Raw genomic sequence first — 113,769 nt, forward strand, 5'->3', positions numbered from 1 at the left:
CGGGCAGGGCGTGCGTGTCGAGGTTCTGCGCGGTCTCGGCCGGCAGCGCGCCAGGCAGGACACCGTGTGCGCGGTCGGCAGTGGTGCGCGGGGTGAGGGTCAGGGTGAAGCCCTCGGGCTTGAGGGTGAGGGTCTCCTTCACGTGGAGCGCGTAGTCGGCGTGGTCCCGCAGCCGGTAGCGGTGGACGAGCATCGCCAGCAGCATGGTCGCCTCGTGCAGCGCGAACTGCCGCCCGATACAGGCGCGTTCACCGGTGCCGAACGGCTTGAAGGCGTGCACGGGCCGCTCCGCCTCCGCCTCGGCGGTGAACCGGGAAGGGTCGAACAGCTCGGGGTTGTCGCCCCAGACGGACTGGCGGTGCAGCATCGGGGCGAGCACGGTGACGGCCTGTCCGGCGCGCAGCGGGACGCGTCCGCCGAGCAGCGTGTCCTTCAGGGCGTGACGGCTGAAGGCGGCGGCCGTCGGCCACAGCCGCAGCGCCTCGTTGAGGACCTGGCGGGTGTACGTCAGCCTGCCGACCTCGTCGTAGGTCGGCTCGGGGTCGGCCTGGTCGCCCCACAGGGCGTCGGCCTCGCGCTGGACCATCTGGAGCGCGGTCGGGTGCTTGGCGAGGTAGTACAGGGCGAAGGACATCGCGCCGGAGGTCGTCTCATGACCGGCGATCAGGAAGGTGATGACCTGGTTGCGGATGTTGGCGGTGTCCAGGGTGGTGCCGTCGACGGGGTGCTGGGCGGTGAGCATCAGGCCCAGCAGGTCCTCCGCCTCGGCCTGGTCGGTGCCGGTGCCGGCGCGGGAGGCGATGACGTCGTCGACGACCTGCGCGAGGTAGGCGGCGTCGTCCCGGAAGGCGTCGTCGGCGGCCGAGTGGTCCTGGCCCGGGGTGCGGGCGAGCTGGGTCATGCTCCACTCCAGGCAGCGGACCATGGACTCGACGAAGGGGTGGGCCTCGTCCCGTCCGAAGGACCCGAAGTCGTAGCCGAATCCGGCGAGTCCGATCGTGTCGAGGGTCATCCGGGTCATGTCGTCGGGCACGTCGACCGGCTGTCCGGCGCGGGCGGCCCGGTCCCAGGACGCGATGAGCCGGCGTGCCACCTTCAGCATCACGGGGTGGTAGGTGCGCATCGAGCCGAGCGCGAAGGCGGGCATCAGGATGTCGTGCGCCCTGGCCCAGTTGGGCTCGTCGTTGTACGCGGTGAACAGCCCGTCGGCCGCGAACGCACGGACGTTCTCCAGCGCGGGCCCGACATGCTTGGCGAACCGCTGCTCGTCGGCGAGGTCGGTCACCAGGTCCAGGTCACTGACGAAGAGCGTGTCGCGCCCGTGCAGCCGCCGCACGAGCACCGGCCCGTGCTTGCGCATCAGGTTCATGACCTGCTGGATGGGCGTACGGCCCGGTCCGGTGGCGGTGATGTCGACTACGGGGACGCCGAGGAGGGTGTCTGCGGTGTGGGGGTGCAGAGCGGTGGGGGGCATGGCGCGACAACTGCCTTTCGCGGTACGGGAGTACTGCGATCAAGGTTGGTCGAGCGAGCCGGGCCGCCCGCGCCACGGGACTACACGATCGTGTAGTCGACACAGCTCGCGGGGACTTGCGAAAGTCCCCGGTCTACGCCTCACACCGGGTTCGTGAAGTCCGTGAGGGGTCCTGGGGCGGGAGCGGTGGAGGCCCTCGGGATCAGATGTGTCGGCAGAACGACGTGCCGCCCGAGGTCGGCGTCGGGGTCGTTGATCAGCTCCAGGACCAGTTCGCCGACCACATGGCCCATCTCGGAGGGCGACTGGGCCACCGTGGACAGGTCGATCCACTCGGCCACCGGCTGGTCGTCGAAGCCGAGGACGGACATCCGCTCGGGTACGTCGATCCTGGACTGCCGCAGCGTCCGGATGAGGGAGGCGGCGAGGTCGTCCTGCTCGGCGAAGACCGCGGTGGGCGGCTCGCGCAGGCTCAGCAGCTCGCCGAGCGCCTCGGTGACGGCGCGCCTGTCCTCGGCCGGAGCGGCCACCACGAGGGAGTCGTCCAGCGGAACGCCGGCCTCGGTGAGTGCCTGCTGGTAGCCGAGCAGCCTCGCGTGCGAGCTGAAGGAGAAGCCGGTGGCGCCCGGGCTCTGCATGAAGGCGATCCGGCGGTGCCCGAGGTTGAGCAGGTGCCGGGTGCCGTGCCGGGCCCCGGCCGCGTCGTCGACGTACACGCTCGGCCGCCCGTCGGCATGCTGGCTGACATAGACGACGGGCATCCCGAGGTCGTCGAGCCGTGCGCTCTCCTCGGCGGTGAGGTCGAAGGAGAAGACCAGCAGGGCGTCGGCGTTGCGCCGGGCCGGCAGCTGCTCGAAGAACGAGGCGCGCTCGGCCAGGTCGGGTATCACGTAGACCGCCAGCTCCATGTCCGCGGCGCGCAGCAGCGGGCCCAGGCTGGAGAGGGCCGAGCCCATGAACCACGAGTTGAGCGTGGGGACGAGCACCGCCACCACGCCGGTCCTGCCGGTCACCAGGCTCGAGGCGTGCCGGGAGATCGCGAAGTTCAGCTCGCGCGCGGCCTGTTCGACGCGGGCGCGGACGTCCGGTGACACGTTCGACAGTCCCCGCAGGGTGCGCGAGACGGTGGATGCGGAGACCCCGGCCCGCTCGGCGACATCGGCCATCGTGGGGTGCCGTTGAGCTGCTGGCATGGGCGGACGCTAGCAGAAGCGTGCACCGGCCCACAGACCCCTCCTGACAGCGCTGTCACGGAATTGCAGGAACGTCATGCATCGACGGGGCGCCCGCGGGTATCCCTAGTGTGCAATCGCTGTCTCGTATGCATCGAAGATGAGGCAAGGAAGCAGCCGTCAGAGGCAATGGCCTGCAGAATTGTGCTTCGATCCGCTGTGACAGCGTAACCATGGCCTCGGTTCCACACGACCCAGGAGCGGCAGTGAAGATCAGTACGACCGGAGCGCCGGGACGCACCGCTCCCTGGTGGCGCGACGCCGTCATCTACCAGGTCTACATCCGCAGTTTCGCCGACGGGAACGGCGACGGGGTGGGCGACATCGCCGGCATCCGCTCCCGGCTGCCGTATCTCCAGTGGCTCGGCGTCGACGCCATCTGGATCAACCCCTGGTACAAGTCGCCGATGGCCGACCACGGTTACGACGTCGCCGACTTCCGGGAGATCGATCCGCTGTTCGGCACGGTTGCCGAGGCGGAGCAGCTTATCGAGGAGGCGCACCGACGCGGGATCCGTGTCATCCCCGACATCGTGCCCAATCACACCTCCGACCAACACGCCTGGTTCCGGGCGGCGTTGGCGGCCGGTCCGGGCAGCCCTGAGCGGCAGCGTTACGTCTTCCGGGCCGGCCGCGGGCCCGAAGGCGCCGAGCCGCCCAACGACTGGGTGTCCTGCTTCGGCGGCCCGGCCTGGACACGGCTGCCCGACGGCGAGTGGTACCTGCATCTGTTCGCCCCCGAACAACCGGACCTCAACTGGGAACACCCGGAAGTGCGGGCGGAGTTCGAGTCGATCCTGCGTTTCTGGTTCAGCCGGGGCGTCGACGGATTCCGTATCGACGTGGCGCACGGTCTGGTCAAGCACCCCGAACTGCCCGACCTGCCGCCCCGCCCGGAGGTGGCGGCCGAGGGGCCGCGGCAGCACCTCGACCATCCGCACTGGGACCGGGACGAGGTGCACGACATCTACCGCGCGTGGCGGCGGGTGGCCGACGAGTTCCCCGGTGACCGCTCGTTCGTCGCCGAGGCATGGGCCGACACCCCGGAGCGGCTCGCCGCGTACGTCCGCCGGGACGGCCTGCACACGGCGTTCAACTTCGACTTCCTGATGTCCAGTTGGGACGCGAAGGACCTGCGTGCCGTCATCGACGACTCGCTCGCGATGCTGGGCGCGGTCGGTGCGCCGGCCACGTGGGTGCTCTCCAACCACGACGTCGTACGCCACCCCAGCCGGTACGGCCGCAAGGTGGTCAAGCGGTGGACGGCCAACGAGACCTACCGGCCAGAGGGCCCCCTGGACCGGGAACTGGGCACCCGGCGGGCCCGTGCGGCCGCCCTGCTGATGCTCGCCCTGCCCGGCGGCGCGTACGTCTACCAGGGCGAGGAGCTGGGGCTGCCGGAGGTCGAGGACCTCCCGGAGGCGGTGCTGCAGGACCCGGTCTGGGAACGCTCCGGGCACACCGACCGAGGGCGCGACGGCTGCCGGGTGCCGATCCCGTGGTCGGGGCGGAGTGCCCCGTACGGCTTCAGTCCGGAGGGCACGCGGGCCGAGCCCTGGCTGCCGCAGCCGGCGCTCTGGGCGGACCTCGGCGTGGCCGTGCAGACCGGTGACGAGAGCTCGACGCTGGAGCTGTACCGCGCTGCCCTGCGCCTGCGCCGCGAGCATCCCGCCCTCGGCGACGGCGTCCTGACCTGGCTCGACACCCCCGCCGGGGTCCTCGCCTTCGGCCGCGACCCTGGTTTCGTGTGCGTGGTGAACCTCTCGGCCGAGGCGTACCGGCTGCCCGACGACGCCTCGGTCCTGCTGGCCGACGGGCCCGTGGAGAACGGTCTGCTGGCGCCGGACCACACGGCCTGGCTCGCCGTGTAACTGCTCCCCGCGGGGAGGCCCGAACGGTCCGCCTCCAGGCCTCCCCCCGTCACCGCCGGCCGGCAATTCACCTGCGACCGCCCTGCATGATTGTGTAGTGCACGTAATGCGCGTCTCCGTGTCGCGCGACGGGTGGCGGAGGTGTGGGTGGAAGAGGGCAGCGCGGAGGGCGTGATGTGGCGCAATCGCGCCCTGACGCTCTTCGACCGGGTCGCCGTCCCCGTCGCCGTGTGCGATGTGTACGGCAACGTCCTGCTGGCCAACCCCGCGATGGCGGCCGAGTGCGGTACGACCCCGGGGCGGCTTCGTGGCCATGCCGTGCTGGAGCTGTTCCGGCCGCAGGAGGCGACGCAGGTGGAGCGGATCGCGCAGGCGCTGCGGCTCAGGCACCGGTCGCGGTATCAAGTGTCGGTGCGGTGGGAGGCGCCGGGCGGGGCCGAGCGGTTCGGGGAGCTCACGGCCGATCCGGTCAGCGACACCGTGCAGGACACACCCGCTCTGCTCGTGATGCTGCGTGTGCAGGGCGAACGCGAGCCGCTCGCGGACGCGCCCGCCCTGGTCGCACCGGTGGAGGCGCGCATCCTTTCACTGCTGGCCGGGGGCGCGACCACGACCAGGGCCGCCAAGGAGACCGGCCTCAGCACGGACGGCGTCACGTATCACCTACGGCGGCTGTCGGCACGCTGGGGCGCGTCGAACCGTACCGAGTTGGTCGCCCGGGCCTACGCGCTCGGCGTTCTCACGCCCGGAGTGTGGCCGCCCGGCGCGTAGGCGGTGCCGGCTCCCTCGGGTGCGCCGAAGCGGGCGAGGGTGTGCCACACCATCTTCAGGTCCTGCAGCTCATGGCGGCCGGTGCGGGCGGCGTCGCCGATGATCCGCGGGTCGAGGTGGCCGTCCTCGGCGATCCGGGCGCCCAACTCCGCGTATTCCGGGCCTCGGTAGTCGGCGTGGCGCCGCAGCTCGGTCACGGTGAGCCGGTAGCCGGGGTGCCACTCGACGGGGCAGGGCAGCAGGCGGGCCGCGGCCTCGACGGGCGTGCCGCGGTAGCTCGCGTCCAGGACCAGCGCCTCCACGTGCGCGGCGAGGAGGACGCCGCCGTGGACCTGGGCCTCGATGTAGTCGTTGAGGGCGTCCTGCTCGTCGGCCTCGGCGAGAGCGATGAGCGACATGCCGGCGGCGACCCCGAACTCGGTCGGCTCGGCCGCGCTGTCGGGATAGCAGAGGGTGGTCCGGGTGAGCGCCTCGGCGCCGAGCCGGAAGTGCGAGGAGCCGAACCGCGGTGCCGCGCCCACCACTTGGCGCCGGAAGTTCAGCGCGCCGTACACGGGCCGGTCGTGCGGGGCCGCGTCGTCGTAGGCACCCCCGAAGATCCGGCTCTCCCAGCGCCAGCGGTCGCCGCCGGGGTGTGCGGTGAGGCCGCCGTTGCTCGTGCCGGTGACGAACTGCGAGTGGTAGGCGCCGTCCTGGGCCAGCGCCCGGAGGATGGGCAGCCCGCCGGTGAGCCGGTCGGGGTGGAAGTTCAGCGTGATCCGCAGGTCGGGGCCGACGGCCGGGCCCGTGGAGCGGGCGGCGACATGGCCCAGCGCGTCGCGTGCCCGCGCCGAGCCGACGTTCCCGATGTCCACTGACTGCCCTTCCCGGAAGAACCCCGATGAGCCCTCTTCAAAAGATCACTCACCGGTCGGAACATCCGCAACTCCTTTGTCAACCGCCCGAAGTGAGGTCGGACACCGCGAGGACGATCTTGCCGCGGTTGTCCCGTCGCTCCAGCAATTCGTGGGCGGCGCGTGCCTCCTCCAGAGGGACGACTGTCTCGACCGGCACGCGGTACGCGCCGGCGGCGACCCGCTCGGCCAGCTCACGGAGGTCCGCACGGGGGTCGTAGCCGTGGATCTGGAGGTTGGTGAGCTGGAAGCCGAAGACGGACGCGTTCTTGGGGTAGAAGTCGCGGGTGTCCACGGTGCTGGGCTCCAGGGCGACATTGGCGAGTGCGACGACCCGTCCGCCGTGCCCCACCTCGCGCAGACTGCGCCCGAACGCCCGGCCGCCGACGGTGTCGAGGACCACGTCGGCACCCCGCCCGTCGGTCAGCCGCAGTATCTCCTCGACTTCCGCTTCGTCGGGGTGGGCGGAGGTGTCGACGGTGTCCTGGGCTCCGAACTCCCCTGCCCACGCCGCCTTTTGCGCCGATCCGGCGAGGGCGATGATCCGGGCGCCGGTCTCGGCGGCGATCTGCACAGCCGCGCTGCCCACCCCGCTGGCGGCCGCCTTGACCACGACGGTGTCCTCCTTGGTGACCTTGGCGAGGTGCCGCAGGCAGTACCAGGCGGAGAGCCAGGCGACCGGCAGGGTGGCCCCTTCGACCAGACCCACACCGTGCGGCAGGACCGTGACCTGCGTCGCCGGGACGATCGCCAACTCGGCATAGAACCCAGGGGCGTTCACGCCGTCCAGGGCCATGACCCGCTGCCCGACCTCGAGACCGGTCACTCCCTCCCCCAGCGCAGCGACGACGCCCGCCGCCTCCACGCCCGGGATCAACGGCGGGCGCCCGGCCCGGTGATACACGCCCGCCCTGACCAGCGCGTCAACACGGTTCACGCCCGCCGCAGCGATCCGCACCAGCACCTCACCGGGCCCTGCCACGGGATCGGGCACCTCCACCGGCACCAGCACTTCGGGCCCACCGAACTCGTCGATCCGTACCGCACGCATGACGCACCCGCTTCCTGCCACAGCCACCCACGTGACTGACACTGGTTGAAGTGGTGTCACTCTCCGACACCACTTCAACCGGTGTCAAGAGGGAGCGCGCCCGCAATCGACACCGCATGAACCGGTGTACGCTCTCCCGTATGACCGGCACCTCCGTCCCCTCCGACCCGGCCCTCGCCTTCCCGTTCATCGGCGGGCGCCCCTGCCTGGACTTCGTGGCGACGCTCGGCCGGCGGCACAGCACCGCTCCCCTGGAGCGGCTGCCCGACCCCGCCGCCCTGGCCCGGTGGTTCACGGAGGCGGAACTCACCGCGGACGGCGAACCGGTACGGGTCACCGCCCGGGACCTGGCTGCCGCCCGCGTCCTGCGCGAGGCCCTCTACGGCGTCGTACGCGCGACGATGGCCGGGCAGGAACCGGAGGCGGCCGACGTGGAGCAGATCAACGGCGCCGCGGCCCGCCCGGACCTGGCCCCCCAGCTGGGCCCCGTGCACTGGACGGCACGGCAGGCAGCCCGGGCGGCGTTGGCGACGGTGGCCCGGGATGCCGTCCTCCTCGTGCGCAGCCCTCTGCTGGGCCGGGTCAAGGAGTGCGAGAACCCGGACTGTTCGCTGCTGTTCCTGGACGACTCCCAGGCCCGGCGCCGACGTTGGTGCTCCATGGAGCGCTGCGGCAACCTCGCGAAGGTCGCCGGCTACCGGTCCCGAAGCCGGGCCGCCACCACCCGGTGAAGGTGGATCAGGACGTCGCGGGTGGGGGCGAGGGCGACGTCGTTCGGGCCGTCCGGGTAGTCGGTGCCGATGCCGCGGGTGCCGACCGGCGTCCTACACGCCGGCCCTCGCAGCGTCAGGACACCGCAGGCGTCCAATGCGGGTCGCGCCCCAGGAAGGCGAGCAGCGCCTCGGCCCTGTCGTAGCCATGCGCGTTCTCGCGTGCGGGCGCGAACACCTGGTACGCGTCCCGGAGATGATCGACGAGCTGCTCCGCCACCGGCCAGATTCCCTCGGCCAGTTCGCCGGTCAGCGGACGGTCCTGGCCGGTCGCGACCGCGATGTCCCAGGCGTGCACGGCCGCGTCCATGGCGGCCGCCGCCGCGGCGAGCGGCAGGGGCAGCGGGCCCAGCGGTGTCGGCACCTGCTCGGCGTCGGCGGGCAGGTTTGCGTAGGCGTCCGCCACCGCGTGCAGCACCTTGCCGAGTTCCGCCGCCGGATCCCCGTCGAGGGCGTCCGCCGGGTGGAACGGGTCGCTGTCCGGGCGGCCGCCGGTGATCGCCAGGCCGTAGCCCTGCTGGTCGGTCCGTGCATGGTTGAGGACCTGCCGTACCGTCCACTCGGCGCACGGCGTCGACGCTCCCCACGCCGTTTCCGGAACTCCGGCGACCACCTCGGCGAGATAGCCGTGCGCCCGCGTGAGAACCTCGATGCGCTGGGTGTGCTCCATGGTTGTTCCCCCTCGTGTCACGCTTCGACCGACACGAACAATCTAGGCTTCGTTGCGGACAGTTACGGTCCTCAAGGACAGTCTCGACGACTACACCCGATGCGCCTGCGGAGGGAGAACGGCACGAGGATGCGAGTTGTACGTGAGTGGGCGGCGTCCCTCGTGCGCTTCGTGAAGCTGCGCCGGGACCCCGTGGTCGTGCAGACGCTGCGGTCGGCGGTCGCGGCGACGATCGCGTATGTCGTCGCCCTGCGCCTCAGCCCCGAGTCCGCCCCGCTGACGGCACCGCTCACCGCGCTGCTGGTCGTCCAGGTCACCCTGTACGCCACGCTCACCAACGGCGTCCGCCGGGTCAACGCGGTGGTGGCCGGCGTGCTGGTCGCCATCGCCTTCAGTCTGCTGGTGGGTCTGACCTGGTGGAGTCTGGCGCTGCTGATCGTGGCGTCGCTGGCCGTCGGGCGTCTGGTGCGGGTCGAGGAGTACGTGCCCGAGGTGGCGATCAGCGCCATGCTGGTGCTCGGGGTCACGGCCGTCGGGGACACCGCCTGGGCACGAGTGGTGGAGACGCTGATCGGCGCGGCCGTCGGGCTCGGCTGCAATCTGCTGCTCGCGCCGCCCGTGTGGGTGGACGAGGCGGGCGAGTCGATCGAGGGGCTGGCCCGCCGGGTGCGGCGGCTGATGCTGCGCATGGGCGAGGAGGCCGCGGGCCGCACGCACGTCGAGCGGGCGACGGAGCGGCTGCACGAGGCGCGCCGGCTCGACCACGACATCGTCGAGGTGGACGCGGCCCTGCGGCAGGCCGAGGACAGTCTGCGGCTCAATCCACGCGTGCGTGAGGGCCTGCTGCACCGGGTGGTGCTGCGCACGGGGCTGGACACGCTGGAGATCTGCACGGTCGTCATGCGGGTACTCGCGCGCACCTTCACCGACCTCGCGAAGGAACGCGATCCCGAGCCGCTGTTCGCGCCCGAGACGGGTGCGGCGGTGGAGCGGCTGCTGTCGGAGATCGCCGACGCGGTGGTCAGTTTCGCCGTGCTGGTCACCACCAGCGTCAGCGTGAGCGCGGAGTCGGCCGAGGCCCGGCTCGCCGCCGAACTGCGCCAGGCCGCGGCCACCCGCGACAAGCTCGCCCAGCTGCTCCTGGAGGAGGTCCAGCGCGACGCCCGCTCCTGGCAGCTGTACGGCGCCGTGCTGACCGAGGTCAACCGCATCCTCGACGAGATGGACACCGAGCACCGCTCGCGCCGGCTCCTGGAGGAGCTGGACCGCACGTCCAGTGAGCAGCGCGAGCGCATGCCGCGGCTGACCAGGCTGCGGGAGAGCCTGCGCGATTCCGAGCGGCTGCGGGTTCCGGACGTGCTGCGCCGGAACCAGGGCGACACCGCGCGTCGTTCCAAGTGACGTAGTCACCGGGGCGGCGTACGTTTCCGGCATCGGAAGCAAGGGGGCGGGCGGATGACCGACACGACCGTGCGGATCGACGGGAACACACTGCGGCTGCCGGGTGGTGCGGCGGTGCGGTTCGTCCGCACCCTGCGGCTGCCCGAGACGGGCACCCATCCGTTGCCGCCGGGGCTGGGCGAGTTCCCGATCCGCCGGATCGCGGACCATCCGGACACGGTGCCCCGGGAGTGGCTCGCGCGCGGCGGCGTGATGCTGCCGGTGTATCTGCGCGAGGCGATGTGGCTGAGCTTCGCGGGCACCGTCGAGCCGGCCGCCCTGCAGGTCGGGGTGGGCAAGGTCTGCGCGGTCTCGGGCAAGCCGTGGAGCGACCGGCTGTCCCGGAATCCCCAGAACTACGTCGTGCTGCCCCGCCAGCCCTGGCTGGACGGCATCAACTCCGGGAAGGGCACGGTCCGCCAGTTCGTGGCGGTCCCGCTGGGCCTCGGGGCAACGGTCGAGGGCCAGGTCACGGGCGAGGAGACCTGGGGCGGCGTACAGCTGCAGTCCTTCCCGCTCAGCGAGCCGAGGCTGGCCGAGTGGCGCGAGGAGGAGCGGCGCCGCTCGGAACGGCAGCGGATGACGCTGTCGGCCGGGGGCTACGGAGCGGCGATGCCCATGGCGGCGCCCGCGCCGGGCGGGGGCCCGGTGCCGGTGGCCGCTCCGGCGGGCCGGCCGCGGGCCGCGGCGGCCATGGGTCTCGGCGTCGGCGGTTCGATGCGGCAGGAGGTCTACGAGGACGACCGGCCGATCGGGGACTGGGCCGAGGAGCCCGCCGGGCGCGTGTTCGTGCACCTGGTCACGCCTCCGGAGTGGCGCCGCATCACCGGCGAGGCTCCCCCGCCCTCGCCCGTGGACCGCGCGGCGTACACGCAGGCGGGGCTGCCTTGGTACGACTACTACGACCAGGACGCGCAGGACCTCGCGCCCACGGACGCGCTGGAGGGCGTGCAGCCGGTCGGCGACTGGCTCGGCGACGACCACGAACCCTGGCAGGATCCCGCGCCGCACCAGGTGAAGCCGCTGAAGGACGCACCGGGCAAGCCGGTCGAGGACGGCGACTGGTAGCGCGGCCGGCCCATTGCGCCTCGCGCAACGCCCGGTGCCGTTGTTGCACGGACCGGGTGGCACGGGTGATGGTGGTTTGTCACGAGCGGGGCGAGCGACCATCCGAGGTGCGGACATGGGCAGTGGGGCAGGAGCGGCGGGCGGCGGCTGGAGCAGGCGCCGCTTCGTCGGCGCGCTCGGGGGCGCCGCGGCGGTGACCGCGCTGCCGGCACCCGCGCCGCCCAGGTCCGGGTCCGGCCCCACGGCCACGGCTCCCGACCGGGCGACGGCCGTCACCGAGCAGCCGTCCGCCGAGCCGTCCGCAGCGCAGCCGTCGAAGAAGGCCTCCGGCCCTCGCCCGCTCTACGTCGGCACCTACACCTCGGTCGAGGGCGGCGGCAAGGGCATCGGTCTGGCCACGTACGACTCGGAGACCGGCCGTATCACCGGCACCGGGACCCTCACCGGCATCGTCAATCCGTCGTACCTCGCGCTCCACCCGGACCGCCGCACGCTGTACGCGGTGAACGAGCACGACGACGGCGCCGTGACCGCCGTGCGCCTCGCCGACCGCAAGATCCTGGGTGCGCGCAGCACGGGTGGGGCGGGACCCTGTCACCTCTCCGTGCATCCGGGCGGCCGCTGGCTGCTGAGCGCCAACTACGCGTCGGGCAGTGTGGCCGTGCATCCGCTCGGCGACTCGGGCGCACTGGGCGAGCGCACCGACGTGGTGAAGCACTCGACTCCGTCGCCCGGACCCGGCCAACAGGGCCCGCACGCCCACCAGTTCATCACCAGTCCGGACGGCGGCCACGTGCTCGCGGTCGACCTGGGCACGGACACCGTCTACACCTACCGCCTCGACACACGCCGTGGCACCCTCACCGAGGTCGCACAGGCGCACACCAGGGCGGGCGCCGGTCCGCGCCACCTCACCTTCCACCCCGGCGGACGGCACGCCTATCTGGCCAACGAGGTCGACAACACGGTCGCGGTCTGCACGTACGAGGCCTCCACCGGCCGCCTGACGATCGGGGAACCGCAGTCCACGGGCTCCGGCTCGGGCACCAACTACCCGGCGCAGATCCTGGTGACCGCGACCGGCTCGTACGCCTTTCTCGCCAACCGCGGCGACAACAGCCTCGCGCGGTACGCGGTCGAGGCGGACGGCGCGCGGCTCCGGCTGCTCGACACGGTGCCGGTGTCCGGTGACTTCCCGCGCCAGATCGCCTTCTCGCCGGACGGGACGCTGCTGTTCGCGGCGAACCAGAAGTCCGGCACCGTCAGCGTCTTCCGGGTGGACGCAAAGAACGGTGAACTACGGCTCGCGGGCGAGCCGTTCGCTTCACCCGTCGCCGTCTGTGCGCTGCCGCTGTAGGGCGCGCGGGCACGATGCGGCGCTGGCCTGTGTGAGCAGGACGTGCATGCGTTCGGTGAGCTGCCCGACGTCGTCGGCGGGCGCGTGGAACGGCAGTCGTACGTCGCCGTGGGCACGGTTGCGCTCGATACGCAGCGTCAGCCCGTGCCGGTCGACGGCGAGGGGCTGGACGCGGACCGCGCCGTGCAGGCCGGCATGGTCGACGAGCCGGGTGAGCCGCTCGACGGCGTCGGGATGGCAGTCGGCAAGATGGGTCAGCAGATGGGCCTCGGCGAGGACCAGCGGGTCGGGCGCCGCCGCGGCGAAGTCGTCGAGGTCGACGACCACCGCACCGGAGGACTCCCGCAGCACGATCCTGGTGGCGCGGAACGCCAGGTGCCCGTCCTCGGGGATGAAGTACCCCGCGAGCCAGAGCCGGGCCCTGACCCGGCCCCGGACCGGGACGGGCGCGACGTCGGCGAACTCCAGCACGGCGTGCGGCTCTCCGCGGGGCGCGCAGATCGCGGCCGCGAGCAGGGCGCTGTCCTCGGGCACCTGCAGCAGCACCCGACCGTCCTCGTCCACGCTGTGCGCACCGACGAAGTCCTCGCGACCACCGTCCCCGGTCACCGCGCAGGACCAGGCGGCGGCCAGCACCGACCGGGCCCGCTCGGCCGCGGCAGGCGCCGCCGTCCAGCTGGGGCTGTCACCCATCCCAACCTCCTCCATTAGGTAAGCCTTGCCTAACCTATCGAAGATCGGGGTGTACGCCAACCACCGGGTCCGTCCCGTCCCGGTCGGACGTGAAGCTTTCAGTCGGCGAGGACGCCCAGCAGTGCCCGGGCACACAGATCCCGCACCTGCTCCCGCGACAGGTCGGCGCCCCGCAGCCACTCCAGGCAGACCGCCGTCGTGAAGGCCAGCCAGCCGCGCACGGCGAGCTTGAGGTCCGGGCGCTGCTGTGCGACCGGGCCGAGTTCGGGGTCGGCGGCGAGTGTCGCCAAGATCTGCCGTTCCTGCACAGCCAGCGCCCGCCGATAAACCTTGCGGATGGCCTGATCCCCCGCCGCGTCCGCGCGGTGGAAGGCACGGAAGCCGTGGGCGTGGGCGTGCACGTACTCCAGAAACGTGTCGAGACCGTCGGCGAGCTGCTCGCGCGCCGGAACCCCGGGCACGGCCGCCGTCATCTGCAGCATCCGCTCACTCTCCCGCTCGACGACGGCCAGGCAGAAGTCCCGCTTGGTCGGGAAGTAGTGATACAGCAACCCGCGCGAGACCCCGGCGATCTCGGCGACCTGCTCGATCCACACCTCGTCGTACGGACTCTCCGAGAACAGGCGTGATCCCACCGACAGCAGCTGCTCCCGGCGCTCCTCGGTGCTGAGTCGGCGACGTGTGCGCTCGCCCGGGTTCGCAGCCATGCCCACACTTTACTTGACGCCGGTTCAACAACGGGATCAGACTGAGCACGTTATTGAACTCACGTACAACACGCTCAAGCTGCCGCTGCAGCAAGGGAGATCGTCATGACGGAGACGACGACAGGGACCGCACCGGCAACGGAGACCGGGCTGCCGAAGGGGTTCCGCGGAGCCGAACTGGGCTGGCCCGAGCTGCACCGCATCCCGCATCCCCCGCATCGGCTCCCCCTGCTCGGCGACGTGCTCGGCGCCGACCGGCGCGCGCCCGTCCAGGACTCCATGCGCTATGCGCGCCGGCTCGGGCCGATCTTCCGTCGCAAGGCGTTCGGCAAGGAGTTCGTGTTCGTGTGGGGCGGCGAGCCGGCGGCCGACATGGCGGACGAGTCGCGCTTTGCCAAGCACGTCGGTCTCGGGGTCGCCAATCTGCGGCCGGTCGTCGGGGACGCGCTGTTCACGGCGTACAACCACGAGCCGAACTGGCAGTTGGCGCATGACGTCCTCGCCCCGGGTTTCAGCCGGGAGGCCATGGAGGGCTATCACCCGATGATGCTGGCGGTGGCCGAGCGGCTCACCGGCCACTGGGACCGGGAACTGGCCGCGGGCCGGGCGGTGGACGTGCCCGGCGACATGACCAAGCTGACGCTGGAGACGATCGCGCGCACCGGGTTCGGGCACGACTTCGGTTCCTTCGAGCGCTCCCGGCCGCACCCCTTCGTGTCCGCGATGGTGGGCACGCTGTCGTACGCCCAGCGGCTCAACACGGTGCCGTCGCCGCTGGCCCCGTACCTGCTGCGCGGTGCCTCGCGCCGCAACGAGGCAGACATGGCGTATCTCAACCGCACGGTCGACGACCTGGTCCAGGCTCGTCGGGCCGCAGGCACGAGCGGCGACGGGGACCTGCTGGACCGGATGCTGGAGACGGCCCACCCGGAGACCGGGGAGCGGCTGTCCGCCCAGAACGTGCGCCGCCAGGTCATCACCTTCCTGGTGGCCGGCCACGAGACGACGTCGGGCGCCCTCTCGTTCGCCCTGCACTACCTCTCCCGGCACCCCGAGATCGCCGCCCGCGCCAGGGCCGAGGTGGACGCCGTCTGGGGCGACGCGGCGGTGCCCGGCTACGACCAGGTGGCCAAGCTGCGCTATGTGCGCCGGGTGCTGGACGAGGCGCTGCGACTGTGGCCGACGGCGCCGGCCTTCGCCCGGGAGGCCCGCGAGGACACGGTGCTGGCCGATACCCATCCGATGAAGCGGGGCGCGTGGGCGCTGGTCCTCACCCCGATGCTGCACCGCGACCCGGAGGTGTGGGGCCGCGAAGCGGAGCGGTTCGACCCGGACCGATTCGATCCGAAGGCCGTACGGTCCCGGGCTCCGCACACCTTCAAGCCGTTCGGGACGGGGGCGCGGGCGTGCATCGGGCGGCAGTTCGCGCTGCACGAGGCCACGCTGGTGCTCGGCCTGCTGCTGCGCCGCTACGACCTGCGGCCCGATCCGGACTACCGACTGCGGGTGACCGAGCGGCTGACGCTGATGCCGGAGGGACTGCGACTGCACCTGGAGCGGCGCGCGGTCACCGCCGGGGCCACCTCGGCGGCGGCCTTCGACGAGGTGGCGTCAGAGCTGCGCTGCCCAGTGCACGGGGTGGGCGACTGACTCCGGAAGCCGGGTGCCCGCGCTGCCGCGGGCGGCGTTGAGCTGGGGCTGGGTGAGAAAGAACGCGCCGGTCAGGTCCGCGTCGGTGAGATCCGCGTCGCGCAGGTCGGCGCCGATCATGTCCGCGCCGCGCAGGTCGGCGCCGGTCAGGTCGGCGGCTATGAGGTAGGCGCCGCGGAGGTTCGCACCGCGCAGGTCGGCGCCCTTGAGACGGGCGCCCATCAGGTCGGCGCCGCGGCGGTCCTTCTTCCGGCCGCGGGTGCCCGCCCGCACCAGCTCGCTGGTCTTCAGCAGCAGCACGTTGACCTCCTGCCGGTGCGCGCCCACGTCCAACTCGCCCAATTGCTCGGGCGTTTGACGGGTGAGTTCCTCGGTCCTGGCCAGGGCGCGGCGCAGATCGGCGTGGACCGGACGGGCCGGGGCCAGGGCGAGCGCCTCGGTGAGGTACCAGAGCAGTTCGTGCAGCTGCCGCACGACCGGGAACACGTCGGACATGCGCCGGGCGTCCTCCCGCGAGCCCGTACGCCAGTCCCGTCCGCCGAAGGTGATCTGCGAGACCTTCTGTCCCGCTCCGAAGCAGTCGTAGACCGTGCAGCCGGCGAAGCCCTTCTCTCGCAGCCGCGTGTGGATGCCGCACCGGTGGTCGCTCCGCAGGTTCGGGCAGGCCTGGCCGGCCTGCTTGTCGATCGCGAAGTCGGCGGACGCGGTGAAGGGCAGGGCGACACAGCACAGCCCGAAGCAACGTTCGCAGTCGCCGCGCAGGTCGGCACGGTCGGCTATCTGATCTGGCATGACGCCAAGAGTATCGACGTACGGCCGAGGACCGTCCCGCTCGGGCGCCACGACCTGCGGTGCCCCGGCGAGTACGCCGGCTTCTCATGCGCGCCCGATTGCCCGTGGGACTCTCACCGACGCGCGGCGGTCAGCCGGAGAGCAGGGCCCGCCGCCACTGGTCTTCCCGCCGCTCGATGTACTCGGCGTCCCCCCGCCAGGCCTCGCCGTGCCCCTGCTCCCAAAGGGTCGTCCAGGGCTGGTTCCCCCGCGCGGACTGGTCGCGCAGGAAGTCGTGCATGGCGCGGGTGCGGCGGCCCAGCAGCGGCACGAGGGCACGGCGCTCGGCCTCGTCGAGCCCGTAGGCGTCGGCGAAGACGCGCAGCCGGTCGGCGGCGTCGGAGCGCTGCCAGTCGGGGTGGGCGGACAGCGGGACGAATCCTCGCATGGCGTAGGCGACGTCCCACAGGCGGGACCCCGGGGCCGCCGTGTCCCAGTCGATGAAGGCCCACTCGTCCTCCCCGGCGACGACGAGGTTCCACGGCGCCAGGTCCTGATGGGCGATGATGTCGGCCCCCTCCGCGGGAATGAGCACCTGCCAGCGGGCGTCTGCCGGCGGTGTGAAGTCCTCTACGGCGTCGTGGAAGTCCCGGACGAGACGGGCCACACGGACCAGCTGCTGTCGGGGTTCCACCAGGGCGAACCGGTCAGGCCAGATCACCTCGCCGGGCACGAAGGTCAGCACCTCACGCCCTTGTTCGTCGATCCCGAGGGGGCGAGGCGCGGCACGGAAGCCGGCCTCGTGCAGGTGCGTGAGCAGCGCATGCACCGCCGGGGTCCAGGGCCCCGCGGGCCTGCGAACCGTGTCGCCGACGCGGACGACACCCGCGCTGACGTTGCCGCCCGACAGCGGCTGCTCTTCCTGGTGCACCGGTCGCTCCTCCACTCCCATGAGGCACTGATCTCGCCCCAACTCCCATGAGGCAAGTGCGCCTTGACAAAACCAATTTGTCAAGGCGCACTTGCCTCATGGCTCTTCCCGATCTGGACGACCTCATCGCCGAAGTGGACCGTACCTGCGCCACCGCCCACCGCCCGGGCGACCAGGAACAGCCCGACTGGCTGGCCCTGCTGACCGCCGCCGCCCGAATATCGGGTCAACTCCAGGCCCTGGCCGACGACTTGGTCGAAGATTACGTCGAGCACTGCCGGATGCACGGCTCCTCGTGGACGGACATCGGCGCCGCCCTGGGGGTGACCCGGCAGGCGGTGCAGCAGCGTTTCCAGGCACCCCACAAGCGCTACGCCCCCGAGACGATGACCGAGGACCTCCGGCGGGCGATGGCCCACGTCAAGGAGGCGGCCGTACGCCATCGCAACAACTACATCGGCACGGAGCACCTGTTGTGGGGGCTGACCGCCGAGGACAACGGCGCCACCCGGCTGCTGCGGGGATCGGGTGTCTCGCCCGAGACCGTGCACCGCGCCGTCGGCGACCGGTTGAGCATGGGTGCCTCCCAGGCGGCCGAGCGGATCGCCTGGACTCCCTACTCCCGCAAGGCGATCGCCCTCGCCGAGGCACGCGCCCGGCACTCCGGCTCCGAACTCATCGACTGCGCCGACCTGCTCGCCGGCCTCGCCCAGGTCGGTCGCGGAGTCGCGGCAGCCGTACTCACGGAGAACGGCATGGAGTTGGGCACGGAATGGGCCACGAAGTCGGACAGGGAACTGGACAACGAACGGGACGAGGAACCGGACACGGGGATCGACAGGGAGACGTGGTCACCGAACTGACGCGGCTTCGGCGTTCCCGATCCCCTCGACCAGCTTCGCGATCTTCGCCCTCTTCGCCTTGATCCCGCGGGCGAGAAGCCGTAGGTGAGTCGGGGACTCGGGTACGGCCGCCTCGAACTCCGCCAACCGCCGCTGCTCGACGGCGAGTTCGGTCCTGAGCCGCGACGCACGGTCCGGAGGCGCAGGCGGATGCCGACCGTTGAAGATCACGTTGTACCTGGGGCGCTCGGTCCAGACGACTTCGCGCTCGGCCGCCTCCGCGTCATCCGGATAGTCGATCTGTATCCCGATCACCTGGGGTCCCCATGTCTGCTCCCGCAGGTGCGTACGCACGCGGGTGAGTGGGCAGATCGAGATGCCGACGTACAGCAGACCCTCGAGGCCGTACAGCCGATACAGCGCCGTCCGGCCACCGGTGTGGAGGCTGCCTTCTTGGTCGAACAGGCCGCGCAGGAACTGCGAATCGACGTCGCTCATGACGCCGCCCCCTTCGGCTCGACGTTCCTCCCAACGCTCCCACGCGGGTGTGACATCGGCCCGGCCGGAACCAAACCTCACCGATGAGTTTCCGGCGGTGTGGGGGTCTCCTCATCCAACGGAAAACAAGCTCGGCTACCACAGAACAAGAGCCCCACTTCAGGCGGGAGCCAGACGGACAGAGGAGAGAGATCATGTGCAGTCACCGGCCACCGTGCCCCACCGCAGACAGCCCGGACCACCACACCGCCGTGATCGTGTCGGCCCACCCCGAACAGGGCTGGAGCCTGCTGTGCAACGGGACGATCGTGTTCGACGACACCGGTGAACTGCTCCCGGACGGGCGGGTCGTGGACCCGTACCGCACCCTCGGCCCGCTGACCGTGGCCGCCTGACCCAGCGTCACGGACAAACTCAACGCCGGCCGCCGACCTGCCCGAAGAGGTGTCAGGTCAATACCGTTGCGCCTTGGCCAGTTTCGGGGTCAGCACCGGCTCGGAGGGCTTGCGGCTGATGGCGAGCGGCTGGACCTTCTCGCCGGGGGCGAGGTTCTCTTCGCCGACGTAGCGGCTCTCCACCACCTTGCCGGAAGAGTCGAGGAAGTCGACCTGGACGGCGTAGGACGCCTTCTTGTCGGTCTTGTTGGTGATGGAGACCACGACGGCGAGCAGTCCGCCGGTCTGGGAGCGCGGTTTGCCGGTCATGGAGACGTCGGACGTCGCGTTGCCCTGTCCCTCGACGTTCTTGAGCTCGCTCTCGGCGGCCTTGTTCGACCGCACTGCCTCGGCCGACACGGAGGCTTCGAAAGAGGACGCGGCGGCGGAGGCGGACGCCGCTGCCGCCGAGACCGAGGCGCGTGCCGATGCGACGGCGGAGGCGGCCGCCGACGACAGGGCGGAGGGCGCCGTGCCCGAGAAGGACGCCGTGTCCGGAGCAGTGGGCCGTTCGGTGGACGGCGTGCTGGAGCTGCCGCTGTCACTGTCCGAGCTGCACGACACCAGGGTGACCGTGCTCGCCGCGACCACGGCCAGCGCGAGGGCGACCGGCCGGGACCGGCCCGCTCGTCGCGCCTGGTGGGATGCCCCTGCCCTCATGGTCGATGTCCTCTCGCGTGGCCTCGGATACGCAGCGAGATGCACCATATGTCGGAATATTCGGCCTGGCATGTCGTCACGCGGTACGCGCTCGGGCTGCCGTGCCAGGGGCCGGGCTCCGCACTACCTGCTGAACACCTCGAACGCCACGGCCGGCCTGCCGCCGAACCGCTCGGCCATCCTCTCGGCGTTGGCGGTCAGGAATCCGCGGACGTGCGTCTCCGGGTCCTCGTCGGTCAGCGCCTCGATGTAGGTGCGGTGTTCGAGCAGCGAGCGCACCGCGCGCTCCAGTCCGGCCGAGGCGTCTGCCGCGTGCGTGGGCGAGGCCGAGCCGGCGACGGCGACCCAACGGACACCGTTCCAGGGCTCCAGGCCCTGTTCGACGAGCTCGGGGAAGATCCACCGGTTGCCGGCGTCGCCCGCCGCGTCGAGGGTGGCGCGGCCGACGGCGACGTGGTCCGGGGTGTTCCAGGCGACACCGCCCCAGGTGTCCCGGTGGTTGAGGGTGATCACCAGCTCGGGCCGGTGCCGGCGGATCGCGGCGGCGATGTCCCGGCGCAGGGCGGTGCCGTACTCGATCACTCCGTCCTTGTGGTCGAGGAACTCCACCTCCGACACCCCCACCACGGCCGCGCTCGCCCGCTGCTCCCGCTCGCGCAGCGGACCGCACTTGGCCGGCTCCAGGGTGTCGATGCCTGCCTCGCCCCGGCTGGCTAGCACATAGGCGACCTCGCGGCCCTCGTCGGTCCAGGCGGCCACGGCCGCCGAGCAGCCGTACTCGAGGTCGTCCGGGTGCGCGACGACGGCGAGGGCGCGCTGCCAGTCGGCGGGCATGGGCTGGAGCTGGGCGGTCTGCGGCTCGGTCATGGCCGCAGACTAGCCCGAGCCCTGCGCCCCGGTGACGGTGATGTCACGCCTCGTCACGCGTGAGGGCGAGCAGCCGGTCCAGGACCCGGGGTCCGCCGGCCCGCACCCCGTCGTGCTCGAACTCGTCGGTCACCCATGTGCGCAGGCCGCGGATCGCGCGGGCCGTCTCGAGGGCGTGGGCCGTCTCGACGTACATGTCGTCGTGGTAGACGGCCGCCGCGACGGGGACCTCGTTGGCGGCGAGCCGGGCAGGGTCGTAGAGGGGCTGCCAGTCGGTGCGGGCGGCGAGGAGTTCGGCGGTCTCGCGCAGGGGGCGCAGCGCCGGGTCGCAGTCGAACATCCAGGGGTGGATCGACTCACCGGTGAACAGCAGCGGGCTGTCGCCCGCGAGGGCCTTGGCGGCGTCGAACTGCGGGAACTCGGCGCGGACGCGTTCGGCCGACCAGGCGGTGGGGCGCTCGTCCTGGCCGTAGGCCGCCTCGTGGACGAGGGCGTACAGGGGGTGGCTCGCGTACGAGAGCAGTCCCTGTACGTCCTCCTGGAACGCGTCGGAGAGTTCCGTGCCCCGCGGGGTGCGGACGAAGGCGTGTTCCAGGAGGTAGTGCAGGCGGTGGCTGCCCTCGCTGCCGCCGAGGAGGATGCCGAGGGACTGGAAGGCCTCGACGGTGAGGCGGTAGCCGTTCGGCAGGAGCACGTCGTGGGAGAGGAGATGGTCGGCGATCCGGCGGGCGCGTTCGGCGTCCTGCGGGTAGCGCGCGTAGTGGGCGGTGACCTTGCGCTCGATGCGGGGGTACGCGGCGCGGTAGACGTCGTCGGCGTGCGCGTCGAGGGAGGGCAGGCCGCCGGTGATCACGGCCGCCGCCAGCCCTTCGGGGGCGCTGGACAGGTAGTTCACGGTGCAGAAGCCGCCGAAGCTCTGGCCGAGGACGGTCCAGGGGGCGCCGCCGGTGACCTGGCCGCGGATCGCCTCGCAGTCGCGGACGATCGCGTCGGCCCGGAAGTGCGTGAGGTGGTCGGCCTGTTCGGCGGGGCCGCCGCGCAGCGGGAGGGTCTGGCGGTTGGCGGGCGTGGAGTGGCCGGTGCCACGCTGGTCGAGGAGCAGGACGCGGTAGTCCTTGAGGGCCCGGCCCAGCCAGGACTGCCTGCCGACGAAACGGTTCGCCCCGAAGCCGGGGCCGCCCTGGAGGTAGACCAGCCACGGCAGGTTCTGCTGCACCTTGTCGCTAGCGACGACCTCGCGGGCGTAGAGCTCGATGGTCTCCCCCGCCGGGTCGTCGTGGTCGAGGGGCACCGTGAAGTGGCGGTCGGTGAGGACGACGCCGGGCTGGCGGTACGTGGCGGTCAACAGGTCTCCAGGGACGAACGGGTTTCGGACCGCGTCCCACTTCATCACAAGTTCGTCCGGCGGCCGACCCCCTGGATCATGAAAACCTACTGACCGGACGATCAGCGGGCCGAGAGGCTCGAACGCCGTACGACGAGCTCCGGCTGGAGGACCACGCGTCGGTGCTCGTGGCGCTTCGTCCCGGTCTCCGCCTCCGTCTCCTCCAGGAGGAGCTCGGCGGCCAGGGCGCCCATGGTGACCGCGGGCTGGCGGACGGAGGTGAGCGGGACGGCCGCGGCGGCGGCGAACTCGATGTCGTCGTAGCCGACGATGGCCAGGTCGTCGGGGACTCCGATGCCGGCCGCGTACATGGCCTGCAGGACACCGAGGGCGAGGAGGTCGTTGGCGCAGAAGACCGCGGTGGGGCGGTCGGCGAGACCGAGGAGACGGGCTCCGGCGTCCCGGCCGGCGGCCACGTCGAGCCGCTCGGTGGGCAGTTCGCGCAGCGCGTCGGGGCCGAGACCCGCCTCGGCGAGGGCGTTCAGGGCTCCCGTGCGGCGGTCGCGCACCTGGTTGAGGCCGGGCGGACCGCTGACGTAGGCGATGGTCCGGTGCCCGGCGTCGACGAGGTGGCGCACGGCCAGGGCGCCGCCCGCCACGTCGTCGACGGAGACGGAGCACTCGGTGGTGCCCTCGGAGACCCGGTCGACGAGGACGAAGGGGATGTTGTGCCGCCGGAACGTCTCGATGTTCCGGCCGGTCGCGTCGGCGGGGGTGAGCAGCACGCCCCGCACCCGCTGCTCGGCGAAGAGCGACAGGTAATCGGCCTCCTCGCCGGCGCTCTGGGCGCTGTTGCAGACCATGACACCGAGGCCGGCGTCGCGCGCGGCGCGCTCGGCGCCGCGCGCCACGTCCACGAAGAACGGGTTGCCCATGTCCAGGACGAGCAGCCCCATGATCCGGCTGCGGCCCGCGCGCAGCTGGCGCGCGGACTCGCTGCGGACGTAGCCGAGCCGGTCGATCGCGGACTGCACCCGCGCCCGGGTCTCCGTGGCGACCGTGTCCGGACGGTTGATGACGTTCGACACCGTGCCGACGGAGACTCCGGCGGCGCGGGCGACGTCCTTGATACCCACCGACTGGGACATCAGGCAGGGACCTCCAAGGGAACACGGAACCGCGGGAAGGCCTTCACATTACCGTCATCATCCGGCGCATCATGCCCGGTCACGCGGGCAGTGCGAAGTCGACGACGTGGAGCGCCGAGGGTGTCGTACCGCTCGACTTCTCCTGGTACATGACCGACAGGACGTTGTCCGCCTTCACGCGCAGCTCGTCGATCACGACCTCGCCGAAGGCGTTCAGATCGCTGCCGTCGTACAGCAGTGTCCAGTCGGTGTACCCGGAGGACTTCGAGGCGCCTGCGATCCGGCCGTAGGGGAAGATCGCGTAGGCGTTGTCGTACTTGTCCAGGACCAGCTTGGTGCGCTGGCTGGAGTTGAGCGCGACGGGGATCTCCGTCTTGGTCCAGGTGCCCGAGGAGTTCTTCCGGAGGTGGAAGGCGCGGCCGTTCGCGGTGCGGTCGCTGACGTAGTTGGTGGTGCACTGGCCGAAGCGGCCGGGGACGTAGCTGATGATCGCGTGCGGGAGGCCGGTGGAGTCGGTGGACTGGCTCTCCTGGTTCATCAGGGAGTGGTCGGGGTTGAGCGAGTCGACGACCAGGCCGCTGTCGGCGACGGCCACCGTGTCGGAGCCGCCCGTCGTGCCTACGACGGTGCCCGCGTCGTTGCGCCAGGTGCGGCCGCGGTCGGTGGAGTAGACGTAGCCCGTGTCGTGGTTGGTAATGCCGCCGCTGTTGCACATCACGGCGGCGCTCTGCTCGCGCCAGGTGAAGAAGGAGTGCAGTCGGCCGTTGACGTCGTAGTCGATGCCGTGCAGGTACATGTTGCGGGCGGTCGAGGAACCGTGCGTGCTGGCGTACGTCCCCGTGGAGCTGGACCACTCCCCCAGTGCCGTCCACGTCGAACCGTCGTACTCCGCAAGGGCGTTGCGGCCGTTGCCGGAGATCCCGACCCGGTAGCTGAGTTGCAGCTTGCCGTCGGGGGTCGAGACGAACTGGGGGTAGGTGAACTGCGACGTCAGCGCGAGCCCGTCGAGCGAGGTCTGGACGGAGCCGAACACGGACGAACTCCAGGACGTGGACGCCGGGTTGTCGAGCAGTCCGGCGATCGACTTCACGTAGAAGTAGCCGTCGCTGTGGGAGTCCATGTTGATGTGCAGACGGCCGTCGACCTTGGAGACGCCCATGGAGATGACGTTGTGGGAGTCGCTGGACTTGAGCTTGTGGGACAGGGTGACCGTCGACCAGGTGGAGCCGCCGAGGACGCGGCGGGCGATGACGGCGCTGCCGGTCGAGGTGTACCAGGCGGCGTACTGGTAGCCCTTGTACGTCAACAGGCCGTTCTTCTGGAACGAGTTGTTGTTGACCAGGCCGTCGTAGGAGACGAAGAAGACGGCCTGGGAGTCGAGTTGGGTGGTGCTCTTCTTGCTGACGGAGGGGCCGGGGTCGGCGGCCCGCGCGATGCCGGGTGTTGCCACGGCCGCAAGTATGGCGGTCGCGAGCACGGCACGTCTTTTCATGAGCGGCTCCGGGGACGGGGACGGGGATCCGGCCGGTGGGAGATCCGGCCGGTGGGGGATCAAGCGGCGAGAACAGGCGGGGAGATCGAGGGAGTCAGGCGAGGTGGAACACTTCGGTGAGCGGTTTCATGGCCTCGTCGGGCCTGGCGCCGTCCAGCGACTCGAAGAACGGCGCCATCTCGGCCTGCCAGCGGGCGTTGACCCCGGTGGCCTCCATGCCGGCCTGGGCGGCGGCGAAGTCCTCGGTCTCCAGGTAGCCGACGAGCAGGCCGTCGTCGCGCAGGAAGAGCGAGTAGTTGTGCCAGCCGGTGGCGGAGAGCGCCTCGAGCATCTCCGGCCACACGGCGGCATGACGTTCGCGGTACTCGGCGAGCCGGTCCTCGCGGACCTTGAGGAGGAAACAGACGCGCTGCATGAAGTACCGCTCCTGGACTGGACGTTGACTAGAAGTTGAACTGGTCGATGTTCTTCGCGTCGAACACGGTCGGCTTGCCGAGGGTGATCACGCCGTCCTTGCCGATGGTGTACTCGGTGGAGCCGGCCTTGAAGGTCTCGCCCTCCTTGCCGGTGATCTGTCCGGAGGCCAGCGCGACGGCCGTGCGGGCGGCGAGGTCGCCGAGCTTCGCCGGGTCCCACAGCTCGAAAGCGTCGACGGTGCCGTTCTTGACGTACTTGCGCATGTCGTTGGGGGTGCCGAGGCCGGTCAGCTTGACCTTGCCCTTGTACTTGGAGCCGGACAGGTACTGGGCGGCCGCCTTGATGCCGACGGTGGTCGGGGAGATGATCCCCTTCAGGTTCGGGTACTGCTGGAGCAGGCCCTGGGTCTGCTGGAAGGACTGCTGGGCGTCGTCATTGCCGTAAGCGGTCTTCACCAGCTTGATGTTCTTGTACTTGGGGTCCTTCAGCTCGTCCTTCATGAACCCGATCCAGGTGTTCTGGTTCGTGGCCGTCTGGGCGGCGGACAGGATCGCGATCTCGCCCTTGTAGTTGATCTGCTTGGCGAGCAGCTGGACTTCGGTGCGTCCGAGGTCCTCGGCGCTGGCCTGCGAGACGAAGGCGTTGCGGCAGTCGGCCTTGGTGTCGGAGTCGTAGGTGACGACCTTGATGTTGTTCTTCATGGCCTGCTTGAGGGCGGTGCACAGTGCGCCGGGGTCCTGCGCGGAGACGGCCATCGCGTTGACCTGCTGCTGGGTGAGCGTGTTGACGTAACTCACCTGGCCGGCGGTGTCGGTGGCGCTGGAGGGACCGACCTCCTTGTATTTGTTGCCCAGTTCGGCGAGTGCCTTCTCGCCGCCCTTGTCGGCGGAGGTGAAGTAGGGGTTGTTGACCTGCTTGGGCAGGAACCCGACCGTCAGCCCCTTCTTGAGGGCGGCGTTCGGGTCGGCCTTGCCTGCGGAGGCGGCCGACCCACTGTCGTCCTTGACGTCCTTCTTGGTGGTACCGCCACAGGCGGAAAGCGCGAGGGCAAGGGAGGTGCCGACGGCGAGCGCCGCACACGTACGGCGGATGGATGAATTGCGCATGGCATGGGGTCCTTTGGTACGAGGGTGAGCAACGGGTGCCCCGTCAGGGGCGCGGGGCTGTCTTGAATGTGCGGTTCCACCGCGGGGGCGCGACCAGCCACAACCGGCCCGCAGCCGACGAACGACCTATCCAGCTCCAGCGGAGCGTGCCGCCGCCCTGGCGACACCGATCTGCCGCGCAACCCGAGGGCCGAGCACGGAGATCACCAACAGCACACCGGTAACGACAATCTGCGACTGCGCCGAAACATTGAGCAGACTCATCACGTTCTGCAGCGCCCCGAGCAGGAAGACACCCGCAATCGCACCGCCCAACGTGCCCTTGCCGCCGTCGAAGTCGATGCCGCCGAGCAACACCGCGGCGACGACGGAGAGTTCGAGACCAGTGGCGTTGTCGTAGCGCGCACTGGCGTAGTGCAGGGCCCAGAACACACCGGTGAGGGACGCCATCAGCCCGGTCACCGTGAACAGGATCAGCTTGTGCCGCTTGACGCGGATCCCGGAGAATCGCGCGGCCTCCTCACTCGCACCGATCGCGAAGAGTGAGCGTCCGAACGGGGTGGAGTGCAGGACCACGACGGCGATGGCGAGCAGTACGAGGAAGGGCAGGAAGGCCTGCGGAAGGAAGGTGTTCCCGATGCGTCCGGCCGCGAAGTCCAGGTACTGGGTGGGGAAGTCGGTGACCGCGTCCGATCCGAGCACGATCTGTGCGATGCCCCGGTAGGCGGCGAGGGTGCCGATGGTGACGGCGAGGGAGGGCAGTCCCAGCCGGGTGACGAGCAGCCCGTTGATCAGCCCGCACGCCACGCCGAGGAGCAGGCAGATCGGGATGATCGTCTCGATCGCCATGCCGTCGTTCCACAGCTTGCCCATCACGGCACCCGACAGGCCGGCCGTCGAGGCGACGGACAGGTCGATCTCACCGGCCACGACGAGAAGCGTCATCGGGAGGGCGATCAGGGCGATCGGCAGGGTGTTGCCGATCAGGAAGGACAGGTTGAGGGCGTTGCCGAAGCCGTCGACCGTGCCGAACGACAGCAGCAACAGGACGACCAGGAGGGCGCCGACGACCGTGTCCCAACGGACCGCGCGCGTCAGGGAGTCAGGCATGGCGGGCGTTCCTCTTCTTCGCAGCCGATTTCTTCAGGGCGGAGGCCACCCGCAGCGCGACGACCCGGTCGACCGCGATGGCGAGGATGAGCAGGATGCCGTTGATGGCGAGCACCCAGACGGAGCTGACGCCGAGGGCGGGCAGCACGCTGTTGATGGAGGTCAGCAGCAGGGCGCCGAGGGCGGCTCCGTAGACGCTGCCGGAGCCGCCGGTGAAGACGACGCCGCCGACCACGACCGCGCTGACGACGGTGAGTTCGTAGCCGGTGCCGGTCCCTGAGTCGACGTTGCCGAAGCGGGCCAGGTACATCGCGCCCGCGAGCCCGGCGAGGCCGCCGCAGAAGGTGTACGCGGCCAGGATCCGCTTGCGGACGGGGATGCCGGCGAGGCGCGCGGCCTCCGGGTTGGAGCCGAGAGCGTACAACTCCCGCCCGCTGCCGAAGTGTTTGAGGTAGTACGCCGTCGCCACCAGCACGGCGAGCGCGATCAGCGCCAGCCACGGCACCGCGGAGACACCGCCGGAGCCGAAGTCCACGAAACCGCCCGGGAGGTCGGCCGCGGTGATCTGGCGCGAGCCGACCCAGATCGAGTCGACGCCGCGGATGATGTAGAGCGTGCCGAGCGTGACGACGAGGGCGGGCACCTGGCCGAGGCTGACCAGCAGGCCGTTGAGCAGGCCGAAGCCGATGCCGAGCAGGACGGCGAGGACGACGGCCACGACCGCGTTCCCACCGCCGTGCAGATAGTCGCCCGCGGCGAAGGCGGTGATGCCGAGGGTCGAGCCGACCGACAGGTCGACGTTCCTCGTGATCACCACCAGGGCCTGGCCGGTGGCGACCAGGACCAGGATGGTCGCGTTGAGGAGCAGGTCCTTGATGCCCTGCTCGGAGAGGAAGTCGCTGTTGCCGGCCTGTGTGATGGCGATCATCGCCAGGAAGACGACCAGGATGGCGAGTTCGCGCATCTTGAAGACGCGGTCGGCGAGCCGGGTGCCGCTGGACTTGGGCACCTCGGCGACGGGGGTTTCGTCGGGGGCGGTCACCGTCATGCGGCGGCCCTCCCGGTGGCTGCGGCCATCACGGTTTCCTCGGTGGCTTCGGCGCGTGGGATCTCTGCGGTGAGGCGGCCCTCGTGCATGACCAGCACGCGGTCGGCCATGCCGAGGATCTCGGGCAGGTCGGAGGAGATCATCAGGACGGCCACTCCGTCGGCGGCCAACTCGCTGAGCAGGCGGTGCACTTCGGCCTTGGTGCCGACGTCGATGCCGCGGGTCGGCTCGTCGACGATCAGCACCTTGGGGCCGGTGGCGAGCCACTTGGCCAGGACGACCTTCTGCTGGTTGCCGCCGGAGAGGGTGTTGACGGTGTCGGCGATCCGGGCGTACTTGACCTGGAGCTTGACGGCCCAGTCGAGGGAGCGGCTGCGCTCGGCGCCGCGGTCGACGAGGCCGGCCCTCACCGTCGTACGAAGTCCGGTGAGGCCGATGTTGCGCTCGATGGACATGCCCATCACCAGGCCCTGGGCGCGCCGGTCCTCGGGGACGAGGGCCAGTCCGGCGGCCATGGCGGTGGAGGGGGCGCCGTTAGTGAGCCTGCGCCCCTGGACCTCGACCTCGCCGCCGTCCCAGCGGTCGATGCCGAAGACGGCCCGCGCGACCTCGGTACGGCCCGCGCCGACGAGCCCGGCGAGACCGACGATCTCCCCGTGCCGCACGTCGAAGGAGACGTCGGTGAACACGCCCTCGCGGGTCAACCGCCGTACGCTAAGGGCGACTTGACCAGGCTTGACGTCCTGCTTGGGATACAACTCGTCGAGGTCGCGGCCGACCATGCGCCGTACGAGATCGTCCTCGGTCATGCCCTCGATCGGCTCACTCGATATCCAGGCGCCGTCGCGCAGGGTCGTCACCCGCTGGCAGATCTCGAAGATCTCCTCCAGCCGGTGCGAGATGAACAGCACCGCGGCGCCCTGTTCGCGCAGGGCACGTACGACGCCGAAGAGCCGGGCGACCTCGCTGCCGGTGAGCGCGGCCGTCGGCTCGTCCATGATCAGGACGCGGGCCTCGAAGGAGAGGGCCTTGGCGATCTCGACGATCTGCTGGTCCGCGATCGACAGGCCGCGGGCCGGGCGGTCGGGGTCGAGTTCGACGCCGAGGCGCTGCATCAGGGCCAGCGTCGCGGTGTGCGTGGCCTTGTGGTCGATACGGCCGAGAGCGCGCCGCGGTTGGCGGCCCATGAAGATGTTCTCGGCGATCGAAAGGTCGGGGAAGAGCGTGGGTTCCTGGTAGATGACGGCGATGCCCGCGTCGCGGGCGTCGCCGGGCCCATGGAAGACGACGGGTTCACCGTCGAGCAGCACCCGGCCGGTGTCGGGCCGGTGCACACCCGCAAGGGCCTTGATCAGGGTCGACTTGCCCGCGCCGTTCTCACCGGCGAGCGCGTGCACCTCGCCGGGGAACAGCTCCAGGGAAACGTCCCGCAGGGCGCGCACCGCGCCGAAGGACTTCGAGATGTCCTCGAGCGCCAGCACCGGGGCCGGACCCGTGTCGGACGGGTGGGTCATGAGGGGCTCCTCGACGTCGCCGACAAGGGGCTCTCGGCGTCGTGAAAGGTTTCAACTTGGTTGCCGGGACGTTAGGCGCGAGGGCCATGTCACGTCAATGGGTCCGCCTCGAAAAAATTTCGAGAGTCCTTCGAGAGCCAAAGGTCACGGTCAGGCCACAGGCAACAGCCTTTGCCGGAACGCTTGACACCCCTACCGGGGGCTCTAAGCTTCCCGTCCTGAATCGATTCATCCGAATGCCGTTCCGGCCCGACGTCACAGGAGCCCTGAAGTGACCGAGCTCGCCGCGGTGAAAGCCGCGCTGAAGACCCAGGCAGTCGAGACGCCGTCGTGGGCGTACGGGAACTCGGGGACCCGTTTCAAGGTGTTCGCGCAGCGGGGCGTTCCCCGCACACCGCAGGAGAAACTGGCCGATGCAGCGCAGGTGCATGCCGTCACCGGTGTCGCGCCGACTGTTGCCCTGCACATTCCCTGGGACAAGGTGGACGACTACGGAGCCTTGGCGAAATTCGCCGAGGACCATGGTCTGAAGCTGGGGGCGATCAACTCCAACACCTTCCAGGACGACGACTACAAGCTGGGCAGCATCTGCCATCCGGATCCGGCGGTGCGGCGGAAGGCTGTCGATCATCTGCTGGAGTGCGTCGACATCATGGACGCCACCGGGTCGACGGATCTGAAGCTGTGGTTCGCCGACGGCACGAACTATCCCGGGCAGGACGACATCCGCCAGCGGCAGGACCGACTCGCGGAAGGGCTCGCCGAGGTCTACGAACGACTCGGAGACGGGCAGCGGATGCTGCTGGAGTACAAGTTCTTCGAGCCCGCCTTCTACGCCACCGACGTCCCCGACTGGGGAACCGCATACGCCCACTGCCTGAAACTGGGTGAGAAGGCCCAGGTCGTGGTGGACACCGGACATCATGCGCCCGGCACCAACATCGAATTCATCGTCGCCACGCTGCTGCGGGAGCAGAAGCTCGGGGGCTTCGACTTCAACTCCCGCTTCTACGCCGACGACGACCTCATGGTCGGCGCCGCCGACCCCTTCCAGCTCTTCCGCATCATGTACGAGGTGATCCGGGGCGGAGGATTCACCTCCGACGTCGCGTTCATGCTCGACCAGTGCCACAACATCGAGGCCAAGATCCCCGCGATCATCCGGTCCGTCATGAACGTCCAGGAGGCCACCGCGAAGGCACTCCTCGTCGACCGGGAGGCGCTGGCAGTTGCCCAGCGAGAGGGTGACGTGCTCGGGGCGAACGCCGTGATCATGGACGCATACAACACGGACGTACGACCGCTGCTCGCCGAAGTCCGCGAGGAGATGGGCCTCGACCCCGACCCGATCGCCGCCTACCGCCGCTCCGGATGGGCCGAGAAGATCGTTGCCGAGCGGGTCGGTGGACAGCAGGCCGGATGGGGAGCGTGACCGCTCCTTCTCGTCTGCCGGGTTCTGTTGGTTGCAGGCCGCCGGCCGTTCTTGTGGCTGGTCGCGCCCACGCGGCGGAGCCGCACATTCACGCAGGCCCGCGTCCCTAGCGGGGCGCGGGCCTGCGGAACACGTCCGCGCGTTCGGCGGCCGACATTGCGTCGGGGATCACCGACGTCGCCGCGCGGACCAGTGCGGCGGTGGCCGTCGAGCGGGACTGCTGGGGCCAGGCGATCGACAACGTCGCCGGTGGGGTGTCCGGGAGCGCACGGTAGACGACGCCTGGGCGGGGGTACCGGGCAGTGACGGATTCGGGGAGGAGCGTCACGATCTCGCCCAGTTCGACGAGCGCGAGCACTTGCGACAGGTCGGCGATGCCGTGGCGCTCGACCATCGTTTCGAGGTAGCGGGTCAGGCCGTCGAGGCGGCCGGGCTCAACTCCGGGGATGGCCAGGTCGGTGAGGGTGAGGTGGTCGCGGGCGGCCAGGGGGTGGGTGGCCGGGAGGGCGGCCAGGCGGGGTTCGACGGTGACCGTTTCGGCGTCCAGGCCCGTGTGGTCGAACGGTTCGTAGATCAGGGCTGCGTCCGCCTCGCCCTGGCGCAGCAGGCGTGCCTGGTCGCCCCAGCCGGCGAGGCGGATCGTGACAGGGAGGCCTGCGGGCTCGGTCGCGTAGCGAGCCAGGATGGGTTCCAGCAGGCCCCCGTCGCCGTCGGCCTTGATGGCCAGGACGAGCTTCGCTTCGGGGGCGGCCGCGCGCTGTGCCCGGCGTCCGGCCGCCTGCAGGGCGTCGAGCGCGATCCTGGCCTCCCCGAGCAGGACTGCACCGGCGGCGGTCAGTTCGACGCTGTGGGTGGTGCGCTCGAAGAGGGTGAGGCCCAGGTCGGCTTCGAGTTTGCGGATGGCGCGGGAGAGGGGCGGGGCGGAGATGCCCAGCCGTTCGGCGGCGCGGGCGAAGTTGAGTTCTTCGGCGACGGCGACGAAGTAGCGCAGTGATCGGGATTCCACGACCCGCACCTCCGTTTTCGGTATTACCCAGAGGGTAACAAGCGGGATCTTGTCGATCCTTCCGTCCGGCAGGGGCGCACCGCAGGATCGAAGCACGCGGTGCCACGGTCCGTCCAACTGGTTCAACTGGCGGCCGAAGGGTGTCAACCGCCTTGCCAGCCAGCCCTCTTGGAGCTTCTTCATGCTTGTCATCACCACACCCACCGGTCAGATCGGCCGACAGGTCGTCGACGGTCTCCTCGACGGCGACGAGCCGATCCGTGTGATCGTTCGCGACCCCTCCCGGCTGTCCCCGCGTGTGCGGGAGCGCGTCGAGGTCGTCCAGGGGTCGCACCGTGACCTCGATGTCGTCATGGAGGCGTTCGCGGGTGCGGATGCCGTGTTCTGGCTGGTGCCGCCGGACCAGCGCGCGGAGAGCGTCGAGGGCCACTACGTGGACTACACCCGGGCGGCGTGCCACGCGATCGGCAGCCACGGCGTCAAGCGCGTGGTCGCGATCTCGACCATGGGCAGTGGGATCGAGAGGAACGCGGGGCACCTGTCGGCGTCGGTGGCCAAGGACAGGATGATCGAGGACACGGGGGTGAGCTACCGGGCGCTGCAGCCTCCCGCCTTCATGGAGAACCTGCTCTGGCAGGTCGAGGCGATCAGGAACCAGGGCGCGTTCCACTGGCCGCAGCTCGGGGATCGCGTGCTCCCGTGCGTCGCCACGCGCGACATCGCGGCGAAAGCCGCCGAGCTGCTGCTCGACGACTCGTGGGGCGGGCAGAACGGTGTCCCGGTCGTCAGCCCGGACGCCTTGACTCCCGAGGGGATGGCGCAGGTCGTCTCCGAGGTGCTGGAGCGGCCGGTCGGCTACCGGCAGGCCGGTATCGAGGCATACCGGGAGAGGGCGCTGCAGCACGGGGCGAGCGAGGCGTGGGCACAGGGCCTGATCGACATGGCCGTCGCCCAGAACGCCGGCGCCTACGACGAGCAGCACCGCACGGCGCAGCCCGCGCCGACCGGCTTCCGCCAGTGGTGCGAGGTGGTGCTCAGGCCGGCCTTCCTGGCCTGAGCACCACCCCATGGCTACTCCTCCGGCCCGGCGAAGGGATGCCGGATCGCGGCCGGCGGCCAGGCGGGTGCGGTGTACGGCCTGCGGAACGTACGCCGGCCCGCGCCGACCTCGAACGGCTCGGTGTCGCCCGGGAGTTGGACCTCGGCCCGGGTGTTCGGCGGCACGAGGACCTCGACGACCAGCGTGCCGTCCACGATCCGCCAGCCCGCCTCGGCACGGCCGTACGGCGTGTCATGGGCGGCCTTCGCGAAGGTGAGGCCGCCACCGGGAACCGGTGCGATGCGCAGCCGGCGCCAACCCGGCTCGGCGGCTTCGAGACCGGCGACCGTGCGGTGCAGCCAGTCGGCGACGGCGCCGAGGGCGTAGTGGTTGAAGGAGGTCATCTCACCCGGGTTGATGCTCCCGTCGGGCAGCATCGAGTCCCAGCGCTCCCACACCGTGGTGGCGCCCATGGTCACCGGGTACAGCCAGGACGGGCAGCCCTGTTCGAGGAGCATGCGGTACGCGAGCTGCGGCGCGCCGCCCGCGCACAGGGCCTCGCAGATCAGCGGCGTACCGGCGAATCCGGTGGCGATCCGGAAGCCCGTCTTGCGCACGATGTGGGCCAACCGCTCGGCGGCACCCTGCCGTTGGCGTTCCGTCGGAAGCAGCGCGAAGCACAGGGCCAGCGCGTACGCGGTCTGCGCGTCGCTCGACATCCGCCCGCCCGGGGTGACGAACTCGTCGGCGAACGCCGCCCGTACGGCCTGTGCGAGCTCCTCGTACCGTAGGACGTCCTCCTTCTCCCCCAGCAGCCGTGCCGTCTCGGCGAGTACGTCGGCCGAGCGGGCGACGTAGGCGTTGGCGACGAGGTCGCCGTCGGTGCGGGCGTCTCCCGGGGCGTCCGGCGGGGCGGCCGGGTCGAGCCAGTCGCCGAGCTGGAAGTCCTGCCGCCACAATCCGCCGCCCTCCTGGGCGAGTCGGGCGGCGGTCTCCACCCATGCGCGCATGCTCGGGTACTGGGTGCGCAGGACCTCCAGGTCGCCGAAGCGCCGGTACAGCGTCCAGGGAAGCAGCACGGCGACGTCGGCCCACACCGCGTGCGGGGTGTCGCCGAAGCCGCCGGGCAGGACGTCGGGCACCACCAACGGCGGTACTCCATCGGGCCGTTGGAGCTGCTCGGCGGCGAGGTCGCGCAGCCAGCCGCCGAGCATGCCCGAGCAGTCGTAGAGGAAGGAGGCGGTGGGGGCGAAGACCTGGATGTCGCCGGTCCAGCCGAGGCGTTCGTCGCGCTGGGGGCAGTCGGTGGGGATGTCGAGGAAGTTGCCGCGCATGCCCCAGACGACGTTCTCGTGCAGGCGGTTCACGAGCTCGTGCGAGGACTCGAACCATCCCGTGCGGGTCATGTCGGTGTGCAGGACGACGGCTTCGACCGCGGCGGGGTCCAACTGTCCGGGCCAGTCCTCGACTTCGGCGTAGCGGAAGCCGTGGAAGGTGAAGCGGGGTTCGTACGTCTCCACGCCGCGACCGGCGAGCGTGTACGTGTCGGTGGCGCGGGCGACCCGCAGGGGCCGGATGCCGAGTTCGCCGTGCTCCAGCACTTCCGCGTGGCGCAGGGTGACGGTGTGGCCGGCCGGGCCCGAGACGCGGATGCGCAGGCGTCCGACCAGGTTCTGGCCGAAGTCGAGAACGGTCTTCCCGGACGGTGTGGTGATGACGTCGACCGGGGTCAGGGTCTGGGTGCGGCGCACGGGCGGGCCGGTCGGCGCCACCAACTCGGCTTCGGTCGGCGGGAGTTCGGTGACGGCCGACCAGTCGGAGGTGTCGTGACCCGGTTCGGACCAGCCGTGGCGGGCCAGCCGGGCGTCGTACGCCTCACCGTCGTAGAGCTCGGAGCGCAGGACGGGGCCGGTCGTGGCGCGCCACGTCTCGTCGGTGCCGAGGGTGGTGACGGTGCCGTCGGGGTGGGTGACCTCCAACTGGGCGAGCAGGGCGCGGCGGTCGCCGTAGAGGTTGCGCCGGCCGCCGTGGAAGCCGAGCCGGCCCGTGTACCAGCCCTCGCCCAGGAACGCGCCGATCGCGTTGTCGCCCTCGTGCAGCAGCTCCGTTACGTCGAAGGTCTGGTACCGCAGTCGGTGGTGGTACGAGGTCCAGCCGGGGGCGAGGACGTGGTCACCCACGCGGGTTCCGTTGATCTCGGCCTCGTACACGCCGTACGCGGTGATGTGCAGACGGGCCGAGGCCACCGCCTTGTCGAGGGTGAAGGTGCGGTGCAGCAGCGCCACCGGGAGCGGGGCGTCGGCGGGTTCGCGGTCGGGGGTGACGGGCCGGGCGGTCCAGTCGGTACGGGCGAGCAGTCCCGTCTCCGCCCAGGTGAGCGGCGACCAGGCGGACGCCTCGGCGCCCTCGCCCCAGACCCGCACGCGTACTCCGACCCGGCTGCGGGAGCCGAGCGCCTCGCCCGGCCACTCCACCAGCACCGAGTCGGCGCTCTCCACGCGCCCCGTGTCGATGAGGACGGAGCCGTCGGTGCCGGTGATCTCGAGCCGGTACGCCTCCTGCGTCCAGCCCGGTGTGTCCGTCTCGGTGCGCCAGCTCAGGCGCGGGCGGGGCTCGCCGATACCGAGCGGCTCGCGGTGGTGTTCCAGAACGGGAGCGGTGACTTTCACGACTTCACTTTCTGCGGGAGGGCCGAGGACGGGTGGGGCGGGGGAGGTCAGACCTCCCCCGCCGCAGTCAGATGGATTCCTTCTCCAGGGCGGCAGTCGCGGTCCGCGCCGTCGTACCGCGCCCCTGCGGAGCGATGCTGCGGACGATCCACACACCGATCGCACCGGAGACCGCCACGCACGCCGTGGTGATCCACAGCACGGCCGACCCACTGGCCGCCATCAGGGCGGGGGTGGCCAGACCGGCGAGACCGCAAAGGGCCCGGCTGAGGCCGTAGGTCAACCCCTGGGTGGTGGCGCGGAGTTCCTCGGGGAAGGCCTCCTGGGACCAGATCTTGTAGTTCGCCTCGCCGGCGAACTGGTTGACGACGTTGTAGAGAATCATGAAGAAGACCATGGCCGCGATCACTGCGCCGCCGGTCGCGGCGGCCACGGCGAAGGCCAGGACCTGGAGCGCCGCGCAGATGTAGAAGAGGCGGTCGCGCCAAGGAGTGTCGGCCAGCCGTACGAAGGCCAGCGAGCAGACCAGACCGAGCGGGAGGGTCGCCAGGCCGAGGCCCGTGGCGAGGGTCTGGGAGGCGCCGCTGACGGTGGTCAGGAAGTACGTGCCGTACTGGCCCATGGTGTTGGCGGCGAGGTTCCAGGCGAGGTAGAAGCCGCCGGTCGCCAGGAGCGGGACGAGGATCGGCCTGGCGCCCAGGCGGCGCAGTGCCCCTGCGGCGATGCCCTCGCCACCGCCGCCGCGCTCGGCCTCCTCCAGGACGGGCGAAAGACTCATCCGGTTGCGCAGCACCCAGCTGACCAGGGCTACGACGGCGAGGTGGGCGAACAGGAGCTGAGCGGAGAGGTAGCCGAGCGTCGAGGTGCCGAAGCCGATCACGATCGTGGCCGTGATGCCGACGACCCACATGGTCTGCGTCGCGCCGATCAGACGTCCGCGGACCGAGCGCGGGGAGTGCTCGGAAACCATGGCGAGCGAGGTCGGCAGGTCGGCGCCGGCCGCGAGACCGCCGATGATCATGCCGGCGTAGAGGAAGGCGCTGTTGGGGGCGAAGACCAGCAGAGCGGCGCCGACGGCGTAGACGAGGATGTCGATGCCGTACACGCGCTTGCGGCCGAACCGGTCGGCGAGGCGGCCGCCGACCAGCGAGCCGATGGCGATGGAGAAGGTCAGGGCGGCGCTCAGCGCGCCGAGGCCCCACGAGGACAGGTGGAAGCGGCTCTGCCACAGGCCCAGTGACAGGCCGGACGACACGATGATGCCGGAGTCCAGGTAGGAGGCCATGCCGGACAAGGCGGCCAGGCGCCACTGGGCGCGGGTCACTCGGGGCTTGCCGGGCCCGCTGGAGATGGCGTCGTTGCTCATCAGGGCGGCCTTTCGGGGAGGTGGGGACGGGAGACGAGGGAGGGGGATCAGGGAGGGGAGATTCGGGGAGGGAGATCGGGGACGGAGAGGGCTGAGAGAACTGCTGAGAGAACGGTGCCATGCCGGGGATGACACGTGTAACCCGCTCTTGTAGCCAGCCCTACAGCGGCGATGAAACGTTTCACGGCATCGTGAGGCCGGTTCGCCGCCCCGTCAAGAGTTCCGGCACGGAACGTTCGCCTCTCACGCAAGATCCCCGGAGGCGGGTGCGCCGACATCTTGACGCCGTCCCAGCGGTGCGGCTAGGTTCCCTGAAACGATTCAAACAGTGTTTCAGCACAGTGTTCAGAGGTGGTCATGCCAGACCTGTCCGCCGTAAAGGCAGCCCTCGCGACCCAGAGGATCGAGACCCCGTCGTGGGCCTACGGCAACTCCGGTACGCGCTTCAAGGTGTTCGCCCAGCCCGGAGTCCCCCGCGATCCCTGGGAGAAGCTGGCGGACGCCGCCAAGGTGCACGAGTTCACCGGTGTGGCGCCCAAGGTCGCCCTGCACATTCCGTGGGACAAGGTCGACGACTACGGCAAGCTCGCGGCGTTCGCCCGGGAGCACGGGGTCGCACTGGGTGCCATCAACGCCAACGTCTTCCAGGACGACGCGTACATGCTCGGCAGCGTCACGAACACCGATCCGGCGGTGCGGCGGAAGGCCGTCGACCATCTGCTGGAGTGCGTCGACATCATGGACGCCACCGGCTCCAGGGACCTGAAGCTGTGGTTCGCCGACGGGACCAACTACCCCGGGCAGGACGACCTCCGCGAACGGCAGGACCGACTCGCGGAGGCCCTCCGCACCGTCTATGAACGACTCGGAGACGGGCAGCGGATGCTGCTGGAGTACAAGTTCTTCGAGCCCGCCTTCTACGCCACCGACGTCCCCGACTGGGGAACCGCATACGCCCACTGCCTGAAACTGGGCGAGAAGGCCCAGGTCGTGGTGGACACCGGACATCATGCGCCCGGCACCAACATCGAATTCATCGTCGCCACGCTGCTGCGAGAGCAGAAGCTCGGAGGCTTCGACTTCAACTCCCGCTTCTACGCCGACGACGACCTCATGGTCGGCGCCGCCGACCCCTTCCAACTCTTCCGCATCATGTACGAGGTGATCCGGGGCGGAGGATTCACATCCGACATCGCGTTCATGCTCGACCAGTGCCACAACATCGAAGCCAAGATTCCCGCCATCATCCGCTCCGTCATGAACGTCCAGGAAGCGACTGCCAAGGCACTCCTCGTCGACCGGGAGGCTTTGGCGGCGGCTCAGCGCGGCGGTGACGTGCTGGAAGCGAACGCCGTGTTGATGGACGCGTACAACACCGACGTACGACCGCTGCTCGCCGAAGTGCGGGACGAGATGGGCCTCGACCCCGACCCGATCGCCGCCTACCGCCGCTCCGGATGGGCCGAGAAGATCGTTGCCGAGCGGGTCGGTGGACAGCAGGCCGGATGGGGAGCGTGACTTCTGGCTCGCGTCCGCCGGTTCTCTCGACTGCCGACTGCGGGCCATGTGTGGCCGGCCGCGCCCAGACGGCGGAGCCACACATCTGCACAGCCCCGCGCCCCTGACGGGGCGCCGTACATCCGAATCTTCTTTAAGGACTGAATGGACATGGCACCCCACCCCGAAGCCGCTGCCCTCCTGGCTCGGTCCCGTCGGCTCGGTTCCGATCCCCGGAACACCAACTACGCCGGTGGCAACGCCTCGGCGAAGGGCACCGATACCGACCCGGTCACCGGTGGTGACGTCGAGTTGATGTGGGTCAAGGGGTCCGGCGGTGACCTCGGGACGCTCACTGAGGCGGGACTGGCGGTGCTGCGGCTGGACCGTATGCGGGCGCTCGTCGATGTCTACCCTGGCGTCGAGCGCGAGGACGAGATGGTCGCCGCGTTCGACTACTGCCTGCATGGCAAGGGTGGGGCCGCTCCTTCGATCGACACCGCCATGCACGGGCTGGTCGAGGCCGCGCATGTCGACCACCTCCACCCCGACTCCGGGATCGCGCTCGCCTGTGCCGCCGACGGGGAGAAGCTGACCGCCGAGTGTTTCGGCGACACGGTGGTGTGGGTGCCGTGGCGGCGGCCCGGATTCCAGTTGGGGCTGGACATCGCGGCGGTCAAGGAGGCCAATCCGCAGGCGATCGGGTGTGTTCTGGGCGGGCACGGGATCACGGCGTGGGGTGACACGTCGGAGGAGTGCGAGCGGAATTCGCTGCACATCATCCGTACCGCCGAGGCGTTCCTCGCCGAGCGCGGGAAGCCGGAGCCCTTCGGGCCCGTGATCGAGGGGTACGAGGGGCCGGCCGAGGCCGAACGGCGGGAGCGGGCGGCGGCGTTGGCGCCGTATGTGCGGGCCATCGCCTCTCAGGACAGGCCGCAGGTCGGGCACTTCGACGACTCCGATGTCGTGCTCGAGTTCCTGGCCCGTGCCGAGCACCCGCGGCTCGCCGCGCTCGGTACCTCCTGCCCCGACCACTTTCTCCGGACGAAGGTCCGGCCGCTCGTGCTCGACCTCCCGCCGACCGCTCCCCTCGACGAGGCGATCGCGCGGCTGAAGGAACTGCACGCCGAGTACCGCGAGGAGTACGCCGCCTACTACCGGCGGCACGCCCTGCCCGACTCCCCCGCCATGCGCGGCGCCGACCCGGCGATCGTGCTGGTGCCGGGTGTGGGCATGTTCAGCTTCGGCAAGGACAAGCAGACCGCCCGTGTGGCCGGCGAGTTCTACGTCAACGCCATCAACGTGATGCGCGGGGCGGAGGCCGTGTCGACATACGCGCCGATCGAGGAGTCGGAGAAGTTCCGGATCGAGTACTGGGCGCTGGAGGAGGCCAAGCTTCAGCGGATGCCGAAGCCCAAGCCGCTGGCGACGCGCATCGCCCTCGTCACCGGCGCGGGCAGCGGGATCGGCAAGGCGATCGCGCAGCGGCTGGTCGGTGAGGGGGCGTGTGTCGTCGTCGCCGATCTCAACGCGGAGAACGCGGCAGCCGTCGCCGAGGAGTTGGGCGGCCCCGACAAGGCCGTCGCCGTGGCCGTGGACGTCACGTCCGAGGAGCAGATCGCCGCGGCCTTCAAGGCCGCCGTGCTCGCCTTCGGCGGGGTCGACCTCGTGGTCAACAACGCCGGGATCTCCATCTCCAAGCCGCTGTTGGAGACTTCGGCGCGCGACTGGGACCTGCAGCACGACATCATGGCCCGCGGGTCCTTCCTCGTCTCGCGTGAGGCGGCACGGGTGATGACCGCGCAGGAGCTGGGTGGCGACATCGTCTACATCGCGTCCAAGAACGCCGTGTTCGCCGGGCCCAACAACATCGCCTACTCGGCCACCAAGGCCGACCAGGCCCATCAAGTACGTCTGCTGGCGGCCGAGTTGGGTGAGCACGGCATCCGCGTCAACGGGGTCAACCCGGACGGTGTGGTGCGTGGTTCCGGGATCTTCGCGGGCGGTTGGGGTGCGCAGCGGGCAGCCGTGTACGGGGTGCCGGAGGAGAAGCTGGGCGAGTTCTACGCCCAGCGGACCATCCTCAAGCGGGAGGTGCTGCCGGAGCACGTCGCGAACGCCGTCTTCGCGCTGACGGGCGGGGAGTTGACGCACACCACCGGGCTGCACGTCCCGGTCGACGCCGGCGTCGCGGCCGCCTTCCTGCGATGAGCGCGTCCGTGAAGTCGTACGCCGCGGTCGACCTCGGCGCGTCCAGTGGGCGTGTCATGGTCGGCCGCGTCGGCCCCGACAGCCTGGAGCTGACGGAGGCGCACCGCTTCCCCAACCGGCCCGTTCGGGTGCCCGAGGGACTGCGGTGGGACATCCTCGCTCTGTACGGGGGTGTCCTGGACGGACTGCGGGCCGGGGGGCAGGTCGATTCCGTCGGCATCGACAGCTGGGCCGTGGACTACGGTCTGCTCGATGCCGACGGGGCGCTGCTCGGCAGTCCCGTGCACTACCGGGACTCCCGTACCGAGGGCGTGGCGGAGAAGGTGTGGTCGACCGTGCCGGCCGAGCAGCTGTATGCGGCGACCGGGCTGCAGTACGCCCCCTTCAACACGCTGTACCAATTGACGGCGGCCCGGGAGTCGGCCCAACTCGCCCATGCCGAGCGGTTGTTGCTCATCCCCGACCTGCTGTCCTACTGGCTCACGGGCGAGCAGGGCACCGAGCTCACCAACGCCTCGACCACCCAGCTGATCGATCCCCTCACGCGCGACTGGTCCTACGACGTCGCCTCGCGGCTGGGCATCGACCTCGGCCTGTTCGCGCCGCTGCGGCAGCCGGGCGATCCGGGGGGCGTGCTGCGGCCGGAGGTGCTGGAGGAGACCGGGCTGACGGGTCCGGTGCCGGTGACGGCGGTCGGGTCGCACGACACCGCGTCCGCGGTGGCCGCCGTTCCCGCCGGCGGCGAGCGGTTCGCGTACATCTGCACCGGGACCTGGTCGCTGGCCGGCCTTGAACTGGGCGCGCCCGTGCTGACCGAGGAGAGCCGGGCCGCGAACTTCACCAATGAGCTGGGGCTGGACGGCACGGTCCGCTATCTGCGGAACATCATGGGGTTGTGGCTGCTCCAGGAGTGCGTACGGGCCTGGGGCGAACCGGAGTTGGCAGCGCTGCTGCTGGAGGCGGCCAAGGTGCCCGCGCTGCGGTCGGTGGTGGACGCGGGGGACGCGGTGTTCCTGGCGCCGGGGCGGATGCCGGAGCGGATCGCCGAGGCCTGCCGCGCCTCGGGGCAGCCGGTGCCCGAGTCGCCCGCCGAGATCACGCGCTGCATCCTCGACTCGCTCGCCCTGGCCCACCGCCGTGCCGTCGAGGACGCGCAGCGGCTGGCCGACCACCCGGTGGACGTCGTGCACGTCGTCGGCGGCGGTACCCGCAACGCGCTGCTGTGCCAGCTGACCGCCGACGCGTGCGGGCTGCCGGTGGTGGCCGGTCCGACGGAGGCGGCGGCGCTGGGGAACGTCCTCGTCCAGGCCCGCGCCCACGGGCTCGTCGGCGACCTCGCGGGCATGCGGCGCCTGCTCACCCGTACGCAGCCACTCACCCGGTACGAGCCGCGCGGCGACACCGCACGGTGGCGCGAGGCGCAGGCCCGGCTCGCCGGAAGCTGACGGGGTCTCCCTCGCGGCCGACGCCCGGACTAGGCTGCACTCATCCGATGATCGATCACAAGGAGCCGCGATGCGTGTCGCCCTGTTCCTGACCTGTGTCAACGACACGCTCTATCCGGACACCGGGCGCGCCGTGGTGAAACTGCTGACCAGGCTGGGCGTCGAGGTCGACTTCCCGATGGCCCAGACGTGCTGCGGGCAGGCGCACTACAACACCGGGTACCGGCACGAGGCAGAGCCGCTGGCCCGGCATTTCTCCGATGTCTTCGGGGAGTACGAAGCGATCGTGACGCCCTCCGGGTCGTGCGGGGCGATGGTGCGGGAGCTGTATCCGCGGATGGGTGAGCGGGCGCGGGCCGAGGGGCGCGGGGACACCCTCGCGGCGACGCTGGCGCCGGTCGTCCCGAAGACGTACGAGCTCACGGAGTTCCTGGTGGACGTGCTCGGAGTGACGGACGTCGGCGCGTACTACCCGCACCATGTGACATACCACCCGACCTGCCACGGCCTGCGCAGCCTGGGACTGGGCGACCGGCCGCGCCGGCTGCTCCAGGCCGTGAAAGGGCTGGAGCTGGTCGAGCTGCCGGGCGCCGACGAGTGCTGCGGCTTCGGCGGCACCTTCGCCGTGAAGAACCCCGACGTCTCGGCGGCGATGGGCGCGGACAAGGTGCGCAACGCCGAATCGACCGGCGCCGAGGTGCTGTGCGCGGCCGACAACTCCTGTCTGATGCACATCGGCGGCACGATGGCGCGGCTGAGCACCGGCATGCGGCCGGTGCACATCGCGGAGATCCTGGCGAGCACGGAGGAGGAACCGGCGGCATGAGCGGGACGTTCGTAGGGATGCCGGCCTTTCCGAAGGCCGCGCACGAGGCCGTCAACAACCAGACGCTGCGCGGCAATCTCCGGCATGCGACGCACACCATCCGCGCCAAGCGGGCGAAGGCCGTGGCGGAGGTGTCCGACTGGGCGGAACTGCGGGAGGCGGGCAAGCGGATCAAGGACCACACGCTCCGTCATCTCGACCGGTATCTGGAGCAGTTGGAGGAGTCGGTCACGGCCGCGGGCGGCATCGTGCACTGGGCCGCCGACGCCGACGAGGCCAACCGGATCGTGACCCGACTGGTCAAGGAGACGGGCGAGTCGGAGGTCGTCAAGGTCAAGTCGATGGCCACGCAGGAGATCGGGCTCAACGAGGCGCTGGAGGCCGAGGGCATCCGCGCCTACGAGACCGATCTCGCCGAGCTGATCGTGCAGTTGGGCAAGGACCGGCCCTCGCACATCCTGGTCCCCGCCATCCATCGCAACCGCGGCGAGATCCGCGACATCTTCCGCAAGGAGATGGGTGAGTGGGGCCGCCCGGCCCCCGAGGGCCTGACCGACACGCCCGCCGAACTCGCCGAGGCGGCCCGTCTGCACCTGCGCGAGAAGTTCCTGCGGGCCAAGGTCGGCATCTCCGGCGCCAACTTCATGGTCGCCGAGACCGGCACCCTGATGGTCGTCGAGTCCGAGGGCAACGGGCGGATGTGTCTGACCCTGCCCGAGACGCTGATCTCGGTCGTCGGCATCGAGAAGATCCTGCCGACCTGGCGGGACCTGGAGGTGTTCCTGCAGACCCTCCCCCGCTCGTCCACGGCAGAGCGCATGAACCCGTACACCTCCATGTGGACGGGCACCACGGACGAGGACGGTCCGCAGAACTTCCACCTGGTCCTGCTCGACAACGGCCGCACCGACACCCTCGCAGACGAGGTCGGCCGCCAGGCGCTGCGCTGCATCCGCTGCTCGGCCTGCCTCAACGTCTGCCCCGTGTACGAGCGAGCGGGCGGCCACGCCTACGGCTCTGTCTACCCGGGCCCGATCGGCGCCATCCTCAGCCCCCAACTCCGGGGCACCGCAAGCGAGATCGACGCCTCACTGCCGTACGCCTCGACGTTGTGCGGTGCCTGCTACGAGGTGTGCCCGGTCGCCATCGACATCCCCGAGGTCCTGGTCCATCTGCGGGAGCGGGTCGTGGAGGGCGGGCAGGTGATCCGCGAGGGCAACAAGGTGGTGTTGCAGCCCGCGAAGGGGCATGCCGCCGAGCGGGCTGCCATGCGCGCGGCGCGCTGGGCGTTCACGCACCCGGGCGCCCTGCGCACCGGCCAGCGGCTGGCCTCCGGCACCCGCCGTCTGCATCCGCGGACGCTCCCCGGACCGGGCAAGGCCTGGAGCGACAGCCGCGACCTGCCCAAGGTCCCGGCGGAACCGTTCCGCGACTGGTGGCAGCGCACGCAAGGCGGAAAGGGTGGCGCGAAGTGAGCAGCAGGGAACGGGTGCTGGGCCGCGTGCGGCGCGCGCTCGCGGACGTACGACAGGACGACACGCCGTACGAGCAGGCGGTTCGGCGCGACTATCTGCGCGAGCACGGCGACCGGAGTGTCGAGCAGACGGTGGATCTGCTGGCCGAGAACCTGGCGGACTACCGGGCGATCGTGCACCGCACCGACCCGGAGGAACTGCCTTACCTCATCATGCGGTTGCTCGCCGAGCGGGGACCGCAGTATGTGCTTGTACCGCCCGGGCTGCCGCCCGAGTGGATGTCGGCCGCCGATCCCACCCGCGTCCACGACCGCGCTGTCAGCACACCCCATGACCTGGACACGGTCGAGAGCGTGGTCACCGGCTGCGCGGTCGCCATCGCCGAGACCGGCACCATCGTGCTGGACGGCGGCCCGGACCAGGGCCGCCGCCGGATCACCCTCGTCCCCGACCACCACATCTGTGTCGTACGGGTCCCGGACCAGGTCGTCTCCTCTGTCTCCCAGGCCCTCGAACGCCTCGACCCGGCCCGCCCGTTGACCTGGATCTCCGGTCCTTCGGCGACCAGCGACATCGAGCTGGACCGGGTCGAGGGGGTGCACGGTCCGCGCACCCTGGAGGTGGTGCTGGTGAGCGGTCAGCCGGTGGGACGTCGCTGAAGGGCAGGCTGGAACCGGCCCGGTTGGCGTGAGGGCATGATCCGGTTCGAGCAGGTCACCAAGCGGTATCCGGACGGTACGACGGCGGTGGACGACCTGAGCTTCGAGGTGTCCGAGGTGGCCAGGGACGGGATGGTGTAGAGGATCGTCGTGACACCGAGGACGGGTCCCGCCGACCAGCGCCAGCGGCGCGCCAGCACGGCCAGCGGGATGGCCAGGGCGAGGCCGACGAGCACCGAGATCACGGTGAGCTGCAGGTGCTGGAGGACCGCGTCGAGGAGGATCTGGCGGCGGGTGGTCAGGTACTCACCGCAGATCCACTCGTTGCGCGCGAGGCAGTCGTCCGGGGGCGCGGTCACGGGTCCATTGCACCGGGCGGGGCGCGGGGTCGGCTCGTTGTGGTGACCCGTACGGGGGTGCTGCCCTACCAGGACATCGGCATCCGTCTGGCGGGCGTCGCGGTCCCTGCCTCGTGGCTGGCGCGCTCCCCCCGACCGTCGCGATCCCCTCCGGCTACTGCACGCCCGCCGCGTCCAGCAGTGTCGTCACGGTCGCGAGGGTCAGCCCGTCCAGCGTCTCGATGCGGGCGCCGGCGCGGGCGCTCGCGCCGTCGAAGACGAGCATCAGCTGACGGGCGAGGAGCTCGGGATCCCGCGCGCCACCGAGCTCCGCCTGCACCTGGAACGCGTCCTTCAGACGCTCCTTGGCGCTGCGGGCCACGACGCTCGCCGGGTGGTCGGGGTTCTTCAGCTCGACCAGCGCGGCCAGAAAGGGGCAGCCCTGATACTCGGGCGCGGTCGAGAGCGCCTCCGCACGCTCGAAGACGTACAGGATGCGTTCGCGTGGCGTGCCGGCGTCGTCCGGGCCGGGCGCGAGCTGCGCCGCGTAACCCGGAGCACGGCGCTCCAGGCTCGCCGCGAGGACCTCGTCCTTGCTGGCGAAGAGCTGGTACATCGACCGCTTGGAGACACCGGCCGTCCGGCACAGCGCCTCGACGCCGATGGAGACGCCGTCTCGGTAGAAGAGCTCGGCCGCCGCGTCGAGCAGCCGGTCCTTCGTGGACGCGTTGTCTGTCGTGGCCATACGGCGAGGTTACCTCCGTGGGCGCGAGCATGGAAACCGATCGGTCTACCGAGGTCGCCGAGACGGGAGTCACGTGACAGAGAGGGTGAACAAGCGCTTAGATAGTAGATCCGACCCTCATTGGATCCGATCCGCAGTGGATCCCGTCCGCGCCGAGCTGGAGGCCCCGTTGCTGTTCACATCCGTCGACGACGTCTCCGCGCGTCTCGCCGCCACCGGATATCTCGCCTCGCCCGCGGTGGCCACGACCGTCTTCCTCGCCGACCGTCTGGGCAAGCCGCTGCTGGTGGAGGGCCCCGCCGGAGTAGGCAAGACGGAGCTCGCCAAGGCCGTGGCCGAGGTGGCTCAGGCGCGGCTGGTCCGGCTGCAGTGCTACGAGGGCGTCGACGAGTCCCGGGCGCTGTACGAGTGGAACCACGCCAAGCAGCTCCTGCGCATCAGTGCGGGCCGCGACGAGACGTGGGACGAGGCGCGCACGGACATCTTCAGCGAGGAGTTCCTGCTGACGCGTCCGCTGCTCACCGCCATCCGCGGCGACGACCCCAAGGTGCTGTTGATCGACGAGACCGACAAGGCGGACGTCGAGGTGGAGGGCCTACTCCTGGAGGTGCTGAGCGACTTCCAGGTCACCGTCCCCGAGCTGGGCACGATCAGCGCGACCCGCCGCCCCTTCGTCGTCCTCACCTCGAACGCGAGCCGCGAACTGTCCGAGGCGCTGCGCCGCCGCTGCCTGTTCCTCCACATCGGCTTCCCCGACGAGGAGTTGGAGCGTCGCATCGTACGGCTGAAGGTGCCCGATCTGGACGAGGCACTGGCCACCTCGGTGGTCCGGGTGGTCGGTGCACTGCGCGCCATGGATCTGCGCAAGGTCCCGTCGGTCTCCGAGACGATCGACTGGGCGCGCACGCTCCTCGCGCTCGGCGCCGACACCCTCGACGAGACCGTCGTACGCGACAGCCTGGGCGTCCTCCTCAAGCACCAGGACGACGTCCTCAAGGCGGCGGCCAAGCTCGACCTGGACGCCGTGTGACCGCGCCCGGCGTGGCGGAGCGTCTGACCTCTCTGGTCGGGGCGTTGCGCGCGCACGGCATGCGGATCGGCACCGGCGAGACCGTGGACGCGGCGCAGGCGGTGGCGGCGCTGGGCCTCGCGGACCGTGAGCTGCTGCGCGAGGGGCTGGCCGCGACGCTGCTGCACGGCACGACCCAGCGGCAGGTGTTCGACCCGGTCTTCGACCTGTACTTCCCGCGCGGCGTCGGCGGGCCCGAGGGCGGGCCGGCGGACAGGGAGGACCTGCGGGACCGTCTCGCGGCTGCGCTCGCCGCGGGCGACCTCGTCCTGACGGGGCAGTTGGCGGCGGAGGCGGTCGACGGTTTCGGCGGCTACGGTTCCACACCGGGCTCGGACGGCTGGTCGTCGTACCAGACCCTCGACCGGCTCCGCCCGAACACGCTGTTCGCCCGGGTCCGCGACATCGTCCGCGCGCAGAACGCCGCTTCCGGGTTCACCGACCGGCTGCTGGCGGACGAGATCCGGCGGCGTATCGAGACGTTCCGCAGGCAGGTGGCCGCGGAGGCGCGGCGCCGGGTCGCCGAGCAGCGCGACCGGGACGAACTCGCCCGGCGCGCGGTGGCCACGACCCCCGACCGGGTCGACTTCCTGTACGCCGGCAAACTCCAACTCGCCGAGCTGCGCAGGACGGTTCAGCCCCTCGCCCGCAAGCTCGCCACCCGCCTCGCGGCCCGCCGGCGGCGTGCCTCCCGCGGCAGCATCGACCTGCGCCGCACCCTGCGCGGGTCGCTGTCGACGGGCGGGGTGCCGATGAAGCCGATGCTGCGCAGGCGCCGTCCCGTGCGGCCCGAACTCGTGCTGCTGTGCGACGTGTCGGGGTCGGTGTCCGGGTTCTCGGACTTCACGATGCTGCTGGTGCAGGCCCTGCACGACCAGTTCAGCAAGGTGCGGGTGTTCGCCTTCGTCAACCGGCTCGACGAGGTGACCCCTCTCCTCGCGCACGGCGCGGCCGACCCGGGTGGGCTGGGTGCCCGCATCCGGGCGGAGGCGACGCTCACGGGCTGGCACGGCAGCAGCGACTACGGCGTCGCGCTGGGCGAGTTCGCCGAGCGGTACGGCGACGCGGTCGGCCCGCGCACGACGGTGTTCGTGCTCGGCGACGCCCGTACGAACATGAGCGACCCGAACCTGGCGGCGGTCCGGCACGTCGCCGAACGGGCCCGCCGCTTCTACTGGTTGAACCCCGAGCCGCACGCCCAGTGGGGAACGGGCGACTCCGCCGCACCCGAGTACGCCGAGCTGGTCGAGATGTACGAGTGCCGCAACGCCCGCCAGCTCAGCGCCTTGGTCGCACGCCTGCTGCCGGTCTGACCGGACCGGCAGCCGTTGACGTCGTCCTAGTCCTTCGCCTTCGCGTAGTCCGTTGCCATGCCGCCCGCGAAGTCGTACACCATGCACGGTTCGTCGCCGACGACCCAGGCATCATGACCGGGCGAGACGACGAAGACGTCGCCCTCTCCGATTTCCTGCTCGGCGCCGTCGTCCATCCGTATGCGCATGCGCCCCTGGAGGCAGTACCCGTTGTGATGGACCTGGCAGGTGTCCGTGCCGGCGAGGGGCGCCACGGACTCGGTCCAGCGCCAGCCCGGTTCGAAGGTGGCCACGGCGAAGTCGAGCCCGGTCATATGGACCGCTTCGAGGTGTCCGCGCGGGAAGTCGCGCCGCTCGTCCGGCTTGTCGACGGCCTTGATCTCAATCATGTCGGCTCCCTCCATTACGAGCCCCCTCCACCACACCATCGTCGGCCCGTCCACCCGGCACCGCCATCCGGGGACCACAACAAACGCCGAACGAGCGGACAATCCGGCCGAACGAGGAGACAATGGTGCACAGAGGCCGCAATCGCCGAACCATCAGAAAGGTGGCGATCACCGTGGCTGAACACGCCCACGCACTACTCGTACGCAAGGGCTACGACGCCTTTTCGCGCGGGGACATGGACACCCTGCGCTCACTGACGGCGAGCGATGCCACGCATCACGTACCCGGAACCCACCCACTGTCCGGAGACTTCAAGGGAATCGACGCCATCCTCGACTACTACCGCCGGCTGGGCGAGGAGACGAACGGGACCATGCAGGTCGAGCTGCGCAACGTCCTCGTCGATGGCCGCGGCCATGCCGTCTCCCTGCACCACTTCACCGCCCAGCGGGGCGGAAAGCGGCTCGACGAGACGGGAGGCATCGTCTTCCGGATCGTCGGGGACAAGATCACCGATCTCGACGAGTGCGTCGAGAACATCGAAGCGGGAAACGAGTTCTGGGCCTGACGGCCGTCCGGCCCGACGCCCGCTAGCCCGGCTGTCCGGTCTCCCTGCCGCACAGCTGGGCGAAGCGGTCCGCGTCGACATTGCCGCCGGAGACGATGACCCCGATCCGGCGTGGGAGAGGACCCGCACGCCCGGCGCGCAGGGCGGCCAGCGGGGTGGCTCCGCTCGGCTCGACGACGATCTTCAGGCGCTCGAAGGCGAACCGCATGGCGTCGCGGATCTCGTCGTCGGACACCAGGGCGATGCCGTCGACGAGCCGCCGGTTCACCGAGAACGTCAGCTCGCCGGGCGTGTGCAGGGCCTGCCCGTCGGCGATGGTGCGCGGCACGGGGATGCTGACGCGCCGCCCCGCTTCCAGGGACCGCTTGGTGTCGTCCCCGGCCTCCGGCTCGACGCCGATCACGCGGATCCCGGCGTACAGGCCCTTGGCCGCCGTGGCGGACCCGGCGATCAGACCGCCGCCGCCGACGGGCACGACGAGTGCGTCCAACTCCCCTGTTTCTTCGAGGAGTTCGAGTGCCGCTGTGCCCTGTCCTGCCATGACGTGCGGGTGCTCGTAGGGCGGGATGAGCGCGAGACCACGTTCGGCGGCCAGGGCTTCGGCCACGGCGACGCGGTCCTCGGTGTAGCGGTCGTACGTCACGATCTCGGCGCCGTAGCCTTCGGTGGCCTCCCGCTTCGAGCGCGGGGCGTCCTCGGGCATGACGATGACGGCGGTGGTGCCCAGTTCGCGGGCGGCGAGGGCGACGGCCTGGGCGTGGTTGCCGGACGAGTAGGCGGCGATGCCCCGGGCCAGCTGCTCCGGGGTGAGCCGGGAGGCCGCGTTGTAGGCGCCGCGGAACTTGAAGGCGCCTACGCGTTGGAAGTTCTCGCACTTGAGGTGGACCTCGGCGCCGACGAGCGCGTCGAGGGTCCGTGAGCGGAGCACCGGGGTGCGGTGCGCGACGCCCTTGAGCTGCGCGGCGGCGGCACGGACGGCGTCGAGGGTGACCGGCGGGGTGGTGGTCGTCACGCGTGTCCTCCAGCGGGGGTCGGGTCGGCGGCGGCTCGGGACTGGGAGAGGTAGCTGTAGGCGGAGGCGCGGGAGATGCCGAGCCGGGTGGCGACCTGCTCGACCGCGCGGCGCACGGCGAACACGCCGTGTTCGTCGAGGCTGCGGAACAGGTCGAGGCGCTCAGCGCGGTCCAGTCCGGCCCAGCTCTGGTGCCGCCCGATCCGGTGGGCGTCGAGGATGGCGTCGACGACGGAGTCGATGTCGTTGCCGAAAGCGGTGACGGGCGCCTGCTCGGCGGCTCCGGGGGCGGGGCCGACCAGGGCGCCGAGCAGGGCATGGGCCTCGTTCACCGCGGTGATGTCCACGTTGACGCACAGGGCGCCGAACACCGCTCCCGTGGAGTCGCGCAGCACCATCGTGGACGACTTGACCAGCTTTCCGGCCCCGGTACGGGTGACGTAGTTCAGGTCGTCGGCCGCCTCGTCGCCGCGGGCGAGGACCCTCATGCCGATCTCGCTCATCGCCCCGCCCACTGCCCGCCCGGTCACCGAGCCGGCGACGGCGACGACCGACTTCTCCGGTTGCCGGTAGTCGTGCAGGACCACCTCGCACACCGGGCCGAACGTCGCCACGATGCCGTCGACGACGGGTCCGAGAGCCGCGATGATCGCATCCCGCTCGGCATCGAGCAGGTCTTCAGTGGCCATGCCGTGCTCCCCGTCCTCCGGCGATCCACACGTCCTCACCCTCACGAGACTAGACCATCAGTCCAGTGCCTGGACAGACAGTCCAGGTCGCGGAGTCGTGATTCGCCCTAACCCGGAGTCGTGAGTCGACCTAGACCACGGTGTCGTGAGTCGCCGCGTGGGTCAGCGCCTCCCGGGCCGCGTGCCGGTCGCCGACCGTCTCCCACCAGGGATGGGTGTGCATCTCCTCGGCGAGACGCCTGCACCGCTCCCGCGCGTCCGCGAGGCGCTCCCGCTGTGCGCCGGAGATCTCCGCGCGCCCCGCCGCGACGTCCGCGCCGCTCGGCAGGTGCGAGGCGACGTCCGCACAGTGCTCGAGCGCCCGCGTGAACGTCCGCCGGGCGGCGACCAGATCACCGGGAATGACGAATTCGCCCACCGTGAAGGGACGGGAGAATGCGGACGGCCCCGGTTCCGTGTGCCACCCGGACGCGTCGATGGGCTGCCCGTCGTCGCGCGCTCGGGTGAGTTCGGGCCGGACTCCCGTCTCCATGCCGTCACCGATCGGCCAATCGGCCGGACGAGGAACGGAATTGGGTGCCGGATCGCCGGCCCGGCGCGCGGTCGGCAGACCCGGCAAAGGCTCGGGCCTGCCTTCGAGAAACTCCTCCTTGTCCGTCGGCGTGACCCACATGTGCCATCCGCGGCGGCCGGCCGGATGCGGCATGTAGAGCGAGACGAGTTCACCTGTGCCCGTGCGCCTGATGACGTCGTCGTAATAGAGCCCGCGCACCGGTTCCCAGAGTCCGTGCCGTCCGCCGCATCGGCCGGTGCCCTGCTGCGGGCAGGGCACCGGATTGCTCCAGTCGCAGCGGGACATGTGCAGTTGCTTGATGCCGCCGCGCACCGGCAGGGCCGCGCGGTCGGTGACGTCCCGCCAGCTCTGTACGTTCAGACGGGCCCAGGGGGCGCGGTCGATGGGGATCGCGTTCTCGTTGTTGACGAGCCACAGCGGGGTGAGCCCGTCCTGGAGCGCGCCGCGGGTGCGCTCGTCCACGGAACCGCCGGCTATGGCCGCGAGTTGTATTTCGTACGCGAGCCGGTGCCTGTCGGCGCCCTCCACGGTCACGTCCGTGCGGTGCTTTCCGCGCTCGGCCCCCTCCGCTCGCGTCACTTGGAAACCCTCTCCCGAGGCGACCTTGGCGGTGTATTCCCCGAGCGCCTTGTGGAGATCGCTTTCGGCTCTTGTCTCCGGGCGTTCCCCTTTTGCCACGTGCATGGCGTGCGGCCGGCCGTTGACCTTGCGGATCGCCATGAAGCCGGGGCAGATGAACCCCTCGGCCTCATGGGCTTCCAGGCAGTACAGAAGATCCGGCTCGTAATTGCCGTAGATCTCGTCGAGCAGCCGCGGGTATTCGGGGTGCCCGAGATCCGCCTCGGTCAGGTCGAGCGTGACGCCGAGGCCCCTGTGCCAGACGCTGTAGGTCATATGGCGAGAGTAGGACGCAGCACTGACATTCGTCGTTCAGGTCGTGCTGGGCAGGGGCCGTCGGTCTCGTGGGCAAGAGCCACCAAAGGGGCCTTCAAGATCTTGTTGACCCCAGCTTTAACTCCGCTCTTTCCTTGCGGAGTTGTTTTGGCACTGCTCGTACGTCTCCGTACGCCAAGATGATGAATATGGCTTCAGAGACGCTACGAAACAGGGCGCGGCTCACACTCCGTGACCGTCCGACGGCGGTTTGCCGCGAGTCGTACAGGCCAGGAACGGGTGTCCGCGGGTCGGTTGTGGTCGCTGGAGGGTGGGTCGGACACGACGGAGGGGCTCGCGTTGGATCGCCGTTGGGACGCGGTCGCCGGCTCCCCCAACGAGGTCAGCGCCTTGTTGCGGTCCTGCGGCGCCGGCAGGGCGGCGACATGATCCCGCAACGTCCGACGCTGCGTACGGCGGACAAGAAGGCCATTTCCGCAGGTCGACCGGACGCGGTGGGCGGGTGACCGGCCGGTCGGCGCCCGCGGTGCTGCCCCCGTCGCTGCGCGCGTGGCTCGGGCTGATCGCGGCCCTCGCCACGCTGGTCGTCGTCGCGCTCGGGGTTCTGTACGCCGGCCAGAGCGAGCCCAGCGGGGTGGACAGGTGGATCGTCAAGCCGACGGCGGACAGTGTGCGGCCGCCGTGGCGGCGCGTCGCTCTGTTCATGGACTTCTGGGGGAACCCCGCCGGAGCGGCGATACTGATCGTCGCCGCTGTGACGGGCTGCCTGCTGCTTCGGCGTCCTCGCGCGGTGGTGCTCGTCGTTGCCGGTGCGGGCATCACCGTGGGGACGGCGACGCTGCTCAAGCACCTGGTAGGGCGCACCATCCACGGCGCCGGCAACCTGTCCTACCCGAGCGGGCACACCGCCTTCCTCACCGCGCTCGCCCTCGTGGTGGCGCTGCTCGCGACCGGCCGGCTCGGCCTCGGCAGGACGGCCGGCACCTCACTCGTGCTCGCCGCGGCGCTGGTCGCCGGCGCCGCAATGGGCTGGGCGCAGGTCGCCCTGGGCGCGCACTACCCGACCGACGTCCTCGGCGGCTGGTGCACCGCGCTGGTGGTGATACCGGCGACCGCGTGGCTGGTCGACCGGACGGCCGACCGGCTGGGCGATCGGACGGCCGACCGGCTGGGCTATCGGACGGCCGGCGCCGGTCGGCGGGAGCGTCGCTGACGCCACGCCACGCCACGTCACCTCTCGTCTCGTCTCGTCTCGTCTCGTCTCGTCTCGTCACACCAAGCGGCGGAATACGGGCTTCACCGGCCGCCCGGCCAGCCAGGGAGTGGGGTCGGCGGCGTCAAGTGCCTTGCGGTACACCGCACATGCCTGGGCCACCACGTCGACGGTGCGGTCGATGTCGGCGTCGTCGAGCGCACTGCTCACCACGAACGACGGGGCCAGCACTCCGCCCGCGAGGAGCAGGCGCAGGAACAGGGTGCGGTACTGCTGCGACGGCTGCCCGTTCTCGTCGAGGGTGGCGAAGACCAGGTTGCTGGCCCGGCCCCGGACGACGATGTGGTCGCTGACGCCCATGCTCACCGCGACGTCGCGAACACCGGCGGCCAGCCTCTCGCCGAGGGCGTGCAGCCGCGCCGTGATGCCCTCCTCGACGTAGGTGGTCTGTACGGCCATCGCGGCTGCCAGGGAGTGCGTTTCCGCACCGTGGGTGGTGGACAGCAGGAACACCCGATCGCCGGAGTGACGCAGCCCGCCCCACTCCATCAGCTCGCGGCGCCCGGCCAGCGCGGAGACGGCAAAGCCGTTGCCCAGCGCCTTGCCGAACGTGGAGAGGTCGGGGACGACGCCGTACAGGCCTTGGGCGCCCGCTTCGGACCAGCGCAAGCCGGTGATCATCTCGTCGAAGATCAGTACGCAGCCGTGCCGGTCGGCCAGTTCGCGGAGGCCCTCGAGGTACCCGGGCGGCGGCTCGGTGTGGCCGGCAGGTTCGAGGATCAGGCAGGCGACCTCGCCCTCGTACCGGGTGAGCAACTCCTCCGTGGCGGCCAAGTCCCCGTAGGGGAACGCCACCGTGAGCTCGGTGGTCGCCGCCGGGATACCGGCGGACATCGGCGTCGTACCGATGAACCAGTCGTCGACGGAGAAGAACGGGTGGTCGCCGCAGATGGCCACCCGCGGGCGCCCGGTGACGGCGCGGGCGAGGCGCACCGCGGCGGTGGTGACGTCGGAGCCGTTCTTCGCGAACTTGACCATCTCGGCGGTCGGCACCGTGGCCAGGAAGCGTTCCGCGGCCTCGAGCTCCACGATGGACGGCCGGACGAAGTTGCTGCCACGGTCGAGTTCCCGCCGCACCGCTTCGAGAACGCGTGGGTGGGCGTGGCCGAGGCTGACCGACCGCAGGCCGGAGCCGTACTCGATGTAGCGGTTGTCGTCGATGTCCCACACGTGGGCGCCGCGGCCGTGGCTGATGACGGGGGCCAGGTTCTCGGGGTACTGGTCGTCACCCTTGGCGTAGGTGTGCGCGCCCCCGGGGATCATGGCGTGCAGCCGCTCGTTCGCCGTCCGCGACCGGGGCAGGCGGAACTCTTCGGTGTCCACGGTGACTTCAGCTCTCTTTCTGCTTCAGGACCTCGGCGAGGCTCGGCGCCTCCCGGTCCCGCTGGGACATCGATGTGGCCGGCAGCGGCCAGGGAATGGCGAGCTCCGGGTCGTCGAAGGCGATCGTGACGTCCTCGGCCGGATCGTGCGGGCGGTCGATCCGGTACGAGGTGTCGGCGGTCTCGGTCAGCGCCTGGAAGCCGTGCGCGCAGCCCGCCGGGATGTACAGGGTCGTCTGTGTCTCGCCGGACAGCTCGAAGAAGGCCCGGTTGCGGTAGGTCGGCGAGTCCGTCCGCAGGTCCACGACGACGTCGAAGATCCTCCCGTACGAGCACCGCACCAGCTTGGCCTCGCCGGCGCCGGAGCGCAGGTGCAGGCCGCGCAGCACACCCCGGACCGAGCGGGACACGCTGTCCTGAATGAAGGCGTTCGGGTCGAGGCCCACCGAGCGGACCACGTCGGCGTCGAAGGTGCGGCAGAAGAAGCCGCGTTCGTCGGCGTACGGCGTCGGCTCGAACAGGTACGCGCCGGCGATCTCCGGGACTGCGGTCGCTTTCATGGAGCCTCCTGCCGAGCGTGGGCGTGGGGGTGGTCGGTCGCCGGGAACAGGGCCGCGGTCAAGGCGGTGAACTGGTGCTCGAGTTGCCGGGCGACGGCCTGGTTCCGCTCGATGAGTGTCTGCCGCAGCTCGGCCGATCGCTTCTCCAGCGCCCGGAACTGCTCGAGCAGCCGGTCGGCGTCGACCTCGCCCGCCGGGTGGCAGTACGCGCCGAGCCCCATCTGTGCCATGAGCGCGTCGCTCTTCGCCGCATAGCTGAGGGCGAGCACAGGCGTACCGGTCTTCAGCGCGCAGATCAGGTTGTGGTACCGGACTGCCACCACGGTGTCGGCGGCCGCCATCTCCTTCATCAGGTCGGCCAGTGAGGCCGGTTCGGCGGCAGTGACCAGCGGTGAGTCAACCGCGTCGAGGATCGCGGCGACCACCGAGGCATCGCACTCGTCGCCGGTGAGCAGCCGGACCGGCCTGCCCTCCTCGACCAGCGTGCGGACGAACCGGATCGTCCCGCCGAGGTAACGCCGGTAGATCTCATCGGCCCGGGCGCGGTCGTCGTTGCCGCCATGGAAGTCCATGACGCCGACGCAGACCGGGCCCGGCGGGCCCGAGGGCGCGCTCGCCGGCGGTATCGGCAGGGAGAACGCGAGGTCCGGGTAGACCTCGTCGCGCGCTGTGTCCACGCCCATCGCCCGCATCGCGTCGCGGGATTGCGCGTCCCGGTAGGACCGGTAGGTGGCCAGCCGCGCCGACCAGCGCACCAGGGCCCGGGTCGGCCGGTTGCCGATCGTCGCGGCGCCGACGCTGACCAGCGCCACCCGGGTACGCAGCAGCCGGCCACTCGCGCAGAGCAGGAACAGCGAGTACGGGAAGCCCCACGGCCGCAGCGGCAGCGTGGCCTCCAGGACGCCCATGCCCGGGACGATCACCACGTCGTGCCGGCGCACCCAGGCGGCGGTGCGGACAACGTCGACGAGTTTGCCCAGACCCTTCCCGGCGATCGCGCCCGCACGCGACGCGGTCCGGTATTCCCCGCGGTACCAGTGCAGCCGCGTCGCGGGGATCCCGTACCGGGTCGTCACGGCCTCGGGCCCGCCGCACAGCGCGTCCACGACCGCCCCCGGGTGTTCGGCGCGGAGGTACCCGAGGACGGCCTCGAGCGACCCGTCGTTGCCGAGGTTGCCGGAGCCGAGCAGGCCGAACACCCCGACTCGCACCGGAGTTTCGTCCGCGGACGTCATGCCTGCCTCCCCTCACGGCCGGCGACAAGGGCGTCCACGGAGACCGTGAGCCGGGCCGGGTCGACCGGGGCGCGGTCCTCGACCCGCTCGCCGGCGCCCGGCCGGACCCGGCTGGTCATCCACGCTGCCAGGTGGCGGTAGCACGCGCGCCGGTCGGCCGGGGACAGCGGCGCCCGCCGGATCGCCGAGGCGAAGCCCCAGACGTACTCGGCGAGCAGCCGGGGCGTCGGGTGCAGCGGGCCGGCCCGGCGCGGGTCCAGGTTGACGCACCGGGAGCGCTTGGACGGGTTCGCCCGCTCGGCGCGGGTGGGGTGGTCGCGGCGGAAGTACAGCAGCTCCGGCACCTGGTGGAAGGGCCCGTGCAGGGTGATCTCGGCGACGTACGTGCGGTCCGCGTGGTGGTAGCTGTCCATCGGTTTCACCCGGCGCAGCATGTCGGTCCGCATCACGCCGTAGAAGTCGTCGCCGCCCGGCTCGAACAGCAGACTGCGGAAGCGGTCCGGCGCGTGCGGGGAGTCGGTGGCGAGCGTGTACTCGTAGGGGACCTTCACCTGGCCGTCGCCGTCGATGACCGCCTGGCCGGTGTGCGCGAGGATCATGTCCGGCCGCTCGTCCAGCGCCTCGACGCAGCGCCGCAGCAGGTCCCGGCCGTAAAGGTCGTCGTGCGAGGCCCACTTGAACAGCTCGCCGCGGGACTCGGCCAGCACATGGTTGTGGTTCGGCGTGGCGCCGATGTTCCGGGGCAGCCGGAGGTACCGGATGCGCGAGTCCTTCGCGGCGTACTGGCGGCAGATCTCCTGGGTCCCGTCGGTCGAGGCGTTGTCGGAGATGAGCAGCTCGAAGTCCTCGTAGGTCTGTCCGAGCAGGGCGTCGAGCGACTCGGCCAGGTACTCCTCGCCGTTGTACACGGGCAGGCCGATGCTCAGCCTGGGTCGGTCGGTCATGAGGTCCTCGCTTCGGGGATGGGATTGCGGTGGCGCTCGCGCAGGGCGGACCGCAGTTGCAGCCACCACACGGCCGAGCCGCTGACGGTCGCGGCGGCGACGCCCCAGGCCGAGCCGACCGTGCCGCCGACGGCCGCACCGCCGAGCCCGCCGCCGACATAGCAGGCGGAGGCGAACAGCTGGCAGCGCAGGCTGCGCCGGGCCGCGCCGAGCGCGCGCAGCCCGGCCGCCGCGCCGGTGCCGAGGCCCGCGCCCGCGACGCTGAAGGTGATCGGCACGATGAGCTGCGAAGCGGAGTGCCAGACGCCGCCGAGCACGAGCTCGCCGAACCGGCCGGGCGTCAACAGCAGTGCCGCGCCCCAGAGGAGCGCGCCGGCGGCCTGCCCGCCGCCAAGGAGGAGGCAGAACTTCCCGAGCTGCTGCGGGGCCTGCCGCAGCACCCGTGCCGCCTCCGGGACGGTGACCAGGGAAAGGCCCATGAGCACCGCCAGGAACGGGCCCATCAGGAGCTCGGCGCCCCGCACCGCACCCACCGCGCCGATCCCGACGATCGCGCCGAGCCCGTACGCCCGCAGCTGGCTCGCGCCACTGAGGCTGACGTTCTCGACCAGGTACCGGTAGCCGAGATCGCGCTGCTCGCGAAGCCACCCGCGTGCCTCGGTCATCCGGGGCCGGATGCCGGACTGGACGCAGCCGTACCCCGCCGCCACCGTGGCGGACGCGCCCCAGGCGAGCACGAAGGCGGCCACGGTGCCCACATGGGCCGCCACCACCATGGCCGGAACGAGTGCGATGCCCCACACGACGTCGTTGACGAACGCCTTCCGCCCGTTGCCGGCGGCGAAGAACGAGAACCGCCAGGCGTCCTGGAGCAGCAGCCCCGGCAGCATGACACCGAGGGCGGCGAAGGCGGGCCCGACCCGGCCGCCGAGGCCGAGTCCGGCCGCCAGACACACCACTCCGAGGGCCGTACCGACGCCGAGCGCGGTACCCGTCGAACGGGCCACCGCCCCGCGCCAAGACGACTCCGGCACGCCGCTGAAGCGCACGACGAGCGGGTCGGTGGCAAGGCCTCGGGAGACGTTGAGCACCACGCCGTAGGTCACCCAGGCGAGGCTGAACACGCCGAACGCGGTGACCCCCAGCGAGCGGGCCACATAGATGCCCACCGCGAAGTTGCTGATGCTGGAGGCCGCCTGGTCTGCCAGTCCCCAGGACAGCCGGCCGACGAGGGCCCGCCGGGCGGATCCGGCCGGTGACGCCGTTGTCTGCGGTTTCTCCCCCTCGATGGTCATCGGCGTCATGCCTTGATCAGATCGGCGCCGCACAGGGCGTCGGCCGCGACGTCGACGGTGTCGAACGGCAGTCCGGACCGCTCGGCGACGTCCAGCAGACTGTGCTCGCCGTCGGAGAGGCTGAGCACCCAGAGCATGGCCATCTGGGCCTGCTTGGTGTCGCTGCGGCCGCCGAGCGCGTCGTACAACCCACGTCGGCCCAGCTGTGGTTCGCCGTAGGGGCTGAGGTTGACGTACCGCCGGTTGCGGTCGAGCAGGGCGAATGCCTCGCGGCAGACCGCAAGGGTGTCAGCCATCGCCTCTGGGGAGACGAAGTCCGGGTTGTCGGCCGAGGTGTGGTACTCGGGGTACCCGGCGTAGGGGGTCCGGCTGAGCGAGCCCACGCCGAGATCGAACCCGGGCGAGCAGTACTGCCGCTCGTCGTAGCCGTACGGAGTGAACTCGGTGACGTGGTGCGGGCGTTCGGAGGCGGCCAGCACGTGCCGCAGCACCCGGTCGATCTCCGCGTCGCCGCGTCTGCTCTGCTTGTACGTCAGTTGGCCCGCGTCGCCGGCGCAGGCCAGCACGAGCCCGTGCTTGACCCGCTCGATCCGCTCCGCGTTGCGGGCCAGCCAGGTGATCGCCCCGATGGTGCCGGGCGCGTAGATGAACCGGTAGGTGTAGTACGGCGTTTCCTGCGCGAGCGCGCGGGCCAGGAACGTCGCCACCGCGATGCCGGCCAGGTTGTCGTTGGCCAGCGACGGGTGGCAGGTGTGGCAGGAGACGATCACCTCGTCGGCGACCTGCCCGGGGACCACGTGCTCGGCGTAGGTGAGGTGGCCGTCGGCGAGTGTGGAGTCGATGCGCACCTCGTACTCGCCGTCCGGCAGCGCGTCCAGGGTCTCCTGTGCCAGGCAGAACCCCCATTCCGGCTGGTAGTAACTGGTGCGGTACGGCACCCAGTTCGGGTGGTCCGGCAGGGTGTGCAGGTGGTCGCGCAGCTCGGCCAGCGGCATGGTCTTCGACACCGGCACGCTGTAGCCGAGCACGTGCAGGCTGGACGCGGCGAAGTCGACGACCCGGTTGCCGGCCGAGTCGGCGACGTACGCGTCCCGGATGTTCCACTCCTGCGGCACCGTCCAGTCGAGGACCTGAGTCCCCGTCGGTACCTCGTGCACCTGCAGCGGGACGTACTCGTTGACGATGTCCAGGGTGGCGCGCACACCGTCGCCGGTGATGCTCCGGCAGAGCGGATACAACCGCTCCACCAGCTCGTGCATCTGCGCGCCGGCCGAGGTCATCGGCTCCACCGAAGGGTGTCGTCGACGGCGCCGGCCTCGGACGCCGCGCGCAGCACGGCGAGGCGGGTGAAGCGTCGCTCGAAGTCCTCCCTGGTCAGATCGAACTTCCGGTAGGCGTCGGCGAGTTCGAGCGCGCCCTGCTTCACCGTCCACTCGCAGTCGAAGCCGGGGATCGCGGCGCGGAAGCGGGAGAAGTCCACCCGGTACGAGCGCGGATCGGCACCGGTCTCCCCGGTGATCACCACCTTCGAGCCGGTCACCGCCTCGGCGACCTGCTCGGCGATCTCGGCGACCGTGACGTTGTTGATCTCGCTGCCGATGTTGAACGCCCGGTCGTGCACCGCCTCGCGCGGCGCGGTCAGCGCGGCCGTGAAGGCCCGTGCGATGTCGCCGGCGTGCACCAGCGGGCGCCACGGGGTGCCGTCGGACATCACCAGGACTTCGCCGGACAGCAGCGCGTGACCCACCAGGTTGTTCAGCACGATGTCGGCGCGCAGCCGGGGCGAGAAGCCGAAGGCGGTGGCGTTGCGCATGAACACCGGGGTGAAGTCGTCGTCGGCCAGCGCGTGCAGGTCGTCCTCCACCCGCACCTTGGACTCCGCGTACGGCGTCACCGGGCGCAGGGGGGCGTCCTCGGCCACCAAGTTCGACAAGTCGGGGTCGCCTGCGGCGCCGTAGACCGAGCAGGTGGACGCGTACAGGAAGCGCCGCACTCCGGCGTCACGGGCGAGCCGGGCCAGCCGTACGGAGGCGTGGTGGTTGATGTCGTAGGTGAGGTCCGGCGCCAGCGATCCCAGCGGGTCGTTGGAGAGCGCGGCCAGGTGGATCACGGCGTCCGCCCCGGCCACGTGTTCGGCCGTGACGTCGCGCAGGTCCACCCGGTGCCCGGACGGGTCCGCGGGCGTCGGGCCGAGGACGCAGTCCGCGAACAGGCCGGCGTCGAGACCGACGACCTCGTGCCCGGCGGCCGCGAGGACCGGGGCCATTACCGTGCCCAGGTAGCCCTGGTGTCCGGTCAGTAGTACGCGCAAAGTTCAGTCCCCCAGGTCGAGCGTGAGTTTGGTGACGGCGAACGCCTCGGCGTAGCGGGCGTGGCATTCGATGCCGCGGATCCGGGCGAGACCGAGGAAGGCCTCGCGGTCGTACCAGGGCCGGTGCCGCTGCGAGGGGTAGTGCTCCTGCAGCAGCCGCACCTTCTGTTCGGCGATCTCCGGCGACAGCGGCTGGTACGCCGACGGACGGCCGAGATCGCCGTCCCACTTGACGATCTCGTAGCCGAGCACGAGGTGGTCGCGGAACGCGGTGGGCAGCAGCCGCGCCAGGCCGCGGTGATCCTGGTGCGCGTCATCGGTACGCGGGGCGAGAACCAGGTCCGGCTCGGTCTGCTCGCGCAGCTCCTCGACCGCGGCCTTGGCCTCCTCCCAGTGCGCGGGCATCCGCCCGTCCGGCAGCTTGAGTACGGTCAGCCGCAGGTCGGCGCCCGGGCAGAAGGCGGCGAGCGCGGCCCGCTCCTCCTGCTCCCGGTCGGTGCCGCCGCCGGAGAGCACCAGCGCGTCGATGCGGATACCGGGCTGCGCGCTGCACAGCGTCAGCAGTGTGCCGCCGGCGCCGATGGCGATGTCGTCGCAGTGCGCGCCCACCGCGACGATCCGGTCCAGGCGGCGCCCGGCCCCGAGCCGGATCACGCCCTCACCCCCGCGCCGTCGTGTTCCCACACGGCCCACGGGCGGTCACCGCGGGCGTACGCCTCGTCGAGCGCGGCCCGCTCCTTCACCGTGTCGGTCGGTTTCCAGAAGCCGCGGTGCTGGTGCGCCACCAGCCGTCCCTGCTTGGCCAGTTGGGCACATCCGTCGGCGACCAGGTCGCCGTTCTCCGGTATGTGGTCGAAGACCTCCTGGCGGAGCACGAAGTAGCCGCCGTTCTCCCACAGCGGCAGTTCGCTCACCGCGGTGATGCCCCCCACCAGGCCGTCCTCGCCCAGGTCCACACAGTGGAACGACGACTGCGGCGGCACCACCATCATCGACGCACCGGCGTCGCGCTGAGCGAACTTCTCGATCATCTCCGGCAGCGGGGCGTCGGTGAGCACGTCGGCGTAGTTGGCGAGGAACATCTCGTCGCCGTCGAGGTGGTGGCGCACCCGGCGCAACCGCTCCCCGATCGGTGACTCGATGCCGGTCTGCGCGAAGGTGATCGTCCAGTCGGCTATGTCGGTGGACAGCAGCTCGGTCCGCCCGCCCCGCAGCACGAAGTCGTTGGACGTCGTCTCCTCGTAGTTGAGGAAGAAGTTCTTGATGTGGTGCGCCCCGTACCCGAGGCACAGGATGAACTCCGTGTGCCCGTAGTACGCGTAGTAGCGCATGACGTGCCAGATCAGCGGCCGCGGGCCGACCATCGCCATCGGCTTGGGCATGTCGTCGGAGGTTCCGCTGCGCATCCGCAGTCCGTAACCGCCGCAGAACAGAACGACCTTCATGACTTGACCTCGACAATGCTCAGTTCCGGAATGGGGAAGACCAGTCGGCCGCCCCAGTCGTTGATGAAGGACAGTTGCTCGACCAGCTCGTCCCGCAGGTTCCACGGGAGGACGAGCACGTAGTCCGGTCTGTCGGTGCTGATCTGCTCGGGCGGCAGGATCGGGATGCGGGTGCCCGGGGTGAACCTGCCGTGCTTGTACGGGTTGCGGTCGACCGTGTACGGGAGCAGGTCGGGTCGGATGCCGCAGTGGTTGAGCAGGGTGTTTCCCTTGCCCGGGGCGCCGTAGCCGACGACCGTCTCGCCGCGCTCGGCCGCCTCGATGAGGAACTTCAGGAGGTCCCGGCGGACCTTGGCCACGCGGGCGGAGAACTCGGTGTACCCGGACAGCTCCTGCAGCCCGGCGGCCTTCTCCCGGTCCAGTACGTCGGCCACCCGCCCGCTCGGCTCGCCGGCGACCTCGGCGGGCCGGGCCCACAGCCGGATGGAGCCGCCGTGCGTGGGCAGCAACTCGACGTCCACGAGCGTGAGTCCACCGCTCGCAAGGGCTCGGATCGCCGACGCGACCGTGTAGTACTGGAAGTGCTCGTGGTAGATCGTGTCGTACTGGTTCTCCTCGATCAGGGTCAGCAGGTGCTGCACCTCGATGGAGACCCAGCCGTCGTCGGCGACCAGGGCGCGCAGCCCCTGGGTGAACCCGACGACGTCGGGGATGTGCGCGTACACGTTGTTCGCCACGACCAGGTCCGCCGGGCCGTGTTCGGCGCGGACGGCGGAGCCGGTGTCCGGGGACAGGAACTCCGTGAGCGTGGGAACGCCGGCGTCGCGCGCCGCGGCGCCGACGTTCACCGACGGCTCGATGCCGAGGCAGCGGATCCCCCGGTCCACCACGTGCCTCAGCAGGTACCCGTCGTTGCTCGCGACCTCCACCACGAAGGCGTCGGGGCCGAGACCCACCCGCTGTACGGCGTCGGCGACGAACGTGCGCGCGTGCTCCACCCAGGAGGTCGAGAAGGAGGAGAAGTACGCGTACTCGCTGAACGTCTCCTCCGGCGTGATCAGCGGAGGGATCTGCGCGAGCCAGCAGTCGGTGCAGACCCGCAGGTGCAGCGGGTACGCCGGCTCCGGCTTGTCCAGTTGGTCCGCGGCGAGAAAGCTCTCGCACGGCGGGGTCGCCCCCAGGTCGACGACGCTCGCCAGCGTCGCCGAGCCGCAGAGTCGGCATCGTGTCATCTTCTGTCCCCATCCCCCCTGCTCGCGCGGATGTCCCCGCCGCGAGTCTGTGCTGACCGCCCCGCGATCGCGGTGCGGTACTCCTCCACCAGGCGCTCCAGGCCGACGGCCGGGCTGAACCCCTGCTCGTAACGGCGCCGGGCCGCCTGGCCCATCTCCCGGTTGCGGTCCGCCTCGACCGTGATCCGGCGTATGCATGACGCGAGCGAGGCAACCTCGCCCGGCCGGTGCAGCAGCCCGGTCACCCCGTCCTCGACGAGTTCGACGAAGGCGCCGTGACCGGCGGCGACGGCCGGGACCCCGGCCGCCATCGCCTCGACGACCACCAGGCCGAACGCCTCCAGCCACGTCGAGGGAGCCACCACGGCGACCGACCGCGCGATGGCTTCCCTGCATTGGGCCGTGTCGTACAGGCCGACGTGTCGCACGTCGTCCCGGCCCTCCGCCCAGGCGGTCACCTCTCGCTCCAGCGGTCCCGTGCCGGCGATCACCAGCGGTACGCCCACCCCGCCGGCCGCGGCGATCTCGTCCCACGCGGCCATGAGCAGCCGTACGCCCTTGGCCTGAGCGAGTCGGCCGAGATAGAGCAGATGCTCGCCGTCGCCCGTTCGGCAAGTGCCTGGCTCCGGCACGAAGTTGTGCTTCACCGCCATCCGCTCGGCCGGCATGCCGGCCCCCACCAGGACGTCGCGCTGCGCCGCGGAGATGCAGAAGAACCGCTCCACGCCGGACCACCACCGCCGCCGGTTGACCGACAGGCTGACCGCGAGCGGCACCGTCGCGAGGCGGGAGTTGCGGTAGCAGCCGTGCCGGACGGCGGGCAGCGGCGTCGTCCCCACGCACTCGGTGCACGGCCGGCCGTCCCGCTGCAGGGTGCCGGGCGGGCAGACCTGGGTGTAGTTGTGCAGCGTGGCGACGGCGGGGACGCCGGCGTCGGCGCAGGCGGCAAGGACCGCCGGCGACAGGAGCGGGAAGACGTTGTGGACGTGAACCACGTCCGGCCGCTCGGTGCGCAGCCGGGCGGCGAGTTCCTTGCGGACCGCCGGGTTCCACGGCACGAGGAGCGGCACCGCGACCTTGCCCGGCAGGGACCGTGCGGCGATGGTGTCGCTGCGCCGCTCGAACACCTCGACCCGGTGACCGGCCGCGCGCAGCAGCTCCACCTCCTGGTCGACGACCTTGTTCTCCCCGCTCGGCTGCGCCGAGGCGTAGCGGTTGTGCACTACGAGGACGTGCATGCTCAGGTCATCTCCGATCTCCGGGCCCATCGCGGGATGTGCCGTCGAGGGGCTGCGGGCGTCGGGAGGGGTGTGGCCGCGGCAGGTGCCGCAAGGAGTGAGGCGGCCAGGGCCAGATGCAGCAGATACGGCGAGGCGTCGCCGAGGCCGGCCTCGGTGTACGACGCGATCCCGCAGTAGCTGATCAGGAAGATCGCGCAGGCCCGCTGCAGCGACGGTGGCCGCAGCAACGCGACGCCGCCGAGGACGAGGATGATCGCCGCCACGATGGCGGCGCCGGTCAGACCCTGCTCCTGGTAGACGGCCAGCCAGCTGTTGTCGATCGGCAGCCCGCCGAACGACTTGTCGCCCAGGCCCATGCCGAACAGCTGCTCAGTGGTCGTCCGGGGCGCTGCCAGCAGGGCGTCCCACACCTTGGCCCGGCCGGTGAGGTTGGAGAAGTTCTCCTGGCTCTGCCCGCGCAGGAACCACGCCTGCAGCGCGGAGCTGAACCCCACCGCGGCAACGGTGGCGCACAGCACTGTCCAGGTGAAGAACCGGCGGGCGGCGGCGCTGGTCAGCAGGAGCGAACCGATCGCCAGCACAAGGCCGATGACCAGGCCGAGGGTGGCCGTCCGGGTATGGGTCAGCGCGAGCAGGACGAGCGACGGCACGATGATGACGGCCGCGCTGAGCCTGTCGGTCCGGCGCCCCAGGAGGAGCAGCACGGTGAGCCCGATGATCACCGCGGCGTACTGTCCGATCTGCGGTGGAGTGAGCGGCCACAACGCGCCGACCAGGCGTCCGCCGTAGAGGTCGGGCAGGGCCGCGCCCGGTGAGACGACCAGGCCGGCGGCCACCGACCCGAGCACCGCGAAGTAACTCCGGATGTGGTACCGGACGAACGTCAGGCCACCGTCCCACCAGCGGCTGAGCAGCCACAGCGTGGCGACGAAGACAGCCAGCCGGCCGCAGCGGAACAGCGCGCCGAACCCGGCCTCCATGTCCACGCTGGAGATCACGCTCGGCACGAGCAGCAGGGTGAGCAGGAACACGAAGGCGCTGGCTCGGATGCGCAGCCGGGGATTGACCGCGAGCGCCAGCGCGAACGCGGCGACCAGCGCGCCCATGGTGACCATCTGGATGAGGGAGCGGGGCAGCGGGATGATGGTCTTCGCCCCGGCGGAGCCGAGCGTGTTGAGGACCAGCAACCCCCAGACGATCCCGACGATCTTCGGTGTGCCGGCCGGGCGCGGTTCGGCGTCGGGCAGCGTGACCGTCGTGTTCGCTCCGTCCGACAGCCCACCGCGCCGCAGTGCCCCGCCCATCTCAACCACCGGCCCGTGGGGCGAGGGTGCTGCCCGCGTCCTGCTGGTAGGGCGAGACCTGCCACTCCCCGAAGTCGAGCACCCGGCTCTGGTCTTCGGCGACGAACTTCCACGGTCCGACGTAGACGTTGTCGTGCCAGCGGTTGTGCTGTTTGAGGGTGATCGCCTCGGCCACCCGCTCGCCCTTGTACGGCGACCAGTCCGGATAGGTGCCGTAGTTGGAAAGCACTGCCATTCGGTCGCACTTCTCCGTGCACTTGACGACGGACTTGTCCAGGACGAAGCGGTTGTCGTGGATGTCCACCCGCTGGGTCTTCCACCGGCAGTCGGCGTAGAGCGGCGACTTGGCGATCGCCGGCCGTACACAGCGGTTCGTCTTCTTCACCAGCAACGTGCAGTCACCGGACGAGGTGTTGGCCGGGCTGTTGCAGAACCGGTCGGCGTTCTCCCACAGGGTGATACCGGACCAGTTGTTCTCCAGCACGTTCCCGTAGATCTCGATCTTGTCGGTGCGGGCTTTGATCCGTGGTTCCCCGCCGGACTCGGACAGGTAGACGGTCGCGTACGGGAAGTTGTCGCCGCTCTTGGCTTCCCTGCGGCCCTCGACCCAGTTGTTCCGCCGGATCGTGTTGTTCCGGATGACCGCGTTGTAGCTGGTCTCGTAGATCAGCGCGGCACCGTCGTTGTCCTCGATCACGTTGTTCTCGATGCGGAAGTCGTTGTTGTTGGTGTCCGCCCACAATCCGGTTCCGCGGTTGTCGTGCACCCAATTGCCGCGGATGTCGGCGCCGTTGACGGCCCAGAACTTGATGCCTCCGGTGCAGCCGCAGCCCTTCCGCCGCCGCTCCCAGTCGCCGGTGTTGTTGCCCACGATCTCGTTGCCCTCGACCACCAGGCCGCTGATGGGGCCGTCGGCCTTGTACGCGTTCATGCCGTACTGGCCGTTCTCGCGCAGGCAGTTGGCGCGGACCTGCTGGCGGGCGCCGGCCATCAGCCCCGCGCCGGAGTTGTTCTGGATCGTCGCGTGCTCGATGACCCACCCGTCGGCCGAGTCATGGTTGACCACGCCCTCGTCCGGCGGCGCCACGAAACGTTGCACGGTCAGGTAGCCGATGGTGACCTTGCGGGCGCTGCCGCCGAACGCGTACTGGTTCTTCTTCCCGCCGTCGAGCACCGCGCCCGGCGCACCGAGGTAGCGGTCCCCCTCCTTGGGGATGACCTGGGCGTAACGGTCCGGGTCGAGCCTGTGCCTGCCCGGTCGAAGCCAGAACGTGGTGTTCGGGGGGCTGCTCTTGGTCTTCGCCGCCAGGTCCCCGACCACCGCGGGGTTCACGGTCACCGCACCCGCCGGCGCCTTAGCAGGACCGGCCGCGGGCTTGGCGCACACCCAGGCCACGGCTGTGGACGGCGCATCGGTCGGCTTCGCCCGGGCGCCCGGCTTGTCGGCCCCGGCGCCCGACGTGCTCTCACAGCCGGTCGCCGTCAGCAGGGCCAGCGCCAGCGGTGCCGCCGCCCACGCCCAGTGCCGCCTCTTGATCTGCACTCGCCCCCCTAGCCGCGGAACCTGAGCACGGTGGTGAACTCCCCCAACAGCACAGCGCCGTCGGCGAAGCCCGTGCCGACCAGCGTGATGGCGGGTTCCTTGCGCCCGAAGCCCGCGGAGTACCAGCCCAGTGGCGGGTCGGTCTCGCCGCGATGTGCCCGCCAGCTCAGCTGCCCGGGCAGGTCGAGCACCGCGGAGCGGTCCTCGCCGTCCCTGGTCCAGGTGAGCACCGCCCGATTGCCCGCCAGGTCCGCGGCGATCGCCGGGCCGAGGTGGAACGCCAGCTGCACAGCCTTGCGCGGGCCGCGCACTTCGTCGACCACCCTCAACTCCTGGCTCTCCGCGGTCAGTTCCACCCGGCGCCGGTGCACGGAGCCCTGGTAGCCGTCGTGTTCGGCACTCCAGCGGGCTGTGTCCGCGGCCAGGACGCGGCTGCGGGCGTGCCGGGTCCACAGGAACGGGCCACCGGAGACGGACTGGTCACTGCCGTCCAGCTGCAGGGTGTTGTGGCCGAGGGTCGACCGGAAGTACTGCCGCCACACCGGTTGCCCGTGGTAGCAGTACGTTCCCGGGTCGGCGAGCACGTCGACCCCGTCGTGCCGGACCTCCACGGACAGCGCGTCCGCGTGGGCATGCGCGGCGATGGACAGGAACCCGTGCGGACCACCGTCGCAGCGGCACCAGATCTCCTCCGGCCCGCGCAGGATGGTCATGCCCGCGTCGGCGAAGTGGGCCGGTCGGCTTGCCGGGCGGGTCACGGCCGGTGCGGTTTCCTTTTTCGAGTACGGCCGGATGAGCGCGGCAAGGAGCGGGGTGCGCACGTCGGTGCCGGTCACCGCCGGCCACCAGTCGAGCCGGCCGAACACGGCGTCCCCGGTGGCCAGCAGCGAGGCCCAGCGGTCGGTGCCCGCGCCGTCCACGATCAGACCGTGCCCGTCGTCCGCGTCGCCCTGGCGCGGCGGCCGCAGCCGGTTGTCCACGACGGCCGCGAGCGCGTCGGTCATGCGCAGCAGCACCAGCCGGATGGACGCGGGGACCGGCACGTCTGCGGCATCCGCCTCGGCCACCGCGGCCAGGCCGAGCTCCAGTACGAGTCCGTGGTACTCGGTGGCCAGTTCGCGGTTGAGGCCGGAGTCGAAGGTGTTGCTGTGCAGATGCTGCTCCAGCGACCGCAGCGCGCCGGCCCGCCAACGCGCCGAGGAGGGGAACCAGTTGAACGCGCAGGCCGCGGCGAACTGCCCGGCGGCCTCGGCGACGATGTGGTTGTTGGCCGAGGATCCCCGGCTGGGGAAGGCGGCCAGCCAGCGCTGGTGGTGCCAGATCTGGTTCTGCGCCACCGGGTTGTCCTCGAACAGGTCTGCCGCGCCCGGCCAGCCGTCGAGCAGCCGGCGGATCCAGACCCAGGACAGCAGCCGGATGCCCAGTTCGATGCCGCTGATCCAGTGCACGCCGCGCAGCGGTGGGTTGGCCTTCCACCACGACCGCAGGTGCTCGGCCACGCGCTCGGCGTACCGCTCGTTCCCGGTGATCGCGTAGGCGGCGGCAAGCACGGTGAGGTACTGGTGCCGGGACAGCTCCCAGATCTGCTTGATGTCCCCGACCGCGTCCTCGTTCCGGTACGGCACGTCGAAGGCGTAGCCCCACGGAGCCCGGCGCCCGGTCTTCGGGTCGCACCACCAGTCCGGGTCGACCAGGTCGTCGCGGACCACCCCGAAGTTCTCGACGTGCCCGTGCATCAACCGGTCCGCCTCGGCGATGAGCCGTTTCGCGGCGTCCGGAGGTACGGCGGCGACTGTCCCGGCGGGCAGTACCGCGGTGAACCGGGCGTCGGTCGGCCGCGGGCAGTCCGGTCGCGCCGACCGCCACCGCCGTCTGCGCACCGCGTCGCCCACCCGGCCGCCGACCTCCCGCGGTCCCATCCGGGACAGCCGCCGCAGGTACCAGCCCGGACTCCCCGAGTTCACAGTCATCGCGCCCGCTCCAGCGTCACCGGCGCGCCGGCGGCCAGGCCGGCCTGCACGGCGAGGGTGGCCGACGTGGTGGCGACCAGCGACTCCAGCGGCACCGGCATCGGCCCGCCAGTCCGCACGGCCTTGATGAACGCGGCCAGTTCGGCGTTCTGGCCCTTGTCCCGGGCCTTGGGCAGCCGCGAACTGACCCACTTCTTGGGGCCGCCCCCTCCTTCTACAAACAGCGACGCACGGACGAAGTCGTCGAGCCGCAGCACCTTGCCGTCCGCTACCAGGTCCAGCGTCTCCTTGGGGAAGCCGGACGCCCCGGTGGTGACGTAGCTGATGGTGGCGGTGGACCCGTCCGGGTAGCGCAGGACGACCTGCAGGTCCTCGTTGCCCGACGTGGCGACGGCATACACCGAGACCGGGTCGGCCTCGAGCAGCCAGCTCGCCGTGTCGATGAAGTGTCCGCCCTCGCCGGCGAACCGCGAGCCCTCGGTGCCCTGTTGGAGGTACCAGCTGCCGTGCTGCAGCCGACCCGCGTTGACCAGGTAGCGCAGGCTGGCCGGACCGGTCCGGGCGCCGAACCGTTTCCTGGCCTCCTGCAGCAGCGGCGCGAACCGGCGGTTGAAGCCCACCTGCAGCCGGTCGTTTCCGGACTCCTCCACCGCTGCGAGCACGCCGGCCAGTTCGTCCTCGGTGAGCGCGAGGGGCTTCTCCACGAACACCGTCTTGCCGGCGAGGAGCGCTCTGCGGGTCAGTTCGGCGTGCGAGCTGTGCCGGGTGACCACGAACACCGCGTCGATGGACTTGTCGCCGAGCACGGCGTCGAGGTCGGTGGTCGCCTCGGCGAAGCCGAACTTCCGCTGTGCGTTGGCCGCGGACAGCGCAGTCGTGGTGACGACGGTCGACAGCTCGACGCCGTCGCGCTGTGCCAGGTGCGGCAGCAGCATCGACGTCGCGTAGTTACCCGCGCCGACGAACGCCAACCGCACCGGTGCCTTGGCGGACCGGGCCGGGGTGGAGGCTGTGCCGCTGCGTCGCACCGCGGGCACTGCGACCGCCGGTGCCTCCGCTTCCCCCGCTTCCTCTTTCTGCTCGGGGTACCGGAACAGCACGGCCACGGCCTTCAACTCGCCGTCCTTCAGGCGCTGGTACGTCTCGACCGCGTCATCGAAGTCGGCGATGTGGGAGACCAGGGGCTCCACGTCGACGCGGCCGCGGGCGAGGAGATCGAGGAAGCACGCCAGGTTGCGGCGCTCGGTCCAGCGCACGTAGCCGATCGGGTAGTCCCGGCCCTCGAGCTCGTACTCCGGGTCGTAGCGCCCGGGGCCGTAACTGCGCGAGAACCGGACGTCGAGCTCCTTCTCGTAGTACGCGTTCCACGGCAGGTCCAGGCGGCACTTGCCGATGTCGACGACCCGGCCGCGGTCCCGGCAGAGCCGGGCTGCCAGCTCGACGGGCTGGTTGCTGCCGCCGCCGGCGGCCAGGTACACCTGGTCCACGCCGTGACCGCCGGTGAGTTCGGCGACGGCGGCTTCCACGGCCGGGGACGCCGGATTGCCGCAGGCCACGGCGCCCAGGCGCTCGGCGAGCTCGCAGCGCACCGGGTCGGGGTCGGCCCCGACGACGCGCACTCCCGAGGCGACGAGCAGCTGCACCACCAGCTGCCCGATCAGGCCGAGGCCGATGACCAGGGCCACTTCGCCGAGTTGCGGCTCGCCTTGGCGGACGCCCTGCATCGCGATCGACCCGACGGTGCCGAAGGCCGCGTGCCGCGGCGCGAGGCCGTCCGGCACCGGGGCGTAGAGGTTCTTCGGCACCCAGTTCAGCTCGGCGTGCAGCGCGTGCTCGTTACCGGCGCAGGCCACGAGGTCGCCGACCTTCACATCGTCGATCCCGGCGCCGACCTGCTCGACGACCCCGCACAGCGAGTAGCCCAGCGGCGTGTAGGAGTCCAGCTTGCCCATCACCTTGCGGTAGGTGGCAGGCACCCCGTTGGTGGCCACGCTCTGCATGACCTTGGCCACCTGGTCAGGGCGGGAGCGGGCCTTGCCCAGCATCGACATGCCGGCCTCGGACACCTTCATGAGCTCGGTCCCGGTGGATATCAGCGAGTAGGCGGTGCGGACCAGCACACCGCCCGGCTTGCACCCCGGCACCGGAACGTCGAGCACCGCCAGCTCGCCGCTCTTGTAGTTCTGTACAACCTGCTTCACCCGAAGTCCCCTTGTTTCTCAGCCGTCTTCGCCGTCTTCGCCGTCTTCTACGCCGCCGAGCGAGTGCTCCGGCCGGACCCGGAGGTCGCGTCGCGATACCAGTACTCGAGGGTCAGCACATGCCACAGATGCTTGGAGAAGTCCCGCTGCCCGGCGGCGTCCTCGGCGACCATGCGCGCCAGCGCGTCGCGGCGCAGGAGCCCGGAGTTGACGAGCACACCGTCGTTCACCACCTCGCGCACCAGCGGTGCCAGATCCCGGCTCATCCAGGCCCGCAACGGTGCGCTGAACAGGCCCTTGGGCCGGTACACGATCTCCCGGGGCAGGATCGAGGTGGCCGCCTCCTTGAGGACGGCCTTGCCCTGTCGTCCGACGATCTTGCGATCGCCCGGCACGGCGAACGCCGCCTTGACCACCTCGACGTCCACGTACGGCACCCGCACCTCGGTCGAGGCGGCCATGCTGGAGCGGTCCGTGTAGGCGAGGTTGAGTCCCGGCAGGAACATCCGGGCGTCAGCCAGGCACATCCGGTTGACGAAGTCGTCGAGGTCGTTGTCCTCGTAGACGTCCGCATGCTCGGTCAGCACGTCCTCGACCGTCCCGGCCAGGTCCGGATCGATCAGGGCGAGCAGCTCGTCCTGGTCGTACATGGTGTAGCTGCGCCGGAACGCGGTCTCCTCCGGCAGGTCGGCGAAGGAGAGGAACCGCTTCGCGAAGCGCACCGACCGGTACCCCCGGCGGGCCGTGGCGACCGGCAGCCGGTCCACGGCCCTGGACACCCCGCGCCGCAGGGGCCGCGGGATGCGCTGGTAGCGCAGCGCGATCAGGTTGGCCAGGTGCTTTCGGTAACCGGCGAACAGCTCGTCGGCACCCATCCCCGAGAGCATCACCTTGACCCCGGCCTCCCGGGCGGCCTGGCAGATCAGGAACGTGTTGATCGCGGCCGGGTCGCCGATCGGCTCGTCCAGGTGGTACGTCATCTGCGGCAGCAGGTCGAGCACGTTCGGCGCGATCTCGATCTCGTGCAGGTCGACGCCGAACCGCTCGGCCACCTGCCGGGCATAGCGCAGGTCGTCCGGCATCGCCTCGAACTTGGCGTCCTCGGCGCGGAATCCGATCGTGTAGGCGGAGATCCCGGGCTGGTGGCGGGCCGCAAGCGCGGTCAGATAGCTGGAGTCGAGACCGCCGGAGAGGAAGGTCGCCACGGGTACGTCGGACAGCAGGTGCTGCCGGGTCGACTCCTCGACGATGGCGGCCAGGTCCGGCTGCTCGCCGCTGCGGGCCCGCTCCCGGCCCTCGGCGGCGACGTCCTTCAGGTTCCAGTACCGGCCGCGCTCCACCCGGCCGTCGGGCCGGCACCTGAGCCAGCTCCCCGGCGGCAGCTTCTCCGCTTCGCGGAACGCACAGCGGGAGTCCGGCACCCAGTAGTACAGCAGCGAGGCCACCAGCGCCGCATGGTCCACTTCCAGCGATCCACCGGTCACGGCGGCGAGCGCCTTGAGCTCGGAGGCGAACACCAGACCCTCGCCGCGCCGGAGCAGGAACAGCGGTTTGATGCCCAACTGGTCGCGGGCGAGCACCAGTTCACCGGTTCGCTCGTCGAAGATCCCGAACGCGAACATGCCGCGCAGCCGGGGCAGGCAGTCGGTGCCCCAGCGCCGCCAGGCCTCAAGGAGCACCTCGGTGTCGGAGGTACCGCGGAAGCGCACGCCGGCGGCTGCCAGTTCGGCACGGAGCTCGGGCGCGTTGTACAGCTCGCCGTTGTACGTCAGGGCGAGGCCGCCCGAGACCATCGGCTGGGCGCCGGTCTCGGACAGGTCGATGATGCTCAACCGGCGGTGCCCGAGGTGCACTTCGCCGTCACCGGCGGGGTGCCCGTACCGGCCCGCCCCGTCCGGACCGCGGTGGGCGAGGGTCTCGGTGAGCCGGTCGGTCACGACCTTTCCGTCCGGCCATCGGTAAGTGCCTGCGATGCCACACATGTGCTACCGCGCCTCCTGGTCGCTGTCCGGGACTCGTACCGCCCATGACGGCCGCTCCGTCGACAGCCGGCCCTTCACGTTCTCCCGGGCCAGCCGCTCGTTGTGGCCGCGCAGCGCGGTGTGCAGCCCGTCCCACAGCGTGCCGTCGGTCCGGTCCCGCGGATCGGGGTCGATCAGCACCACACCGATCACCGGGATGAGCAGGTCCGCGAGCTGCCGCGCCACGGTGTGCAGCCATGCGGCGCTGCCGTGCCCGGCCCGCACGACGAGCACGGTCTGGGTACCGAGGTCCGGGAGGCCGGTCCACGCCGTGCCGGGCGCGACCGAGCCGACGCCGAGCCGGCGCACCTCGTGCGGCAGGACCGCGGCACCCTCGACGCCGACCACGTCCGGACCTCCTGGCTTCTGGCCGCGGTGGACGCGCCGCAGACCCGGCAGACCATCGATGACGACCACCGGACCCTCCGCGGCCAGTGCCCTGGCCAGGTCAAGGGCGATCACGCTCGTGCTGCGCGCACAGCCCAGTTCCAGCAGCGACACCGGTTCCGCGGAGCCACGCAAGGTGCGGGCCAGGGTCGCGGTGAGCCGTTCGTGTGCCGCCCGGCTCCGTCGGCGCCGCCACAGCCCGGCCCGCCGGCGGGGCGCGTGGCGCAGCTCCGCGATGACCGAGGCGCCCAGGTTCCCTGCGATCTCCCGGCGCAGCACGGGGCGGTCGGCCACCACCGTGCCGACCGCGGCCACCGCGAGCCCGAGGACGAGCCCGAGGACGAGCCCGATCCCGGCGTTGGTGGCAGCGGCTTTGGGCAGGGAGTGCGGCACCGCCCGTGCGGCGTCCACGATCTGGGTGCCGGCGATGAGCTGGGGCGTGCCCACGCGCGCCTCCTCGGCGCGCTGGTCGAAGTCGGCGATCCGCGAGTTGAGCTCCGCCCGGCGGGCGAAGAGCGACTCGATGCTCGCCGACGCCTTCGGGTCGCTGTCCGGCGACCTGTCCCCGATCGTCTCGTTGACCTGGGCGAGTTCGTCCCGCATTCGGTCACCCTGATCGCTCAGCGCCTTGGCCTCGGCCTTCGCGGCTTCCTTCATCCGCCGCACATGGTCCGCGACGAACGCGTCCGCCAACGCCTTGGCCCGGGCCACCGCTTCCGCGTCGCTGTCACCTGTCACATCGATCTGCAGCAGGTTGTTGCTCAGGCCGGTGCCCCGGTAGTCCCGCATGAAGTCTTCCGGGAGTTCCCGGGAGTCGAGGGACTGCAAGGCCTTGTCGGCGATCCGCGTGGTCTGCAGCAGCTGTACGTCGGTGCGGATCAGCGTTCCGGGGTCGTTCGGCTGGTCCTCCTCATGCGCGACCAGCACCTTGGTCACCGCGGCGGGCGGCGCCGGCCGCAGGACCGCGAGCGCCGCGCCGACCAGGAACCCCAGTAGTGCCAGGGAGCACCAGAGGCGGCGGCGCCTGCGCACCGCCACCACCAGTGCCTGCAGGTCCAGCAGGTGAGTGGCTGCCGACGACTCCGAAGTCGTGCTTGTCGTCACGCGGAACCTCCCGTCGCGCGGCCGGGAACCGCGAGTGCCGGAGTGGCGTCGTCCGGAGAATGGCCGGCAGACCGCGTCGGACGGGCCCGGACCGGGCCGGCGACGACGATGCCGACGACCTCATGTCCGCCGTCCGCACACGCCTCGGCGATGCCGGCGAGCTCCCCCGCGGTCCAACTACCCGCGCTGAGCACGACCAGGGCACCGGACTCGGCGTCGCGGTCCGGCACCATCGGCCGGTCCACCGAAACTTCCACCACCCGCAGCAGCGAATCGCTCCTGGCCTCGGCCACGAGCTGCCCGGCGGCCCGGAGGGCGATCTCGTCGCCGTCCGGCACGACGACCAACAGCCGCCGAGGGCCCGGCAGTTGGTCCCGGAGGCGAGCACACACCCGCCGGTAGCGGATCCGCATGCCCGCCTCGTCGCCGGACGCCTGCGGGGTCGGTATGTCCCACCGGGTGTCGACGCCGAGGAGCCGGCGGATCCGGGCTCGCGTGCCACGGCCTTCTGTCCCGTGCTCGAGCCGTTCACCGGGCACGTCGACAGTGCCGAGAAGCGTCGAACCCAGCGCCGCGGCGATCTCCGGTTCGGTGCGCAGTCGGCGGTTCACCCGTGCGGCGGTGAGATGGCCGACGACCGCGAGCAGGAAGAACAGCAGCGCCCCGGCGACGATGAGTTGCGTCCTCGTCGGCGGCGCCTCGCCGGTCGGCCGGGCCGCGGGGCCCATGACGACCATGCCGGCCTTGGTGGCCGCCGGGTCGGCCTCGTCGAGCTTGGTCATGGCCTCCTCCAGCGCGGTGCGCAGTTTCTCGAGCGCGGTGCGGGCCTGGACGCTCTCCACGGTCTTGCCCGGATCGGCCGCATTGGCCAGGTCGGTGATGCGGCGGTTGGTCTCCACCACCTTCTGCCGCAGCGCCTGGGGCCCCGTGGTCGCGTCGGTGCTGCCGCCTGCGATCCGCGCCGCGAAGCCGACGAATTCCTTGGCCACCCGGTCGGAGAGCTGCTGCGCGCGCTCCGGGGTGTCGGCCGTTCCCGAGATCTTGATGATGTTCCCGTCGGCGGTCTTGGCGCTGACTCGATCCCGCAGCTCGGCGCTGCTGACGCCGCTCCAGCCGAGCTCGCGGGCCACGGGGTCGACCACCGACGAACTGGTCGCGATGTCCACCTGGGTCAGCAGTTCGCGCTCTTCCCACTGCCCCGGCAGCAGTACGGACGTCGACGCCGTGTAGCGCGGCGGGAACAGCACCACCGAGGTGCCGTAGCCGACGAGCGCGCCCACCACGGTGAGGACGGCGAGAAGCCGCCAGCGCCGTCGGAGAATGCGTCCGATCGTGACCAGACGTATCGTGTCATCGCTCAACGGTGCTGCCTCCCCCGTGCCCGTATGCGGCGGCGTAGGCGGCCAGCAAGGACGCTTGCGAGTTCCGCCAGGAGAGCTGTCCGTTGATCCGCTCCTGGCCGATCCTGCCCATCCGGGCCCGCTTCTCCGGATCGTCGAGGAGCACCGCGATCAGCTTGGCGAACTGGCTCTCGTCGTTGGCGGGCGCGTAGACGGCGGCGTCACCGGCGGAGACTCTCGCCTCCCGGAGGTCGAACGAGACGATCGGCCGGCCCATCACCATGTACTCCAGGACCTTGTTCATGGTCGACACGTCGTTGAGCGGATTGCGCGGGTCGGGGGAAAGGCACACGTCAGCGGTGGACAGGTAGCGCACCAGGTCGGCGTCGGGTATGCGCCCGGTGAACTGCACCTGCTCCGAGAGCCCGAGCTGCCGGGACAGCTCCACCATCGCGTCGAAGGCGTCGCCGGAGCCGACGAACACCGCATGCCAGTCGGTCCGCCCGAGCTCGTCGCGCAGCTTCGCGAGGGACCGCAACGCGTAGTCGACGCCGTCCTGCGGGCCCATGACGCCGAGATAGCACAGCAGATGAGGCTTGCCGCGCTTCAACTCCGGCTCGGGCGGCACCGGGTGGAACCGGTCGGTGTCGGGCGCACTGCGCACGACGAAGACGTCCGCCGGCCGTTGGCCGCCACGGCGCACCGCGACGTCCCGGTAGCTTTCGTTCGTGGCGAGCACGATGTCCGCGGCCCGGTAGGTCCGCCGTTCCAGCGCGCACACGGCGCGGTAGAGCAGGTCCTTGCCGCGGTCGAACCGGGAGAGGTACAGCTCCGGTACGAGGTCGTGCTGGTCGAAGACGAACCGCGCCCCGCGCCGCTTCATCCACAGTGCCGGCAGGAACAGCAGGTCCGGCGGGTTGCAGGCGTGGACCACGTCGACCGGGCCGACCTTCCGGGCCAGCCGGAACGTATGCCACAACGCCGATCCGTACTCCCGCAGGTAGCCGGCCGGACCGCCGGTGGCCGCGCGCAGCGGGTAGCGGTGGATCCGCACCCCGTCGATCTCGGCCTCCGGCTCCGTGTCCCGCTTCTCCCCGCGGGGACAGATGACGTGCACCTCCCAGCCCGCGTCGCGCAGCGTCGTGCACTCCTGCCACACCCGCCGGTCGAACGGCACCGACAGGTTCTCCACCAGGATCAGTGCGCGCCGGGTCGGCCCGGCGCCACTGATCGCGTCACCAGACAAGGCCCATGTATCCCGGTTCGGCCCGACGCGCCTCGGCGTCGGGGAGGCGGATGAGGTCGACAATCACGGGTCCTTCACCATGGGGCAGCTCCGACAGCACTGCCGGATCCCTGGTTCCGACCAGGCACACCTCGGCGTGCTCGAGCACCTCGTCGACGGAGTCCACGAGCAGCTGCGCGACGTGCGGCAGCCGGGTTTCGATGTACTCGCGGTTCGCGCCGATCAGCCGGGAGAGGCTCACGTTGGCGTCGTAGATCCGCAGGTCGTACCCCTTGCCGATGAGTCTCTCCGCCAGCTCGACGAGCGGGCTCTCACGGAGGTCGTCGGTGCCGGGTTTGAACGACAGCCCGAACAGGCCCACCCGGCGCTTGCCGGTGCGCTCGACCAGCTCCACCGCGCGTTGCAGATGCGCCGAGTTGGAGGGCAGCACGTGGGCGAGGATGGGCACCGAGACGTCGGCCCGCTGCGCCGCGTGGACCAGGCTGCGCAGGTCCTTGGGCAGGCAGGAGCCACCGAAGGCGAAGCCGGGACGCAGGTAGGCGGGGCTTATGTTCAGCTTGCGGTCGGCCAGGAACACGTCGATCACCTGGTGCGAGTCCACCCCGAGCGCCTGGCACACCGCGCCCAGCTCGTTCGCGAAGCCGATCTTCAGGCCGTGGAAGGCGTTGTCCGCGTACTTGATGGCCTCGGCCGTCGAGATCGGCACCCGGAACACCTCGCCGGGCAAGCCGTCGTACAGCGCCAACACCGCGTCGCCGCTTGCCGCGTCGAGCTCGCCGATGACGGTCTTGGGCGGGTCGAAGAAGTCCCGCACGCTCGTGCCCTCGCGCAGGAACTCCGGGTTGACCGCGACCCCGAAGTCCACACCGGCCGTGCCCTCGACGTATTTCTCCAGGATCGGTACCAGGAGGTTCAGGCAGGTGCCCGGGAGCATGGTGCTGCGGAACACGACGGTATGCCGACCGTTCCGCTCGGCCAGCGCGGCGCCTATCTGCTCGGTGACCCGCTCCAAGTACGTGGTGCACAGACTGCCGTTGGGCTCCGACGGCGTGCCCACGCAGACCAGCGACACGTCGCTGCCCATGATCGCCTCGCGGACGTCGGTGGTGGCGCGCAACGCTCCGGTCGCCACGGCCTCGGCGACGAGCTCGCCGATCCGCTCCTCGACCACCGGCGCCTTGCCGTCGTTGACCAGGTCGACCTTGACCTGGTTCACGTCCACGCCGATGACCTCGTGACCCAGGCCGGCCAGGCACGCCGCCGATACGCAGCCCACGTAGCCGAGCCCGAAGACACTGACTCTCATAACCCGTTCCTCCCCCAAGGCCTTGCGGCCTGCCTTCCGTTCACCTGCCGGACGACGCCCCCCGCGCGTCAGTAAGCCCCCTGCCCCTGGAGCACCGCACGCAGCGTCTTCCACAAGATCACTGCGTCCAGGGCGAGCGACCAGTCCTCCACGTACCGCAGGTCGAGCCGCACCGCCTCTTCCCACGGCAGGTCGCTGCGTCCGCTGATCTGCCACAGGCCGGTGAGCCCGGGCTTGACGAGCAGCCGCCGCCGGATGTCCGGGCCGTACGCCGCGGACTCCTCCGGCAGCGGAGGTCTCGGTCCGACGAGCGACATCGATCCGGTAAGTACGTTGAAAAGCTGCGGGAGTTCGTCGAGCGAGTACCGGCGCAGCACCGCTCCCACCCGGGTCACCCTCGGATCCCTGCGAACCTTGAACAGCAGCCCGGCGCCCTCGTTGCGGTCGGCCAGCTCGGCCCGGGCCCCGTGAGCCCCGGAAACCATGGTGCGGAACTTGAGAATGGTGAACTCGCGGCCGCCCTTGCCGACCCTGCGCTGGCGGTAGAAAACCCCGCCCCGACTGTCCGCCAGCACGAGCAGCCCGACGAGCACCATCAGCGGCGTGAAAAGCATCAGCAGGATCACCGCGCCCACCCGATCGACGACCCCTTTGATCGACCGGCGGCCCCCGGTGAAGGTCGGCATGCTGACCCGCAGCAGCGGGATCCCGAGCACCGCGTCGACGTGCAGCCGCGGGCCTGCCACCTCCATCAGCACGGGGGCCACGACCATCTCGGCATCGCTGCCTTCGAGGTTCCACGCCAGCCGCTGCAGCCGGTCCGGTGACCAGTACGGGTCCGGTGTGACCGCGACGACACGGTAGCCGTCGTGGCTGACGTGCTTGGCGACGTCCTCCAACTGGCCGACGACCGGCACTCCGTCCAGTTGGTCACCGTCGAACCCGAGACCGTCCATCGTGCACACCCCGTCCACCCGCCAGCCGAGGTGCGGGAATTTGCGGGTCCGGCTGATCAGGTCGCGCACGGTGGCCGGGCTCCCGGCAGCGAGCACCGGTCTCAGGCACCGCCCTTCCTTCCGCTGTTTGTGCAGCGAGAGGCGGAGCACATACCGCGCGGTCATGGTGACGAGCGCAATCGCGGGGATCGCGACGAAGATCCAGAGCTTGATGTTGCGCGAGGTCAGAGCGATCCCGCCGAGCGCCAGTACGACGGTCGCCGTGAACAGTGAGCGTCCGAGCCGGCGGAATTCCTCGGCACCCTGGCCGAGCACGGCCGGAGCCCACGACCGGCTCACCGCAAGCGCTCCCAGCACCAGCAGCTCGGTGCCGAAGGCGAGAATCCCCCATTTCTCGTGCCAGTTGGCCGCGTCCCGGGCCCCGAAGAAGTTGCCTATTGACGCCACCACCAAGGCGGTGGCCACGGTATCGCTGGTGATCACGGTACGTCGGTACCGCTGCTCCCAGTCGATCACAGGCTGGCTGATTGCCCCGTTCGCCAGACGCTCGCGCGCCGGCGGAAAAGGGCCGACTATTCCCCCCTGCCGCACAGAACCCCCCGGTCCCCAGTAGTACGACGTGGTCGACTAACACTGTTCCTCCCCCGGGAGGCCCCCGCCCCCCGCACGCTTCCTCCCCTCGGGAGGCCCCGCCCCCCGCGCCGCGCTGTTCCTCCCCGCAGCAGGCCCCCGCCCCCCGCGTATGACATCCCGGCTACTTCAGCGCAACGTCTACAACCCGCCCTGGCGGCAGCAGACTTGCATGTCCTGCCCGCCTCTCGAGGTGCATGCGAACCCGTCGAAACCTCGGGTGCTCCCCGCACCCGAAGGCCCTCTCGGGCTCCAAGAATTGATCACCCCCACGCCAGGCGCCGGAGACGCAACTACGGGCCGTCCGCAGCAGGGAACCCATAGTTCACGATTTGTCGCCTCGTGTCCCAGCATGTGAACCACGGTCAATCTAGACCATCCGGCCCCGTCTGGAGAGAGGGATGTGTGGAATTTGTGCCTACGTTTTGAAGATGAGGCCAAGGAGCGGCCACCGCCTGCTGGCGCCATGGCGACCAAGGCGCGCCCTGTGACCTGTGATGACGGGAGTTCTCCGGGCTGCCGCACCGGCAACCCCGAGGCGTTCCGGCACTGCCAACTGGGCTTCTTTCAAGGCATGTTCGGCGGATTTTGATCGGTAAGCACGGGGCGGCGGTTGCGGGTGTGGACGATCGACGGCACGCGGGAACGGATCTTCACCGCTCGCTCACGCCCCCCGCCCTCACAGATCATGGCCTGAGTGCGGATGCCCAGGCGGATCGGCCGCCCCCGCACGACGCCCGATGCCGAGGACGGGACTCCACGCAGGCGGAGAGCGGGCCCGTCACCATCGCGGCGCCGCACGCTCCAACAGCTGCGGGACAGTCTCTACGCGTGCGGGATTGCCGCGCTCCCGACGGCGAGTTGGAACTCGAAGCCGCGTCGTGCGGGCGGGTAGGCGTGACTGCCGTACTCGACGGGGCGGCCGCTCTGGTCCAACGTCGTGCGGGTCAGGGTCAGCAGTGCGCTGCCCTCGGGCACGTCGAGCAGCCCGCACTCCTCGGGGGTGGCGGCGCGGGCGCCGATCGCGTGCTGGGCGGTGCAGGCGAAGACTCCGGCCGCGCGCATCAGGCCGTACAGGCCGACGGATGCCAGCCGTCCGTCGTGCGGGCTGAGCAGTTCCGGGCGCAACAGGTCGTAGGGCAGGTGGTTGCGCAGATGACCGATGCACTGGCCGCCCGCGTACTGCAGCCGTTCGAGGACCGTGACCGCGCTGCCCTCCGTGAGAGCGAGGGCCGCGGCCACCTCCGGCCGGGCGGGTTCGGTTCCGCAGAACAGGACCTCGGTCGCCGGGGCGCGCCCGGCCTCGCGCAGGTCCTCGTACACGGCGGCGAGGTCGAGGGCGTGCGGGGTCCAGTCGTATGCCACATGGGTGCCGATGCCCCGGCGGCGTACCAGTAGCCCCTGTTCCGTCAGCGACCGGATCGCGTGGCGGACCGTGATGCGCGACAGACCCGTCTCCTGCGCCATCCTGGGCTCGCTGCTGAGCACGGTGCCGGGCGCCAACTGGCCGCATTCGATGGCACGTTTGAGCTGCTCGGCGAGTTGCCGGTGCAGTGGTGTCCGGCTCGTGCGGTCCAGGACGAGGCCGGGGAGAGTGGAGCCGCGCGCGAGGACATCCGGGTGTGCATCCCGCATTGCGTCGTCCTGACATGTCTGTCGTGTTGGATGCCGTACGTTCGACCGTGCGGGGGCGCCACCCCCACGCCCCCGCCCGGTCGCCGTCGCGCTGTGCGCGATCAGCTCTCGGAGTCCGCCTCCAAGGACATCTCCCGCTCCATCTCCAGCTGCATCTGGGCCAGTTCGGCCTCGAGGTCGGCCATGGCCTCGCCGCCGGCCATGAGGTCGGTGATCTGTTCGCGGGTGCGTTCGCCCTTGCGGAAGTCGTCGGCCTTCTGGCCGCGGATCAGGACGGCGAAGTGGTCGCCGACCATCATGGCGTGGCGGACGTTGTGGGTGACGAGGATGACCGCGACGCCCTTGGCGCGGGCCTGCATGATGATCCGCAGGACGTGGGCGGCCTCCTTGACGCCGAGGGCGGCGGTGGGCTCGTCGAGGATGAGGACGTTGGCGCCGAAGTAGACGGCCCGCGCGATCGCCAGGGCCTGGCGCTCACCGCCGGACAGGCTGCCCACCAGGCGGTTGCCGTCGGTGACGCGGGTGATACCGAGGGACTGCATCTCGCGCACCGCGATCTCGCCGGCGAGTTTCTTGTCGAAGAGTCTGAACGGGCCGTAGCCCTTGGTGGGTTCGGCGCCGACGAAGAAGCAGCGGCCGACGCCCATCAGCGGGAACGTGCCGCCGAACTGGTGCACCGTGGCGATACCGCGGGCACTGGCGTCGCGCGGACTGTCGAAGACGACCTGTTCGCCGCTCACCTCGATGGTGCCGGTGGTGGGCTTGTGGAACCCGGAAAGGATCTTGATGAGCGTCGACTTGCCGGCGCCGTTGTCGCCGAGCAGGCACAGCACCTTTCCGGCAGCCACCTCCAGGGAGATGTCCTGCAGCGCGTTGGTGCCGAGGAACGACTTGCTGATGCCGGTCAGACGGAGAAGGGGTGCGGTCATGGTCAGGCCTTCTTCGCGGGACGGGAGACGGACAGGGCGAGCCGGCGGAAGGTGTTGTTCATCAGCACGGCCGTGAGGATGAGGACGCCGAGGATCAGGCTGGCCCAGTCGGAGTTCCAACCGGTGTAGTAGATGCCCTGGTTGACGATGGCGAAGGTCAACGTGCCCAGCAGCACGCCGACAACGGAGCCGTAGCCGCCGGTGAGCAGGACCCCGCCGACGACCACGGCGATGATGGAGTTGAAGACGAAGGACTGGCCGTTGGCGACCTGCGCGCCGTTGTAGAGGATGGTCTGGATCACGCCGACCAGGGCGGCGCCGAATCCGCTGCCCATGTACAGGGCGATCTTCACCTTGGCGACCGGGATGCCGGTGGCACGGGCGCTCTCCTTGTCGCCGCCGATCGCGAAGATCCAGTTGCCGTACTTCATCATCTGCAGCAGCACCGTGACGAGGGCAGCGAGGCCGAGCCACCAGAAGATCGCCACCTCGAACTGGCCGGCGATCAGCTGGCCGAACAGCGACTTCGACAGCGGGTCGGGCTTGATGGCGACGCTGGTGGTGCCGGTGGTGACGCGGGACAGGCCCAGCGTGAGGCCCGCGAGGCCGGACAGGGTGGCGAGGGTGACCACCAGGGACGGGACGTTGGTCCGGGTGACGATGATGCCGTTGAGCAGGCCGGTCAGCAGACCGAGGCCGAGCGCGCACAGGATGCCGACGATCATCGGGGCGCCCCAGTAGCCGGACACGATCGCCAGGGTCATCGAGCTGGCGGCCAGCACCGAGCCCACGGACACGTCGAGTTCGCCGGCGATCATCAGCAGCCCGACGGGGATGGCGATGATGCCGAGCTCCGCGGCGATGTTCAGCCAGCTCGCCGCGCCCGCGGGAGCGAGGAACTTCTCACCGCCGAAGATCGCGAAGAAGACGAACACGCTGATCGTTCCGATGAGCGCGCCGACCTCGGGACGGTGTCGCAGTTTCCCCAGCGGGCTCTCGGACTGCTTCGGGGTGGCGACGGCGGGCACTTTCTCGTTCTCGGCCGTCGTGTCGGGAAGTGAGGTTGTCATCGGTCTTGTGTCACCTTCGTGGATCTCGGTCGGGGTGCGCGGCAGGGTGTGCGCGGGTACTGGTGCCGGGCCCGCCGGGACCCGGCACCAGCAGGGGGATCAGCGGACGCCGGACTTGGTGCCCGCGATGGCCTCGGCGACGTTGTCCTTGGTGATCAGGAGCGGGCCGGTCAGGATCGGGTCCTGCGGCGGGAACAGGCCGTAGGCCAGGTACTGGTAGGCCATCGACACGGCGTAGAAGCCCTGCAGGTACGGCTGCTGGTCGATCGCGAACAGCTGGGAACCGGCCTTGATGCGGTCGAGTTGGGTCTGCGAGACGTCGAAGGTGCCCAGCTTGACCTTGTCACCGGCGTTCGCCTGCTTGATCGCGGAGGCGGCGCTGTCCGCGTCGCTGACGCCGATCGTCACAAGGGCGTCGATGCTGGTGTCCTTCAGCAGCGCCCCCTTGATGGCCTGGGTGACGGCGGACGGGTTGCCGAAGTTGGAGGAGGGCAGAGCCAGTTGCTTGGAGGTGGCACCCTTGCTCTTGGCACCGTCCTTGATGCCCTTGCAGCGGGCCTCGGAATTGGCCCCGCCGGGCAGGGTGTTGACGCACAGGATGTTCTTGGCGCCCGATTCGGCGAACTTGGCGCCGCCGGCTTTGCCCGCCTCGTAGTCGTCGGAGCCGATGTACTTCAGACCGCCGACCTTCTTGGCCGCGGCGGTGCCGCCCGAGTTGTAGATGAAGACGGGGACTCCCTTGCCGGTGGCCTGCTTGAACGCGGAGTCCTGGTTGTCGGGCACCCAGTCCGGGCCGATGATCGCCGACGGGTTCTGCGACAGCGCGGTAAGCGTCAGCTTGGCGGCATCCGGGCCGAGGTTGTCGTAGTTCTGCGGCCCGAGGAAGGTCACCTTGCCGCCGGCCGCCTTCACCACCTTCGCCGCGTCCTCGCCGCCACGCTTGACCGCGGACCAGAACGGGTCGTCGGACTTGCCGCCGATGACATAGATGGAGATCTTGCCGCCGCTGTTGGCCGCGGCCGTCGCCGAACCACCGCTCGCCGCCGTCTCGTCCGCGGAGCCGCTCTTCGCGGCACCGCTGCTGCACCCGGCCAGCGTGGTCGCCGTCGCGGCGAGCAGGCCCACTGCGGTGAGGACTCGTCGGGGAAGTCTGCCGGGCAGTCGGCGCCGGGTCTGCGTGCGTTCCATGTGCGGGGTACTCCTTCGTGTGAACCGGGCGCGAGCGTGGGGCGAGGCCTGGAGGACATCGGATTACAAACGGTGATTTGTCCTGCGCGCACCAAGAGCGGTCCTGGGGCGCATGGGACGACGGGGGCCGGACTGCCGCCGACCCTGATGGGGTCGCGTGACGGCAGGGAGGGCACGGCATTCGATCCGGGGCCGGGACTCATGAGCCGGGCGGGTCCGGGCGGAAGCACGGAGTGGGACGGGAGGGTTGCGGTGATCACCATGCCCGGAGGGCAGACGCCGGCAGTCCGGCGACCGCCTGCCGGGACGTCTGCCGCCCGCAGCCGGTTGATCTTTTTAAAGCGCTTTAGACGGTGCGCAGAGCATGCTTGTGTTTCCGGGGCGTGTCAAGACTTTGTGAGGACATGTGGACGTGCCATCCGATTCGCGGGAAGAGCCGGACGCCTGCCGGGCCGCTCGGCACGGTCCAGCAGACCGTCACCTTGGCTCCGCGGACGATCAAGGTGACGGTGAGGACGATCTCGCGCCACGGGGTGTGGCCCTGGTCGAGCCGCTCCTCACGAACTGGCGCAGGCAGCGGGCCCTACGCGGGCTCGACATCGGCCATTCGCCCAGCAGGATCTGCGTGATCTTCTCGACGCCATGCTCCGTGTCGCCCGCACCGGCATGCCCTTCATTTCGCTTCGACCAGCTCGGCTGCATGGGCGAGCATCCGCTCGCGGTCCGGTTCCCGCCCGGTGAAGAGCTGGAAGGCGTCGGCGGCCTGGAACACGACCATGCCGACACCGTTGAGCGCGGCGCAGCCACAGGCGCGCGCGACGCGTAGCAGCTCGGTCTCCAACGGCTGGTACACCACGTCCACGACCCACAGGCCGGGGTCCAGCAGGTCGGCCGGCAAGGGGAGTCCCGGGTGGGCCGGCATTCCGGTGGGGGTGGCGTGGACCAGGCCGTCGGCTCGGGCCATCAGGGCTGCGAGGTCGTCCGGAGCGGAGGCGGTCGCCCGGCCGGTGCCGAAGTGCCGGTTCAGGGAAGCCGCGAGAGTCACGGCTCGGTCCGTCAGCGGGTCCACGACGGCGAGGTGTCCGGTGCCATGAGTGAGCAGAGCGTGCGCTACGGCCGCCCCCGCTCCCCCGGCGCCGAGTTGCACGACGCGCTCCCGCGGGGCGTCCGCAAGTTCCCGCTCGAAGGAGGCGGCGAAGCCGGTGACATCGGTGTTGTGTCCTACGGACCGGACGTTTCCGCCCTCGCCTTCGAAGATCACGGTGTTGACCGCGCCGACCGCCTCGGCCTGCGGGGCGAGCTCGTCAAGACATTCGATGACGAGCTGTTTGCAGGGGTGTGTGATGTTGAGGCCGCGGTAGCCCATGCCCTTGGCTGCGCGTACCAGTTCACCGACCTTCTCGGGCCCGGCGCCGATGGTGTCGAGATCGATCAGTCGGTAGAGGTAGCGCAGGCCGTGCCGGTCTGCCTCCCGTTCGTGGAGCAGAGGGCTGAACGAGTTGCCTATGCCGGAGCCGATCAGGCCGATGAGATACGAGTCCTGGGTCATCGCCATGCGACCATTCACAATCCCAGGTAGATCTGGCGGACCCGGGTGTCCCGGCTGAGTTCCTCGGAGGTTCCCGTCATGGCCACGCTGCCGTTCTCCATGACGAGGCAGTGGCTGGTCGCGCCGAAGGTGAGCTTGGCGTTCTGCTCGACCAGGAGCAGGCTGAGGCCCTCCTCCCTCAGCCGCAGCAGGGTGTCGAGGATGAAGCCGACGAGTTTGGGTGACAGGCCCATCGACGGTTCGTCGAGGAGGAGAAGGCGCGGCCTGGCCATCAGGGCGCGGCCGATCGCGAGCATCTGCTGCTGCCCTCCGGAGAGGGCTCCGGCCAGTCGTCCGCTCATCTCCCGCAGCGCTGGGAAGAGTTCGTGGACCTCGTCCAGGGTGGCCCGGGTCTCGTCGTCCCAGCGCCGCGCGTAGGCGCCGAGCAGCAGGTTCTTCTCCACGGACAGGCCGGGGAAGACGTGCCGGCCCTCCGGTACGTAGCCGATGCCGTGCCTCACCATGTCGCGGGCCCTGACCCGGGTCAGGTCGCGGTCGCCGAGCGTGACGCGTCCGCCGCTGCGCGGGACGAGGCCCATCAGCGCCTTGAGTGTGGAGGTCTTGCCCGCGCCGTTGGCGCCGATGATGCCGACCGAGGCCCCCGGCTCCACGCTGAAGCCGATCGAGCGGACCGCGCACACGCCGCCGTAGTGCACGGACAGATCCTCGACGGTGAGTGTGTCGGCGGTTTCGGTGCGGGAAGCGGGGATCGTCCTCACCGGGTTGCCTCCTTCGAAGCGGGGGACGAAGTCGGAGCGGCGGCCGGATCCGGCCCGGCGTCCTGGGCCGGGTCGGGGACCGCAGCCGGGAGTGGAACGTCCGCCATCACGGAGTCACCCAGATACGCCTCGATCACCGCCGGTGCCGCGACCACTTCGGCCGGCGTTCCCTCCGCGATGATCCCGCCGCTGGAGAGCACAGTGACGCGCTCGCACAGCGACATGACCAGGCCCATGTTGTGCTCGATCAGGACGACGGTGGTGCCGCTGTCCCGGACGGAACGCACGATGCCCGCGAGTTGTTGCACCTCTTCGCCGTTCAGGCCGGCCGCCGGTTCGTCGAGCAGCAGGAGCCGGGGCCGGGCGGCCATGGCTCGGGCGATCTCGATGCGGCGCTGTATGCCGTACGGGAGCGAGCCGGGTGCGGCCTCCGCGAAGTCGGTGAGTCCGAAGCGTTCCAGGAGTTCCTCGGCCTGCCTGCGCAGCTGCCGCTCTCGGCGTATCACGCCGGGCTGCCACAGCGCGTACTGCCAGACCGTGTGCGTACGAGTGCGGTCCAGGGCGACCAGGATGTTCTCACGGACCGTCAACTGCCGGAACAGGCGCAGGTTCTGGAACGTGCGGGCCAGGCCCAGGAGGGAGAGGGTGTACGGGCGGGTGGTCGTCGTGTCGTGGCCGGCGAACCGCACGCGCCCCGAACTCGCCCTGTAGAAGCCGCTGATCACGTTGAACAGGGTGGTCTTGCCCGAGCCGTTCGGGCCCACGATGCCGCGGATCTCGCCTGCGGCGACGGTGAGGGAGACGTCGTCCAGGGCGCGCAGGCCACGGAAGTCCTTGGTGACGGACAGGATTTCGAGCAGCGGATCATCCGAGGACGAGGATTCGGACACGGCGACCGCCTCATACGGCCGGAAGGGGCGCAGCTCCGCCCGATCGGCGGCGCGTCCGCTCCTGCGGCGCACGAACTCCCTTGCCCGGAACGGTATTCCGGCGAGGCCGGTGGGCGCGAAGACGACCATGAGGACGACCACTACGCCGTATCCGAGCTGTGCGTATGTCGAGAAGTCGGACAGCCACTCGCGGATGAGGGTCAGCCCGACCGCGCCGATCACACACCCGACCAGGGAGCGACGGCCGCCGATGATGACCATGGCGAGCAGGATGAACATGTTGCCGATGGAGAAGGTCTCCGGGGCGACGTAGCGGATGAGGCCCGCGTACAGGACGCCGGCCAGACCCCCGTACAGGCCGGCGAGTACGAAGGCGGTCATGCGCAGCAGCGGGATCTCGGCGCCCGTCGCGCCCGCGGCCAGGGAGTCGTCGCGCATCGCGCGCAGGCGTCGGCCCAGTGACGTACGGACGACGAACAGGCCGAAGCCGAGGCCGAGGGCGCAGACCACCAACTCCAGGTAGTAGTAGAGGTATTCGCTGGAGAGGTCGATGCCCGGGAGGGTCGGCAGAGGGATGCCGGAGATGCCGTCGGCGCCTCCGGAGATCGAGGCGTTGGTGATCCAGTTGATGAAGCCGAGCGCCAGTCCGAGGGTGACGATGCCCAGGTAGTGGGACTGCATGCGCAGGGCGGGGATGCCGACGAGCAGGCCGGTCGCCACCGTCGCGAGCAGGGCGAGTACGGCGGCCGCCCAGAATCCGTATCCGGAGTGGGTGGTGAGGATCGCGAGGGTGTACGCGCCGACGCCGAAGAAGGCGACCTGGGCGAGGTTGATCTGCCCGGAGACGCCCATCGCGAGCCCCATACCGATGGCCAACAGGGCATAGATGATGGCGATGTTGACGACATGGATGGAGTAACTGCCCAGGCCGTACGGCAGCAGCCACACAGCCACGGCCAGGGCGCCGAGCGAACCGATACGGAACTTCACGCGCGGCTCACCGTCCTCTCCCCGAAGACGCCCGTCGGGCGGATCATGATGGCGACGGTGAAGACCAGGAAGGTCACGAGCACCGAGTAGCCCTGGAAGTGGCCCGCCGCGTAGGAGTCGAGGACACCGATCGCGAGGCCGCCGACGACAGCTCCGGGGATGGAGCCGAAGCCGCCCAGCATCGCGGCGGCGAAGCCCTTGATGCCGAGGGCGCCGCCGAGCGAGGCGTCGACGTACAGCATCGGGCCGACGAGGCCGCCGGCCAGGGCGGCGAGGCCCGCGCCGATGGAGAAGGCGAGGGCGTTGCTGCGGCCGACGTCGATGCCGACGGCGGTGGCCGCCTCGTGGTCCATGGCGACGGCCTGCATGGCCGCGCCGCGCTTGGTGCGTGCCAGGAACCAGGCGAGGCCGATCACTGCGAGCGCGGCGACGCCCATGACCAGGAGGTCGTACGTCCGCACGCGCACCCCGAACAGGTCGAGCGGGGCGGCCCGGACGGGCGAGGGGACCGCCCGTCCGGTGGTGCCCCAGATCAGGATGGCGACGGCCTGGAGGACGATGCCGAAGCCGATGGTGCCGATGAGCATCAGGTCGAAGTCCTTGTTCTCCAGCGGGCGCAGGACCCGCTCGATGACCAGACCGATGGCGCCGGTGACGACGATCGCCACGACCATGGCGACGGCGAAGGGCAGTTTGGACGTCAGATAGAAGGTGGAGGCCGCGTATGCGCCGATCATGGCGATGTCGGCGTGCGCGAAGTTGACCAGGCCCATGGTGCGGTAGACGAGGGAGAACCCCATGGCGACCAGGGCGTAGACCGCCCCCAGGCTCAAGCCCCCGACGAGTGTCTGCAGTGTCTCTTGCACGGCGTGCTCCCGTTGCCCGTTGCCGGATGCCCGTTGACTACTGCTGCGCGACGAGCTTGCCGTCGCGGATGACACCGATGGTGGTCTTGGTGATGCCGACCCCGGTGTCGTCGTAGGCGAAGTCGCCGAGCAGGCCCTGGTACGCGGTGGCGCGGATGGCGTCGGCGAGTTTCTGACCGGTGGCGGCCTTGCTGGTCTTCAGGGCGGTCAGCAGGATGTTCGCCCCGTCGTACGCCTTGGCTCCGTGCAGTTCGGCGTCCTTGCCGTACGCGGCCTTGTAGGCGGCGGCGAACTTCTTCGAGGCGTCGCTCGTGTCGTTGCTCAGATAGGGCGAGCTGACGATGGTGCCCTCGACGGCCGCCTTGCCCGCGGTGTCGATGAAGACGGGGGTGCCCTGCGGCGCGGCGCCCGCGAAGGGTGCGGTGATGCCCAGGTCCCGGGCCTGTTTGACGATCAGGCCCGCCTCGACCTCCTCCGAGCCGATGAAGACGACCTGGGGCTTCTTGGAGCGGATCTTCGTGAGCGCGGCGCTGAATTCCTTCTGGTCGGTGGTGACCACCTGATCGGTCGACGGCGAAACGCCGAGCCCCTTCGCGGCCTTGAGGAAGGCGTCGTGCTCGCCCGTCCCGAAGGAGCCGTTGTTCGTGATCATCGCGATCTTCTTGTAGCCCTTGTCCTTGATCAGGTACTGGGCGAGCGTCGAGTCGTACGTGGTGCTGGTCGGCCCGTTGAGGAAGAGGTACGGGCTCTTCAGCGCGACCAGGCCGTCGGACTGGCCGGAGGTGATGTTGGGGATCTTCGCCTGCTGGAGCACCGGCGCCATGGCGATGGTCACCGCGCTCTCCGCCGTGCCGAGCATGGCGACGTATTTCTCACTGTCGAGCTTGCGGGCGATGTTGGTGCCGGCCGTCGGGTCGCCCTGGTCGTCGAAGAGCTTCAGCTGGATCTTGCGGCCGTCGATGCCGCCCTTCTTGTTCCACTCGTCGACGGCGAGTTTGGCCCCCTTGTACTCCCAGTCGCCGAGCGAACTGAGCTGCCCGCTCTGCGCGTCGACGACGGCGATCTTGATGGGGCCCGAGGAGGCCTTGCTGTCGCTGCTGGAGTCGCCGGGCGCGCTGCACGCGGCGAGCGCCACGGTCAGTACGACCGCGGTGCAGACGGTGGCGCGGGTCGTGGTGAGTGGTCGTGGAATGCGGATCATGAAGGTCACCTCGTCCTGGGAGAAGGGCAGTTCAGTCGGTGAAGGACCCGCGGTAGATGTCCTTGATGTTCCAGTGGCCCGGTGTCGGCACTGGTTCGTTGACCATCGGTACGTCGATGACGGCGGGCCTGCGCCGCGCGACCGCGTCGGCGAGGGCCTTGGACAGGTCGCCGGGGGTGGCGACGGTGTATCCGTCGGCGCCGCAGGATTGGCCGAGCGCCGCGAAGTCCGGGCTGTACGGCTGCCCTTCGGCGTCCGTGAACTCGCAGCCGTAGGACCGTCCGAACGACGCGGACTGAAGGTCGGCGATGGTGCCGTGGGCCCGGTTGTTCATCACCACGAAGACGACCGGCAGACCCTGTTCGACGGCCATCGGCACCGCGGGCAGCTGTGCGCTCATGCCGCCGTCGCCGATCAACGCGACCACCACGCGGTCCGGCTGGGCGATCTGCACCCCGACCGCGGCGGCCGGTCCGAAGCCCATGGTCGAGGCTCCGCCCGGAGTGATGAACCGCCCGTCTTCGGGGAGTTCGTAGCACTGGGCGACGCCGTTCTTGTTCCAGCCGACATCCGTGACGAGCACCGCGTCGTCAGGCAGCGCGTCGCGCAGGTCGGCGAGGATGCGCTGCGGACGCAGCGGGAAATCGTCGCTGCGCCCGTCCTCGCGGGCGGTGTCGAAGACGGTCCGGCGGGCGGTGGCGATGGTCGCGCGCAGGCCCTCCCGCACCAGAGGCTCGGGCATGGCTGCCTCTACGGCGGCCCCGATGGCCCGTACCGCGTCACCCACGTCGGCGACGGCACCGATCTCGACTGGGTAGTTGCGGCCGATCTCGGCGGGGTCGATGTCGATCTGGAGGAGCCGGCTGGGCGGACTGTGCTTGTCGCCGAAGGACCAGGTGTACGCCGGATCCCAGGAGCTGGCGTCGGTCTCCGCGAACCGGGTCGCCAGGGCGAGGACCACATCGGCGCCCTTGGTGTATTCGTGGGTGGTCTCCAGGCCCCAGAATCCGGGCATTCCGAGCAGCAGCGGATGGTTGTCGGGCAGGACGCCCTTGCCCATCAGGGAGTGCGCGAGCGGGATGTCGAGGTGTTCGGCGAGGCTCAACAGGGCCTGGCGGGCGGTGGGTTCGCGCAGTCCGCCACCGAAGTAGATCAGGGGGCGTTCGGCGCTCAGCAGCATCTGGGCGATGCGTTCGGCGGTGGCCCGGTCGAGAGCGGGGAGCGCGGAGCCTCCGGGCAGCGGGTACTCCCCCGCGTAGTCCTCGACCTGCCGACTCCACAGGTCCATCGGTACGTTGAGGAGCACGGCCCCCGGCCGCCCGGAGGTCGCGGTCCAGAACGCCCGTTCCGTGGTGCGGGCCAGGTCGTGGACGCGGTGGACGTGCCAGGCGCGCTTGGTGAACGGGCGGTAGATCGCGGTCTGGTCGGCGTCCGCGTGGAGGTTGACCTCCTGGTGCGGGTGGCGGCCGTAGTAGTAGGAGGGGATGTCGCCGGAGATGACGACCAGCGGGATCGAGTCGAGGGCGGCGGTGGCGACGCCGGTGACCGCGTTCATCATGCCGGGGCCGACATGGGTGAGCAGTACGCCGGGTTTCCCGGAGGCACGGGCGTAGCCGTCGGCGGCGTGGGCGGCGGCCTGTTCGTGGCGGGCGATCACGAACTCGATCGAGCTGGGGCCGAGCGCGTCCAGCAGGGCGATGTTGGTGTGGCCGCAGGTGCCGAAGACGAACTCGACTCCGTACGACTCCAGTTGGCCGACCAGGGCTTCGGCGGCGGGGACGGTCATGCGCCGGTCCCTTCGTCGACGGTGCTCGCGTCGCCCCAGACGGACAGGCCGCGGAGCATGAGGGTCTTGACGACCGTGTAGTCGTCGATCATCGAGCGGGGGGTCTCCCGTCCGAAGCCGGAGTCCTTGACCCCGCCGAACGGCACATGGTCGAGGCGGTAGTTGGAGCTGCCGCCCGCGATCAGCGCACCGGTCTGCAGCTCGCGCCAGGCGGTGATGATGCGGCCCATGTCGTGGGTGAACAGGCCTGCCTGGAGGCCGTAGCGGCTGGCGTTGCAGGCGTCGATGACCGCGTCGAAGTCGTCGTACGGGAGCACCGCGACCAGTGCTCCGAAGACCTCGTGGACGACGACGGAGGCGGATTCGGACGGTCCGGCGACGATGGTGGGCGCGGCGGTGGCGCCGTTGCGGGTGCCGCCGCGCAGCACGCGGGCGCCGGAGGCGGCGGCCTCGGCGGACCAGCTCACCACGCGTTCGGCGGCGTCGTCGTCGACCATCGAGCCCACGTCGGTGGCCGGGTCGAGCGGGTCGCCGACCTTGAGGGTGTCGACGGCGGTGGTGAAGGCGTCGAGGAAGGCGTCGTAGCGGGAGCGGTGGACGTAGACGCGCTGGACGGAGATGCAGCTCTGGCCGGAGTTGCTGTATCCGGTGCGGGCGCATTCCTTGGCGGCCTGCGCGATGTCGGCGTCCTCGCAGACGATCGTGGCTGCGTTCCCGCCGAGTTCGAGGACCAGGCGCTTGGCCCCGGCGGCGCGTGCCACGGCGCGGCCTGTCTCCGCGCTGCCGGTGAAGCTGATGACGGCGACCTCGTCGGCCGCGCACAACAGCGCGCCGATCTCGCCGCCGCCGTGCAGCAACTGCACGGCCTGCGGGGGCAGTCCGGACTCCAGTAGCAGCGCCACGATCGCGGCGGTGGCGGCCGGGGCCTGGGGCGGGGCCTTGACGAGTGTGGTGTTGCCCGCGGCGAAGGAGGCACCGAGCTTGTGGGCGAGCAGGTTGGCGGGGGCGTTGAACGGGGTGATGGCGAGGGCCACTCCGGCCGGTGCGCGGTAGGTGAGGGCGGTGTTGCCGATACCCCGTGCCCAGCCCGCGACGGGCAGGTTCTCGCCGCCGATGTGCCGGGCCTCGGCCGCGCACACCGCGAAGGTGTCCGCCACCCGGTCGATCTCCCCGCGCCCGTCCTTGACCGGCTTGCCCAGCTCCAGGGCGAGCAGTCGGGCCAGCTCCTCGCGATGGGCCGAGGCGGCCCGGGACGCCCTGTCCAGGATGTCGGCGCGCACCGCGGGGGCGAGCCGGGCCACGGCACGTGCCGAGGAGCGGGCGTAGACGAGGGCCCGGGACACTTCCTCACCGGTCGCGAGAGTCGTACGGCTGACAACTCGGCGCAGATACGGGCCCGTTCGGGTGGCGGCGGGGCCGTCGCCGCCCCATTGGCCCGCGATGTACGGGGGCGCCTCGACCACCGTCGCGTCCGCGCCGGCCTTGAGGAGTGAATCCAGCATGAGACCTCCGAGAAAACCGCTCAGTGGTACCGGTGGACTGCTCTGTGGGTCGGCGTGTAACGTACGGGCGCCAACTCGCGGTGGCAAGAGGACAGTTCGAGGAAGTTTCCGAGGGCGGTCCGTGGGGGCGGCCCGGCACGGAGGGAGAAGTCGTGTGGACGGGACCGAGCAGGAGCAGGCGGCCGAGGCGACCGGGGTGCGCAGTGTGCGCAGGGCTCTGGACATCCTGGGACTGCTGACCGAGGATCGGCCGACGGTCACGCTGAGGGAGATCGTCGACGCCACCGGCCTGGCCAAGACCACGGCGGTCCGCCTGGTGCAGACCCTGGAACAGTGCGGTCTGCTCTGGGACACCCCGGCCGGCTACACCGCGGGCCCCGGCCTGTGGCGCTGGGCCCACCTGGCCCACACCAGCTGGGAACTGCCCCGCGAGACACGCAAGTTGATGCGCGAACTGGCCGAGGAACAACAGGAGACGGTCAACCTCTTCATGCTGCGTGGCCTGGCCCGCGTCTGTGTCGCGCAGCAGGAGAGCCCCCAGCCGCTGCGCCATGTGGTGCGGGTCGGCGACGAACTCCCGCTGTGGGCGGGCGCCTCGTCCAAGATCCTGCTGCGCACGGCGCCGGACAGCCTGCTGCGGCGGATCGCCCTGGACTCACCGCACGGCGAGGGGCACGCCCGGCAGTTGCGGGTCTGGGCGGACATGGCGGCGGAGCGCGGCTTCGCTGTCAGCCGGGGTGAGCGCGACGAGGGGCTGACGGCCGTGGCCGTACCGGTCGTCGGGCGCACCGGGGCCGTGGTCGCCGCGCTGTCGCTCAGCGGCCCCAGCCACCGTTTCCCCGAGGCCGTCGTGCAACGGTTCGCCGACGCGCTCGCCGCCGTCTCCCGGCAGCTGTCGGAGCAGGGGTTCGACCATCCGCTCAGTCCGACGAAATAGCCCTCAAGTGAATCCATCGCAGAAACCTCAGAAGGAGCCGGTGCATGGCCGAACGACCGCTCTCAGGAATCCGCGTACTCGATCTCACCAACGTGCTCGCAGGACCGTACTGCAGTTACCACCTCATGCTGCTCGGCGCCGAGGTCGTCAAGGTCGAACAGCCGGGCAGGGGCGATCTCGCCCGCAGTCTCGGCCCCGACCCGGCACTCAACCGGGCCGGTATCGGCGCCTCCTTCCTCGCCCAGAACGCCGGCAAGAAATCCCTGGCCCTCGATCTCAAGGACCCCGCCGACCGGGCCGACTTCGAGGACCTGGTGCGCGGCGCGGACGTCCTCCTGGAGAACTTCCGGGCCGGGGTGCTGACCCGGATGGGATACGGCGCCACCCGGCTCGGTGAGCTCAACCCACGCCTGGTGAGCTGCGCGATCACCGGCTTCGGGCAGTCCGGACCGATGAGCACCGCACCTGCCTACGACCAGATCATCCAGGGCCTGTCCGGGATGATGAGCATCACCGGCACCACCGACACCGCCCCTCTCAGGGTGGGCTTCCCGGTCTGCGACTCGCTCGGCGGACTCGGCGCGGCCCTCGCGATCAGCGCGGCGCTGCTCGGCCGGGAGAGGACCGGGCGGGGCGTACGCCTGGACGTCTCCATGCTGGAGGTCTCCCTCTCCGCGATGGGCTGGGCCGTCTCCAACTACCTGGTCAGCGGCGTGGATCCGGAGCCGATGGGCGACCAGAACGCCACCGCCGCGCCCTCGGGAACCTTCGAGACCGCGGACGGCGGGCTGAACATCGCGGCCAACCGGCAGGAGCAGTTCGTCACGCTCTGCCGTCTCGCCGGGCTGCCGGGGCTGGTCGACGATCCGCGGTTCGCCGAGCGAGAGGCACGCAAGGTGCACCGCGCCGAGCTCAACACCGAACTCAACGCGGCACTCCGCCAAAAGACCGCCCTGGAGTGGGAGGAGACGCTGTCCTCGGCCGGGGTCCCGGCGGCCCGGGTGCTGACGGTTCCCGAGGCCGTGGAGCTCGAACAGCTCGCGCACCGCGGCTTCTTCACCGACCTGCCCTACCCGGACGGCTCGGACCGCACTCTGCGGGTCAGCGGCAACGGCGTCCTCGTCAACGGCGAGCCCCTCCCCCCGACCTCCCCACCGCCGCTGCTCGACCAGCACGGCGAGGAACGCACCACGCTCATCGCCCGCTGGCGAGCACACGGCCGTACGGCCGCCGAAGCGCCGGCCTCATGACCACCGGGCCGCAGGACGGCCTGGTCGCCCAGTGGTGGGCCACCGCCGTCAGCCGGATCGAACCCGGCATCATCGAACTGCGCGAGCACCCCGTCCAGGACCTCATCGGCCACGCGACCTTCGTCGAAACGATCTGGCTGCTGCTCCGCGGCGAACTCCCCCGCCCCGAACAGGCAAAGCTGCTGGAAGCGGCCCTGGTGGCGGGCGTCGACCACGGCCCGCAGGCGCCCTCGATCGCCGCCGCCCGGATGGCCGCCACCTGCGGGGTCGGCCTCAACAGCGCGATGGCCACCGGCGTGAACATGCTCGGAGACGTGCATGGCGGAGCCGGGCAACAGTGCGTGGAACTGCTCGACGAAATAGCCCAACAGCACGCCCAGAAAGGCAAGTTCGAGCTCGCCGTGGCCGAGGTCGTCGGCGAGTGGCAGGCCCGTTCGCGCTATCTGCCCGGTTTCGGTCACCGCTTCCACCCCCGCGACCCGCGCCGCGATCCCCTGCTCGCCCTGGTGGACCGTGCCGTGGTGGACGGGCTCGTCGAGGGCACCCATCTGCGGGCGGCCCGCGCCGTCGAGACGTATCTCAATCGCGGGCGCGAGGGAAAGAAGCCCGTGCCCATGAACATCGACGGTGCCACCGCCGTCATCTACGCCGAGCTGGGCTTCGCCGCGCCACTGGCCCGCGGTCTCTTCGTGCTCAGCCGCAGTGTCGGCATCCTCGCGCACGCCTGGGAGGAGACCGGGCAGGGACGGCGCAACAAGAGCCCCATGCCGCCCTCCATGGTCCCGGTCCACCTGGTGGTACCAACTCCGGGCTCCTAGACCCGGGTTGACCCTCTCGCCACGAAAACCTCCTGCTGCACGTCTTGTCACGCGTGCCTGGCGTGCCTAACGTGACGCCCCATCATGCGAACCCATTCTGCGGGTTTGGCGAACCATCTAGCGGACCTTGATCGAATCGAGGGAACTCAACGATGGAAAGACGCTCCTTTCTCCTGACGGCCGCGGCGGGCAGCGCGGCCACGGTCTCCTCCCTGACCTCCACGGCCGAGGCCTCCTCCGACTCCCCCGGCCTGGCGCTCCCCGTACCACCGCAGTCCGCCGCGCTCGGCACCACGGGCGTCAACTGGCCCAAGGTGGGGGGCAATTACGGCAACCAGAACCACTCCACGCTCCGCGACCTCACGCCGAAGAACGTCAAGAAGCTCGGCGGGGCCTGGCACGTCAACCTGGAGGGCGGTTCGACCTCGGCATACCAGCAGTGCACGATCGTCGTGCAGGACGGCGTGCTGTACGTCGAGACCACCCAGCAGAACGTCTTCGCCGTCAACGGCCGTACCGGCGAGGTCATATGGAAGACGAACCTCGGCACCGAGACCACCAACATGCGCGGCGTCGCCGTCGCCGAGGGCAAGGTCTTCACCATCTCGGGCGCCAACATCGTCTACGCCCTCGACCAGAAGACCGGCGCGATCGTCTGGCAGAAGCCGCTCATCGTGGAGGACAACGGCGGTGACGACGGCTGCAGCAACGACAGCGGCCAGTGCGGCGGAAACAGCGGCGGACTCGCGGGCGCGGTCGTCCACTTCGACGGCCTGATCTACGTCGGCACCGAGGGCTCGACGGCCGGCGCGCGCGGCCGGGGCTACGCCCTCGACGCGAAGACGGGCGACGTCGTGTGGACCTTCTGGGGCCCGCCCGGCCCCGGCGAGTTCGGACACGACACCTGGGAGGGCGACTCCTGGAAGACCGGCGGCGCCGTCCCCTGGATCCACCCGGCCGTGGACCCCGAACTCGGCCTGGTCTACTGGACGTTCGGCAACCCCTATCCCCGTACGGACGGCTCCTCGCGCGGCGGCGACAACCTCTTCGCCAACTCGATCGTCGCCATCGACGCCAAGACCGGCAAGCGGCGCTGGCACTTCCAGTCCGTCCACCACGACATCTGGGACGCCGACAACGTCATGGCGCCGGTCCTGGCCGACCTCCTCATCGACGGCAGGAGGCGCAAGGTCGTCGTCTACGGCTCCAAGACCTGCTGGTTCTACATCCTCGACCGGCGCACCGGCGCAGCCATACACGGCATGGACGAGCGGGCGGTCCCCCAGCACGCCGAGCACAAGACCTCGCCCACCCAGCCGTTCCCGGGCGGCGAGCCGTTCACGGACCCGTTCCCGCGCCTCGACAAGACGACACGACCGGTGCCGTTCTACCCGGTCGGCGGGCTCTACTCGGTCTTCTGGGACCGGGCCACGATCATCTTCCCGGGCGCGGGCGGCGGCGGGGACTGGGCGTTCCCGTCCTTCAGCCCGAAGACCGGGTACGTCTACATCGGCTACGGCCTGGTCAACTCGTCCTACTCCAACACGCACGGCGGCCGGGTCAACACCGCCCGCCCGCTGGGTGAGTTGTTCGGCGGCGGCCTGGTCGCCATGGACCCGCGGACCAACACGGTCGCCTGGCGCAAGGAGGGCGACTGGTCGCTCGCGCACGGCAACGGCATCCTCACCACCGCGGGCCGGCTGCTCTTCCAGGGCCGTCCGGACGGCGTCCTCGAAGCGATGGACGACACCAGCGGCGAGACCCTGTGGACCTGGCAGTGCGGCGCCGGGGTGAACACCATCCCCGTCTCGTACGAGATCGACGGCGAGCAGTACGTGGCCGTGCTCGCCGGGGGCAACGGGCTGCCCTTCCCCGACATCCCCAAGGGCGACCACCTGTGGGCGTTCAAGCTCGGTGGCAAGGTCGCGCCGGCCCCCGCGCCCACCCCGCCCTCGCGCCGCAACCAGATCCGCGTCGCCGCCGTGACCGGCGCGACAGCGCACAACACGGTCACGCTCGGCCGCGTCTGGAACACCGGTACCAACTCCCCCGGCTCCAGCGAGAACACGGTCGCGCAGAACGCCATGGCGCCCCAGTACCTCACCGTCCCCGTCGGCACCGAGGTCACCTTCACCAACCCCGCCGACAACAAGCAGGCACACGGAGCGGCGGCGTTCTTCGACGCCGAGTTCGACACCGGCCTGCTGATGCCGGGCCAGTCGTACGCGCACACCTTTGCCACAGCCGGCGAGTACTTCTACAACGACCCGGCCTTCCCGCAGTCCACCGGCAAGATCGTCGTCCAGTGAGAGGGCGGACCGTCATGACGGCAAGAACCCGCACCCCGTTGTCCATAGCGCTGGCCGTCGCGCTCGTCGCCCTGGCCGCCTTCTTCGGCGGCCGATACCAGGCCTCCGCCCAGTCACGGCCCACCAGTGCACAGGAACTCGGCGACCCCGACTACGGTGTCTGCCGCGGCACCAGCCCCAAGTGCTACCACGACTGGGGCAACTTCACCCCGGCGACCACCGGCTACAAGGTGCTGCTCTACACCCGTACCGCCGGCCCCCGGCACGCCAACCTGGGCCCCGCGCTCGGCACCGGTCTGGACCCGGCGCTCACCGCCGCCAACGTCGTACAGAACGCGGTCGTCAAGCTGGGCCAGGACAACGGCTTCACCGTCGACTGGACCGAGGACGTCACCCAACTCGCCAGCCCAGCACAGCTGTTCAGGTACAACGCGGTCATCTTCTACTCCACCAGCCGCGACACCCTCGACGACGCCGCGCAGACCTCCCTGCGCCAGTACATCCGAGGCGGCGGAGGCTTCGTCGGCATCCACAACGCCTTCGGTACGGAATACAACTGGCCTTGGTACGAGGGCCTGTTGGGCGGCGCCAACTACTACGACCACGGCCCCGAACAAGCCGGCACCGTCGTCACCCAGGACCGCCACGACTCCTCCACCGCGGATCTCCCGGCACGTTGGAACTTCACCGACGAGTGGTACAACCTCGTCCCCGCCCCGTCCAAGGTCCGTCTCCTCGCCACCGTCGACGAATCCACGCTGGCCAAGGGCGTCACCGGCAGCATGGGCCACCCCGGACACGGCAAAGACCACCCGGTGGCCTGGTGCCAGTACTACGACGGCGGCCGAGCCTGGCTCACCACCCTCGGCCACGACGCCAAGGACTTCGCCACCGACGGCTCCTTCCCCGGCGCCGAGCAGTACCAGAAGCTCATCCTCGGCGGCATCGAGTCGGCGATGGGCAAGACGCCCTTCTGCCAAGGGCGTTGAGCGGTGGAGCCGAGGACGTGCATGGCCTCTCGCCTCTCGTGGTGGATGTGTTCGAGGCTTCAGAAGCTCAGCGGGTCGCCTGCGCGGCGTCCGCGTGTGCGGTGCGCATAGCGGAGAGGAAGGTGTCGGCCGGCTGGGCGCCGGAGAGACCGTAGGCGCGGTTGAGGACGAAGAACGGCACACCCGTGGCGCCATACCGCTGCCCCTCGCGGAAGTCGGCCCGCACGGCGTCCGCGTAGGTGTCCCCGGCGAGTGTCCGCCGGATCTCCTCCTCGGGCACGCCGACTTCGGCACCGAGCCGCACCAGTGTGTCGTGGTCGTCGACCACCTCGCCCTCGCCGAGGTGGGCACGGAGCAGCCGCTCGTGCATCTGCCCGCCCAGCCCGTGCGCCGCGGCAAGGTGGCTCAGCCGGTGGGCGTCGATCGTGTTGACCGACACGGCCCGCTCCAGGTCGTACGACAGCCCCTCGGCGGCGGCGAGTTCGGTGACCTGCCGGGTCATCGCCCTCACCTGGGCGACCGGCGCGCCGGTCTTCTGCGCCAGGGTCTCGAAGACCGGCCGACGGTGCCCCTTGGGGTGGGAGGGGTCGAGCTGGAAGCTGTGCCAGTGGACCTCGACCTCGTCAGAGTGCTCGAACCGGTCGACCGCCGTCTCCAGTCGCCGTTTGCCGATATAGCACCACGGGCAGACGACGTCCGACCAGACGTCGACGCGGAGCGCGCTCACAGGGCACACACCCCGTCCGTGCAGACGGCCGCGTCGTCCGAGCCGAGGTTCGTGAGGGAAGGGACCGTCGCTTCCGGAACCGGTCCGTCGGGAGCTGTTTCGACCGATGGCACTGCCGTGCCGTTCTGGAGAGGGGACAGAGGGGGGTGCGTGTGGTCGGGCATCAGGATTCCAATCGTCGTCACGTCGGCACGCCATCGGCGCCGGACAGGGCTATGGGGGGGTGGGCGTTCTCCTCGGCGTCCGTCGCGGGGCTACGGACAGCGTGAGAGGCGAGCGGCGCTCTGCGGCTACGCGCCGGTGTCGGCCTGCGGGGCCTCGGGCTCCGGGTGGATCTGCTCGACGCGGTCGCGCTTGGTGTACATGTCCCAGTAGTGCGCGGCGAGGTCGTCCGGGTCGGCGACGGGGAGTTCGAAACCGTTGGGCATCGTGATGGGCTCGGTCCCGACCGGGGTGCCGGACTGGGCCTCGACGGCCTCGGCGGCCGCGCTGCGGGCGATCAGGGCGGCGACGGAGAGGGTGCCGGCGTAGACGCCGGTGTCGGCCAGTTCGGCGTTGAGGGAGTAGAGGTAGTTGCGGGCGGCGGCCATCACCGGGCCGGGGCCACTGGCGTGGGGCATCGCCTGGACCGCCGAGTAGCCGGTGCCCATCAGGACGGCACCGTCACCGCGCTCGATCATCTCCGGCAGCACTGCGTGGAACACCTCCACCGGGGTGAACAGGTACAGCCGAGACAGGGGCTCCAGGGTGGCCGCGTCCAGTTCGGTGGCCGGGGTGAACGTCAGGTCGGCGGCGATCGGGGCGTACTCGACGACGTCGATCCGGCCGAAGCGGTCGCGGATGGCCTCGACGAGGGCGGGGACCGCGGTGGGATCGACCAGGTCGGCGGGGAAGGGGGCGGCCTCGATGCCCTCGTCGGTGAGCTGTGCGACGAGGGTGTCCAGGCGGTCCTTGCGGCGGGCGACCAGGGCGACGCGGAAGCCCTCGCGGCCGAAGCGGCGCGCGACGGACACGCCGAGGCCGGTACCGGCGCCGAAGACTGCGATCACTTTGGACACGGGGCCGCTCCTCGCAACAGAGGTATCTTGACCGATGGGTCAAGTTCCTTCTCGACGATAACATGAAAGTTGACCTCAAGGTCAAGTTGCCTGGGCGGGGGAATGCGACCATGGAGTCCGGACACCCGACCAGGAGGAACGCCGAATGCGGGCCGACGCGCAACGCAACGCGGAGAAGCTGCGCACAGCAGCCGCCGAGCTCTTCCGCGAACGCGGCCTCCAGGCGCCCCTGAAGGAGATCGCCCGCCGGGCCGGCGTGAGCCACGGAACCCTGTACAACCTCTTCGGCACCCGCGAGGCGCTCATCGACGAGGTCGTGGCCGACCTGGCGGCAGCCCGCCTCGACGAGGCCGCCGAGCAGGCCCTCGCCCACGAGGACGCCTGGGACGGATTCGCGTACTACATCGAGACACTCTGCGAACTACAGGCCACCGACCCCGCGATCGGTGACGTGGTCGCCGGCCGCTACCCGGGCGCCGAACGACTGATGACCGTCTGCCAACGCTCCTACTCCGCCACCGCGCGCATCATCGAGCGTGCCCAGCAGGCCGGCGCCCTGCGCCCCGACTTCACCCGCGAGGACCTGCTCTTCACCTTCGGCACCAACGCCCTGCTGGCCCGCGCCGCCAAGGGCACCGCCCCCGACGCCTGGCGCCGTGGCGTCGCCTTCATGCTCGACGGCCTGCGCACCGAGGCCGCCCGCCCGCTCCCCACCGGCCCGCTGACCTCACAGCAGATGTACGAGGTGATGGGCAACCTCACCGGCACTCTTTGACGGGTCCGGCCGCGACACGGCATGGAGTTGCCTGCGACGGCTCACCCGCCGGGTGGCGTCCGGGCCGAGGGCGGTAGCCGCATTCCTGACGGCCGCTTCGGAGCAGGCGTCGTCGAAGCCGCGCAACGAGACCACCCCGCGCAGGTACGCCCCAGCTGATCGAAAGGGCGTGCTGGAGTGCGCGCTCGGTGAGTCGGCGGGCGAGGTGTGCCCGGTAGGCGGCGTCGGCCTGTGTGTCGGTGGGAATGAGCCCGAGGTCGGCGTGTTCGGCTGCTTCCGCGGGGCTCTGTCCGGCGGTGAGCGCCTGCTCGACGGCGGTGGCCCGGATCGTGCGCTCCGCCACGTTCATCAGGGCGACGCGTGGGAGGTCGCCCTGACAGACGGCCACGCCGACGAGCGCGGAGTCCTGTCGGCGGCGGCCGAAGCGTTGGTAGCCCAAGTCGTCCGTGGCCGCGGACAGGAGCCGGATCTCGACCAGTATCCCGTCGAGTTGCAGGGCGTTCTGCCAGGAAGGCACGGAAGAAGCTGTCGGCCGCTAGTTGCTCGCAGCCGGGAAGGCGGCGGCGCCCGGAACAGGCAGGCGAACCCAAGCTCCTTGGGGTGTCCATATCCAGCTGGGATCTCTATGATCCAATTCGGCCAGCATCTCCCCAGCGCTAACCTCAAGGTATTCCCTGAACGCCTGAATGCGCGATCAAGATGGAAGGGCGGCGGCTGGACGGCCGGGTTCGGGAAGAATTCGATCTCCCTGATCGGGGTTTGCATGCCGTTTCCCGTAGGAGAGGAGGCTGCGCGTTCCACTGGGGAGCATTCTGACGCCTTTTCGGACGATGACTTCAATTAGCCTGGTATATTTTGATCACCTTTATGCGGCCTGGCGCTTTCATCCTGTTTGACCTGTTTTCGAGCGGTATGCGTCCCGGCCTGCCTCGACTTCCCTCCGAGGATACGTAACATTGGCGTCGAACTATTGACACGTTCGTCAGGTGGCGATTAGCGTCCGTATGGGCTTGCGTTCGCGCTCCCGCACGGTGTGGCGACCAGGGCTCGCAATCGCAGCACACCCAGACGGAACACGGATCACCTAGGGGCGACCGTCCATAAGCAAAGCTACGGGTGTAGCAAACGGAGTCGATGACCTCGGCAGGGTTGCGGCGCCCTTCGCACAGGCCTTCCCCGATGCTCAGCTCAGTATCGAGAAGATCTTCAGCCAGGACGAATACGTGTGTGAAGAGCGCCGAGTTTTGGACGATCGATGACGGCCTCCGTCTTCTGTCCAAAGTCGGCACACTTGCCATCAAGTCAAAGGGGTGGGCGGAATGGGTCTCGAAGCTCTTGTTCGCCGGCGAGTCTCGCTGATCAATGAGGGTAAATTCTCCGCGCTTGGTGACGTCCTTCATGCCGACGCCATCACACACTACGGTAGCGGCGAACCAGTTCGGGGATTGGAGTCTCTCGTAGCTGTCCTCGAAGGATTCCAAGCCTTCCCGGACCTCAAAGTATCGATCGAGGAAGTCGTGACCGACGGCGACTTTGTCGCAGCACGGTACACAAGTCGCGGCACCCACCGAGCACCGTTTGCCGGGATTCCCGGCACCGGCACGGCGGTCGAGTTCGGTGGCGCCGGCATCCATCACGTACGTGGCGACAAGATCGACGAAGTCTGGGTGGTTGACGACCTCGCCACCCTGACGCGGCAATTGGGCAACTCGTCGTGGACCCACGCCGACTCGGAATCAGATACGGCCACTAGGCCGGCGAAGCCCGCAGTCGAGACCAATCGGGCAGCAGTGCGACGCTGGATCGAACTCGTGAATGCGCGCAAGTTGGATGACCTGAGAGAGGTATGGGCCGATGACCTCGTTCTGCACCAAGGCCCAGACCAGCCTGCACTCGTCGGATTCGATAACTTCCGTGCCCTGCTGGACATGTTCTACGCGGCGATGCCTGATCTGCAGATCTCTGTCGAGGATGTTGTCGCAGGTGCCGACACGGTGATACTCAGGAGTGCGAGCACAGGGACGCACACCGGTGACTTGTTCGGCATCCCTCCCACCGGCCGGAAGGTCACCTACGTGGGCGTGGGTACATACCACCTCGCGAACGGCAAGATAACCCACGAATGGTTCAACGACGACATGTTCAGCCTGGTACAGGCGCTGACTGCACCGGATACGGCGGCCTGAGACTGAGCATTCAGGCACAGGCACATTTATCGCGTTGCGTGCACCAACATGCGCTTGGATGTTGCGAGCCGTCCGTCTGCGGTCTTCTCCCCTGGCCCGCTTTCGGTATAGGCCCCAAGCCGCGAGCGACCGCGGCCAAGCGGCGGTCGGTCCGCACCGTCGGCGCCCCGAACCCATTGGGACGAACCGACCGGGATGGCCGCCCAGCATGGCGAGCGCCATCGGCAGCCCCAGCCGACCGGCACGGACGACCGACCCCGGGTTTTCGGCCACCCCGAGCCACACAGGCAGCGGCTCCTGGACGGGCCGCGGCAGGACCACCTCGTCGACCAGCGGGGCGCGAAACCGCCCCGACCAGGTGACCGGCTTGCCGGTGCGCAGCGCGAGCAGGAGGCCGAGCTACTCCTCGAAGAGCGCGTCGTAGTCCCGTATGTCCTGACCGAACAGCCGGAAGGAGTCTGGGAGGGCCCCGCGCCCCGCCATGGTCTCGACGCGTCCCCGGGACACAAGGTCGGCGGCGGTGAACTGCTCGAACACGCGCACCGGGTCGTCCGAGCTGAGGACGGTCACGGCGCTGGTCAGCCGGATGTCCCGGGTGCGGGCAGCGGCGGCGGCCAGGATCACCGCTGGCGCGGGCGCCGCGAAGCCGGCGCGATGGTGCTCGCCGATACCGAACACGTCCTGGCCGACCTGGTCGGCCAGGACGATCTCCTCGATCAACTCCGGAATGCGCTGCGCCACGTCGACACCTGGTCCGACGGCGACGTCCGCGAAAGTGAATGCGCCGATCTCCACGTCGGCCCTCTCCCCAAGCGCTCGTGGCGGGAGAACCACATAAGTGACGCATGCATTCCACTTAGCCGGATCGGCCCCGCAAGGCTCCTCCGGCCGCACGGCTTAGTCGGCGCAGCTCCCCATAGGTCTCGGCAGCGGACGGCGCGGGAGGCAGCGGCTCCGTCCCCTCGCTCGCCTTGGCCGCATGGACGAGGTAGGCGATGAGCCTGGCGGAGAACCGGCCCGCCTGCTTGCCGCCGCCCGCGACAACGCCCGCGTGAGCGAGGAGCAGCATGATCAGGTCCTCGGGCACGAAGTCCTCGCGCAGTCGGCCTGCCTCCTGTGCGCGGGCGATGACCTGCTGGAACGCCGCATAGGCGCGCCGCCGCTCCTTCGTGAACCGGATGGACTCGGGGAAGCTCATGGTGAGGACCTCGGTGAAGCCGCGGTCGGCGAGCTGCATGCCGGCGGTCTGTTCGACGAACGTCACGAACCCGTCCCAGGGATCGGGGTCGTCCAGCGCCTGCTCGGCGAGGTCGGCGTACGCGGTGGCCCGGTCCTGGAAGGTCTCCGCCAGCAACGCGCCCTTCGAGGGGAACCGCCGACGCAGGGTGGGTTCACCGACTCCGGCCCGCAGCGCGATCTGCCGCATCGAGACATCGGTCCCCTCGCTCGCGAAGAGCTCCCGCGCGGCCGCCAGGATCAGCTGCCGGTTCCGCTCGGCATCGGCGCGCAGTCCGGACTCACTCATGCCCTGATCGTACGGTGCGGGAATGGCAACCCTCGATGCATGGTTGGATAAATGACGCAGGTGCGCCAGTTATCCAACCAGCTCCAAGAGGGACAACCATGACCGACAGCCAGCCCGTCAAGGACACAGCCCGCGGGTTTTACGAGAGCTACAACAGCAGAGACCTGGACGCGAGCTTCGAGCAGTACATCTCCGCCGACCTGATCAACCACGTGATGGGCGGCACCTACGACCGCGCAGCATGGCTCAGCATCGACAAGGCGCTCTTCCCCGCCTTCGAGGACTTCACGTTCACCGTGCTCGACCAGGTCGCCGAGGGAGAGAAGGTCGCGACCCGCTACCGTCTCGGCGGAACGCACACCGGAGAGTTCGCCGGCATAGCCGCCTCCGGGAAGAGCGCCTTTCTGACCGGAACGGCCGTCGACCGAGTCGTGGACGGTCGGATCGTGGAGCACTGGGCGGACCTCGACTTCACGGGGTTCCTCCAGCAGTTGTCCACGCCGACGTCCTCGGAGTGACAGCACACCCCGCGTCGAGGTCGAGCAGCCACGGAGGCTTGCAGGTTACCTCGTCATCGAATATTCGCCGCCTTCGAAGAATCCACTGCGTAACGGCTCATCAGGCCTCGCTACCATCGCCTTCATGACGAAGAGCGCCCGCGGGACGAAGGCCCCCTCTGCATCCGACGGCCCCTCCGTGTCCGACGGCAGGACGAAGGGGAACTCGGCAGGTCGGCCCTCGCCCCGGCGCGAACTCGTCGAGAACGAGATGTTCGAGCAGGCGTCCCGGCTGTTCGCCGAGCGAGGCTTCGCAGGCACCACCTTGGGTGATATCGCTGAGGCGATGGGCATCACCCGGCCTGCGCTCTACTACTACGTGAAGAGCAAGGACGAGCTGCTCGCCAAGCTCGTCGAGGAGGTCACGGAGGGCCCGGCGGCGGAGATCGAGGCCCTCGCAGCGGACACCGACGCCGATCCCGCGGACCGGCTGCACCGCATCGCGCACCTGATGGCCCTGCAGCCGGCCCGCCTTCCGAAACGGTTCCAGCTGCTGCTGCGCTCGGAGGCGGACCTCCCGCCGGCAGTGGCCGAGAGCCAACGGGCAGCCCAGCGCAGCACCCTGCGCCACCTGATCGAGGTGATCAACGAAGGTGTCCTCAAGGGGCAGTTCCGTCCGGTCGAGGCGCGAACGGCCGCGCTCGCGGTGGCCGGGATGTGCAACTGGGTGGCCTGGTGGTACCACCCGGGCGGCAAGCACGGCCTGAGCGCGGACGAGACCGCGGACCAGATCGCGGGACTGGCTGTGGCCATGGTCCAGCAGACGGCCCTGCGCACCCCTGAAGCATCGGGGCCGATGGCTGCTCTGGCCCTGCTCCGCCAGGACCTCGCCTACTTGGAAAGGACACTTGACGAGCAGGCACGCGACGACAGGGGCTAGAGGCAGGCGGGCGACACCGTCACCTTTCCATCGCCAACTGCCAACCGCACCACCGGCGCCCCGCGATCTCGGCGGTCTGGCCACGAACGTCCGTCTGGACGAAGACGGCCGGTACCACTGGCACTGGGACCCTGCCATGCGCTCCGCGAACCACCGCCTCGCCCAACGCCGGCTCCGCCGCGAAGCCTGCACCCCGAACTGCACGGTGCCCACCCTGCGCGTCCAGGGCGGCCTCTCCGACGTCAGCAGCGAGGAGAACGCGAGGGCTTTTCTCGACCGTGCCCGCAGGCCGAATACGTCAACATCGCCGACGCCACACACGGTCGCGGGCGACCGCAACGACATGTTCGCCGACGCCGTTGTCGACTTCCTGTCCCGCGCGGTGCCCACGCACGGCACCCCTCACGGACTCCATGTGGAATAGCGGCGCTCATCGCGCGGTTGAGGGTGACACTGCAAGTGGCGCACATGCGTCACTTACTCAACTCGCCTACGGAGTCCAGCCATGACCGACCTCACCCCCACCCCACAGACCACGGACGAGGCACTCCGTCGCCTCGCCGACGAACACTTCCGCCTCGCCAACACCCAAGACCTCGACGGCCTCGTCGCCCTGCACGCGCCGGGCTTCGTCTCCCACGAGCCGCAGGGCGACGTCGGGATCGAGTGGTACCGGGAGGTCATAGGAGCGTTCTTCGCCGCGTTCCCCGACTCCACCCTCACGCCCGTCAACACCGTCGTCGACGGCGATCGACTGGTGCTGCACTTCGAGACGGTCGGCACCCACACCGGCGCCGAGTTCTACGGCATCCCGGCCACCGGCAAGAAGGTCCGCTTCACGGAGATCCGCGTCCGCCGCATCCAGGACGGCAAGATCGCCGAGCACTGGGGCCTCTACGACCAGGCCACAGTTCTCAACCAGCTCCAGTAAGCGCGCCCAGGTAAACCCGACGACCCCATGAGGATAGGAACAATGCGTGCTGCTGTCGTTACGGCCTTCGGCGGACCCCAAGCCGTGCGGATCGTGGAAACGGAAGTACCGGAGCCGGCTGCCGGCCAGATACGGATCAAGGTCGCCGCGGCGGCGCTGAATCCGGTGGACGCGGTGGTCCGCTCCGGTGCGGTCGGCGGAGAGGGCGCGCGGCTCGGGCTGGGCTGGGCTGGGACGCGGCGGGCATCGTCGACGCGACCGGCTCGGGCACCAACTGGGCGGTGGGCGACGCGGTGGTCGCGCTCCACCACGGCGTACTGAAGACGACGTTGGGCACACACGCGGAGTACGTGGTCGTGGACGCGACGGCGGTGGCGTCGGCGCCGAAGACGGTCGATGCCGTGCACGCGTCCACGCTGCCGCTGAACGCCCTGACCGCCGTCCAGGCCCTCGACCTGCTGGACCTCCACTCCGGGCAGACCCTGCTGGTCACCGGAGCGGCCGGCGCCGTGGGCGGCTACGCGGTGCAGCTGGCGGCGTACCAGGGCATCGAGGTGACCGCTCTCGCGGGCGGGGCCGACGAAGACCTCGTACGAAGGCTGGGCGCGACCCGTTTCGCGGCGCGCGGGAGCGCGGCTAGCCCGCACGACGCCGTCCTGGACACGGCGGTCCTCGGCGCGCAGGCGCTGGAGTCGGTACGTGACGAGGGCGCCTATACCGGGTGATCACACAGGCCGAACCGGCTGCGGTGCGGGGGATACGCACGGCCTCGACCCGCGTCGCCGAGACATATCCGCTGGCGGAGGCGGCGAAGGCGCACGCCCGGCTGGCGGAAGGCGGGGTACGGGGACGTCTGGTGCTGGTGCCCTGACCCGGCAACCGCAGCCCCTCCCCTCTGCGCCCTGCGAGGGACGACACTGGGTGTGAGTCGCTTCGGCCAGTCCGGTGCACGCGACGAGGTGTACCTCTACCACCACATCGACACCAACAGCGTCGTACAGGCCGCCCTCAACCTCATCGACTGAGGGCGGCTGTATCAACAACATCAGAACAACCGCCGACCGAGCAGCTCGCTTGTGTGACGTGCCGACGGCGCGCGGGCTGTCAGACGGTCGGGGCGATGTTCTTGTTGTAGCGGAGGAGGTTGTCCGGGTCCCAGGTGGCCTTGACCGCCTGCAGCCGCCGGTACTTGGCTTCGCTGCCGTGGACTCCGCGGCGCCACTCCTCGCCCTGGTCGTCGGTGAGGTTGGTGTAGCCGGCGGCCAGTGCGTGGGGCCGCATCGCCTCGGTGATGTGCTTCGCCGACTCCTCGTACTGCGGGTCGTGCTCGGCGGCGTCCCACATGCTGACGGCTTCCCACAGCCAAGCGGCTCCCTCTCGGGAGAACGCCGTGGCGTCCTCGGCCACGTCCTCGGAGATCGCGCCGCCCATGCACCACAGGTTGATGACGGTGGCGGCGCCGGGGTTCGACGGCGCGGTGGCCGCGTGGCGCAGCAGGGTGTCGACAACGTCGGCGGACAGGGCCGGCAGGTAACCGCCGCGCAGGTTCATGCGCTTGCCGTAGGGGGCCACGGCGTCGAGCATGCTGTTGGCCTGCAGCCATGGCGTCTTCGTGACCAGGTTGGCGACCGGCCGGCCGAGCGCGGCGAGCGGCTCGATGGCCTCGTCGGCGGTCGCGAGATCCCCGGTGAAGACGGGGACGAGGACGAGCACCGGCTTGCCGTGCGCCTCCGGCGGCAGCATCGGCAGGGCAGGTGCGGGAGCAATCGACGCCAGCAGGCCCAGCTCGCGGGGCGCGGTGGCCATGTGCGCGGGGAGCTTGGCAAGGACGTCGGCGGCCTGGTCGAACGGGAAGATCAGCTGTCCGGCGACGACGTCGAGGCCGAGCGGGTGTGCGCGGTACTCGAAGGTGGTGACGACGCCGAAGTTGCCGCCGCCTCCGCGCAGCGCCCAGAACAGCTCGGGGTTCTCGGTCTCGTCCGCGCGGACCTTGCGCCCGTCCATGGTGACCATCTCGCACGCGAGCAGGTTGTCGACGGTGGCGCCGAAGCGGCGCATCAAGTGGCCGATGCCGCCGCCCAGGGTCAGTCCGGCGACGCCCGTGCTGCTGACCGTCCCGGCGGGCACGGCGAGCCCGTGCTCCTGCGCGGCAGCATCCAACTCACCGAGCAGGACGCCTGGTTGGGCCCGCACGACCCGCGTCTCGGGGTCGACGGTGATCGCCTTCATCGCCGAGAGGTCGACGACCAGCGCACCGCCGGGCATCGCGTACCCGTCCGAGCCGTGCCCACCGCCGCGCACGGCCACCGGAATGCCGTGGGCGGAGGCGTGCCGCAAGACGGCCGCGACGTCGTCCTCGTCGGTGCACCGCGCGATCAGCGCCGGGCCCTCGTCGACGGCACGGCCCTGGTACAGGGCTCGCGCGGCGTCGTATTGGTCGTCGTCGGGCCGCAGCACTGAGCCACGGAAGTCGGCGGGGAAGTCGGCGAAGGGATCCGCGGAAACGGTCATGGTGGGGGGCCTCCTCATGGATGCACGACATAACCGGAAATTCAATTTCCGGTTATGTCG

The 113,769-nt window shown here is 70.4% G+C and carries 99 protein-coding genes and 2 pseudogenes (1 of these 101 only partly in view); 34 read left to right on the forward strand and 67 right to left on the reverse strand.

Going from position 1 to position 113,769, the window contains the following annotated elements; genetic code table 11:
* Positions 1–1,474, reverse strand: the 5' portion of a protein-coding gene (locus OG303_RS05870; RefSeq protein WP_405865427.1) for a cytochrome P450. The gene continues 1,721 nt to the left of window position 1, outside the view; the window shows 1,474 of its 3,195 coding nt (coding positions 1–1,474); the start codon lies at positions 1,472–1,474; its stop codon lies off the left edge, out of view.
* A gap of 140 nt (positions 1,475–1,614) precedes the next feature.
* The gene (locus OG303_RS05875; RefSeq protein WP_405865429.1) at positions 1,615–2,667 is read right to left on the reverse strand and encodes a LacI family DNA-binding transcriptional regulator; all 1,053 of its coding nucleotides are present in this window, start codon (positions 2,665–2,667) and stop codon (positions 1,615–1,617) included.
* A gap of 212 nt (positions 2,668–2,879) precedes the next feature.
* On the opposite strand from OG303_RS05875, the gene OG303_RS05880 reads away from it, so the two are divergent.
* Together OG303_RS05880 and OG303_RS05885 are read left to right on the forward strand one after the other, a co-directional pair.
* Complete coding sequence (locus OG303_RS05880; RefSeq protein WP_405865431.1) at positions 2,880–4,577, forward strand: glycoside hydrolase family 13 protein; 1,698 nt, start codon at positions 2,880–2,882, stop codon at positions 4,575–4,577.
* 174 nt (positions 4,578–4,751) lie between these two features.
* Entirely contained in the window at positions 4,752–5,348 is a 597-nt protein-coding gene (locus OG303_RS05885; protein ID WP_405877105.1) for a PAS domain-containing protein, read from the forward strand.
* Here the strand turns inward: OG303_RS05885 and OG303_RS05890 are convergent.
* The gene (locus tag OG303_RS05890) at positions 5,300–6,202 is read right to left on the reverse strand and encodes a DUF3626 domain-containing protein (RefSeq protein ID WP_405865433.1); all 903 of its coding nucleotides are present in this window, start codon (positions 6,200–6,202) and stop codon (positions 5,300–5,302) included. The genes OG303_RS05885 and OG303_RS05890 overlap by 49 nt on opposite strands.
* A 79-nt stretch (positions 6,203–6,281) precedes the next feature.
* Positions 6,282–7,292 carry a zinc-binding alcohol dehydrogenase family protein gene (locus tag OG303_RS05895; protein ID WP_405865435.1) on the reverse strand — a complete coding sequence of 337 codons (1,011 nt, stop codon included), beginning with the start codon at positions 7,290–7,292 and terminating at the stop codon, positions 6,282–6,284.
* A gap of 140 nt (positions 7,293–7,432) precedes the next feature.
* On the opposite strand from OG303_RS05895, the gene OG303_RS05900 reads away from it, so the two are divergent.
* Positions 7,433–8,023 (forward strand): CGNR zinc finger domain-containing protein, encoded by a 591-nt coding sequence (locus OG303_RS05900; protein ID WP_405865437.1) that lies wholly within the window; start codon positions 7,433–7,435, stop codon positions 8,021–8,023.
* Positions 8,024–8,138: 115 nt separating this feature from the next.
* On the opposite strand, the gene OG303_RS05905 is transcribed toward OG303_RS05900, so the two are convergent.
* Positions 8,139–8,732 carry a TIGR03086 family metal-binding protein gene (locus OG303_RS05905; RefSeq protein WP_405865439.1) on the reverse strand — a complete coding sequence of 198 codons (594 nt, stop codon included), beginning with the start codon at positions 8,730–8,732 and terminating at the stop codon, positions 8,139–8,141.
* 129 nt (positions 8,733–8,861) lie between these two features.
* On the opposite strand from OG303_RS05905, the gene OG303_RS05910 reads away from it, so the two are divergent.
* From OG303_RS05910 to OG303_RS05920, 3 genes are all read left to right on the forward strand, one after another.
* A complete protein-coding gene (locus tag OG303_RS05910) occupies positions 8,862–10,133 on the forward strand; it encodes an FUSC family protein (RefSeq protein ID WP_405865441.1) in 1,272 nt (423 codons plus the stop codon).
* 54 nt (positions 10,134–10,187) lie between these two features.
* The gene (locus tag OG303_RS05915) at positions 10,188–11,240 is read left to right on the forward strand and encodes a hypothetical protein (protein WP_405865443.1); all 1,053 of its coding nucleotides are present in this window, start codon (positions 10,188–10,190) and stop codon (positions 11,238–11,240) included.
* Positions 11,241–11,355: 115 nt separating this feature from the next.
* Complete coding sequence (locus OG303_RS05920) at positions 11,356–12,597, forward strand: lactonase family protein (protein ID WP_405865445.1); 1,242 nt, start codon at positions 11,356–11,358, stop codon at positions 12,595–12,597.
* Here the strand turns inward: OG303_RS05920 and OG303_RS05925 are convergent.
* A complete protein-coding gene (locus OG303_RS05925) occupies positions 12,565–13,290 on the reverse strand; it encodes a DUF2470 domain-containing protein (RefSeq protein WP_405865447.1) in 726 nt (241 codons plus the stop codon). The two genes, OG303_RS05920 and OG303_RS05925, sit on opposite strands and share 33 nt — an antisense overlap.
* Positions 13,291–13,388: 98 nt before the next feature.
* Positions 13,389–13,997 carry a TetR/AcrR family transcriptional regulator gene (locus OG303_RS05930; protein WP_405865449.1) on the reverse strand — a complete coding sequence of 203 codons (609 nt, stop codon included), beginning with the start codon at positions 13,995–13,997 and terminating at the stop codon, positions 13,389–13,391.
* Between the two features lie 105 nt (positions 13,998–14,102).
* Between OG303_RS05930 and OG303_RS05935 the strand changes: the two genes are divergently transcribed.
* The gene (locus OG303_RS05935; protein ID WP_405865451.1) at positions 14,103–15,647 is read left to right on the forward strand and encodes a cytochrome P450; all 1,545 of its coding nucleotides are present in this window, start codon (positions 14,103–14,105) and stop codon (positions 15,645–15,647) included.
* On the opposite strand, the gene OG303_RS05940 is transcribed toward OG303_RS05935, so the two are convergent.
* Positions 15,609–16,439: a pentapeptide repeat-containing protein gene (locus OG303_RS05940; protein ID WP_405865453.1), complete on the reverse strand. Its 831-nt coding sequence runs from the start codon at positions 16,437–16,439 to the stop codon at positions 15,609–15,611. The two genes, OG303_RS05935 and OG303_RS05940, sit on opposite strands and share 39 nt — an antisense overlap.
* A gap of 130 nt (positions 16,440–16,569) precedes the next feature.
* Positions 16,570–17,349, reverse strand: a complete 780-nt coding sequence (locus tag OG303_RS05945) for a phosphotransferase enzyme family protein (RefSeq protein ID WP_405865455.1) — start codon at positions 17,347–17,349, stop codon at positions 16,570–16,572.
* A gap of 98 nt (positions 17,350–17,447) precedes the next feature.
* Here OG303_RS05945 and OG303_RS05950 point away from each other — a divergent pair, with 98 nt between their 5' ends.
* Positions 17,448–18,212, forward strand: coding sequence for a Clp protease N-terminal domain-containing protein (locus OG303_RS05950; RefSeq protein ID WP_405865457.1), 765 nt, complete (start codon positions 17,448–17,450; stop codon positions 18,210–18,212).
* Here OG303_RS05950 and OG303_RS05955 read toward each other — a convergent pair.
* Positions 18,201–18,689 (reverse strand): GIY-YIG nuclease family protein, encoded by a 489-nt coding sequence (locus tag OG303_RS05955; RefSeq protein WP_405865459.1) that lies wholly within the window; start codon positions 18,687–18,689, stop codon positions 18,201–18,203. The two genes, OG303_RS05950 and OG303_RS05955, sit on opposite strands and share 12 nt — an antisense overlap.
* Before the next feature lie 194 nt (positions 18,690–18,883).
* Between OG303_RS05955 and OG303_RS05960 the strand changes: the two genes are divergently transcribed.
* Positions 18,884–19,084 carry a DUF5999 family protein gene (locus OG303_RS05960; protein ID WP_405865460.1) on the forward strand — a complete coding sequence of 67 codons (201 nt, stop codon included), beginning with the start codon at positions 18,884–18,886 and terminating at the stop codon, positions 19,082–19,084.
* 57 nt (positions 19,085–19,141) lie between these two features.
* Here OG303_RS05960 and OG303_RS05965 read toward each other — a convergent pair whose 3' ends face one another.
* The 10 genes from OG303_RS05965 to OG303_RS06010 form a co-directional block, all read right to left on the reverse strand.
* Positions 19,142–19,783, reverse strand: a complete 642-nt coding sequence (locus OG303_RS05965) for an FxLYD domain-containing protein (RefSeq protein WP_405865462.1) — start codon at positions 19,781–19,783, stop codon at positions 19,142–19,144.
* Between the two features lie 123 nt (positions 19,784–19,906).
* Positions 19,907–20,650: a PIG-L deacetylase family protein gene (locus OG303_RS05970; protein WP_405865464.1), complete on the reverse strand. Its 744-nt coding sequence runs from the start codon at positions 20,648–20,650 to the stop codon at positions 19,907–19,909.
* A 43-nt stretch (positions 20,651–20,693) separates the two neighbouring features.
* Positions 20,694–21,995, reverse strand: coding sequence for an alpha/beta fold hydrolase (locus tag OG303_RS05975; protein WP_405865466.1), 1,302 nt, complete (start codon positions 21,993–21,995; stop codon positions 20,694–20,696).
* A gap of 101 nt (positions 21,996–22,096) precedes the next feature.
* On the reverse strand, positions 22,097–23,122 hold the full coding sequence (locus tag OG303_RS05980) for a LacI family DNA-binding transcriptional regulator (RefSeq protein ID WP_405865468.1): 1,026 nt from the start codon (positions 23,120–23,122) through the stop codon (positions 22,097–22,099).
* A gap of 79 nt (positions 23,123–23,201) precedes the next feature.
* On the reverse strand, positions 23,202–24,614 hold the full coding sequence (locus OG303_RS05985) for a BNR repeat-containing protein (protein WP_405865470.1): 1,413 nt from the start codon (positions 24,612–24,614) through the stop codon (positions 23,202–23,204).
* Positions 24,615–24,708: 94 nt separating this feature from the next.
* A complete protein-coding gene (locus OG303_RS05990) occupies positions 24,709–25,029 on the reverse strand; it encodes an L-rhamnose mutarotase (protein ID WP_405865472.1) in 321 nt (106 codons plus the stop codon).
* Between the two features lie 28 nt (positions 25,030–25,057).
* Positions 25,058–26,137 carry a rhamnose ABC transporter substrate-binding protein gene (rhaS, locus tag OG303_RS05995; protein ID WP_405865474.1) on the reverse strand — a complete coding sequence of 360 codons (1,080 nt, stop codon included), beginning with the start codon at positions 26,135–26,137 and terminating at the stop codon, positions 25,058–25,060.
* A 126-nt stretch (positions 26,138–26,263) separates the two neighbouring features.
* Positions 26,264–27,247 (reverse strand): ABC transporter permease, encoded by a 984-nt coding sequence (locus OG303_RS06000; protein ID WP_405865476.1) that lies wholly within the window; start codon positions 27,245–27,247, stop codon positions 26,264–26,266.
* Positions 27,240–28,295 carry an ABC transporter permease gene (locus OG303_RS06005; protein ID WP_405865478.1) on the reverse strand — a complete coding sequence of 352 codons (1,056 nt, stop codon included), beginning with the start codon at positions 28,293–28,295 and terminating at the stop codon, positions 27,240–27,242. The genes OG303_RS06000 and OG303_RS06005 overlap by 8 nt, the downstream gene beginning before the upstream one ends.
* Entirely contained in the window at positions 28,292–29,809 is a 1,518-nt protein-coding gene (locus OG303_RS06010) for a sugar ABC transporter ATP-binding protein (RefSeq protein ID WP_405865480.1), read from the reverse strand. The genes OG303_RS06005 and OG303_RS06010 overlap by 4 nt, the downstream gene beginning before the upstream one ends.
* 271 nt (positions 29,810–30,080) lie before the next feature.
* On the opposite strand from OG303_RS06010, the gene rhaI (OG303_RS06015) reads away from it, so the two are divergent.
* A complete protein-coding gene (rhaI, locus tag OG303_RS06015; RefSeq protein WP_405865482.1) occupies positions 30,081–31,241 on the forward strand; it encodes an L-rhamnose isomerase in 1,161 nt (386 codons plus the stop codon).
* A gap of 106 nt (positions 31,242–31,347) precedes the next feature.
* Here the strand turns inward: rhaI (OG303_RS06015) and OG303_RS06020 are convergent, their stop codons facing one another.
* Positions 31,348–32,247, reverse strand: a complete 900-nt coding sequence (locus OG303_RS06020) for a LysR family transcriptional regulator (protein WP_405865484.1) — start codon at positions 32,245–32,247, stop codon at positions 31,348–31,350.
* A gap of 181 nt (positions 32,248–32,428) precedes the next feature.
* On the opposite strand from OG303_RS06020, the gene OG303_RS06025 reads away from it, so the two are divergent.
* Positions 32,429–33,304, forward strand: a complete 876-nt coding sequence (locus OG303_RS06025) for an NAD(P)H-binding protein (protein WP_405865486.1) — start codon at positions 32,429–32,431, stop codon at positions 33,302–33,304.
* Positions 33,305–33,318: 14 nt separating this feature from the next.
* Here the strand turns inward: OG303_RS06025 and OG303_RS06030 are convergent, their stop codons facing one another.
* Both OG303_RS06030 and OG303_RS06035 read right to left on the reverse strand, forming a co-directional pair.
* Positions 33,319–35,955 (reverse strand): family 78 glycoside hydrolase catalytic domain, encoded by a 2,637-nt coding sequence (locus OG303_RS06030; RefSeq protein WP_405865488.1) that lies wholly within the window; start codon positions 35,953–35,955, stop codon positions 33,319–33,321.
* 67 nt (positions 35,956–36,022) lie between these two features.
* The gene (locus tag OG303_RS06035; protein ID WP_405865490.1) at positions 36,023–37,321 is read right to left on the reverse strand and encodes an MFS transporter; all 1,299 of its coding nucleotides are present in this window, start codon (positions 37,319–37,321) and stop codon (positions 36,023–36,025) included.
* A 357-nt stretch (positions 37,322–37,678) separates the two neighbouring features.
* Between OG303_RS06035 and rhaI (OG303_RS06040) the strand changes: the two genes are divergently transcribed.
* From rhaI (OG303_RS06040) to OG303_RS06065, 6 genes are all read left to right on the forward strand, one after another.
* A complete protein-coding gene (gene rhaI, locus OG303_RS06040; RefSeq protein ID WP_405865492.1) occupies positions 37,679–38,839 on the forward strand; it encodes an L-rhamnose isomerase in 1,161 nt (386 codons plus the stop codon).
* 150 nt (positions 38,840–38,989) lie between these two features.
* Positions 38,990–41,029, forward strand: a complete 2,040-nt coding sequence (locus tag OG303_RS06045; RefSeq protein ID WP_405865494.1) for a bifunctional aldolase/short-chain dehydrogenase — start codon at positions 38,990–38,992, stop codon at positions 41,027–41,029.
* Complete coding sequence (locus tag OG303_RS06050; protein ID WP_405865496.1) at positions 41,026–42,474, forward strand: rhamnulokinase family protein; 1,449 nt, start codon at positions 41,026–41,028, stop codon at positions 42,472–42,474. Before OG303_RS06045 ends, OG303_RS06050 begins: the two co-directional genes overlap by 4 nt.
* 70 nt (positions 42,475–42,544) lie before the next feature.
* On the forward strand, positions 42,545–43,300 hold the full coding sequence (locus tag OG303_RS06055) for a (Fe-S)-binding protein (protein ID WP_405865498.1): 756 nt from the start codon (positions 42,545–42,547) through the stop codon (positions 43,298–43,300).
* Complete coding sequence (locus OG303_RS06060; RefSeq protein WP_405865500.1) at positions 43,297–44,775, forward strand: LutB/LldF family L-lactate oxidation iron-sulfur protein; 1,479 nt, start codon at positions 43,297–43,299, stop codon at positions 44,773–44,775. The genes OG303_RS06055 and OG303_RS06060 overlap by 4 nt, the downstream gene beginning before the upstream one ends.
* Positions 44,772–45,434: a lactate utilization protein C gene (locus OG303_RS06065; protein WP_405865502.1), complete on the forward strand. Its 663-nt coding sequence runs from the start codon at positions 44,772–44,774 to the stop codon at positions 45,432–45,434. The genes OG303_RS06060 and OG303_RS06065 overlap by 4 nt, the downstream gene beginning before the upstream one ends.
* A 119-nt stretch (positions 45,435–45,553) precedes the next feature.
* Here the strand turns inward: OG303_RS06065 and OG303_RS06070 are convergent.
* Positions 45,554–45,793, reverse strand: a pseudogene (locus tag OG303_RS06070) (ABC transporter permease); the annotation flags it as partial.
* 154 nt (positions 45,794–45,947) lie between these two features.
* Positions 45,948–46,517, reverse strand: coding sequence for a TetR/AcrR family transcriptional regulator (locus OG303_RS06075; RefSeq protein ID WP_405865504.1), 570 nt, complete (start codon positions 46,515–46,517; stop codon positions 45,948–45,950).
* A 172-nt stretch (positions 46,518–46,689) separates the two neighbouring features.
* On the opposite strand from OG303_RS06075, the gene OG303_RS06080 reads away from it, so the two are divergent.
* Together OG303_RS06080 and OG303_RS06085 are read left to right on the forward strand one after the other, a co-directional pair.
* Complete coding sequence (locus OG303_RS06080) at positions 46,690–47,547, forward strand: AAA family ATPase (protein ID WP_405877107.1); 858 nt, start codon at positions 46,690–46,692, stop codon at positions 47,545–47,547.
* A gap of 59 nt (positions 47,548–47,606) precedes the next feature.
* The gene (locus tag OG303_RS06085) at positions 47,607–48,899 is read left to right on the forward strand and encodes a vWA domain-containing protein (protein WP_405877109.1); all 1,293 of its coding nucleotides are present in this window, start codon (positions 47,607–47,609) and stop codon (positions 48,897–48,899) included.
* A gap of 26 nt (positions 48,900–48,925) precedes the next feature.
* Here the strand turns inward: OG303_RS06085 and OG303_RS06090 are convergent, their stop codons facing one another.
* Positions 48,926–49,288 (reverse strand): cupin domain-containing protein, encoded by a 363-nt coding sequence (locus OG303_RS06090; protein ID WP_405865506.1) that lies wholly within the window; start codon positions 49,286–49,288, stop codon positions 48,926–48,928.
* 173 nt (positions 49,289–49,461) lie between these two features.
* Between OG303_RS06090 and OG303_RS06095 the strand changes: the two genes are divergently transcribed.
* Entirely contained in the window at positions 49,462–49,857 is a 396-nt protein-coding gene (locus OG303_RS06095) for a nuclear transport factor 2 family protein (RefSeq protein WP_405865508.1), read from the forward strand.
* 22 nt (positions 49,858–49,879) lie between these two features.
* On the opposite strand, the gene OG303_RS06100 is transcribed toward OG303_RS06095, so the two are convergent.
* From OG303_RS06100 to OG303_RS06110, 3 genes are all read right to left on the reverse strand, one after another.
* A complete protein-coding gene (locus OG303_RS06100; protein ID WP_405865510.1) occupies positions 49,880–50,869 on the reverse strand; it encodes a pyridoxal-phosphate dependent enzyme in 990 nt (329 codons plus the stop codon).
* A complete protein-coding gene (locus OG303_RS06105; protein ID WP_405865512.1) occupies positions 50,866–51,558 on the reverse strand; it encodes a transcriptional regulator in 693 nt (230 codons plus the stop codon). The genes OG303_RS06100 and OG303_RS06105 overlap by 4 nt, the downstream gene beginning before the upstream one ends.
* Before the next feature lie 130 nt (positions 51,559–51,688).
* Positions 51,689–53,026, reverse strand: a complete 1,338-nt coding sequence (locus tag OG303_RS06110) for a hypothetical protein (RefSeq protein ID WP_405865514.1) — start codon at positions 53,024–53,026, stop codon at positions 51,689–51,691.
* Positions 53,027–53,528: 502 nt separating this feature from the next.
* Here OG303_RS06110 and OG303_RS06115 point away from each other — a divergent pair.
* On the forward strand, positions 53,529–54,239 hold the full coding sequence (locus tag OG303_RS06115) for a phosphatase PAP2 family protein (protein WP_405865516.1): 711 nt from the start codon (positions 53,529–53,531) through the stop codon (positions 54,237–54,239).
* Between the two features lie 57 nt (positions 54,240–54,296).
* Here the strand turns inward: OG303_RS06115 and OG303_RS06120 are convergent, their stop codons facing one another.
* The 32 genes from OG303_RS06120 to OG303_RS06275 form a co-directional block, all read right to left on the reverse strand.
* On the reverse strand, positions 54,297–55,622 hold the full coding sequence (locus OG303_RS06120) for a glutamate-1-semialdehyde 2,1-aminomutase (protein WP_405865518.1): 1,326 nt from the start codon (positions 55,620–55,622) through the stop codon (positions 54,297–54,299).
* Between the two features lie 7 nt (positions 55,623–55,629).
* Positions 55,630–56,181, reverse strand: coding sequence for a dTDP-4-dehydrorhamnose 3,5-epimerase (rfbC, locus tag OG303_RS06125; RefSeq protein WP_405865519.1), 552 nt, complete (start codon positions 56,179–56,181; stop codon positions 55,630–55,632).
* The gene (locus OG303_RS06130; RefSeq protein WP_405865521.1) at positions 56,178–57,416 is read right to left on the reverse strand and encodes a polysaccharide pyruvyl transferase family protein; all 1,239 of its coding nucleotides are present in this window, start codon (positions 57,414–57,416) and stop codon (positions 56,178–56,180) included. Before OG303_RS06130 ends, rfbC begins: the two co-directional genes overlap by 4 nt.
* The gene (locus OG303_RS06135) at positions 57,413–58,360 is read right to left on the reverse strand and encodes a glycosyltransferase family 2 protein (protein WP_405865523.1); all 948 of its coding nucleotides are present in this window, start codon (positions 58,358–58,360) and stop codon (positions 57,413–57,415) included. The genes OG303_RS06130 and OG303_RS06135 overlap by 4 nt, the downstream gene beginning before the upstream one ends.
* Positions 58,357–59,664 carry a hypothetical protein gene (locus OG303_RS06140; RefSeq protein WP_405865525.1) on the reverse strand — a complete coding sequence of 436 codons (1,308 nt, stop codon included), beginning with the start codon at positions 59,662–59,664 and terminating at the stop codon, positions 58,357–58,359. Before OG303_RS06140 ends, OG303_RS06135 begins: the two co-directional genes overlap by 4 nt.
* On the reverse strand, positions 59,661–60,935 hold the full coding sequence (locus OG303_RS06145; protein WP_405865527.1) for a DUF4910 domain-containing protein: 1,275 nt from the start codon (positions 60,933–60,935) through the stop codon (positions 59,661–59,663). Before OG303_RS06145 ends, OG303_RS06140 begins: the two co-directional genes overlap by 4 nt.
* Entirely contained in the window at positions 60,932–61,966 is a 1,035-nt protein-coding gene (locus OG303_RS06150; RefSeq protein WP_405865529.1) for an NAD-dependent epimerase/dehydratase family protein, read from the reverse strand. Before OG303_RS06150 ends, OG303_RS06145 begins: the two co-directional genes overlap by 4 nt.
* 3 nt (positions 61,967–61,969) lie before the next feature.
* On the reverse strand, positions 61,970–62,620 hold the full coding sequence (locus tag OG303_RS06155) for a PIG-L deacetylase family protein (RefSeq protein ID WP_405865531.1): 651 nt from the start codon (positions 62,618–62,620) through the stop codon (positions 61,970–61,972).
* The gene (locus OG303_RS06160; protein ID WP_405865533.1) at positions 62,617–63,411 is read right to left on the reverse strand and encodes a sugar phosphate nucleotidyltransferase; all 795 of its coding nucleotides are present in this window, start codon (positions 63,409–63,411) and stop codon (positions 62,617–62,619) included. The genes OG303_RS06155 and OG303_RS06160 overlap by 4 nt, the downstream gene beginning before the upstream one ends.
* Complete coding sequence (locus OG303_RS06165; protein ID WP_405865535.1) at positions 63,408–64,643, reverse strand: methyltransferase domain-containing protein; 1,236 nt, start codon at positions 64,641–64,643, stop codon at positions 63,408–63,410. Before OG303_RS06165 ends, OG303_RS06160 begins: the two co-directional genes overlap by 4 nt.
* Complete coding sequence (locus tag OG303_RS06170; protein WP_405865537.1) at positions 64,640–65,881, reverse strand: glycosyltransferase; 1,242 nt, start codon at positions 65,879–65,881, stop codon at positions 64,640–64,642. The genes OG303_RS06165 and OG303_RS06170 overlap by 4 nt, the downstream gene beginning before the upstream one ends.
* Positions 65,882–65,883: 2 nt before the next feature.
* A complete protein-coding gene (locus OG303_RS06175; RefSeq protein WP_405865538.1) occupies positions 65,884–67,188 on the reverse strand; it encodes an O-antigen ligase domain-containing protein in 1,305 nt (434 codons plus the stop codon).
* A 1-nt stretch (position 67,189) separates the two neighbouring features.
* A complete protein-coding gene (locus OG303_RS06180) occupies positions 67,190–68,731 on the reverse strand; it encodes a right-handed parallel beta-helix repeat-containing protein (RefSeq protein WP_405865540.1) in 1,542 nt (513 codons plus the stop codon).
* A gap of 8 nt (positions 68,732–68,739) precedes the next feature.
* Entirely contained in the window at positions 68,740–70,701 is a 1,962-nt protein-coding gene (locus OG303_RS06185; RefSeq protein ID WP_405865542.1) for an alginate lyase family protein, read from the reverse strand.
* On the reverse strand, positions 70,698–72,902 hold the full coding sequence (locus OG303_RS06190; RefSeq protein WP_405865543.1) for a bi-domain-containing oxidoreductase: 2,205 nt from the start codon (positions 72,900–72,902) through the stop codon (positions 70,698–70,700). Before OG303_RS06190 ends, OG303_RS06185 begins: the two co-directional genes overlap by 4 nt.
* Before the next feature lie 47 nt (positions 72,903–72,949).
* A complete protein-coding gene (gene asnB, locus OG303_RS06195; RefSeq protein ID WP_405865545.1) occupies positions 72,950–74,884 on the reverse strand; it encodes an asparagine synthase (glutamine-hydrolyzing) in 1,935 nt (644 codons plus the stop codon).
* 3 nt (positions 74,885–74,887) lie between these two features.
* Complete coding sequence (locus OG303_RS06200; RefSeq protein ID WP_405865547.1) at positions 74,888–76,414, reverse strand: Wzz/FepE/Etk N-terminal domain-containing protein; 1,527 nt, start codon at positions 76,412–76,414, stop codon at positions 74,888–74,890.
* On the reverse strand, positions 76,411–77,775 hold the full coding sequence (locus OG303_RS06205; RefSeq protein ID WP_405865549.1) for a Wzz/FepE/Etk N-terminal domain-containing protein: 1,365 nt from the start codon (positions 77,773–77,775) through the stop codon (positions 76,411–76,413). The genes OG303_RS06200 and OG303_RS06205 overlap by 4 nt, the downstream gene beginning before the upstream one ends.
* Positions 77,765–79,000, reverse strand: a complete 1,236-nt coding sequence (locus tag OG303_RS06210; RefSeq protein WP_405865551.1) for a glycosyltransferase family 4 protein — start codon at positions 78,998–79,000, stop codon at positions 77,765–77,767. Before OG303_RS06210 ends, OG303_RS06205 begins: the two co-directional genes overlap by 11 nt.
* Complete coding sequence (locus OG303_RS06215; protein ID WP_405865553.1) at positions 78,990–80,306, reverse strand: nucleotide sugar dehydrogenase; 1,317 nt, start codon at positions 80,304–80,306, stop codon at positions 78,990–78,992. Before OG303_RS06215 ends, OG303_RS06210 begins: the two co-directional genes overlap by 11 nt.
* 68 nt (positions 80,307–80,374) lie before the next feature.
* On the reverse strand, positions 80,375–81,853 hold the full coding sequence (locus OG303_RS06220; RefSeq protein WP_405865555.1) for a sugar transferase: 1,479 nt from the start codon (positions 81,851–81,853) through the stop codon (positions 80,375–80,377).
* Positions 81,854–82,717: 864 nt separating this feature from the next.
* Entirely contained in the window at positions 82,718–83,527 is an 810-nt protein-coding gene (locus OG303_RS06225; RefSeq protein ID WP_405865557.1) for a GntR family transcriptional regulator, read from the reverse strand.
* A gap of 101 nt (positions 83,528–83,628) precedes the next feature.
* Positions 83,629–84,456: an ATP-binding cassette domain-containing protein gene (locus OG303_RS06230; protein WP_405865559.1), complete on the reverse strand. Its 828-nt coding sequence runs from the start codon at positions 84,454–84,456 to the stop codon at positions 83,629–83,631.
* A 2-nt stretch (positions 84,457–84,458) separates the two neighbouring features.
* Positions 84,459–85,526, reverse strand: a complete 1,068-nt coding sequence (locus tag OG303_RS06235; RefSeq protein ID WP_405865561.1) for an ABC transporter permease — start codon at positions 85,524–85,526, stop codon at positions 84,459–84,461.
* Between the two features lie 99 nt (positions 85,527–85,625).
* Complete coding sequence (locus OG303_RS06240) at positions 85,626–86,714, reverse strand: sugar ABC transporter substrate-binding protein (RefSeq protein ID WP_405865563.1); 1,089 nt, start codon at positions 86,712–86,714, stop codon at positions 85,626–85,628.
* A gap of 673 nt (positions 86,715–87,387) precedes the next feature.
* Complete coding sequence (locus tag OG303_RS06245) at positions 87,388–88,263, reverse strand: shikimate dehydrogenase (protein WP_405877111.1); 876 nt, start codon at positions 88,261–88,263, stop codon at positions 87,388–87,390.
* Positions 88,264–88,277: 14 nt separating this feature from the next.
* Entirely contained in the window at positions 88,278–89,021 is a 744-nt protein-coding gene (locus OG303_RS06250; RefSeq protein WP_405865565.1) for an ABC transporter ATP-binding protein, read from the reverse strand.
* A complete protein-coding gene (locus OG303_RS06255; RefSeq protein WP_405865567.1) occupies positions 89,018–90,901 on the reverse strand; it encodes an ABC transporter permease subunit in 1,884 nt (627 codons plus the stop codon). Before OG303_RS06255 ends, OG303_RS06250 begins: the two co-directional genes overlap by 4 nt.
* Entirely contained in the window at positions 90,898–91,767 is an 870-nt protein-coding gene (locus OG303_RS06260) for a branched-chain amino acid ABC transporter permease (RefSeq protein ID WP_405865569.1), read from the reverse strand. Before OG303_RS06260 ends, OG303_RS06255 begins: the two co-directional genes overlap by 4 nt.
* A gap of 37 nt (positions 91,768–91,804) precedes the next feature.
* The gene (locus OG303_RS06265; RefSeq protein ID WP_405865571.1) at positions 91,805–92,968 is read right to left on the reverse strand and encodes an ABC transporter substrate-binding protein; all 1,164 of its coding nucleotides are present in this window, start codon (positions 92,966–92,968) and stop codon (positions 91,805–91,807) included.
* Positions 92,969–92,999: 31 nt separating this feature from the next.
* The gene (locus OG303_RS06270) at positions 93,000–94,754 is read right to left on the reverse strand and encodes a thiamine pyrophosphate-binding protein (RefSeq protein ID WP_405865573.1); all 1,755 of its coding nucleotides are present in this window, start codon (positions 94,752–94,754) and stop codon (positions 93,000–93,002) included.
* Positions 94,751–96,256, reverse strand: a complete 1,506-nt coding sequence (locus OG303_RS06275; protein WP_405865575.1) for an aldehyde dehydrogenase family protein — start codon at positions 96,254–96,256, stop codon at positions 94,751–94,753. The genes OG303_RS06270 and OG303_RS06275 overlap by 4 nt, the downstream gene beginning before the upstream one ends.
* A gap of 154 nt (positions 96,257–96,410) precedes the next feature.
* Between OG303_RS06275 and OG303_RS06280 the strand changes: the two genes are divergently transcribed.
* From OG303_RS06280 to OG303_RS06300, 5 genes are all read left to right on the forward strand, one after another.
* On the forward strand, positions 96,411–97,193 hold the full coding sequence (locus OG303_RS06280) for an IclR family transcriptional regulator (protein ID WP_405865577.1): 783 nt from the start codon (positions 96,411–96,413) through the stop codon (positions 97,191–97,193).
* 44 nt (positions 97,194–97,237) lie between these two features.
* A complete protein-coding gene (locus tag OG303_RS06285) occupies positions 97,238–98,443 on the forward strand; it encodes a CaiB/BaiF CoA transferase family protein (RefSeq protein ID WP_405865579.1) in 1,206 nt (401 codons plus the stop codon).
* Entirely contained in the window at positions 98,440–99,261 is an 822-nt protein-coding gene (locus tag OG303_RS06290) for a citryl-CoA lyase (protein ID WP_405865581.1), read from the forward strand. The genes OG303_RS06285 and OG303_RS06290 overlap by 4 nt, the downstream gene beginning before the upstream one ends.
* Positions 99,262–99,413: 152 nt before the next feature.
* On the forward strand, positions 99,414–101,570 hold the full coding sequence (locus OG303_RS06295; RefSeq protein WP_405865583.1) for a PQQ-binding-like beta-propeller repeat protein: 2,157 nt from the start codon (positions 99,414–99,416) through the stop codon (positions 101,568–101,570).
* Between the two features lie 14 nt (positions 101,571–101,584).
* Positions 101,585–102,559, forward strand: a complete 975-nt coding sequence (locus OG303_RS06300; RefSeq protein WP_405865585.1) for a ThuA domain-containing protein — start codon at positions 101,585–101,587, stop codon at positions 102,557–102,559.
* A gap of 67 nt (positions 102,560–102,626) precedes the next feature.
* Here OG303_RS06300 and OG303_RS06305 read toward each other — a convergent pair whose 3' ends face one another.
* Entirely contained in the window at positions 102,627–103,286 is a 660-nt protein-coding gene (locus OG303_RS06305; protein WP_405865587.1) for a DsbA family oxidoreductase, read from the reverse strand.
* Between the two features lie 290 nt (positions 103,287–103,576).
* A complete protein-coding gene (locus tag OG303_RS06310; RefSeq protein WP_405865589.1) occupies positions 103,577–104,344 on the reverse strand; it encodes an SDR family NAD(P)-dependent oxidoreductase in 768 nt (255 codons plus the stop codon).
* Between the two features lie 145 nt (positions 104,345–104,489).
* Between OG303_RS06310 and OG303_RS06315 the strand changes: the two genes are divergently transcribed.
* Entirely contained in the window at positions 104,490–105,119 is a 630-nt protein-coding gene (locus OG303_RS06315; protein ID WP_405865591.1) for a TetR/AcrR family transcriptional regulator, read from the forward strand.
* Here OG303_RS06315 and OG303_RS06320 read toward each other — a convergent pair.
* Positions 105,103–105,636, reverse strand: coding sequence for a hypothetical protein (locus OG303_RS06320; protein ID WP_405865593.1), 534 nt, complete (start codon positions 105,634–105,636; stop codon positions 105,103–105,105). The two genes, OG303_RS06315 and OG303_RS06320, sit on opposite strands and share 17 nt — an antisense overlap.
* Positions 105,637–106,438: 802 nt before the next feature.
* On the opposite strand from OG303_RS06320, the gene OG303_RS06325 reads away from it, so the two are divergent.
* Entirely contained in the window at positions 106,439–107,305 is an 867-nt protein-coding gene (locus tag OG303_RS06325; RefSeq protein WP_405865595.1) for an ester cyclase, read from the forward strand.
* A 219-nt stretch (positions 107,306–107,524) separates the two neighbouring features.
* On the opposite strand, the pseudogene OG303_RS06330 reads toward OG303_RS06325, so the two are convergent.
* Positions 107,525–108,199: pseudogene (locus tag OG303_RS06330) on the reverse strand (LLM class flavin-dependent oxidoreductase); the annotation flags it as partial.
* Positions 108,162–108,830 carry a TetR/AcrR family transcriptional regulator gene (locus tag OG303_RS06335; protein WP_405865597.1) on the reverse strand — a complete coding sequence of 223 codons (669 nt, stop codon included), beginning with the start codon at positions 108,828–108,830 and terminating at the stop codon, positions 108,162–108,164. The gene OG303_RS06335 and the pseudogene OG303_RS06330, both read right to left, overlap by 38 nt.
* Before the next feature lie 98 nt (positions 108,831–108,928).
* On the opposite strand from OG303_RS06335, the gene OG303_RS06340 reads away from it, so the two are divergent.
* From OG303_RS06340 to OG303_RS06365, 6 genes are all read left to right on the forward strand, one after another.
* A complete protein-coding gene (locus OG303_RS06340) occupies positions 108,929–109,348 on the forward strand; it encodes an ester cyclase (RefSeq protein WP_405865599.1) in 420 nt (139 codons plus the stop codon).
* Between the two features lie 124 nt (positions 109,349–109,472).
* Entirely contained in the window at positions 109,473–110,267 is a 795-nt protein-coding gene (locus OG303_RS06345; protein WP_405865601.1) for a TetR/AcrR family transcriptional regulator, read from the forward strand.
* Between the two features lie 136 nt (positions 110,268–110,403).
* The gene (locus OG303_RS06350; RefSeq protein ID WP_405865603.1) at positions 110,404–110,691 is read left to right on the forward strand and encodes a hypothetical protein; all 288 of its coding nucleotides are present in this window, start codon (positions 110,404–110,406) and stop codon (positions 110,689–110,691) included.
* An 81-nt stretch (positions 110,692–110,772) separates the two neighbouring features.
* The gene (locus OG303_RS06355; protein WP_405865605.1) at positions 110,773–111,198 is read left to right on the forward strand and encodes an ester cyclase; all 426 of its coding nucleotides are present in this window, start codon (positions 110,773–110,775) and stop codon (positions 111,196–111,198) included.
* 245 nt (positions 111,199–111,443) lie between these two features.
* Positions 111,444–111,923 (forward strand): hypothetical protein, encoded by a 480-nt coding sequence (locus tag OG303_RS06360; protein WP_405877113.1) that lies wholly within the window; start codon positions 111,444–111,446, stop codon positions 111,921–111,923.
* Positions 111,920–112,069, forward strand: coding sequence for a zinc-binding dehydrogenase (locus OG303_RS06365; RefSeq protein WP_405865607.1), 150 nt, complete (start codon positions 111,920–111,922; stop codon positions 112,067–112,069). The genes OG303_RS06360 and OG303_RS06365 overlap by 4 nt, the downstream gene beginning before the upstream one ends.
* Before the next feature lie 233 nt (positions 112,070–112,302).
* Here OG303_RS06365 and OG303_RS06370 read toward each other — a convergent pair whose 3' ends face one another.
* Positions 112,303–113,709, reverse strand: a complete 1,407-nt coding sequence (locus OG303_RS06370; RefSeq protein WP_405865609.1) for an FAD-binding oxidoreductase — start codon at positions 113,707–113,709, stop codon at positions 112,303–112,305.
* Positions 113,710–113,769 lie beyond the last annotated feature (60 nt).

The organism is Streptomyces sp. NBC_00005, from assembly GCF_045160215.1.
In the GTDB taxonomy this organism is placed as follows: Bacteria; Actinomycetota; Actinomycetes; order Streptomycetales; family Streptomycetaceae; genus Streptomyces.

Excerpts from the sequence above, each read along its gene's own strand:
- OG303_RS06045 (WP_405865494.1), top strand. The coding sequence starts at position 38,990 with ATGGCACCCCACCCCGAAGCCGCTGCCCTCCTGGCTCGGTCCCGTCGG.
- OG303_RS05965 (WP_405865462.1), bottom strand. The coding sequence starts at position 19,783 with ATGAGGGCAGGGGCATCCCACCAGGCGCGACGAGCGGGCCGGTCCCGG.
- OG303_RS05925 (WP_405865447.1), bottom strand. The coding sequence starts at position 13,290 with ATGGGTGACAGCCCCAGCTGGACGGCGGCGCCTGCCGCGGCCGAGCGG.
- OG303_RS06110 (WP_405865514.1), bottom strand. The coding sequence starts at position 53,026 with ATGACCTACAGCGTCTGGCACAGGGGCCTCGGCGTCACGCTCGACCTG.
- OG303_RS06140 (WP_405865525.1), bottom strand. The coding sequence starts at position 59,664 with ATGACGCCGATGACCATCGAGGGGGAGAAACCGCAGACAACGGCGTCA.
- OG303_RS06055 (WP_405865498.1), top strand. The coding sequence starts at position 42,545 with ATGCGTGTCGCCCTGTTCCTGACCTGTGTCAACGACACGCTCTATCCG.
- OG303_RS06275 (WP_405865575.1), bottom strand. The coding sequence starts at position 96,256 with ATGCTGGATTCACTCCTCAAGGCCGGCGCGGACGCGACGGTGGTCGAG.
- OG303_RS06370 (WP_405865609.1), bottom strand. The coding sequence starts at position 113,709 with ATGACCGTTTCCGCGGATCCCTTCGCCGACTTCCCCGCCGACTTCCGT.
- OG303_RS06165 (WP_405865535.1), bottom strand. The coding sequence starts at position 64,643 with ATGACACGATGCCGACTCTGCGGCTCGGCGACGCTGGCGAGCGTCGTC.
- OG303_RS06265 (WP_405865571.1), bottom strand. The coding sequence starts at position 92,968 with ATGATCCGCATTCCACGACCACTCACCACGACCCGCGCCACCGTCTGC.
- OG303_RS05910 (WP_405865441.1), top strand. The coding sequence starts at position 8,862 with ATGCGAGTTGTACGTGAGTGGGCGGCGTCCCTCGTGCGCTTCGTGAAG.
- OG303_RS05920 (WP_405865445.1), top strand. The coding sequence starts at position 11,356 with ATGGGCAGTGGGGCAGGAGCGGCGGGCGGCGGCTGGAGCAGGCGCCGC.
- OG303_RS05930 (WP_405865449.1), bottom strand. The coding sequence starts at position 13,997 with ATGGCTGCGAACCCGGGCGAGCGCACACGTCGCCGACTCAGCACCGAG.
- OG303_RS05875 (WP_405865429.1), bottom strand. The coding sequence starts at position 2,667 with ATGCCAGCAGCTCAACGGCACCCCACGATGGCCGATGTCGCCGAGCGG.
- OG303_RS06270 (WP_405865573.1), bottom strand. The coding sequence starts at position 94,754 with ATGACCGTCCCCGCCGCCGAAGCCCTGGTCGGCCAACTGGAGTCGTAC.
- OG303_RS05880 (WP_405865431.1), top strand. The coding sequence starts at position 2,880 with ATGGCCTCGGTTCCACACGACCCAGGAGCGGCAGTGAAGATCAGTACG.
- OG303_RS06175 (WP_405865538.1), bottom strand. The coding sequence starts at position 67,188 with ATGGGCGGGGCACTGCGGCGCGGTGGGCTGTCGGACGGAGCGAACACG.
- OG303_RS06325 (WP_405865595.1), top strand. The coding sequence starts at position 106,439 with ATGGGTCTCGAAGCTCTTGTTCGCCGGCGAGTCTCGCTGATCAATGAG.
- OG303_RS06300 (WP_405865585.1), top strand. The coding sequence starts at position 101,585 with ATGACGGCAAGAACCCGCACCCCGTTGTCCATAGCGCTGGCCGTCGCG.
- OG303_RS05935 (WP_405865451.1), top strand. The coding sequence starts at position 14,103 with ATGACGGAGACGACGACAGGGACCGCACCGGCAACGGAGACCGGGCTG.
- rhaS (WP_405865474.1), bottom strand. The coding sequence starts at position 26,137 with ATGCGCAATTCATCCATCCGCCGTACGTGTGCGGCGCTCGCCGTCGGC.
- rfbC (WP_405865519.1), bottom strand. The coding sequence starts at position 56,181 with ATGAAAGCGACCGCAGTCCCGGAGATCGCCGGCGCGTACCTGTTCGAG.
- OG303_RS05950 (WP_405865457.1), top strand. The coding sequence starts at position 17,448 with ATGGCTCTTCCCGATCTGGACGACCTCATCGCCGAAGTGGACCGTACC.
- OG303_RS06185 (WP_405865542.1), bottom strand. The coding sequence starts at position 70,701 with ATGACTGTGAACTCGGGGAGTCCGGGCTGGTACCTGCGGCGGCTGTCC.
- OG303_RS06285 (WP_405865579.1), top strand. The coding sequence starts at position 97,238 with ATGGCCGAACGACCGCTCTCAGGAATCCGCGTACTCGATCTCACCAAC.
- OG303_RS06290 (WP_405865581.1), top strand. The coding sequence starts at position 98,440 with ATGACCACCGGGCCGCAGGACGGCCTGGTCGCCCAGTGGTGGGCCACC.
- OG303_RS06000 (WP_405865476.1), bottom strand. The coding sequence starts at position 27,247 with ATGCCTGACTCCCTGACGCGCGCGGTCCGTTGGGACACGGTCGTCGGC.
- OG303_RS05985 (WP_405865470.1), bottom strand. The coding sequence starts at position 24,614 with ATGAAAAGACGTGCCGTGCTCGCGACCGCCATACTTGCGGCCGTGGCA.
- OG303_RS06215 (WP_405865553.1), bottom strand. The coding sequence starts at position 80,306 with ATGAGAGTCAGTGTCTTCGGGCTCGGCTACGTGGGCTGCGTATCGGCG.
- OG303_RS06130 (WP_405865521.1), bottom strand. The coding sequence starts at position 57,416 with ATGACGTCCGCGGACGAAACTCCGGTGCGAGTCGGGGTGTTCGGCCTG.
- OG303_RS05885 (WP_405877105.1), top strand. The coding sequence starts at position 4,752 with ATGTGGCGCAATCGCGCCCTGACGCTCTTCGACCGGGTCGCCGTCCCC.
- OG303_RS06225 (WP_405865557.1), bottom strand. The coding sequence starts at position 83,527 with ATGCGGGATGCACACCCGGATGTCCTCGCGCGCGGCTCCACTCTCCCC.
- OG303_RS05960 (WP_405865460.1), top strand. The coding sequence starts at position 18,884 with ATGTGCAGTCACCGGCCACCGTGCCCCACCGCAGACAGCCCGGACCAC.
- OG303_RS06240 (WP_405865563.1), bottom strand. The coding sequence starts at position 86,714 with ATGGAACGCACGCAGACCCGGCGCCGACTGCCCGGCAGACTTCCCCGA.
- OG303_RS06245 (WP_405877111.1), bottom strand. The coding sequence starts at position 88,263 with ATGACCCAGGACTCGTATCTCATCGGCCTGATCGGCTCCGGCATAGGC.
- OG303_RS06295 (WP_405865583.1), top strand. The coding sequence starts at position 99,414 with ATGGAAAGACGCTCCTTTCTCCTGACGGCCGCGGCGGGCAGCGCGGCC.
- OG303_RS05980 (WP_405865468.1), bottom strand. The coding sequence starts at position 23,122 with ATGTCCCAGTCGGTGGGTATCAAGGACGTCGCCCGCGCCGCCGGAGTC.
- OG303_RS05955 (WP_405865459.1), bottom strand. The coding sequence starts at position 18,689 with ATGAGCGACGTCGATTCGCAGTTCCTGCGCGGCCTGTTCGACCAAGAA.
- OG303_RS06170 (WP_405865537.1), bottom strand. The coding sequence starts at position 65,881 with ATGCACGTCCTCGTAGTGCACAACCGCTACGCCTCGGCGCAGCCGAGC.
- OG303_RS06315 (WP_405865591.1), top strand. The coding sequence starts at position 104,490 with ATGCGGGCCGACGCGCAACGCAACGCGGAGAAGCTGCGCACAGCAGCC.
- OG303_RS06010 (WP_405865480.1), bottom strand. The coding sequence starts at position 29,809 with ATGACCCACCCGTCCGACACGGGTCCGGCCCCGGTGCTGGCGCTCGAG.
- OG303_RS05895 (WP_405865435.1), bottom strand. The coding sequence starts at position 7,292 with ATGCGTGCGGTACGGATCGACGAGTTCGGTGGGCCCGAAGTGCTGGTG.
- OG303_RS06235 (WP_405865561.1), bottom strand. The coding sequence starts at position 85,526 with ATGACAACCTCACTTCCCGACACGACGGCCGAGAACGAGAAAGTGCCC.
- OG303_RS06335 (WP_405865597.1), bottom strand. The coding sequence starts at position 108,830 with ATGAGTGAGTCCGGACTGCGCGCCGATGCCGAGCGGAACCGGCAGCTG.
- OG303_RS05990 (WP_405865472.1), bottom strand. The coding sequence starts at position 25,029 with ATGCAGCGCGTCTGTTTCCTCCTCAAGGTCCGCGAGGACCGGCTCGCC.
- OG303_RS05900 (WP_405865437.1), top strand. The coding sequence starts at position 7,433 with ATGACCGGCACCTCCGTCCCCTCCGACCCGGCCCTCGCCTTCCCGTTC.
- asnB (WP_405865545.1), bottom strand. The coding sequence starts at position 74,884 with ATGTGTGGCATCGCAGGCACTTACCGATGGCCGGACGGAAAGGTCGTG.
- OG303_RS06350 (WP_405865603.1), top strand. The coding sequence starts at position 110,404 with ATGCGCTCCGCGAACCACCGCCTCGCCCAACGCCGGCTCCGCCGCGAA.
- OG303_RS06230 (WP_405865559.1), bottom strand. The coding sequence starts at position 84,456 with ATGACCGCACCCCTTCTCCGTCTGACCGGCATCAGCAAGTCGTTCCTC.
- OG303_RS05940 (WP_405865453.1), bottom strand. The coding sequence starts at position 16,439 with ATGCCAGATCAGATAGCCGACCGTGCCGACCTGCGCGGCGACTGCGAA.
- rhaI (WP_405865492.1), top strand. The coding sequence starts at position 37,679 with ATGCCAGACCTGTCCGCCGTAAAGGCAGCCCTCGCGACCCAGAGGATC.
- OG303_RS06060 (WP_405865500.1), top strand. The coding sequence starts at position 43,297 with ATGAGCGGGACGTTCGTAGGGATGCCGGCCTTTCCGAAGGCCGCGCAC.
- OG303_RS05915 (WP_405865443.1), top strand. The coding sequence starts at position 10,188 with ATGACCGACACGACCGTGCGGATCGACGGGAACACACTGCGGCTGCCG.
- OG303_RS06090 (WP_405865506.1), bottom strand. The coding sequence starts at position 49,288 with ATGATTGAGATCAAGGCCGTCGACAAGCCGGACGAGCGGCGCGACTTC.
- OG303_RS05970 (WP_405865464.1), bottom strand. The coding sequence starts at position 20,650 with ATGACCGAGCCGCAGACCGCCCAGCTCCAGCCCATGCCCGCCGACTGG.
- OG303_RS06050 (WP_405865496.1), top strand. The coding sequence starts at position 41,026 with ATGAGCGCGTCCGTGAAGTCGTACGCCGCGGTCGACCTCGGCGCGTCC.
- OG303_RS06025 (WP_405865486.1), top strand. The coding sequence starts at position 32,429 with ATGCTTGTCATCACCACACCCACCGGTCAGATCGGCCGACAGGTCGTC.
- OG303_RS06035 (WP_405865490.1), bottom strand. The coding sequence starts at position 37,321 with ATGAGCAACGACGCCATCTCCAGCGGGCCCGGCAAGCCCCGAGTGACC.
- OG303_RS06160 (WP_405865533.1), bottom strand. The coding sequence starts at position 63,411 with ATGAAGGTCGTTCTGTTCTGCGGCGGTTACGGACTGCGGATGCGCAGC.
- OG303_RS06145 (WP_405865527.1), bottom strand. The coding sequence starts at position 60,935 with ATGACCTCGGCCGGCGCGCAGATGCACGAGCTGGTGGAGCGGTTGTAT.
- OG303_RS06005 (WP_405865478.1), bottom strand. The coding sequence starts at position 28,295 with ATGACGGTGACCGCCCCCGACGAAACCCCCGTCGCCGAGGTGCCCAAG.
- OG303_RS06340 (WP_405865599.1), top strand. The coding sequence starts at position 108,929 with ATGACCGACAGCCAGCCCGTCAAGGACACAGCCCGCGGGTTTTACGAG.
- OG303_RS06105 (WP_405865512.1), bottom strand. The coding sequence starts at position 51,558 with ATGGCCACTGAAGACCTGCTCGATGCCGAGCGGGATGCGATCATCGCG.
- OG303_RS05905 (WP_405865439.1), bottom strand. The coding sequence starts at position 8,732 with ATGGAGCACACCCAGCGCATCGAGGTTCTCACGCGGGCGCACGGCTAT.
- OG303_RS06345 (WP_405865601.1), top strand. The coding sequence starts at position 109,473 with ATGACGAAGAGCGCCCGCGGGACGAAGGCCCCCTCTGCATCCGACGGC.
- OG303_RS06085 (WP_405877109.1), top strand. The coding sequence starts at position 47,607 with ATGCGGATCGGCACCGGCGAGACCGTGGACGCGGCGCAGGCGGTGGCG.
- OG303_RS06135 (WP_405865523.1), bottom strand. The coding sequence starts at position 58,360 with ATGACCGACCGACCCAGGCTGAGCATCGGCCTGCCCGTGTACAACGGC.
- OG303_RS06075 (WP_405865504.1), bottom strand. The coding sequence starts at position 46,517 with ATGGCCACGACAGACAACGCGTCCACGAAGGACCGGCTGCTCGACGCG.
- OG303_RS06355 (WP_405865605.1), top strand. The coding sequence starts at position 110,773 with ATGACCGACCTCACCCCCACCCCACAGACCACGGACGAGGCACTCCGT.